The sequence below is a fragment of the Patulibacter minatonensis DSM 18081 genome, assembly GCF_000519325.1.
Taxonomy (GTDB): domain Bacteria; phylum Actinomycetota; class Thermoleophilia; order Solirubrobacterales; family Solirubrobacteraceae; genus Patulibacter; species Patulibacter minatonensis.
Genome location: NZ_KI912613.1, coordinates 5,401,219 through 5,512,655 on the forward strand (window position 1 = coordinate 5,401,219; position 111,437 = coordinate 5,512,655).

At 72.6% G+C, this 111,437-nt stretch carries 113 protein-coding genes and 2 tRNA genes (1 of these 115 running past the window's edge); 26 read left to right on the forward strand and 89 right to left on the reverse strand.

What is annotated here, in order from left to right; genetic code table 11:
* On the reverse strand, nt 1–1,462 hold a 1,462-nt coding region (locus tag PATMI_RS33325; protein WP_036726415.1), incomplete at its 3' end, for an RNA polymerase sigma factor.
* Nucleotides 1,463–1,660: 198 nt separating this feature from the next.
* Here PATMI_RS33325 and PATMI_RS0125445 point away from each other — a divergent pair.
* The 6 genes from PATMI_RS0125445 to PATMI_RS0125470 all read left to right on the forward strand — a co-directional run bounded on the left by PATMI_RS0125445 (nt 1,661) and on the right by PATMI_RS0125470 (nt 8,517).
* Entirely contained in the window at nt 1,661–2,428 is a 768-nt protein-coding gene (locus PATMI_RS0125445; RefSeq protein ID WP_026912946.1) for a Nif3-like dinuclear metal center hexameric protein, read from the forward strand.
* A gap of 181 nt (nt 2,429–2,609) precedes the next feature.
* A complete protein-coding gene (locus tag PATMI_RS0125450) occupies nt 2,610–4,412 on the forward strand; it encodes an AMP-dependent synthetase/ligase (protein WP_026912947.1) in 1,803 nt (600 codons plus the stop codon).
* Between the two features lie 31 nt (nt 4,413–4,443).
* Entirely contained in the window at nt 4,444–4,908 is a 465-nt protein-coding gene (locus PATMI_RS0125455) for a hypothetical protein (RefSeq protein WP_026912948.1), read from the forward strand.
* A gap of 4 nt (nt 4,909–4,912) precedes the next feature.
* Nucleotides 4,913–6,019, forward strand: coding sequence for a pyridoxal phosphate-dependent aminotransferase (locus PATMI_RS33330; RefSeq protein WP_051472282.1), 1,107 nt, complete (start codon nt 4,913–4,915; stop codon nt 6,017–6,019).
* Nucleotides 6,016–7,200: an adenylate/guanylate cyclase domain-containing protein gene (locus PATMI_RS33335; RefSeq protein WP_026912949.1), complete on the forward strand. Its 1,185-nt coding sequence runs from the start codon at nt 6,016–6,018 to the stop codon at nt 7,198–7,200. The genes PATMI_RS33330 and PATMI_RS33335 overlap by 4 nt, the downstream gene beginning before the upstream one ends.
* 12 nt (nt 7,201–7,212) lie before the next feature.
* Nucleotides 7,213–8,517: a D-alanyl-D-alanine carboxypeptidase/D-alanyl-D-alanine-endopeptidase gene (locus PATMI_RS0125470; protein WP_026912950.1), complete on the forward strand. Its 1,305-nt coding sequence runs from the start codon at nt 7,213–7,215 to the stop codon at nt 8,515–8,517.
* A 311-nt stretch (nt 8,518–8,828) separates the two neighbouring features.
* Here PATMI_RS0125470 and ligA read toward each other — a convergent pair whose 3' ends face one another.
* Both ligA and surE read right to left on the reverse strand, forming a co-directional pair.
* Entirely contained in the window at nt 8,829–11,084 is a 2,256-nt protein-coding gene (ligA, locus tag PATMI_RS33340; protein WP_084270252.1) for an NAD-dependent DNA ligase LigA, read from the reverse strand.
* A gap of 83 nt (nt 11,085–11,167) precedes the next feature.
* Complete coding sequence (surE, locus tag PATMI_RS0125480; RefSeq protein WP_026912951.1) at nt 11,168–12,025, reverse strand: 5'/3'-nucleotidase SurE; 858 nt, start codon at nt 12,023–12,025, stop codon at nt 11,168–11,170.
* A 161-nt stretch (nt 12,026–12,186) separates the two neighbouring features.
* Between surE and PATMI_RS0125485 the strand changes: the two genes are divergently transcribed.
* Both PATMI_RS0125485 and PATMI_RS0125490 read left to right on the forward strand, forming a co-directional pair.
* Nucleotides 12,187–12,393 (forward strand): helix-turn-helix transcriptional regulator, encoded by a 207-nt coding sequence (locus tag PATMI_RS0125485; RefSeq protein ID WP_026912952.1) that lies wholly within the window; start codon nt 12,187–12,189, stop codon nt 12,391–12,393.
* Nucleotides 12,390–12,851: a hypothetical protein gene (locus PATMI_RS0125490; protein ID WP_157260975.1), complete on the forward strand. Its 462-nt coding sequence runs from the start codon at nt 12,390–12,392 to the stop codon at nt 12,849–12,851. Before PATMI_RS0125485 ends, PATMI_RS0125490 begins: the two co-directional genes overlap by 4 nt.
* A 115-nt stretch (nt 12,852–12,966) precedes the next feature.
* Here the strand turns inward: PATMI_RS0125490 and truA are convergent, their stop codons facing one another.
* From truA to rpsL, 34 genes are all read right to left on the reverse strand, one after another.
* On the reverse strand, nt 12,967–13,764 hold the full coding sequence (gene truA / locus PATMI_RS0125495; protein WP_026912954.1) for a tRNA pseudouridine(38-40) synthase TruA: 798 nt from the start codon (nt 13,762–13,764) through the stop codon (nt 12,967–12,969).
* Nucleotides 13,765–13,965: 201 nt separating this feature from the next.
* On the reverse strand, nt 13,966–14,319 hold the full coding sequence (gene rplQ / locus PATMI_RS0125500; protein WP_026912955.1) for a 50S ribosomal protein L17: 354 nt from the start codon (nt 14,317–14,319) through the stop codon (nt 13,966–13,968).
* 40 nt (nt 14,320–14,359) lie between these two features.
* Nucleotides 14,360–15,319 carry a DNA-directed RNA polymerase subunit alpha gene (locus PATMI_RS0125505; protein WP_026912956.1) on the reverse strand — a complete coding sequence of 320 codons (960 nt, stop codon included), beginning with the start codon at nt 15,317–15,319 and terminating at the stop codon, nt 14,360–14,362.
* Between the two features lie 243 nt (nt 15,320–15,562).
* Nucleotides 15,563–15,958, reverse strand: a complete 396-nt coding sequence (gene rpsK / locus PATMI_RS0125515) for a 30S ribosomal protein S11 (protein WP_007577092.1) — start codon at nt 15,956–15,958, stop codon at nt 15,563–15,565.
* A gap of 21 nt (nt 15,959–15,979) precedes the next feature.
* Nucleotides 15,980–16,363, reverse strand: a complete 384-nt coding sequence (gene rpsM, locus PATMI_RS0125520; RefSeq protein WP_026912957.1) for a 30S ribosomal protein S13 — start codon at nt 16,361–16,363, stop codon at nt 15,980–15,982.
* 3 nt (nt 16,364–16,366) lie between these two features.
* Nucleotides 16,367–16,480 carry a 50S ribosomal protein L36 gene (rpmJ, locus tag PATMI_RS36245; RefSeq protein ID WP_007577088.1) on the reverse strand — a complete coding sequence of 38 codons (114 nt, stop codon included), beginning with the start codon at nt 16,478–16,480 and terminating at the stop codon, nt 16,367–16,369.
* A gap of 211 nt (nt 16,481–16,691) precedes the next feature.
* Nucleotides 16,692–17,462 carry a type I methionyl aminopeptidase gene (map, locus tag PATMI_RS0125525; protein ID WP_026912958.1) on the reverse strand — a complete coding sequence of 257 codons (771 nt, stop codon included), beginning with the start codon at nt 17,460–17,462 and terminating at the stop codon, nt 16,692–16,694.
* Between the two features lie 88 nt (nt 17,463–17,550).
* Complete coding sequence (locus PATMI_RS0125530) at nt 17,551–18,222, reverse strand: adenylate kinase (protein ID WP_211241793.1); 672 nt, start codon at nt 18,220–18,222, stop codon at nt 17,551–17,553.
* Between the two features lie 45 nt (nt 18,223–18,267).
* On the reverse strand, nt 18,268–19,548 hold the full coding sequence (secY, locus tag PATMI_RS0125535; protein ID WP_026912960.1) for a preprotein translocase subunit SecY: 1,281 nt from the start codon (nt 19,546–19,548) through the stop codon (nt 18,268–18,270).
* A 175-nt stretch (nt 19,549–19,723) separates the two neighbouring features.
* Nucleotides 19,724–20,224 (reverse strand): 50S ribosomal protein L15, encoded by a 501-nt coding sequence (gene rplO, locus PATMI_RS0125540; protein ID WP_026912961.1) that lies wholly within the window; start codon nt 20,222–20,224, stop codon nt 19,724–19,726.
* A complete protein-coding gene (rpmD, locus tag PATMI_RS0125545) occupies nt 20,221–20,406 on the reverse strand; it encodes a 50S ribosomal protein L30 (RefSeq protein WP_026912962.1) in 186 nt (61 codons plus the stop codon). Before rpmD ends, rplO begins: the two co-directional genes overlap by 4 nt.
* Nucleotides 20,403–20,981: a 30S ribosomal protein S5 gene (gene rpsE, locus PATMI_RS33345; RefSeq protein WP_036726419.1), complete on the reverse strand. Its 579-nt coding sequence runs from the start codon at nt 20,979–20,981 to the stop codon at nt 20,403–20,405. The genes rpmD and rpsE overlap by 4 nt, the downstream gene beginning before the upstream one ends.
* Before the next feature lie 14 nt (nt 20,982–20,995).
* Complete coding sequence (gene rplR / locus PATMI_RS0125555) at nt 20,996–21,361, reverse strand: 50S ribosomal protein L18 (protein WP_026912963.1); 366 nt, start codon at nt 21,359–21,361, stop codon at nt 20,996–20,998.
* On the reverse strand, nt 21,358–21,891 hold the full coding sequence (gene rplF, locus PATMI_RS0125560) for a 50S ribosomal protein L6 (protein ID WP_026912964.1): 534 nt from the start codon (nt 21,889–21,891) through the stop codon (nt 21,358–21,360). Before rplF ends, rplR begins: the two co-directional genes overlap by 4 nt.
* A 4-nt stretch (nt 21,892–21,895) precedes the next feature.
* Nucleotides 21,896–22,300, reverse strand: coding sequence for a 30S ribosomal protein S8 (gene rpsH, locus PATMI_RS0125565; protein WP_026912965.1), 405 nt, complete (start codon nt 22,298–22,300; stop codon nt 21,896–21,898).
* A gap of 3 nt (nt 22,301–22,303) precedes the next feature.
* The gene (locus PATMI_RS0125570) at nt 22,304–22,489 is read right to left on the reverse strand and encodes a type Z 30S ribosomal protein S14 (RefSeq protein ID WP_026912966.1); all 186 of its coding nucleotides are present in this window, start codon (nt 22,487–22,489) and stop codon (nt 22,304–22,306) included.
* A gap of 3 nt (nt 22,490–22,492) precedes the next feature.
* On the reverse strand, nt 22,493–23,107 hold the full coding sequence (gene rplE, locus PATMI_RS0125575) for a 50S ribosomal protein L5 (protein ID WP_026912967.1): 615 nt from the start codon (nt 23,105–23,107) through the stop codon (nt 22,493–22,495).
* A gap of 10 nt (nt 23,108–23,117) precedes the next feature.
* Entirely contained in the window at nt 23,118–23,453 is a 336-nt protein-coding gene (rplX, locus tag PATMI_RS0125580; protein ID WP_026912968.1) for a 50S ribosomal protein L24, read from the reverse strand.
* A gap of 3 nt (nt 23,454–23,456) precedes the next feature.
* Nucleotides 23,457–23,825: a 50S ribosomal protein L14 gene (rplN, locus tag PATMI_RS0125585; protein ID WP_022928235.1), complete on the reverse strand. Its 369-nt coding sequence runs from the start codon at nt 23,823–23,825 to the stop codon at nt 23,457–23,459.
* Entirely contained in the window at nt 23,822–24,397 is a 576-nt protein-coding gene (gene rpsQ / locus PATMI_RS38830) for a 30S ribosomal protein S17 (RefSeq protein WP_026912969.1), read from the reverse strand. Before rpsQ ends, rplN begins: the two co-directional genes overlap by 4 nt.
* A 5-nt stretch (nt 24,398–24,402) precedes the next feature.
* A complete protein-coding gene (gene rpmC, locus PATMI_RS0125595) occupies nt 24,403–24,606 on the reverse strand; it encodes a 50S ribosomal protein L29 (protein ID WP_026912970.1) in 204 nt (67 codons plus the stop codon).
* Complete coding sequence (gene rplP / locus PATMI_RS0125600; RefSeq protein ID WP_026912971.1) at nt 24,606–25,019, reverse strand: 50S ribosomal protein L16; 414 nt, start codon at nt 25,017–25,019, stop codon at nt 24,606–24,608. The genes rpmC and rplP overlap by 1 nt, the downstream gene beginning before the upstream one ends.
* On the reverse strand, nt 25,019–25,864 hold the full coding sequence (gene rpsC, locus PATMI_RS33350) for a 30S ribosomal protein S3 (protein ID WP_036726423.1): 846 nt from the start codon (nt 25,862–25,864) through the stop codon (nt 25,019–25,021). Before rpsC ends, rplP begins: the two co-directional genes overlap by 1 nt.
* Nucleotides 25,864–26,202, reverse strand: a complete 339-nt coding sequence (gene rplV, locus PATMI_RS38465; RefSeq protein ID WP_026912972.1) for a 50S ribosomal protein L22 — start codon at nt 26,200–26,202, stop codon at nt 25,864–25,866. The genes rpsC and rplV overlap by 1 nt, the downstream gene beginning before the upstream one ends.
* Before the next feature lie 316 nt (nt 26,203–26,518).
* Nucleotides 26,519–26,791, reverse strand: a complete 273-nt coding sequence (rpsS, locus tag PATMI_RS0125615) for a 30S ribosomal protein S19 (protein ID WP_026912973.1) — start codon at nt 26,789–26,791, stop codon at nt 26,519–26,521.
* Between the two features lie 2 nt (nt 26,792–26,793).
* Nucleotides 26,794–27,639, reverse strand: coding sequence for a 50S ribosomal protein L2 (rplB, locus tag PATMI_RS0125620; protein WP_026912974.1), 846 nt, complete (start codon nt 27,637–27,639; stop codon nt 26,794–26,796).
* A 3-nt stretch (nt 27,640–27,642) separates the two neighbouring features.
* Entirely contained in the window at nt 27,643–27,942 is a 300-nt protein-coding gene (rplW, locus tag PATMI_RS0125625; RefSeq protein WP_026912975.1) for a 50S ribosomal protein L23, read from the reverse strand.
* A 1-nt stretch (nt 27,943) separates the two neighbouring features.
* Entirely contained in the window at nt 27,944–28,606 is a 663-nt protein-coding gene (gene rplD / locus PATMI_RS0125630) for a 50S ribosomal protein L4 (RefSeq protein ID WP_026912976.1), read from the reverse strand.
* Entirely contained in the window at nt 28,599–29,216 is a 618-nt protein-coding gene (gene rplC / locus PATMI_RS0125635) for a 50S ribosomal protein L3 (protein WP_026912977.1), read from the reverse strand. The genes rplD and rplC overlap by 8 nt, the downstream gene beginning before the upstream one ends.
* A 5-nt stretch (nt 29,217–29,221) precedes the next feature.
* Nucleotides 29,222–29,548: a 30S ribosomal protein S10 gene (gene rpsJ, locus PATMI_RS0125640; protein ID WP_026912978.1), complete on the reverse strand. Its 327-nt coding sequence runs from the start codon at nt 29,546–29,548 to the stop codon at nt 29,222–29,224.
* A 210-nt stretch (nt 29,549–29,758) separates the two neighbouring features.
* Nucleotides 29,759–30,943: an elongation factor Tu gene (gene tuf / locus PATMI_RS0125645; RefSeq protein ID WP_026912979.1), complete on the reverse strand. Its 1,185-nt coding sequence runs from the start codon at nt 30,941–30,943 to the stop codon at nt 29,759–29,761.
* Nucleotides 30,944–31,059: 116 nt separating this feature from the next.
* The gene (gene fusA / locus PATMI_RS0125650) at nt 31,060–33,147 is read right to left on the reverse strand and encodes an elongation factor G (RefSeq protein ID WP_026912980.1); all 2,088 of its coding nucleotides are present in this window, start codon (nt 33,145–33,147) and stop codon (nt 31,060–31,062) included.
* A gap of 511 nt (nt 33,148–33,658) precedes the next feature.
* Nucleotides 33,659–34,129, reverse strand: a complete 471-nt coding sequence (gene rpsG, locus PATMI_RS0125655) for a 30S ribosomal protein S7 (RefSeq protein WP_026912981.1) — start codon at nt 34,127–34,129, stop codon at nt 33,659–33,661.
* Between the two features lie 3 nt (nt 34,130–34,132).
* Nucleotides 34,133–34,534 carry a 30S ribosomal protein S12 gene (gene rpsL / locus PATMI_RS0125660; protein ID WP_026912982.1) on the reverse strand — a complete coding sequence of 134 codons (402 nt, stop codon included), beginning with the start codon at nt 34,532–34,534 and terminating at the stop codon, nt 34,133–34,135.
* A gap of 174 nt (nt 34,535–34,708) precedes the next feature.
* On the opposite strand from rpsL, the gene PATMI_RS0125665 reads away from it, so the two are divergent.
* A complete protein-coding gene (locus tag PATMI_RS0125665; RefSeq protein WP_036726425.1) occupies nt 34,709–35,479 on the forward strand; it encodes an alpha/beta fold hydrolase in 771 nt (256 codons plus the stop codon).
* Between the two features lie 91 nt (nt 35,480–35,570).
* Here PATMI_RS0125665 and PATMI_RS0125670 read toward each other — a convergent pair whose 3' ends face one another.
* The 26 genes from PATMI_RS0125670 to PATMI_RS0125795 all read right to left on the reverse strand — a co-directional run bounded on the left by PATMI_RS0125670 (nt 35,571) and on the right by PATMI_RS0125795 (nt 69,987).
* On the reverse strand, nt 35,571–36,449 hold the full coding sequence (locus PATMI_RS0125670; RefSeq protein ID WP_026912984.1) for a DMT family transporter: 879 nt from the start codon (nt 36,447–36,449) through the stop codon (nt 35,571–35,573).
* A 316-nt stretch (nt 36,450–36,765) separates the two neighbouring features.
* Entirely contained in the window at nt 36,766–41,031 is a 4,266-nt protein-coding gene (rpoC, locus tag PATMI_RS0125675) for a DNA-directed RNA polymerase subunit beta' (RefSeq protein ID WP_026912985.1), read from the reverse strand.
* 125 nt (nt 41,032–41,156) lie between these two features.
* Nucleotides 41,157–44,762 carry a DNA-directed RNA polymerase subunit beta gene (gene rpoB, locus PATMI_RS33355; RefSeq protein WP_051472283.1) on the reverse strand — a complete coding sequence of 1,202 codons (3,606 nt, stop codon included), beginning with the start codon at nt 44,760–44,762 and terminating at the stop codon, nt 41,157–41,159.
* Nucleotides 44,763–45,045: 283 nt separating this feature from the next.
* Nucleotides 45,046–45,321: a hypothetical protein gene (locus tag PATMI_RS33360; RefSeq protein WP_036726427.1), complete on the reverse strand. Its 276-nt coding sequence runs from the start codon at nt 45,319–45,321 to the stop codon at nt 45,046–45,048.
* 244 nt (nt 45,322–45,565) lie between these two features.
* The gene (locus PATMI_RS35525; protein WP_051472284.1) at nt 45,566–50,341 is read right to left on the reverse strand and encodes a CARDB domain-containing protein; all 4,776 of its coding nucleotides are present in this window, start codon (nt 50,339–50,341) and stop codon (nt 45,566–45,568) included.
* A 483-nt stretch (nt 50,342–50,824) separates the two neighbouring features.
* Nucleotides 50,825–51,199, reverse strand: a complete 375-nt coding sequence (rplL, locus tag PATMI_RS0125695; protein WP_026912986.1) for a 50S ribosomal protein L7/L12 — start codon at nt 51,197–51,199, stop codon at nt 50,825–50,827.
* A 53-nt stretch (nt 51,200–51,252) separates the two neighbouring features.
* Nucleotides 51,253–51,936 (reverse strand): 50S ribosomal protein L10, encoded by a 684-nt coding sequence (gene rplJ / locus PATMI_RS0125700; RefSeq protein WP_026912987.1) that lies wholly within the window; start codon nt 51,934–51,936, stop codon nt 51,253–51,255.
* 87 nt (nt 51,937–52,023) lie between these two features.
* Nucleotides 52,024–52,749 carry a 50S ribosomal protein L1 gene (gene rplA, locus PATMI_RS0125705; protein WP_026912988.1) on the reverse strand — a complete coding sequence of 242 codons (726 nt, stop codon included), beginning with the start codon at nt 52,747–52,749 and terminating at the stop codon, nt 52,024–52,026.
* Nucleotides 52,749–53,174, reverse strand: a complete 426-nt coding sequence (gene rplK / locus PATMI_RS0125710; protein WP_026912989.1) for a 50S ribosomal protein L11 — start codon at nt 53,172–53,174, stop codon at nt 52,749–52,751. The genes rplA and rplK overlap by 1 nt, the downstream gene beginning before the upstream one ends.
* 1 nt (nt 53,175) lies before the next feature.
* Nucleotides 53,176–53,700 (reverse strand): transcription termination/antitermination protein NusG, encoded by a 525-nt coding sequence (gene nusG, locus PATMI_RS0125715; RefSeq protein ID WP_026912990.1) that lies wholly within the window; start codon nt 53,698–53,700, stop codon nt 53,176–53,178.
* Nucleotides 53,701–53,726: 26 nt separating this feature from the next.
* Nucleotides 53,727–54,026 (reverse strand): preprotein translocase subunit SecE, encoded by a 300-nt coding sequence (gene secE, locus PATMI_RS33370; protein ID WP_036726431.1) that lies wholly within the window; start codon nt 54,024–54,026, stop codon nt 53,727–53,729.
* A 36-nt stretch (nt 54,027–54,062) separates the two neighbouring features.
* Nucleotides 54,063–54,227 carry a 50S ribosomal protein L33 gene (gene rpmG, locus PATMI_RS36260; protein ID WP_084270254.1) on the reverse strand — a complete coding sequence of 55 codons (165 nt, stop codon included), beginning with the start codon at nt 54,225–54,227 and terminating at the stop codon, nt 54,063–54,065.
* Nucleotides 54,228–54,357: 130 nt separating this feature from the next.
* Nucleotides 54,358–55,230, reverse strand: coding sequence for a transglutaminase family protein (locus PATMI_RS0125730; RefSeq protein ID WP_026912992.1), 873 nt, complete (start codon nt 55,228–55,230; stop codon nt 54,358–54,360).
* 32 nt (nt 55,231–55,262) lie between these two features.
* Nucleotides 55,263–56,225: an alpha-E domain-containing protein gene (locus PATMI_RS0125735; RefSeq protein WP_026912993.1), complete on the reverse strand. Its 963-nt coding sequence runs from the start codon at nt 56,223–56,225 to the stop codon at nt 55,263–55,265.
* On the reverse strand, nt 56,225–57,829 hold the full coding sequence (locus PATMI_RS33375) for a circularly permuted type 2 ATP-grasp protein (RefSeq protein ID WP_051472285.1): 1,605 nt from the start codon (nt 57,827–57,829) through the stop codon (nt 56,225–56,227). The genes PATMI_RS0125735 and PATMI_RS33375 overlap by 1 nt, the downstream gene beginning before the upstream one ends.
* Before the next feature lie 136 nt (nt 57,830–57,965).
* Nucleotides 57,966–59,591, reverse strand: a complete 1,626-nt coding sequence (locus PATMI_RS0125745) for an adenylate/guanylate cyclase domain-containing protein (protein WP_051472286.1) — start codon at nt 59,589–59,591, stop codon at nt 57,966–57,968.
* A gap of 117 nt (nt 59,592–59,708) precedes the next feature.
* Complete coding sequence (gene cls, locus PATMI_RS0125750; RefSeq protein ID WP_026912995.1) at nt 59,709–61,172, reverse strand: cardiolipin synthase; 1,464 nt, start codon at nt 61,170–61,172, stop codon at nt 59,709–59,711.
* 116 nt (nt 61,173–61,288) lie between these two features.
* Entirely contained in the window at nt 61,289–62,137 is an 849-nt protein-coding gene (fabI, locus tag PATMI_RS33380) for an enoyl-ACP reductase FabI (RefSeq protein ID WP_245604296.1), read from the reverse strand.
* A 91-nt stretch (nt 62,138–62,228) separates the two neighbouring features.
* On the reverse strand, nt 62,229–63,740 hold the full coding sequence (locus tag PATMI_RS0125760; RefSeq protein WP_026912996.1) for an acyl-CoA carboxylase subunit beta: 1,512 nt from the start codon (nt 63,738–63,740) through the stop codon (nt 62,229–62,231).
* Nucleotides 63,737–64,945 (reverse strand): beta-ketoacyl-[acyl-carrier-protein] synthase family protein, encoded by a 1,209-nt coding sequence (locus tag PATMI_RS0125765; RefSeq protein WP_026912997.1) that lies wholly within the window; start codon nt 64,943–64,945, stop codon nt 63,737–63,739. The genes PATMI_RS0125760 and PATMI_RS0125765 overlap by 4 nt, the downstream gene beginning before the upstream one ends.
* Nucleotides 64,942–65,190: an acyl carrier protein gene (locus tag PATMI_RS0125770; protein WP_026912998.1), complete on the reverse strand. Its 249-nt coding sequence runs from the start codon at nt 65,188–65,190 to the stop codon at nt 64,942–64,944. The genes PATMI_RS0125765 and PATMI_RS0125770 overlap by 4 nt, the downstream gene beginning before the upstream one ends.
* 186 nt (nt 65,191–65,376) lie before the next feature.
* Nucleotides 65,377–66,144 carry a 3-oxoacyl-ACP reductase FabG gene (gene fabG, locus PATMI_RS33385; RefSeq protein WP_051472287.1) on the reverse strand — a complete coding sequence of 256 codons (768 nt, stop codon included), beginning with the start codon at nt 66,142–66,144 and terminating at the stop codon, nt 65,377–65,379.
* Complete coding sequence (locus PATMI_RS33390) at nt 66,141–67,205, reverse strand: 3-oxoacyl-ACP synthase III family protein (RefSeq protein WP_169738417.1); 1,065 nt, start codon at nt 67,203–67,205, stop codon at nt 66,141–66,143. Before PATMI_RS33390 ends, fabG begins: the two co-directional genes overlap by 4 nt.
* Before the next feature lies 1 nt (nt 67,206).
* The gene (locus tag PATMI_RS33395; RefSeq protein ID WP_051472288.1) at nt 67,207–68,121 is read right to left on the reverse strand and encodes an ACP S-malonyltransferase; all 915 of its coding nucleotides are present in this window, start codon (nt 68,119–68,121) and stop codon (nt 67,207–67,209) included.
* Between the two features lie 103 nt (nt 68,122–68,224).
* A complete protein-coding gene (locus PATMI_RS0125790; RefSeq protein ID WP_026912999.1) occupies nt 68,225–68,833 on the reverse strand; it encodes a response regulator transcription factor in 609 nt (202 codons plus the stop codon).
* Nucleotides 68,830–69,987: a GAF domain-containing sensor histidine kinase gene (locus PATMI_RS0125795; RefSeq protein WP_026913000.1), complete on the reverse strand. Its 1,158-nt coding sequence runs from the start codon at nt 69,985–69,987 to the stop codon at nt 68,830–68,832. Before PATMI_RS0125795 ends, PATMI_RS0125790 begins: the two co-directional genes overlap by 4 nt.
* A 228-nt stretch (nt 69,988–70,215) precedes the next feature.
* Here PATMI_RS0125795 and PATMI_RS0125800 point away from each other — a divergent pair, with 228 nt between their 5' ends.
* The 3 genes from PATMI_RS0125800 (at nt 70,216) to PATMI_RS0125810 (ending at nt 74,150) form a co-directional block, all read left to right on the forward strand.
* A complete protein-coding gene (locus tag PATMI_RS0125800; protein ID WP_026913001.1) occupies nt 70,216–71,271 on the forward strand; it encodes a hypothetical protein in 1,056 nt (351 codons plus the stop codon).
* Between the two features lie 135 nt (nt 71,272–71,406).
* Nucleotides 71,407–72,525: a hypothetical protein gene (locus tag PATMI_RS0125805; protein WP_026913002.1), complete on the forward strand. Its 1,119-nt coding sequence runs from the start codon at nt 71,407–71,409 to the stop codon at nt 72,523–72,525.
* 206 nt (nt 72,526–72,731) lie between these two features.
* On the forward strand, nt 72,732–74,150 hold the full coding sequence (locus tag PATMI_RS0125810) for a dihydrolipoyl dehydrogenase family protein (RefSeq protein WP_026913003.1): 1,419 nt from the start codon (nt 72,732–72,734) through the stop codon (nt 74,148–74,150).
* On the opposite strand, the gene PATMI_RS0125815 is transcribed toward PATMI_RS0125810, so the two are convergent.
* The 4 genes from PATMI_RS0125815 to PATMI_RS0125830 all read right to left on the reverse strand — a co-directional run bounded on the left by PATMI_RS0125815 (nt 74,147) and on the right by PATMI_RS0125830 (nt 80,666).
* Nucleotides 74,147–74,965: a DUF1295 domain-containing protein gene (locus tag PATMI_RS0125815; protein ID WP_051472457.1), complete on the reverse strand. Its 819-nt coding sequence runs from the start codon at nt 74,963–74,965 to the stop codon at nt 74,147–74,149. The two genes, PATMI_RS0125810 and PATMI_RS0125815, sit on opposite strands and share 4 nt — an antisense overlap.
* 135 nt (nt 74,966–75,100) lie before the next feature.
* On the reverse strand, nt 75,101–76,519 hold the full coding sequence (locus PATMI_RS38625) for an SMP-30/gluconolactonase/LRE family protein (protein WP_026913005.1): 1,419 nt from the start codon (nt 76,517–76,519) through the stop codon (nt 75,101–75,103).
* The gene (locus PATMI_RS0125825; RefSeq protein WP_026913006.1) at nt 76,516–79,164 is read right to left on the reverse strand and encodes a neutral/alkaline non-lysosomal ceramidase N-terminal domain-containing protein; all 2,649 of its coding nucleotides are present in this window, start codon (nt 79,162–79,164) and stop codon (nt 76,516–76,518) included. Before PATMI_RS0125825 ends, PATMI_RS38625 begins: the two co-directional genes overlap by 4 nt.
* Nucleotides 79,161–80,666, reverse strand: coding sequence for a flavin monoamine oxidase family protein (locus PATMI_RS0125830; protein WP_211241795.1), 1,506 nt, complete (start codon nt 80,664–80,666; stop codon nt 79,161–79,163). The genes PATMI_RS0125825 and PATMI_RS0125830 overlap by 4 nt, the downstream gene beginning before the upstream one ends.
* A 389-nt stretch (nt 80,667–81,055) precedes the next feature.
* Between PATMI_RS0125830 and PATMI_RS0125835 the strand changes: the two genes are divergently transcribed.
* Nucleotides 81,056–82,465 (forward strand): FAD-dependent oxidoreductase, encoded by a 1,410-nt coding sequence (locus PATMI_RS0125835; RefSeq protein WP_026913008.1) that lies wholly within the window; start codon nt 81,056–81,058, stop codon nt 82,463–82,465.
* A gap of 103 nt (nt 82,466–82,568) precedes the next feature.
* Here PATMI_RS0125835 and PATMI_RS0125840 read toward each other — a convergent pair whose 3' ends face one another.
* From PATMI_RS0125840 to PATMI_RS33400, 3 genes are all read right to left on the reverse strand, one after another.
* On the reverse strand, nt 82,569–83,720 hold the full coding sequence (locus tag PATMI_RS0125840) for an epoxide hydrolase family protein (RefSeq protein WP_026913009.1): 1,152 nt from the start codon (nt 83,718–83,720) through the stop codon (nt 82,569–82,571).
* Nucleotides 83,721–83,810: 90 nt separating this feature from the next.
* Nucleotides 83,811–84,398, reverse strand: coding sequence for a VOC family protein (locus tag PATMI_RS0125845; RefSeq protein ID WP_211241796.1), 588 nt, complete (start codon nt 84,396–84,398; stop codon nt 83,811–83,813).
* Nucleotides 84,395–85,342, reverse strand: a complete 948-nt coding sequence (locus PATMI_RS33400) for a VOC family protein (protein WP_157260976.1) — start codon at nt 85,340–85,342, stop codon at nt 84,395–84,397. Before PATMI_RS33400 ends, PATMI_RS0125845 begins: the two co-directional genes overlap by 4 nt.
* Nucleotides 85,343–85,546: 204 nt before the next feature.
* Here PATMI_RS33400 and PATMI_RS0125855 point away from each other — a divergent pair, with 204 nt between their 5' ends.
* A complete protein-coding gene (locus PATMI_RS0125855; protein ID WP_026913011.1) occupies nt 85,547–86,020 on the forward strand; it encodes a limonene-1,2-epoxide hydrolase family protein in 474 nt (157 codons plus the stop codon).
* A gap of 21 nt (nt 86,021–86,041) precedes the next feature.
* On the opposite strand, the gene PATMI_RS0125860 is transcribed toward PATMI_RS0125855, so the two are convergent.
* Complete coding sequence (locus tag PATMI_RS0125860; RefSeq protein WP_026913012.1) at nt 86,042–88,264, reverse strand: NADP-dependent isocitrate dehydrogenase; 2,223 nt, start codon at nt 88,262–88,264, stop codon at nt 86,042–86,044.
* Nucleotides 88,265–88,559: 295 nt separating this feature from the next.
* Between PATMI_RS0125860 and PATMI_RS35530 the strand changes: the two genes are divergently transcribed.
* On the forward strand, nt 88,560–90,368 hold the full coding sequence (locus PATMI_RS35530; protein ID WP_051472290.1) for a sensor domain-containing diguanylate cyclase: 1,809 nt from the start codon (nt 88,560–88,562) through the stop codon (nt 90,366–90,368).
* An 82-nt stretch (nt 90,369–90,450) separates the two neighbouring features.
* Here PATMI_RS35530 and PATMI_RS0125870 read toward each other — a convergent pair.
* Both PATMI_RS0125870 and folE read right to left on the reverse strand, forming a co-directional pair.
* A tRNA-Thr gene (locus PATMI_RS0125870) sits at nt 90,451–90,522 on the reverse strand.
* A 69-nt stretch (nt 90,523–90,591) separates the two neighbouring features.
* On the reverse strand, nt 90,592–91,218 hold the full coding sequence (gene folE, locus PATMI_RS33410) for a GTP cyclohydrolase I FolE (protein WP_084270258.1): 627 nt from the start codon (nt 91,216–91,218) through the stop codon (nt 90,592–90,594).
* A 215-nt stretch (nt 91,219–91,433) separates the two neighbouring features.
* Here folE and PATMI_RS0125880 point away from each other — a divergent pair, with 215 nt between their 5' ends.
* A complete protein-coding gene (locus PATMI_RS0125880; protein ID WP_051472459.1) occupies nt 91,434–91,889 on the forward strand; it encodes a type II toxin-antitoxin system RatA family toxin in 456 nt (151 codons plus the stop codon).
* A gap of 46 nt (nt 91,890–91,935) precedes the next feature.
* Here PATMI_RS0125880 and PATMI_RS35535 read toward each other — a convergent pair whose 3' ends face one another.
* The 5 genes from PATMI_RS35535 to PATMI_RS0125905 are packed head-to-tail and all read right to left on the reverse strand — an operon-like array spanning nt 91,936 to nt 95,261.
* A complete protein-coding gene (locus PATMI_RS35535; protein WP_051472291.1) occupies nt 91,936–92,544 on the reverse strand; it encodes an FKBP-type peptidyl-prolyl cis-trans isomerase in 609 nt (202 codons plus the stop codon).
* The gene (locus PATMI_RS37070) at nt 92,541–93,179 is read right to left on the reverse strand and encodes an FKBP-type peptidyl-prolyl cis-trans isomerase (RefSeq protein ID WP_051472292.1); all 639 of its coding nucleotides are present in this window, start codon (nt 93,177–93,179) and stop codon (nt 92,541–92,543) included. The genes PATMI_RS35535 and PATMI_RS37070 overlap by 4 nt, the downstream gene beginning before the upstream one ends.
* Before the next feature lie 56 nt (nt 93,180–93,235).
* Complete coding sequence (locus tag PATMI_RS33420; protein ID WP_245604299.1) at nt 93,236–93,739, reverse strand: DUF3037 domain-containing protein; 504 nt, start codon at nt 93,737–93,739, stop codon at nt 93,236–93,238.
* Entirely contained in the window at nt 93,723–94,493 is a 771-nt protein-coding gene (locus PATMI_RS0125900) for a HipA family kinase (protein WP_026913015.1), read from the reverse strand. The genes PATMI_RS33420 and PATMI_RS0125900 overlap by 17 nt, the downstream gene beginning before the upstream one ends.
* 12 nt (nt 94,494–94,505) lie before the next feature.
* Nucleotides 94,506–95,261, reverse strand: a complete 756-nt coding sequence (locus tag PATMI_RS0125905) for an enoyl-CoA hydratase/isomerase family protein (RefSeq protein WP_026913016.1) — start codon at nt 95,259–95,261, stop codon at nt 94,506–94,508.
* 73 nt (nt 95,262–95,334) lie between these two features.
* Here PATMI_RS0125905 and PATMI_RS0125910 point away from each other — a divergent pair, with 73 nt between their 5' ends.
* Complete coding sequence (locus PATMI_RS0125910; protein WP_026913017.1) at nt 95,335–96,129, forward strand: hypothetical protein; 795 nt, start codon at nt 95,335–95,337, stop codon at nt 96,127–96,129.
* A gap of 36 nt (nt 96,130–96,165) precedes the next feature.
* Here the strand turns inward: PATMI_RS0125910 and PATMI_RS0125915 are convergent.
* The 6 genes from PATMI_RS0125915 to PATMI_RS33440 all read right to left on the reverse strand — a co-directional run bounded on the left by PATMI_RS0125915 (nt 96,166) and on the right by PATMI_RS33440 (nt 100,874).
* Nucleotides 96,166–96,247 (reverse strand) — tRNA-Tyr (locus PATMI_RS0125915).
* Between the two features lie 60 nt (nt 96,248–96,307).
* Nucleotides 96,308–97,462, reverse strand: coding sequence for an RNA polymerase sigma factor RpoD (rpoD, locus tag PATMI_RS0125920; RefSeq protein WP_084270259.1), 1,155 nt, complete (start codon nt 97,460–97,462; stop codon nt 96,308–96,310).
* A 303-nt stretch (nt 97,463–97,765) separates the two neighbouring features.
* A complete protein-coding gene (pgsA, locus tag PATMI_RS33425) occupies nt 97,766–98,305 on the reverse strand; it encodes a CDP-diacylglycerol--glycerol-3-phosphate 3-phosphatidyltransferase (protein ID WP_036730098.1) in 540 nt (179 codons plus the stop codon).
* Between the two features lie 111 nt (nt 98,306–98,416).
* Nucleotides 98,417–99,316, reverse strand: coding sequence for an EamA family transporter (locus PATMI_RS33430; RefSeq protein ID WP_051472293.1), 900 nt, complete (start codon nt 99,314–99,316; stop codon nt 98,417–98,419).
* A complete protein-coding gene (locus PATMI_RS33435; RefSeq protein ID WP_051472294.1) occupies nt 99,313–100,125 on the reverse strand; it encodes an ABC transporter permease in 813 nt (270 codons plus the stop codon). The genes PATMI_RS33430 and PATMI_RS33435 overlap by 4 nt, the downstream gene beginning before the upstream one ends.
* Nucleotides 100,122–100,874: an ABC transporter ATP-binding protein gene (locus tag PATMI_RS33440; RefSeq protein ID WP_051472295.1), complete on the reverse strand. Its 753-nt coding sequence runs from the start codon at nt 100,872–100,874 to the stop codon at nt 100,122–100,124. The genes PATMI_RS33435 and PATMI_RS33440 overlap by 4 nt, the downstream gene beginning before the upstream one ends.
* Nucleotides 100,875–101,004: 130 nt before the next feature.
* Between PATMI_RS33440 and PATMI_RS0125945 the strand changes: the two genes are divergently transcribed.
* Nucleotides 101,005–101,631 (forward strand): ATP-dependent Clp protease proteolytic subunit, encoded by a 627-nt coding sequence (locus PATMI_RS0125945; RefSeq protein WP_026913019.1) that lies wholly within the window; start codon nt 101,005–101,007, stop codon nt 101,629–101,631.
* A 66-nt stretch (nt 101,632–101,697) separates the two neighbouring features.
* On the opposite strand, the gene PATMI_RS0125950 is transcribed toward PATMI_RS0125945, so the two are convergent.
* Nucleotides 101,698–102,543: a fumarylacetoacetate hydrolase family protein gene (locus PATMI_RS0125950; RefSeq protein ID WP_026913020.1), complete on the reverse strand. Its 846-nt coding sequence runs from the start codon at nt 102,541–102,543 to the stop codon at nt 101,698–101,700.
* Nucleotides 102,544–102,611: 68 nt separating this feature from the next.
* Here PATMI_RS0125950 and PATMI_RS0125955 point away from each other — a divergent pair, with 68 nt between their 5' ends.
* A complete protein-coding gene (locus PATMI_RS0125955; protein ID WP_026913021.1) occupies nt 102,612–103,154 on the forward strand; it encodes a YqgE/AlgH family protein in 543 nt (180 codons plus the stop codon).
* A 39-nt stretch (nt 103,155–103,193) separates the two neighbouring features.
* On the opposite strand, the gene PATMI_RS0125960 is transcribed toward PATMI_RS0125955, so the two are convergent.
* Nucleotides 103,194–103,517 carry a hypothetical protein gene (locus PATMI_RS0125960; protein WP_026913022.1) on the reverse strand — a complete coding sequence of 108 codons (324 nt, stop codon included), beginning with the start codon at nt 103,515–103,517 and terminating at the stop codon, nt 103,194–103,196.
* A 78-nt stretch (nt 103,518–103,595) separates the two neighbouring features.
* Between PATMI_RS0125960 and PATMI_RS0125965 the strand changes: the two genes are divergently transcribed.
* The 5 genes from PATMI_RS0125965 to PATMI_RS0125985 all read left to right on the forward strand — a co-directional run bounded on the left by PATMI_RS0125965 (nt 103,596) and on the right by PATMI_RS0125985 (nt 106,507).
* Nucleotides 103,596–104,063: a hypothetical protein gene (locus PATMI_RS0125965; protein ID WP_157260978.1), complete on the forward strand. Its 468-nt coding sequence runs from the start codon at nt 103,596–103,598 to the stop codon at nt 104,061–104,063.
* A 68-nt stretch (nt 104,064–104,131) separates the two neighbouring features.
* Nucleotides 104,132–104,827 (forward strand): hypothetical protein, encoded by a 696-nt coding sequence (locus PATMI_RS0125970; RefSeq protein ID WP_026913024.1) that lies wholly within the window; start codon nt 104,132–104,134, stop codon nt 104,825–104,827.
* Nucleotides 104,828–104,850: 23 nt separating this feature from the next.
* Complete coding sequence (locus PATMI_RS0125975; RefSeq protein ID WP_026913025.1) at nt 104,851–105,384, forward strand: hypothetical protein; 534 nt, start codon at nt 104,851–104,853, stop codon at nt 105,382–105,384.
* On the forward strand, nt 105,381–105,905 hold the full coding sequence (locus PATMI_RS0125980; protein ID WP_026913026.1) for a hypothetical protein: 525 nt from the start codon (nt 105,381–105,383) through the stop codon (nt 105,903–105,905). The genes PATMI_RS0125975 and PATMI_RS0125980 overlap by 4 nt, the downstream gene beginning before the upstream one ends.
* A 92-nt stretch (nt 105,906–105,997) precedes the next feature.
* The gene (locus PATMI_RS0125985; RefSeq protein WP_026913027.1) at nt 105,998–106,507 is read left to right on the forward strand and encodes a hypothetical protein; all 510 of its coding nucleotides are present in this window, start codon (nt 105,998–106,000) and stop codon (nt 106,505–106,507) included.
* A 7-nt stretch (nt 106,508–106,514) separates the two neighbouring features.
* Here the strand turns inward: PATMI_RS0125985 and PATMI_RS0125990 are convergent, their stop codons facing one another.
* Nucleotides 106,515–107,630 (reverse strand): UDP-N-acetylmuramate dehydrogenase, encoded by a 1,116-nt coding sequence (locus tag PATMI_RS0125990; RefSeq protein WP_245604303.1) that lies wholly within the window; start codon nt 107,628–107,630, stop codon nt 106,515–106,517.
* Between the two features lie 76 nt (nt 107,631–107,706).
* On the opposite strand from PATMI_RS0125990, the gene PATMI_RS0125995 reads away from it, so the two are divergent.
* Complete coding sequence (locus PATMI_RS0125995) at nt 107,707–108,234, forward strand: hypothetical protein (RefSeq protein WP_157260979.1); 528 nt, start codon at nt 107,707–107,709, stop codon at nt 108,232–108,234.
* A gap of 66 nt (nt 108,235–108,300) precedes the next feature.
* Here PATMI_RS0125995 and PATMI_RS0126000 read toward each other — a convergent pair whose 3' ends face one another.
* Nucleotides 108,301–109,578 carry an acyl-CoA dehydrogenase family protein gene (locus PATMI_RS0126000; protein WP_026913030.1) on the reverse strand — a complete coding sequence of 426 codons (1,278 nt, stop codon included), beginning with the start codon at nt 109,576–109,578 and terminating at the stop codon, nt 108,301–108,303.
* A 133-nt stretch (nt 109,579–109,711) separates the two neighbouring features.
* On the opposite strand from PATMI_RS0126000, the gene PATMI_RS37075 reads away from it, so the two are divergent.
* Entirely contained in the window at nt 109,712–110,398 is a 687-nt protein-coding gene (locus PATMI_RS37075) for a TetR/AcrR family transcriptional regulator (protein ID WP_026913031.1), read from the forward strand.
* Between the two features lie 31 nt (nt 110,399–110,429).
* On the opposite strand, the gene PATMI_RS0126010 is transcribed toward PATMI_RS37075, so the two are convergent.
* A protein-coding gene (locus PATMI_RS0126010; RefSeq protein WP_026913032.1) for a hypothetical protein crosses the window boundary here: on the reverse strand, nt 110,430–111,437 show its 3' portion. 267 nt of this gene lie beyond the right edge of the window; the window shows 1,008 of its 1,275 coding nt (coding positions 268–1,275); its start codon lies off the right edge, out of view; the stop codon is at nt 110,430–110,432.

Below are 111,437 nucleotides of genomic sequence, written 5' to 3' on the forward strand. Positions count from 1 at the left end.
CGTCCGCCGAGGTGTCGGACCGCCGGTCCGGGGCCGCGCCCGACGGGACGTCGTCCGCGGACGGCGCGTTCACCGCGCCGGGCGTGACGGGCACCGGCGCGGTGTCGCGCGTCGGCGTGCCGGACCCGCGCGGCGGCGGCGTGGTGTTCGGGGTCGCCGTCGCGGGCGACTGGGACTTCGGGATCTCCGGCAGGACGGGCAGCGTCGTCGCCGGAGCGTCGTCGTCCGGAGCCTGCGCCTTCGGGGCGATCGGGTCGCGCGTGGGCGCCGGCTGCCGCACGCCCGCCGCGGGGGCCGCGGCCGGGGCCGGCAGCATCGAGAACCCGCCCAGCGCGGCCACGGGGCTCGCGCCCGGGAGCGTCACCTTCGCCGTCCCGCCGTCGGGCAGCGCGATCTTCACGAACGCCCGCCCGTCGGGACCGATCCGCAGGCCCGCGGCCTCGGCCGGCGTCGGGACGTCGGTCGGGGCGGGAGCCGGCTTCGGGGACGGGGCGACCCGGGCCACGTACGCACCGCCGCTGCCCGCCGCGAGCACCGCGGCGCCGACGAGGACCTTCGCGCCCAGCACGCCGCCGGCGGCCTCGCCGGCGCCCGAGTGCTCGATCGACAGGCGCCGCAGCAGCGGGAACGGGAGGAGGAGGGACGCGCGGCTGAGGACCGTGCGGTCGACGAGGCGGGAGTCGACGCCGGACTCGTGCGCGTAGCGGCGGCAGGTGTCGCAGCCCTGGACGTGCCGGCCGACGCGGTGGCGGTCCCGGACGCCGAGGCGACCGCCGAGCGACGCGTCGCAGAGCGCGCGGACGGCGACGCAGCGCTGGCCGCTCTCGAGCTCGCGGTACGCCTGCCCGAGGGCGCGGCGCCCGCGGGCGAGCTGCCCCTCGACGACGGTGGGCGTGACCTCGAGCCGTGCCGCGATCTCGGCGATCGAGCGGCCCTCGAGCTCGCGCTGGACGAGCACGGCGTGCTGGAGCTCGGGCAGGTCGTCGAACGCGAGGCGCAGCGTCGCGACGGCCTCACGGCCGTCGGTGGTGCGGGCCAGCGAGTCGTCGTCCGACAGCCGGTGGGCGTCGGCCGGGCGGAGGCGCTCGGGCGCGTCGAGGCTGACCTCGCCGCGACGCGTGGAGCCGCGCCACTGGTCGATGCACGCGCGGCGCGCGATCTCGCGCAACCACGCGCGGACGTGCTTGGGCTGCTGCTCGGGGGCGGCCCCGACGATCGCCCGCATCGCGCTGACGAAGACGTCCTGCACGACGTCCTCCGCGCGCCCGTGGTCGCGCAGCATCCGCGTGGCGTACGCCAGGACGTCGGTGCGATGGCGCTGGAAGAGGATCTCGAACGCGCGCTCGTCGCCGGCCGCCGCGAGGGTCACCAGGCTGGCGTCGGGCGTCGTCGTCGCCGTGAGGAACGGGTGACGGCGGGTGGCACCGGCTGAAGCCGGGCGCTGTGGGGCGGTGACGGACATCGGGGAATGGCCTCGTGGTTCTGCGAGCGACGGTCACCCGGGGATCGGTGCCGACCGCGACGGAGCGATGATAGACGCGCGGGCGGGCGCTGTCACGCACCGGCAACGGACGTCCGCGCCACGGCGGACCCCGGTCCGCCGTCGCGGGCCCGCGACGGGGTGCTGACCGGGGCCGTGGCCCCGTGGCACGATGCGGCGATGGCCCGCCTCGGCGATCTCCTCGACGACCTCGACGCGCTGCTGGCACCCGCGACCTTCCGGGACTTCTGCCCGAACGGCCTGCAGGTGCCGCACCCCGACGGCCCGGACGCCGAGATCGGCACGGTCGTGACCGCGGTCAGCGCCGACCTGGAGGCGCTGGAGGCGGCCGCGGACGCCGGCGCCGACCTCGTGCTCGTCCACCACGGGCTCTTCTGGGACGGCGACCCCCGCGCCCTGGACCCCGTCGCCGCCGCCCGGCTCCGGGTGCTCCTGGCGGGCGGGATCGCCCTCGCCGGCTACCACCTCCCGCTCGACGGCCACGCCGAGCTCGGGAACAACGCGCTCCTCGCGGACGCGCTGGGCGCGACGTCCGAGCCGTGGGCGGGCTCCGGCTCCCCCGCGATCGGCGTGGTCGCCACGTGGGCGGATCCGATCCCGGTGGACGAGCTGGTCGCGCGGATCGCCGGGGTCACGCAGCCCGACCCGCTGCACTTCCCGGGCGGCCCGGACCGCGTCGGGCGGCTGGCGATCGTCTCGGGCGCCGCCGCCGGGATGCTCCCGAAGGTCGCGGCCGACGGCCTCGACGGGCTGCTCACGGGCGAGCCACGGGAGCAGACGCGCGGCCTGGCCCGCGAGCACGGCGTCCACGCGATCTGCGCCGGCCACCACGCCACGGAGACCGGGGGTGTGCAGGCGCTCGGCGCGCGCCTGCAGGAGCGCTTCGGGATCACCCACCGGTTCGTCGACACGGGGAACCCGATCTGAGTCCCTCGCGCGGCCCCGGCCGGGTGCGCGTCGCGGGTGTACGGCGCACCCTCCGGCGGGCGCTCGCACGGCCGTCCGAAAACGTCCCCGGCCTCCCGCTACCCGGCGTAGGATCGGTGGCGGTCACCGTCCCCCGCCGCGCCGCCGGCGGTGGAGGGCCCACCCCAACGGAAGAGATCGCATGAGCACGAGTTCCCCGACGCCGGCCGGCGTCTCCGTCGTCGGCGAGACGGTCGCCGACCTCGCGTTCCGCGCCGCGGACGCCTTCGGCGATCACCCGTTCGCCAGGTACCAGACCGCCCCGGACCAGTGGGAGCTCCGCAGCTACCGGCAGCTCGCCGACGACGCCACCGCGTTCGGGCTGGGGCTGCTCGGACTCGGCCTCGAGCCGGGCGACCGCGTCTCGGTCCTCGGTGCCACCCGGCCGCTGTGGACGATCGCCCACCTCGGGATCGTCGCGACGGGTGCGGTCCACGTGTCGGTCTACCCGACGAACGCGCCGGAGGAGTGCGCCTGGGTCGTCGGCGACTCCGGCTCGCGCGGCATCGTCTGCGAGGACGCCGCCCAGGTGGCGAAGATCGCCGAGGTCCGCGACCAGCTGCCCGACCTCGAGTGGATCGTCGTCCTCGAGGGCGTGGCGCCGGGCGCGACGTCGCTCGACGAGCTGCGCGCGCTCGGCGCGGACCGCGACCCGCAGGAGCTCCGCGACCGCGCGGCCGCGGTGCGGCCCGAGGACCCGTACGTCTTCATGTACACGTCGGGGACGACCGGGAAGCCGAAGGGCTGCGTCCTCTCGCACGGGAACTACCGCTTCATCATCGGCGCGTCCGGCGAGCTGACGCCGATGAACGACGACGGCGCCGTCCTCTACCTCTTCCTGCCGCTCGCCCACGCCTTCGCGCTGCTGTTCCAGCTCTGCGCGCTCGACGGCGGCGCGACCATCGTCTACTGGGGCGGCGACCCGGCGCGGATCGTCCCCGAGCTGACGCAGACGAACCCCACGGTCCTGCCGTCGGTCCCCCGGATCTTCGAGAAGATCTACACGCTCGCCGTCGGCACCAAGCCGCCCGAGGAGCAGGAGCAGATGCTCGGCGCCGCCCGGCTGGGCGTCCGGGTGCGCGAACTCCGGGAGCGCGGCGAGCCCGTGCCCGCCGAGCTGCAGGGACCGTTCGACCAGGCCGAGGAGGCCCTCTACAAGAACGTCCGCGCGCTCTTCGGCGGCCGGCTCCAGCGCGCCGTCACCGGCGCCGCGCCGATCGCGAAGGAGATCCTCGAGTTCTTCTACGGCTGCGGCGTCCCCGTCATGGAGGGCTACGGCATGACCGAGACCGCCACCGGCGCCTCGGTGAACACGCCCGCCGACCATCGCTTCGGGTCCGTCGGCCGGCCGCTGCCGGGCGTCGAGGCCCGGATCGCCGACGACGGCGAGCTCCTGATCAAGGGCGGCAACGTCTTCCAGGGCTACCACGGCATGGCCGACGCCTCGTTCGGGGCGATCACCGACGGCTGGCTGCACACCGGGGACCTCGGCTCGATCGACGAGGACGGCTACGTCTTCATCGTCGGGCGCAAGAAGGACATCATCATCACCGCGGGCGGCAAGAACCTGACGCCCGCGAACCTCGAGAACGACCTCAAGCGCTCGCCCTGGATCAGCCAGGCCGTGATGCACGGCGACCGTCGCCCGTACCCCGTGGTCCTCGTGACGCTCGACGCGGAGACGATCGTGCCGTGGGCCGCCGCGAACGGCCTCCCGGACGACCTGGCGGAGCTCGCGGTGCACCCCCAGGTCGTCGCGATGATCCAGGCGGAGGTCGACGCCGCCAACGCGAAGCTCGCCCCCGTCGAGCAGGTGAAGAAGGTCCTCATCCTCGACCGCGACCTCACGCAGGAGACCGGTGAGCTGACGCCGACCCTGAAGGTCAAGCGGGCGGTCGTCAGCGAGCGGTTCAAGGACCAGCTCGACGCCCTCTACGGGGCCTGAGGCCCGTCCCACCCCGGCTAGGATGTCCCCCGTGCGCACCGACCCCACCGACAACGGCGGGCTGTTCATCGGCCGCCGTCCCGGCACCGCGCCGGTGCGGTACGGCCGGCTGCCGCAGCGCGGGTCGGCCCGCCGGGCGGCGTTCGACGCCGTGGCGGCCGCCACCCTCCTGGCCGTGATGGTGCTCCTGACCGCCGCCGTCTGGGGCCCGCTCCCGATCGCCGCCATGTGGATCGCCTCGCAGGTGGCGTCGTCGAACGTCGGGCTGTGGATCGCCGTCGCGTTCGCCCTGGTGCTGCTCTTCGTCTTCGGCGCCCTGTCGTTCCTGCGCAAGCTCGACCTCGCGTGGATCCTCGCGCGCCGCGCGTCGGGGGTCGACCAGCGCGACGGCGTCCTCGGGCGGCTGTTCCTGATCACGACGATCGTCGTCGTCCCCTGCTTCACGGTGTGGCTGCTCTTCATCGGGGGCCTGCAGCCGACCGCCGGCGGGCTGTAGCCGCGTGGGGTTCCTCCGCTACTACCGCCAGTTCGAGGGACTGACCGAGGAGGAGGTCAACCGCGGGCTCCGGGAGCGCGCGCAGGAGGAGCGCGGGAAGGCGCTGGCCCGGGTCGAGCCGCTGGACCTCGCTCGCACGACCTGGCACGAGCTGCCGCCCGCGGAGGTCGTCTCGGCGATCACCTTCCACGCCCGGAAGGGCCTGAACCGCTACGCCGAGGGTCGCGACCAGGAGCTGCGCGAGGCCCTGGCCGTCCGTCACGGCGTCGACGCGTCGCGGGTCGTGGTCGGTGAGGGCGCCGCCGGCCTCCTCACCCGCGCCGCCCACGAGCTGCTGGCGCCCGGCGACGAGGTCGTCGTCCCCTGGCCGGGCTACCCGCTCTATCCGCTGCTGGCCCGCGACACGGGCGCGACCGCGGTGCGCGTGGCCGGCCTCGACCCGGAGCTGCTGCTCGCCGCCGTCACCCCGCGGACCCGGATGATCGTGCTCGGCGGCCCCAACGACCCGACCGGCGAGCTCCTGCCCGCCCCGGTGCTGGCCGAGCTGCTCGCCCGGCTGCCCGACCACGTCGTCGTGGTGCTCGACGAGGCGCTCCGCGAGTTCGTCACCGCCGAGCCCGTCGACGCCGCGCTGCGCCTGACCGACCGGTTCGCCCGGCTCCTCGTCGTCCGGTCGTTCAGCAAGGCGTGGGGCCTCGCCGGCCTGCGCTGCGGGTACGCCGTGGCCGGTCCCGGCGGCCAGGACCTGCTGCGGCGCCTGGCGCCACGCCTCGGCTCGTCCGACCTCGCCCTCGCCGGCGCGCTCGCGGCCGTCCGCTCCGCCGACGACGTGCTCGCCCGCCGCGTCCGGGAGAACGACCGCGAGCGCCGGACCCTGACCGCCGACCTCGAGGAGCTCGGGCTCCTCGTGCACCCGTCGCAGTCCGCGACGCTCTGGGTCCGCTCCCCGGACCGCGGCGGCGGCGCCCTGCACGCCCACCTCGAGCGCAGCGGCGTCCTCGTCCAGTCCGGGCTCCCGCTGGGCGACGAGCACCACGTCCGGATCGCCGTCCGCGGCGGGACCGCCCGCCCGCGCCTGCTCCGCGCGCTCGGCCAGGGGACCGTTCGGTGAAGCCCGGCCGCTTCCCGGGGTGCACGCCGCCCGAGGACGAGCCCGTCGACGCGGACGCCCCCGACGCCGCGGAGGACGCGTCCCCGGCCGTCCCCACCGACCCGCTCTTCGACGGCCTGGAGGGGCAGGCGCTCGACGAGCGTCGCGCCTTCGTCGACGAGCTCCGGGCGGATGGCGTGCCCGACGAGGAGCTCGAGGCCGCCGCCCGGGCTGCCCGGCTCCCGCTCCTGCCCGTCCAGCGGGTGCTCCAGGGGACGCCGACCCTCCGCACGGCCGACCTCGTCGCGCGGACCGGCGTCGACCCCGAGCTCCTCGAGCGCGTCCTCCAGGCCGCGGGCGTCGCGCTCCCGGCGCACCGGGAGGCCGCCTGGGAGGAGCGCGACCTCGCCCTCCCCCGCCTGATCGCCGCGCTCTCGGGACTCGGCATCGACGACGAGGCCCTCGTCGAGCTCGCCCGCACGCTGGGCGAGACCTCCGCCCGCGTCGGCGCGGCGGCCATCATCGGCCTGGGCTCGGGCCTCACCCGCGAGGGCGACACCGAGCGGGAGCTCTCGGCCCGGCTCGCCGCCGCGACGGTGCCCGTCAACGACCACCTCGCCGACACCCTCGGCGTCCTCGTGCGGACCCTCACGCTCGACCAGCTGACGGCGATCGAGCTCGACGCCGAGCAGATCGCGGACGGCAGGGTCGCGGGCGCCACCCCGATCGCAATCGGGTTCGCGGACGTCGTCGGCTTCACCCGCATGGGCGAGCAGCTCGGGGCCCAGCGCCTGCGCGACGTCGCCAAGCGCCTCGGCGAGCTCGGCGCCGAGGTCTCCGTCGGCGGGGTCCGCGTCGTCAAGACCATCGGCGACGCCGTGATGCTCGCGGGGCCGCGTCCCGCCGCGGTCGTCGAGTCGATGCTCGCCCTGCAGGAGGGCGTGCTCGCCGAGGACTTCCCCCGCATCCGCGCCGGCGTCGCGACGGGCGACGCCGTCCCCCGCGCCGGCGACTGGTTCGGCCCGCCGGTCAACCGCGCCGCGCGCGCCTGTGCCGCCGCACGGCCGGAGACCGTCCTCGCCGACGACCTCACCCGCGAGCGCGCGACCCAGGACGGTCTCGCCTGGAGCACTATCGGCCGGGTCCACCTGAAGGGGATGGGTCGGGTGCGACTGCACCGCGTGCGCCGCGCCACGCGCTAGCCTGCGCCCGCGATGCCCGCCCCCCGTCCGACGCGCACGACCCTCACCTCGCTCGCCGTCGCCACGGCGGCGACGCTCGCCGTCGCCGCCCCGGCGGGCGCCGCGATGCCGTCGACGTCCGGGATCGGGTCACGCGCCGGCGTGGTCGTGATCGATCTGGGGACGGGGAGGACGCTGCTCAGCCGGGACGGCAACAGCCGGCGGATCCCCGCGTCGGTCACGAAGCTCTTCACCGTCGGCACGGCGCTCGAGCTCCTCGGCCCCGACTGGACGCCCAGGACGCGGGTGGTCGCCACCGGTCAGGCCGACGGGCGCACCTGGGACGGCGACCTCCATCTCGTCGGCGGCGGCGACCCGTCGCTGTCGACCGCGGCGCTGCGCGCCCTGGCCGCCCAGACGGTGCAGGCCCTGGGGGTCGACAAGCTCGGCGGGCGCCTGCGGGTCGACGCCACGACCTTCGACGACTGGCAGGGCGGCGCACGGACGGGGAAGGCCGCCGACGGCGACATGGGCGGACGGATCGGGGCGATCAGCGTCGACCGCGGGGCACGCACGACGCTGCCGGCGAGTCGCGCCGGCAGCCTCTTCCGCACCGCCCTGCGGACCGCCGGCCTGACCGTCTCGGGCTCCGTCGTCCAGGACCGCACCGCGGCGCCGGCATCCGCCACGCCGATCGCGACGCACGAGGGCCCGACGCTCGCGCAGCTCGCCGCCAGCACCCTCGGCCCCTCGGACAACTACAACGCCGAGACGCTCCTGAAGGACCTCGCGTCGCGCGACGGCATCGAGGCCGCGTGCCGGGTCGCGGCGTCCCTGCCGGCGATCACGCCGCCGGAGACGCTCGTCCCCGAGCCCCCCGTGGCCGCCGAGTGCCACGCGAAGGCGATCGCCGCGCCGTCGGCGACGACCCGCTCCGGGAGCCTCGTCCTGCGCACCACCCTCCGGGGCGTCCTCGGCTCGACGCCGCACATCGTCGACGGGTCCGGCCTCACGCGCCAGAACCGGGTCTCCCCCGCGCTCGTCGCGCGCCTGCTGCAGCGCCTGGACGCGGATCCGACGATCTCGCCGGTGCTCCGGGCCTCGCTCCCCCAGGCCGGGCGCTCGGGCACGCTCGCGGGCCGCATGCGCGGCACCGCCGCGGTCGGCCGCTGCGCCGCGAAGACCGGCACGATCAACGGCGTCTCCGGCCTCGCCGGGTTCTGCACCACCAAGCGCGGGCGCGAGGTCGCGTTCGCGATCCTCCAGAACGGCGGGAACGTCTCCTCCGCCCGCGCCTTCCAGGACCGCTTCGTCGCGCGCCTGGCGCAGTCGGGCTGAAACCGGGTGACCGGGACGCGACCGCCCCGAGAACGACGACGGGCGAGCCTTGCGACTCGCCCGCCACCATCGACTACACCACCCCTACTTACTTAAACATCCCAGGACCTCGTGTCGAGCCTGGGCAGACTGACACTCGTAGCCCCTCAGGCAGTCCGCCGCAAGCGGCGCGTTACCGAGGTGGGTACCGAAGTACCCCAGCCACGTAGGCGGTGTGACGACCTCACCACCGTAGCACTCCTCCGGGTCCGGCCGGGACGGACCCGGACGGGTCGCCGAGCGTACGGCGTCGTGTGCGCCGGTCCCGCCGCTCAGTCGGCGGGCGACGACGCCGAGCCGCCGTCCGCGTCGTCGCCGGTGCCCGCCTCGTCCCCGTCCGACCCGGCGGGCTCGCCGTCCTCGTCCTCGGCGGGGGCGATCACCGACGGCCCCTCCGCCAGCAGGCGCTTGAGCCCCTCCTCGTCGAGCACCGGCACCTTCAGGCGCTCGGCCTTCTCGAGCTTCGAGCCCGCGGCCTCGCCGGCCACCAGGGCGCTCGTCTTCTTCGACACCGACGTCGTGACCCGGGCACCGACGGCGAGGAGCCGCTGGGTGGCGTCCTCGCGGGTCAGCGACGGCAGCGTGCCGGTGATGACGACCGTCAGTCCCTCGAGCAGCGTGGCGTTCTCGGCCCCGCCCTCGGACTCCGGCACCTCGAGGTTCAGGCCGGCCTCCTTCAGCCGCGCGAAGACCGTCGCGACCGCCGGGTCCGCCAGGCGCTCGGCGATGATCCGCGCCATCTTCTCCCCGACGCCCGGGGTGTCGGCCAGCTGCTCGGCCGTCGCCCCCAGCAGCGCGTCGATGGTCCGGAAGCGGGCGGCGAGGTTGCGGCCCGTGATCTCGCCGACCTCCTCGATCCCGACGCCGAAGAGCACCCGCGCGAACGTGCGCTCCTTCGACGCCTCGATCGCGGCGATCGTGCGGTTCGCGGAGATCTCGCCGTAGCCCTCGAGCTCGAGCAGCTGCTCGGCGGTCAGCTCGTAGAGGTCCGCGGCGTTCGTGACGAGGCCCTTCTCGAGCAGCTGCCCGACCTGCTTCTCGCCGAGGCCCTCGATGTCCATCGCCTGCCGCCCGACGTAGTGGCGCAGGAGCTGCCACTGCTGCCCGGGGCAACCCCCGCGGTTCGGGCAGCGCGTGAAGACGGAGTCCTCCGGCTTCTCGGTCGGCGTGCCGCAGCGCGGGCACGTCGCGGGCGGCACCGGCTTCTCGCCGCGGTCCTCGCGCTCGGCCTGGTGCGGGGCCGGCGAGACGACCTGCGGGATCACGTCGCCCGCGCGGAGAACGATGACCTCGTCGCCGGGGCGGACGTCCTTGCGCTCGAGGTCCTCCTCGTTGTGGAGGGTCGCCTGCGAGACGGTGACGCCGGAGACGTTGACGGGCTCGAGCACTGCGTACGGGTGCAGGTCGCCGAACTTGCCGACGCTCCAGATCACGTCCTTCAGCAGCGTCGTCGCCGTGCGCGGCGGGAACTTCCACGCGATCGCCCACCGCGGGTCGCGCCCGACGGAGCCGAGGCGTCGCTGGAGCTCGAAGTCGTCGACCTTCAGCACGACGCCGTCGATCTCGAACGCGAGGCGGTCGCGCCGCTCGCCCCAGCCGAGGCAGGTCTTGACGGCGTCGTCGACCGTCGTGGCGACCGAGACGTCCTCGTTGACCGGGAACCCGCGGTCCTTGAGCCACTGCAGCGTCGCGCGGTGGCCGTCGACGCCCAGGACCTCGCCCACGCTGGCCGCGGTCCCGTCGGCGCCGTCGCGACCCTCGGAGGCCTCCTCGGCGGCGTCGCCGGCGGTCGCGGCGATCACCCCGACGCCGTAGGCCCAGAACGACAGCGGCCGCTCGCGAGCGGCCTTCGGGTCGAGCTGACGGATGGCGCCCGCGGCGGAGTTGCGCGGATTCATGAACGTCGAGAGGCCGGCGGCGGCGCGCTTCTCGTTGACCCGCTTGAAGTCCTCGAGCGCGATGTAGATCTCGCCGCGGACCTCGAGGACCGCGGGGGCGTCCTTCACGTGGAGCGGCACGTCGGGGATGGTCCGGACGTTGTGGGTGACGTCCTCGCCGATCTCGCCGTCGCCGCGGGTCGCGGCGCGGACGAGGAGCCCGTCCTCGTAGCGCAGGCTCATCGCGAGCCCGTCGACCTTCGGCTCGATGACGTACCGGAACGACGCGTCGGTGATGCCCTCGCGCGCCAGGTGGCTCGTCATCCGGTCGACCCAGCCCTGGAGCTCCTCGGCGCTCCGTGCGTTGGCCAGCGAGAGCATCGGCTGCTCGTGCTTGACCTTGACGAGCTTCTCCATCGGGGCGCCGCCGACGCGCTGCGTGGGCGAGTCCGGAAGGGCGAGCTCGGGGTGGTCGCGCTCGAGGCCCTCGAGCTCGGTGAAGAGCGCGTCGTAGTCGTCGTCGCCGATCTCCGGGTCGTCCTGCTCGTAGTAGCGGCGGCGGTGGTGCTCGACGATCTCGCGCAGCTCGGCGGCCCGCGCGGCGGGGTCGTCGGCCTTGGCGGTGGCGGTCTTGGCGGACTTCCGGGGCACGCGCCGAGGATACCCGCGGCCCTCCGCGCCGACGCGCCGGGACGGGACGCCCGCGGACGACCACCGTCCGCGACCCGCGGCGCCTAGTCCAGGAGCTCGCCGATGCGGTCGAGCAGGCCCTCGAAGCCGTGCCCGGCCAGCGGCGCGATCGCCGACTGGCGCGTGAGGTCCAGGTGCAGCGGGGTGATCGACACGTGGCCGGCGGCGACGGCGGCGAGGTCGGTGCCCGGGGTCGGCGCGAAGCCGTGCTCGGAGCCGTAGAGCCAGAAGCTGCGGCTGCCGTCCGCGTGGGTCTCGATCGGCTGCAGCTCGTCGCGGTAGTGCCGCTGCCCCAGGCGCGTGACCTCGACCGCCAGCGGCGTGCACCCGCTGCGGCTCTGCGGCACGTTGACGTTCAGGATCGTCCGGCGGGGCAGGGGGAGCTGCCCGTCGCGGCTGGTCACCCGCTCGACCTCGGCGACGATCCGGGCGGCGATCTCCGCCGCCACCCCGAAGTCCCAGGTGTCCTCGCGCCGGAGCGACCAGTCCCCGTGCGGCGAGGACATCGAGACGGCGACGCCGGGGATGTCGTGGACCACGGCCTCCAGGGCGGCGGCGACCGTCCCGGAGTACGTCACGTCCTCCCCCATGTTCGCCCCGTGGTTGATCCCCGAGACGACGAGATCCGGCATCCAGCCGTCGATGATGCCGTGGGCGGCCAGGCGGACGCAGTCGGTCGGCGTCCCGTCGGTGGCGGTCCCCGTGCCGCCGTCGTCGAAGGTGATGTCGTGGACCCGCAGCGGCCGGCGGACCGTGATCGACCGGGCCATCGCCGACCGGTTGCCGTCCGGGGCGACGACGCGCAGGTCGATGCCCTCGAGGCGGGCCAGCGCACGCCGCAGGGTCAGGAGCCCGTCGGCGTGGATCCCGTCGTCGTTGGTGAGGAGGACGCGCGTCGTCATGCCGCTCCGAGAGTAGTCCTGTCCGGGGCGCCCCGCCCCGGATCCGGACGCTCCGACGTCCGCACCGGGCGCCCAGCGTCGTCGGACTCCCGGGCGCGCTTCGCGCCCCCGATGTCAAGGTCGCTTGACAACGGCCGATGTGTCAAGCACCCTTGACATCAGTGCGCAACGACGTCCGCCACCACCGCAGCACCGCGGGCCTCTCGCAGGCGGGGCTCGCGAAGGCGCTGGGCGTGTCGCGCCAGACCGTGATCGCCATCGAGCAGGGCCGGTACCTGCCGTCCCTCCCCCTGGCGTTCGCCCTGGCCCGGCACTTCGACGTGCGGATCGAGGCGCTGTTCCATCCCGACCAGGAGGACCTGACATGAGCATCCGGCCGACCACGTCCACTACCGATACGCGTCCCGTCGCAGGGAGCCGCGCGGAGCGGGAGGCCACCCAGCGCTGGTGGCTCCTGTGGGTCTACGGACCCGCGATGACCGTGCTCGGCGCCGGAGCCGTCGTGGCCGCAGGGACCGGTGACGGCGATTCGTTCTTCGGGACCGTCCTCGTCGGACTGATCGTCGGCAGCCTCTTCGGTGCTGTGTTCCGGTTCCGTGCCCAGCTCCGGCAGACGGGCGGGCTCGCGCAGGACGAGCGCGAGGAGACCTCGGCCATGCGGTCGATGGGCTACGGCTACTGCTTCGTCTACTTCGGCGTGCTCGCGTGGGCCGTGGCCTGGGTCGGCTTCGACGGCAGCGGGGCGCCCGAGCCGTTCTACGCGCTCGGAGCGCTCGCCGTGGCGTTCGCCCTCGGCCGGCTCTGCACCGCCCGCGAGGGCTACTGACGCCGCGCTCAGGCTGCCGGGCGGCGGAGCCCGTTCCGGCTCGCCCGGCTGCGGTGGACGGTGCGCGTCCGCTCGGCCCGGGAGACCTGCCGACCTCCAGCGGGTGCGTCTCCGGTCAGGGCGTCCCGCACGCCTCGGCCCACGGCGGACCGCCCCAGCCCGGCGGCGGCAGCGCGTCCCCGCCCACCTCCTCCGGATAGCCGATCCCGGCGAGGTGCAGGCCCTGCGGCGGGAGCGTGACGCCCGCCTCGGCACGCGCGGCACCGCTGAGGAGCCGCAGGAAGTCCTCGAACGGACGGCGGCCGTTCCCGACCTCGATCATCGTGCCGACGAGGATCCGGTTCATGTGGCGCATGAACGCGTCGCCCGTGATCCAGAGGTCGAGCCACTCCCCTCGTCGCACCCATTCGGCGGCGCGGATCGTCCGGCGGAACAGCACGTGCTGCGTCTCCGTCGGGGTGAAGGCCGTGAAGTCGTGCGTGCCGACGATCGCCGCGGCGCACGCGCGGAGCAGGTCCTCGTCGAGCGGGTACGGCCACCACTGCGCGTGCCGCGAGGCGAACGGCGACGGCCGGCGCCGCGTGAAGAACCGGAAGCAGTACGTGCGGTCGGTCGCCATCCGCCGGGCGTCGAACGGCACGTCGAGCTCCAGCGCCGAGCGCACCGCGACGTCCCCGGGCAGGACGGCGTTCAGGCCGTAGAGGTCGGGGACCGGCCCCTGGTACGACGCGACCTGCGCCACGGCGTGGACCCCGCGGTCGGTCCGCCCGGCGACGGTGAGGTCGACCTCCTCACGGAGGATCGTCCGCAGCGCGCGCGACAGCTCGCCGTGCACCGACCGGATCCCGGGCTGCTGCGCCCAACCCCAGAGGTCGGTGCCGTCGTACTCGATCTCCAGACGGACGTGGCTCACCGGCGGACCATCCTGCCGGACGGCGGCGCCGGGCGCGGTTCGGTGCGTCGCGGCCGCCCCGCCCCAGGGACCACGCGCCGGCGCGCGACGGCGCCGGGCACGAGCCCGCGAACGACGACGGCCGCCCCGGAGGGCGGCCGTGTCGGGTCGGCGGAGCGTGGGCTCCGCCGTCGGTGCGCCGCCGGAGCGGCGCGGAGCGCTCTAGACGAGCTCGATGAGGACCATCTCGGTGGCGTCGCTCTTCCGCGGCCCGAGCTTCAGGATGCGGGTGTAGCCGCCCGGACGCTCCGCGTAACGCGGGGCGATGTCCTCGATCAGCTTGTAGGCCGAGAACTTGTCCTGGCCGAGCTTCTGGAGCACCTGACGGCGAGCGTGGAGGTCGCCGCCCTTCGAGAGCGTGATGAGCTGCTCGATCTCGGGCTTCAGCGCCTTGGCCTTCGCCTCGGTCGTCTTGATCCGCTCGTGCTCGATGACCTCCTTGCAGAGGTTGCGGAGCAGGGCCTTGCGGTGCGCGCTGTCGCGGCTGAGCTTGTGGCGGTTCTTCTGGTGGCGCATCGTTCAGATCTTTCGTACGGGCTCGCCGGCGGGGCCGGGACTACTCGTCGCGGAGGCCGTAGCCCCGCGCCGCGAGGGTCTCGACGACCTCGTCGATGGACTTCTTCCCGAAGTTCGGGATGGCGGCGAGCTCGGCCTCGGTCTTCGAGGTCAGGTCGCCAACGGTCTGGATCCCAGCCCGCTTGAGGCAGTTGTAGGAGCGGACGCCGAGCTCGAGCTCCTCGATCATCATCTCGTCGGTCGGATCGCCGTAGCCGTGATCGCCGACGAGGCCGTCCTCGAGCTCGCCACCGACCGAGGCGCGGAGCTCCTCGACGCGGTCCGGGTCGGTGAAGACCGCGAGCTGCTGGATCAGGATCTCGGAGGCCTCGCGCAGGGCCTCGCCCGGCTCGAGGGAGCCGTCGGTCTCGATGTCCAGCGTGAGCTGGTCGAAGTCGGTGCGCTGGCCGACGCGGGCCGGCTCGACGCGGTAGGCGACGCGCCGGATCGGCGAGAAGATGGAGTCGATCGGGATGACGCCGATCGGCTGGTCCGGGGTCTTGTTCTCGTCGGCGGAGCGGTAGCCGCGCCCCTGGCCGATGGTGAGGTAGACCTCGAGCTTCGTGCCGGCCTCGAGGGTCGCGATGTGCGCCTCGGGGTTCAGGATCTCGACGCCCGCGGGGAGGTCGATGTCCTTGGCCGTGATCTCGCCGGGGCCCTCGGCCACGAGCGGGGCCTCGACCTCGGTCGCGTCGGAGTGCATGCGGCACACGAGCGTCTTGAGGTTCAGGACGATGTCCGTGACGTCCTCGGCGACGCCCTCGAGCGTCGTGAACTCGTGGGCGACGCCCTCGATCCGGACGTTCGTGACGGCGGCGCCGGAGAGGAAGCTCAGCAGCACCCGGCGGAGCGAGTTGCCGAACGTGTAGCCGAAGCCGCGCTCGAGGGGCTCGATGGTGAACGTGCCACGGTTGTCCTCGACGGACTCGTGGGTGATTCGAGGGGTCTGGTAGTCGAGCATCAAGGTCCTTGCTTCGTCGGAAGACGCGCGAGCGGGGGGCGGGTCCGATCGCGGTGCAGTGCGCGGTTGGGGCGTCGACCTCCCCTGCTGCGCGCTGCTGGGTGCTGCTCGGGGGCCGGCCCACCGGGGTGGGTCCGGGCTCCCCGCCGGCGGGAGCGACCTGGGTCGCTCCCACCAGGGCCGTCCGACCGTCGGGGCCCGGTCCTCGCGGGGACCGGGACGCCGGGGCGGGCGGCCGAGGTGCTAGACGCGGCGCCGCTTCTTGGGGCGGCAGCCGTTGTGGGCCTGGGGGGTCACGTCGCGGACGGTCGTGATCTCCAGCCCCGCGGCCTGCAGGGAGCGGATCGCGGTGTCGCGTCCGGAGCCAGGGCCCTTGACGAAGACCTCGACCTTCTCCAGGCCCTGCTCGATGCCCTTGCGGGCGGCCGAGTCGGCCGTCACCTGCGCGGCGAAGGGGGTCGACTTGCGCGAGCCCTTGAACCCGGCGCCGCCGGCGGACTCCCAGGCGATGACGTTCCCCTCCTTGTCGGTGAGGGAGACGATCGTGTTGTTGAAGCTCGTCTTGATGTGGGCCTGGCCGACCGGGATGTTCTTCTTCGGCTTGCGGCGGCCGCGCGCGGGGCGCTTGGGTGCGGGCATGGTCTTCGAAAGGCTCCGTTGCTACTTCTTGCCGGGCTTCTTCTTGCCGGCCGTCGGCATGCGCTTCGGGCCCTTGCGGGTCCGCGCGTTGGTCTTCGTCTTCTGCCCGCGGACGGGCAGGTTGCGGCGGTGACGGAGGCCGCGGTAGCAGCCGATCTCCATCAGGCGCTTCACGGACTGGTTCCGCTCGCGCCGGAGATCACCCTCGACGACGACCTCGTTGTCGATGTGCTCGCGGAGCTTCGACACCTGGTCCTCCGTCAGGTCGCGCACCTTGGTGTCGCGATCGATGCCGGTGGCGTCGAGGATGTCGTTGGCACCCGAACGGCCGATGCCGTAGATGTAGGTGAGGCCAATCTCGATCCGCTTGTTCAGCGGGATGTTGATGCCGGAGATGCGTGCCATGACTCAGCCCTGCCGCTGCTTGTGGCGGGGGTTCTGACAGATCACGAGGACATTGCCGTTACGGCGGATGACCTTGCACTTCTCGCACATCGGCTTGACCGACGGTCGTACCTTCATGGTCCTCTTTCTCGGCTTCGCTCTTCAGTGGCCTGGCTCTGACGGTCGATGGACCCCCGCTACCAGTCACTGAGGCGTGGAACGCACAGAGGCGCGACACGCGCAGACTCGGCACGCTACCAGACTTCACCCCGGGCACGTCGAACGGCACCCGAGCGGATCGCTGACAGTAGCAGCACGGGCCCCGTGGGGCCTCCCGCCTCCCCCGCCGTCACCAGCGGGCGTCGCCGCCCCACGGCGTCAGGACCCGCGGCCCGTCCTCCCCGACGGCGACGGTGACCTCCGCGTGGGTGGCCCGCGCGCCGTCGACGGTGAACACCGACCAGCCGTCCCCCGCCATCCTGATCGCCGGTCGCCCCAGCGTGAGCATCGGCTCGACGGCGATCGTCAGACCGGGCCGGAGGTGGATGCCCTGCCCGGGCCGGCCCACGTTCGGGACCGGTGGCTCCTCGTGCAGCCGGCGACCGACGCCGTGGCCGATCAGGGACGGGAAGACGGCGACGCCCATCGCCTCCGCCCGGCGCTGGACCGCGGCCCCGACGTCCCCGGTCATGTTCCCGGGGCGACAGGCGGCGACGGCGTCGACCAGCGCGGCCTCCCCCGCGGCGACGAGGCGCCGGTCGTCGTCGGTGCCCTCCCCCACGAGGACCGTCCGGGCGGCGTCGGTCACCCAGCCGTCGTAGGTGACGCCGACGTCCATCGACAGCAGGTCGCCGTCCGCGAGCGGTCGCGGCCCGGGGATGCCGTGGACGACGAGGTCGTTCGGCGACGCGCAGATCGCCCCGGGGAAGCCCCGGTACCCGAGGAACGACGGGGTCCCGCCGGCCGCGCGGATCAGCTCCCGGGCGAGGGCGTCGAGGTCGCTCGTGGTCACGCCGACGGCCACGGCGGCCGCGAGCGCGTCGAGCACCCCGGCGAGGATCGCCCCGGACGCCGCCATGGCGTCGACCTCGTGCGGGGCCTTGAGGCGCGGAGGGCCCATCGGTCGACGGTCCGGCCGGTCGGTGGACCGGCGCGCGGAGGGCCTGTCCCTGGAAGGGGCGGAGTCCGCCCCCTCTCGGGGAGAGGTCCTAGATCGCGCCCTCGAGCCGGAGGGACGAGACGGTCTTCCGCAGCTGCGCCTCGACCTCTTCCGGCGCGGCGGTGCCGTCGAACCGGTGCAGCAGGCCCTGGGCCTCGTAGAAGGCCACCAGCGGCTCGGTCTGCTCGTGGTAGACCGCGAGACGCTTGCGGATCGTCTCCGGCTTGTCGTCGTCGCGCTGGATCAGGTCGGACCCGTCGTCGTCGGCCTTGCCGGGCACCTTCGGCGGGTCGTGCTCGAGGTGGTAGATCCGGCCGGACTGCGACACCCGGCGCCCCGAGAGCCGTCGGACGATGTCCTCGTCCGGGACGTCGATCAGGAGCACGCCGCTGATGTCGCGGCCGAGCTCACCGAGCGCCTCGCCGAGGGCCTCGCCCTGGGCGACGTTGCGCGGGAAACCGTCGAGCACGAAGCCCTCGGCGGCCTCCTCGGAACGCACGCGCTCGAGGATCAGGCCGATGACGAGCTCGTCGGGGACGAGGTCGCCCGCGTCCATGAACGCCTTCGCCTGGACACCGAGGTCGGTGCCCTCCTTGACCGCCGCGCGCAGGATGTTGCCGGTGACGACGTACTCGAGCGTCTCCTTCGACGTGAGGCGCTCGCCCTGCGTGCCCTTGCCGGCGCCCGGGGGGCCCAGGAGGATCAGGTTCAGCTCAGCCATCGGTGCGTCCTTCGTGCGGGTCGGTCGGGAAGAGGGGCGCGGGCATCACTTCAGGAAGCCCTCGTAGTTGCGCATCATCAGCTGGGCCTCGAGCTGCTTGACGGTGTCGAGCGCCACGCCCACGACGATCAGGATCGACGTGCCGCCGAAGGCGAAGCCCTGGGTGGACGATCCGAACGCCTTGCTGAACAGGATGGTCGGCACCGCGGCCACGGCCGCGAGGTACAGCGCACCCGGGAAGGTGAGCCGGGCGAGCACGCGGTCGAGGAACTCGGCCGTCGGCCTGCCCGGTCTGACGCCGGGGATGAAGCCGCCGTACTTCTTCAGGTTGTCCGCCTGCTCCACCGGGTTGAACGTGACCGCGGTGTAGAAGTACGTGAACAGGATGATGAAGACGGATTCGGCCGCGATGTAGCCCCATGTTCCGGGGAGCACCGCGTTCTGGACCGCGTTGTCCTGCGTGCCGGTGATGACCTGGGCGATCGTCGGCGGGATCGACAGGATCGACGCCGCGAAGATGACCGGGATCACGTTGGCCATGTTGACCTTGAGCGGCAGGTAGGTCTGCCCGCCGCCGCTCATGCGGCGGCCGATCACCCGTTTGGCGTACTGGATCGGGATCCGTCGCTGGCCTTCCTGGACGAACACCACGGCCGCGATGACGCCGAGGATGATCACCGGGAGCAGGACCTTGAAGACGGGGTCGCCGCTGTTCCACCACGCGCTCACGCCGCTCGGGAGCCGGCTGACGATCGAGGCGAAGATCATCAGCGACATGCCGTTGCCCACGCCGCGCTGCGTGATCAGCTCACCGAGCCACATGACGATCATCGCGCCGCACGTCAGGGACGCCGCGATCAGCACGAGCTTGCCGATGTTGAAGTTCTCGATCAGCGGGCTGCCGGTGTCGATGCTCCGGAACAGCGTGACGTAGGCGAAGGACTGGCCGAGCGCGAGGAAGACGGTCAGGTAGCGCGTGTACTGCGTGATCCGCTGCTGCCCGATCTCGCCCTCCTGCTTGAGCTTCTCGAGCGCGGGGACGACGACCTGCAGGAGCTGCAGGACGATCGACGCGGTGATGAACGGCATGATGCCGAGCGCGAACACCGCGATCTGGCTGAGCGCGCCGCCGGAGAACACGTTGAGGAGCTGCAGCGCGCCGCCCTGGAACTGCGCGGAGTCCTGCAGGTTGTTCACGGCCTCGCGCGAGACGCCCGGGACCGGGATCTGCGCACCGATCCGGTAGAGCGCGAGCAGGAAGAGGGTGATGCCCAGCTTCTTGCGGATCTCCGGGACGGTGAGCGCGCCGGTAAGGATGCGGATCATCGGGCTCGCAGTGGGAAGTCAGGCGGGGCGAAGAACGACACGCGCGGGGAACGGACGGCGCGGGCCTCGTGGCCCGCGCGGGTGCTGCTGGATCCTACGGGGCCGTGACGCGAAACGCCTCGGCACCGGCTTGCAGGGGGGTCGCCGCGCACGACGACCCTCCCGCAGGTGCCACTCAGCCCTCGACGACCACCGCGGTGCCGCCGGCGGACTCGATCGCCTCGCGGGCGGCAGCGCTGAAGCCGTGGGCGTGGACCGTGAGCGACACGGAGAGCTGCTCCCCGCGCGCCAGGACCTTCACCGGCACGTCCTTGCGCTGGCCGAGACCCTTGGCCTTGAGGGCCTCGAGGGTGACCTCGGCGCCGGCCTCGAACCGCTCGGCGATGTCGTCCAGGTTCACCGGCTGCGTCTCCGTGCGGAAGCGCTCGAACGGCATGGACGTCTTCTTGTTCGGGCCGCGCTGCTTGCCCATCCGGGTCTGGATCGGCGTCTGGCCGCCCTCGAACCGCGTGCGGTCCTTAGAGCCGGAACGCGAGCCCGCGCCCTTGTGGCCCCGGCCGGACGTCTTGCCCGTGCCGCTGCCGTGACCGCGGCCGACGCGCTTGCGCGGCTTGCGGCTGCCCTCGGCGGGCTGCAGGTTGTGCAGCCCGACGATCTCGGTGCTGTCGGAGCTCATGCGGACTCCTCCTCGATGCGGACGAGGTGCCGGACCGCGTGGAGCGCACCGCGCGCCTGCGGGGTGTCCTGCACCTCGACGGTGTGACCGATGCGGCGCAGGCCCAGGGTCCGCAGCGTGTCGCGCTGCGCCTGGTTGCTGCCGATCTTCGACTTGAACTGCGTGGCCTTGATGGTGCTCACGCGGTCACCTCCTCTGCGGGGGCGTCCTCGGAGACCTCGACCTCGACCTCGGCCGGCCGGTCGACCAGACCGAGCACGTCCTTGATCTGCAGGCCACGGAGCTCCGCGACCTCGCGGGGCGTACGGAGCTGCTGCAGGCCCTCGACCGTGGCCTTGACCAGGTTGATGGGGTTCTGCGAGCCGAGGCTCTTGGTCAGGACGTCCTGCAGCCCGGCGAGCTCGACCACGGCGCGGACGCCGCCGCCGGCGATGACGCCGGTACCGGGCGAGGCCGGCTTCAGGAGCACCTGGCCGGAGCCGAAGCGCCCGATCACGGGGTGCGTGATCGTGGTGTTGTGCTTGGGGACGCGGAAGAGGTCCTTCTTCGCGCGCTCCACGGCCTTCTGGATGGCCAGCGGGACTTCGTTGGCCTTGCCGTAGCCGATGCCGACGACGGAGTTCTCGTCGCCGACGACGACCAGAGCGGTGAAGGAGAAGCGACGGCCACCCTTCACCACCTTGGCGACGCGGTTGATTTCCACGACCCGCTCCTGGAGATCCAGGCCGACGGGGCTGACAGTGCGATCGATCGTCATGGGTTCAGTGGCTCCTAGACGGTGAGCCCGCCCTCGCGGACCGCTTCAGCGAACGCCTTGACGCGCCCGTGGTACTGGTAGCCGCCGCGGTCGAACACGACCGTGTCGATGCCGGCGGCCTTCGTGCGCTCGGCGAGCGTCTTGCCCAGGGCGACGGCCTGGTCGGCCTTGTTGAGGCCCTTGAACTCGTCCTCGGTCCAGCTGACGGAGGCCAGCGTGTGACCGCTGCCGTCGTTGGCCAGATCGTCGATGACCTGCGCGAAGATGCCCTTGTTGCTGCGGAACACGGCGACGCGGGGCCGCTCGGCGGTGCCGGAGACCTTCGCTCGCACGCGGCGCCGGCGCTTGAGCCGGCGCGCTTCCTTGGTGACGACGCTCATGCGCGCTTACCGACCTTCCGGACGACGTACTCGCCCTCGTAACGGATGCCCTTGCCCTTGTAGGGCTCCGGCGGCCGCTTCTTGCGGATCTTGGCCGCGGTCTCGCCGACGAGCTGCTTGTTCGTGCCCTTGACGATCACGCGGGTGGGCTGCGGGACCTCGAACTCGATGCCCTCGGGGGCCTCGACCGAGACGGGGTGCGAGAAGCCGAGCGCCAGGTCCAGGGTCGAGCCCTTGAGCGACGCGCGGTAGCCGACGCCCTGGATCTCCAGCGTCTTGCTGAAGCCCGAGGTGACGCCCTCGACCATGTTCGCGATCAGGCTGCGGCTCAGACCGTGCAGAGCCCGGTGCGGGCCCCGGTCGGTCGGGCGCGTGACGACGATCTCGGTCCCCTCCTGGGTGACCGTGATGTCGCGGTGGATCTGCTCGGCGAGCTGACCCTTGGGGCCCTTGACCGTGACGGTCCCGGGCTGGATGGTGATGTCGACGCCGGTGGGAACCGGGATCGGCTTGCGTCCAATGCGGCTCATGCGATTACCACACCTCGGCCCAGACCTCGCCACCGACGCCGGCCTTCTTGGCGTCGTGGCCGGTCATGATGCCGCTCGAGGTCGAAACGATCATGGTACCGAGGCCGCCGAGCGACTTCGGGACCTGGCCTGCGCCGACGTAGTGGCGCTGGCCGGGACGAGAGACGCGACGCAGGCCGGTGATGGCCGAGCGACGGTCGTTCGTGTACTTCAGGGTGATCGTCAGCAGCTCGCCCGGGTGCTCCGTGGCGGGCGCGACGCTGACGTCGGAGATGTAGCCCTGCTCCTTGAGGATGCGGGCGATCTCGGCCTTGCTGCCCGACGAGGGCAGGACCACCGTGCGGTGCGCGGCCGTGATGGCGTTGCGGATCCGCGTGAGCAGGTCCGCGATGGGATCAGTCGTCGACATGCGTTACCAGCTGCTCTTCGTCATGCCGGGGATGTAGCCCTTGTGGGCGTGCTCGCGCAGGCAGATGCGGCAGATGCCGAACTTCTTGTACACCGAGCGCGAGCGGCCGCAGCTGCGGCACCGGGTGTACTCGCGGGTCTGGTACTTCTGGGGGCGCGCCTGGCGGACGCGCTGAGAGGTCTTCGCCATGGGTCAGCTCCCCTGGGTGGTGGACGGATCGACGGGAGCGGGAGCGCCGGCGGGGCGCTTCCCCTCACGGGAGAACGGGAAGCCGAGCTCGGCGAGCAGGGCGAACGCCTCGCCGTCGGTGGGAGCCGACGTCGTGATGGTGATGTCGAGGCCGCGGATCTGGTCGATCGCGTCGTAGTCGATCTCGGGGAAGATGATCTGCTCGCGCACGCCCAGGGAGTAGTTGCCCCGGCCGTCGAAGCTCGTCGTCTTCAGGCCCCGGAAGTCACGGACGCGCGGGAGCGCGATCGCGACGAGGCGCTCGACGAACTCGTACATGCGCTCGCCGCGCAGCGTGACCGCCGCACCGACCGGCATGCCGTCGCGCAGCTTGAAGCCGGCGATCGACTTGCGGGCGCGGCGCACGTTCGGCTGCTGCCCGGCGATCGCGGCGAGCTGCTCGACAGCCGCCGCGAACTGCTTGTTGTCCTGCTTCGCCTCGCCGAGACCCATGTTCAGGGTCACCTTCTCGAGATGCGGGACCTGCATCACGGAGGTGTAGTCGCCGGCCTCGAAGAGGCGGGGACGGATCTCGTCGAGGTAGCGCGTCTTCAGTCGCGCGGTCGTGGTCGCACTCATGCGGACTACCTCAGTCGATCTGCTGGCCGGACCGCTTGGCGACGCGCACGGCGCGGCCGTCGTCGGTCCGGGTCACGCCCACACGGGTGGGCTGGTTGGTCTTCGGGTCCACGAGCATCACGTTGGAGACGTGGATCGGACCCTCCTGCTCGACGACGCCGCCCTGGGAGGCGGGCGTGCCGGGCAGCGCGGACGGGTTCGGACGCTGGTGCCGCTTGACGATGTTCACGCCCTCGACCACGACGCGCTCACGCGACGGGTCGACGGAGATCACGGTGCCGGTGCGGCCGCGGTCCTTGCCGCTGATGACGACGACCTGGTCGTCGCGACGGATGCGAAGCGCCATGGCTTACAGCACCTCCGGGGCGAGCGACACGATCTTCATGAACGAGCGGTCGCGCAGCTCGCGCGCCACCGGTCCGAAGATGCGCGTGCCGCGCGGGTTGTTGTTCGCGTCGATGATGACCGCGGCGTTCTCGTCGAAGGCGATGTACGTGCCGTCCTCGCGACCGAACTCCTTGCGGGTCCGGACGACGACGGCCTTGACGACCTCGCCCTTCTTGACGGTGCCGTTCGGCGTGGCGGCCTTCACGGTCGCCGTGATCGTGTCGCCCACGCGGGCGTAGCGCCGGCGGGAGCCGCCGTGCACGCGGATGGTGAGGATCTCGCGGGCGCCGGTGTTGTCGGCGACCTTGAGTCGGGACTCGTTCTGGATCACTTGGCACGCTCCACGATCTCGGCGAGCGTCCAGCGCTTCGTACGCGAGAGCGGACGCGACGACTCGATGCGGACGGTGTCGCCCTCACCCGCGTCGTTCTGCTCGTCGTGCGCGTACAGCTTCGTCGTGTGACGCACGATCTTCTTGTACTTCGGGTGCCGCTTGGAGTGGTCGATCCGCACGGCGAGCGTCTTGTCGCCCTTCGCGGAGACGACGACGCCCTGGCGGACCTGCTTGCGGCCGGGCTCGTGCTCGGGCTTCGGCGTGCCGCGGTCGGTGCCGGCCTCGGCGCCGAGCTTCGCGGCCTGCTTCTCCCGCTCCTGCTTGCGGCGACGCGTGCGGGCGGCGGCCTTCTGCTTGCGCAGCGCCTTCCGCTCCTCGGCCTTCTCCTCGATGGACTTCGACGCGTTCGTCGTGGTCCCCGAGCGCTGGCGGTGCCAGGCGCGCTTCTGGACGGGCGACAGCGACGCGTCGGGACCGGCCGGCGCCTCGGGCGCGGCCTCGGTCTCGGCCGTGTCGGTCTCGACGGCGTCGGTCGGCTCTTCGGTGATGTTCTCGTTCTCGTCAGCCATGGGGCTCAGCCGTTCTCGACGTCGATGCCGCGCTGGCGGGCGATGGTGATCGCCCGGGCCAGCTCGCGGCGCGTTGCGCGCAGCGCGGCGGTGTTCTCGAGCTCGCCGGTCGCCTGCTGGAAGCGCAGACCGAAGAGCTCCTTCCTGAAGGCGGTGATCTGCTCGACGATCTTCTGATCGTCGAGGTCACGCAGCTCCTGCGTACGCATCAGTCGTCCTCCGCCGTGACGAACTTGGTCCGCACGGGCAACTTGTGGGCCGCCAGGCGGATGGCCTCGCGCGCCAGCTCCTCCGGCACGCCCGAGACCTCGAACATGACGCGGCCGGGCTTCACGACGGCGACCCAGCCCTCGGGCGAGCCCTTGCCGGAACCCATGCGGGTCTCGGCCGGCTTCTTCGTGACGGACTTGTCCGGGAAGATGTTGATCCAGACCTTGCCGCCACGCTTCATCTTGCGGTTCATGGCGATACGGGCCGCCTCGATCTGGCGGTTGGTGATCCAACCGGCCTCGAGGGTCTTCAGGCCGAACTCACCGAACTGCACGTGGTTCTGGCCGCGCGACAGGCCGCGCTTGCGACCACGGTGGACCTTGCGGTGCTTGGTGCGCTTCGGGGACAGCATCAGCGGCCTCCCTGCGGGCCGCGCCCGCGCCCACCGGCGCCGCCGGGACCGCCCGGACCGCGTCCGCCGCCGCCTTGGCCCCCACGACCACCACGGTCGCCGCCGCCGAAGCCGCCGCGTCCGCCGCCGCCGTCACGACCGCCACGTCCGCCACCGCGACCGCCGCGGTCCTGCGTGCTCGGGCCGTCGATGTCGGTCAGGTCGGAGCCGCCGTAGCCCTCCGGCATGATCTCGCCCTTGTTGACCCAGACCTTCACGCCGATGCGACCGAACGTCGTCTTGGCCTCGAAGAAGCCGTAGTCGATGTCCGCACGCATGGTGTGCAGCGGCACACGGCCGTCCTGGTAGGACTCCGTGTTGCTCATCTCACGTCCGCCGAGGCGGCCGGAGACCTGGATCTTGCAGCCCTTGGCGCCGGAGCGCATGGCGCTCGTGAGGGCGCGCTTCATCGCGCGGCGGAACGCCACGCGGTTCTGCAGCTGCTCCGCGACGGACTGCGCGACGAGCTTGGCGTCGAGCTCCGGCCGGCGGACCTCGAGGATGTTGACCTTGACCTGCTTCTTGGTGATGCGGTGCAGGTCCTTCCGCAGCGCATCGACCTCGACACCGGACTTGCCGATGACGACGCCGGGACGAGCGGTCCGGATGGACACCTCGACCTCGTTCTTGTTCTTCCGGATCGCGATGTCGGAGAGCCCGGCGTGCGCCAGCTTGCCCTCGATGTGATCACGGATCTGCCGGTCCTCGTGGAGGAAATCGGCGGTGTTCTGCGCGCTGAACCAGTGGGACTTCCAGTCGTGGATGTACCCCACGCGCATCGACTCGGGATGGACCTTCTGTCCCATCAGCCTTGCTCCTTCGGCGTGAGCGACACGGTCAGGTGACTGGTGCGCTTGTTGATCCGGTACGCACGACCCTGGGCACGCGGCTGGAACCGCTTGAGCGTGGGGCCGTCGTCGGCGGTGATGCTCTTGATGACGAGGTCGTCACCGATGAGATCGTGGTTGTTCTCCGCGTTCGCGATCGCGGACTCGAGCACCTTGCTCCAGTCCTGCGCCGCCGAGCGGGTGCTGTGCTGCAGGATCGCGCGGGCCGTCTCGACGTCCTTGCCGCGGACGAGGTCCGCGATCAGGCGCGCCTTGCGGGGCGTCGTGCGCACGTACTTCGCGACGGCACGGACCACGGGGGCCTCGCCGGCGGGCTGGCTGCGCCGCGCCCGGCGGGCGTCGGCACGGGCGCCGCCGCGGACCTGGGTGACCGGCGCAGCGTGGCTGTGCTCGTGGTCGCCCTCGTCGTGCGAGTGGCCGTGGTCCTCGGACGCGTCGTCCTCGGCCTCGTCGGCGTCGACGTCCGCAGCCTCCGCCGTGACGTCCTCGGACGTCTCGGTGGCAGCTTCCTCAGCCTTCGGCGTCGTCTCCTCGACCTCGGGGGTCTCGGGCGTCACCTGGGCCTGCGGCTCGTCGGTGGTGTCGTTCTGGGGGGTCTCGTCAGCCATCTGCTCAGCGCCTCTTGGCGGTGTCGCCGTGACCGCGGTAGGTCCGCGTGGGCGCGAACTCGCCCAGCTTGTGACCGACCATCGACTCCGAGACGAAGACCGGAACGTGCTTCCGGCCGTCGTGCACGGCGATCGTGTGACCGACGAACTCCGGGAAGATCGTCGAAGCCCGCGACCAGGTCTTGATCAGCTTCTTGTCGTTGGAGGCGTTCATGGACTCGATGCGCGTCATCAGACGCTCCTCGACCCACGGCCCCTTCTTGCTCGAGCGACTCACGGCTACTTCCTCTTGCCCTTGCCACGACGGCGCGCGCGCACGATGTAGCGGTCCGAGGGCTTGTTCTTCTTACGGGTGCGGTACCCCAGCGTGGGAACGCCCCACGGGGTGACCGGGTGACGGCCCGGGGTCGTCGACCCCTCGCCGCCGCCGTGCGGGTGATCGACCGGGTTCATGGCCGTACCACGCGTCTGCGGGCGGACGCCCATGTGGCGCTTGCGCCCGGCGTTGCCGACGGAGATGTTCTGGTGCTCGGCGTTGCCGACCGAACCGATCGTGGCGCGGCAGGCGTCCATGACCAGGCGCATCTCGCCGGACGGCAGGCGCAGGGTCGCCATGCCCTGGTCCTTCGCCATCAGCTGGATGACCGTGCCGGCGGAGCGGCCGAGCTGGCCGCCCTTGTTCGGCTGGAGCTCCACGTTGTGGATCACCGTGCCGGCCGGGATGTCCTTCAGGGCGAGCGCGTTGCCCGTCTTGATGTCGGAGCCGGGGCCGGACTGGACCATCGTGCCGACCGTCAGGCCACGCGGGGCCAGGATGTACGACTTCACGCCGTCCACGTAGTGGAGGAGCGCGATGTACGCGGTGCGGTTCGGGTCGTACTCGATCGCGGCGACGCGGGCGGGGATGCCGTCGCGCGTGCGCTTGAAGTCGATCTTCCGGTACAGGCGCTTGGCGCCGCCGCCGCGGTGGCGGGACGTCTTGCGACCGTTGTTGTTGCGACCACCGGACTTCGTCAGACCCTCGACGAGCGAGCGCTCGGGCGTGGTCTTCGTGATCTCGGCGAAGTCCGCGTACGTCGCGAACCGCTGACCGGGGGTCGTGGGCTTGGGCTTGCGAATGGCCATGGGTTACTCCTCGATCCCCTGGAGGGAGGCGAAGATCGGGATCTCCTGCCCCTCCCCGACCTGGACGATGGCCTTCTTCCAGGAGCGCGTCCGGCCGGAGGTGGTCCCACGGCGCTTCGGCTTGCTCTTGACGGTCGACGTGCGGACCTCGAGCACGTTGACGTCGAAGAGCTCCTCGACGGCCGCGCGGATCTGCGTCTTGTGGGCGTCCGGGTGGACCCGGAACGTGTACTTGCCGACGGTGGCGAGCACGTAGCTCTTCTCACTGACGACGGGACGGATGATGACCTGGGTCGCGTCCATGTCAGGCCTCCGTTGCGGTGGTCGTGGCGGTGCTGCCGTCGCCGCTAGCGCGCTCGACGAGCTCACCCACGGCACCCGCGGTCAGCAGGAGCCGGCGGGCGCCGACGACGTCCGCGACGCCGACGGCGTCGGCCGAGAGGACCGTCACCTTCGGCAGGTTGCGGAACGACAGGCCGACGTTGTCCTCGCCGGCGGCGAGGACGAGCAGGGTGCGGCCCTTGTCGAGGCCGTCGATGTTCCAGCCGGCCAGGGTCTTCGCGGCGCCCTTGGTGGAGGGCGTGTCGAAGCCGGCACCGGCGTCGAGGCCGGCGACGGAGCCGCGGAGCGCCTGCAGCGACAGCGCGCTGCGGAGCGCGGCGCGCTTCTCCTTGCGGTTCACCTTGAACGTGAAGTGGCGCGGCTGCGGTCCGAAGACCGTGCCGCCGCCCGTCCAGATCGGCGAGCGCGAGGAGCCGGCGCGGGCACGGCCCGTGCCCTTCTGGCGCCACGGCTTGGCGCCGCCGCCGGAGACCTGGCCGCGCGTCTTCGAGGACGACGTGCCCTGACGGCGCGCGTTCAGCTCGTGACGGACGTTCTGGTGGACGAGCGGCCCGTTGAACTCGACGCCGAAGACGGCATCGTCGAGCTGCAGGGTGCCGCCGCCGAGGATCGGTGCATCAGCCATCGGTCCGGACCTCCACGAGGCCGTTCTTCGCGCCCGGGACGGAGCCGCGGACGATCAGCAGGTTGTCGTCGGTGTCGACGCGCACGACCGTTAGGCCGCGCTGCGTCACGCGCTCCGCGCCCATGTGGCCGGGACCGCGGATGCCCTTGAACACGCGGGCCGGCCATGCGGCGGCGCCGATCGAGCCCGGGGCGCGGGTGTTGTGCGAGCCGTGGGTCACGGGACCACGGGCGAAGCCGTGGCGCTTGACCGTGCCCTGGAAGCCCTTGCCCTTCGAGGTGCCGGCGACGCGGATCTTCTGACCCGCCTCGAAGGCCTCCACCGTGACGTTCTGGCCGACCTCGACGTCGATGTCGACGTCGCGGAACTCGACCAGGTGACGGTGGGGACCGACGCCGGCCTTCTTCAGGTGCCCGAGCTCGGGCTTGCTGAGGTGCTTCTCCTTCGTGGCGCCGAAGGCGAGCTGGACGGCGTCGTAGCCGTCGCGCTCGGCGGTCCGGCGACCCGTGACGGGGCACGGGCCGGCCTCGAGCACGGTGACGCGCTCGACGGTGCCGTCCTCCAGGAACAGCTGGGTCATGCCCAGCTTCTTGGCGAGAATCGCGGCCATCTGGGTCACCCCGCCAGTCGGATCTCGATGTCGACGCCCGCGGGGAGGTGGTCGAGACGCTGGAGCGAATCGACCGTCTTCGGGGTCGGCTGGTGGATGTCGATCAGGCGCTTGTGCGTACGGATCTCGAAGTGCTCGCGCGAATCCTTGTCCTTGAACGGGGACCGGATCACGCAGTAGACGTTCTTCTCCGTCGGGAGCGGCACGGGACCGGAGACGCTCGCGCCGGTGCGCTGCGCGGTCTCGACGATCTCCTTGGCCGCCGACTCGATGGCCGACGTGTCGTAGGCCTTGAGGCGGATGCGGATCTTGTTTTGTGTGGCGGCTGCCATCGGGGCTCTCTGCTGTCCGTTCCGTCTGATGACTGGAGGAAGATCTGGGCTGGGTACTGCCGGGGCTGTGGAGCCCCTCCGTCCGCGTGCGGGAGGCGCACGACGGCCGGCCCAGCGGGGTGGCACCGCACCCGCGGACCAGGTGTCCGCGGGCGGGGCCGTGAGGGCGGAGCGGCCGGAGCCGCTCACGCCGTCGGGGTGCTGCTGGTACTAGGCGATGACCTCGGCGACGACGCCGGAGCCGACCGTGCGGCCACCCTCGCGGATGGCGAAGCGCAGGCCCTGGTCCATGGCGATCGGCTGGATCAGCTCGATCTCCATCTGGACGTTGTCGCCCGGCATGACCATCTCCGTGCCCTCGGGCAGGTTGGCGACGCCCGTCACGTCCGTCGTGCGGAAATAGAACTGCGGGCGGTAGCCGGAGAAGAACGGCGTGTGACGGCCACCCTCCTCCTTCTTGAGGATGTAGACCTCGGCCTTGAACTTCGTGTGCGGCGTGATCGAGCCCGGCTTGCAGAGGACCTGCCCGCGCTCGATGTCCTCGCGCTTCGTGCCGCGGAGGAGCAGACCGGCGTTGTCGCCGGCCTCGCCGCGGTCGAGCTGCTTCTTGAACATCTCGACGCCGGTGACCGTGGTCTTGGTCTTCTCGCGGATGCCCACGATCTCGACCTCGTCACCGATGGTGATGATGCCCTGCTCGATGCGGCCCGTGGCCACCGTGCCGCGACCCGTGATCGAGAAGACGTCCTCGACCGGCATCAGGAACGGCTTGTCCAGGACGCGGACGGGCTCCGGGATGTAGGTGTCGAGCTGCTCGGCGAGCTCGAGGATCTTGCCCTCGTACTCGGCGTCGCCCTCGAGCGCCTTCAGCGCCGAACCCGTGACGAACGGGATGTCGTCGCCCGGGAAGTCGTACTCGTTGAGCAGGTCGCGGACCTCGACCTCGACGAGCTCGAGGAGCTCCTCGTCGTCGACCATGTCGGCCTTGTTGAGGAACACGACGATGTACGGCACGCCGACCTGCTTCGCGAGCAGGATGTGCTCACGCGTCTGCGGCATCGGGCCGTCGGCGGCGGACACGACCAGGATCGCGCCGTCCATCTGGGCGGCACCCGTGATCATGTTCTTCACGTAGTCGGCGTGCCCGGGGCAGTCGACGTGCGCGTAGTGCCGGTTCGCGGTCTCGTACTCGACGTGCGAGGTGGAGATCGTGATGCCGCGCTCCTTCTCCTCCGGAGCGTTGTCGATCTCCGCGAACGACCGGGCATCGCCGCCGCCGGCCTTGGCCAGCACGGTGGTGATCGCCGCCGTCAGCGTCGTCTTGCCATGGTCGATGTGACCGATGGTGCCCACGTTGACGTGGGGCTTACCGCGCTCGAACTTCTCCTTCGCCACTGGGCGCTCCTAAGTCTTGTTCTTCGATGGGGTCGGTGCCGACGTTCGCCGGCTCCGGCTCTGGGCGAACCCGTGAAGGGTAGCCAGAGCCGGGGTGTTCATGCGGTGCGGTGGGACTACTTGCCGGTCCGCGTCGCGACGATCTCTTCGGCGACGTGCGACGGCACCTCGTCGTAGCGCTCGAACTGCATCGTGTACGTCGCGCGGCCCTGGGTGGCCGAGCGGAGGTCCGTCGAATACCCGAACATCTCGCTCAGCGGGCAGTACGCCGTGACGATCTGCGCGTTGCCGCGCGGCTCCATGCCCTCGATCCGCCCACGTCGGCGGTTGAGGTCACCGATGACGTCGCCCATGAACTCCTCGGGCGTGACGACCTCGATCTTGAAGATCGGCTCGAGCAGGATCGGCTTCGCACGGCGGGACGCCTCGGTGAACGCCATGTTCGCGGCGATCTTGAACGCGACCTCCGAGGAGTCGACCTCGTGGTACTTGCCGTCCGTGACCGTGACCTTCACGTCGACCATGGGGTAGCCGGCCTTCGGCCCGCTGTCCATGCCCTCGCGCAGGCCCTTCTCGACGGCGTTGTGGTAATCGACCGGGATCGATCCGCCCTTGATCTTGTTCTCGAAGACGAAGCCCTCGCCGGGCGCCGGCTCCATGGAGATCACGACGACGCCGAACTGGCCGGAACCACCGGTCTGACGGACGAACTTGCCCTCGACCTTCTCGACCAGCGACTTCACGGTCTCGCGGTAGGAGACCTGCGGCGTACCGACGTTGGCCTCCACGTTGAACTCGCGACGCATGCGGTCGACGAGGATCTCGAGGTGAAGCTCGCCCATGCCGGAGATCTCGGTCTGGCCGGTCTCCTCGTTGGTCTCGACCTGGAAGGTCGGGTCCTCCTCGGCCAGGCGCTGGAGGGCGACGCCCATCTTCTCCTGGTCGGCCTTGGTCTTCGGCTCGACAGCCACCTTGATGACCGGCTCGGGGAAGTCCATCGCCTCGAGGACGATCGCGTGGTTCGGATCGCAGATCGTGTCGCCGGTGTAGACCTGCTTGATGCCGACGGCCGCGGCGATGTCGCCGGAGTAGACCTTCTCGACGTCCTCGCGGTCGTTGGCGTGCATCATCAGGATGCGGCCGACGCGGTCGGTCTTGCCGGTGTTCGTGTTGAGCACCTTCGAGCCGGCCTCGAGGATGCCCGAGTAGACGCGGAAGAAGACGAGCTTGCCGACGTAGGGGTCGGTGGCGATCTTGAAGGCCAGGGCCGCGAACGGGGCGGAGTCGTCCGACGGACGCTCCTCCTCGTGCTCCTCGCCGTCCTTCGCCGTGACGACGCCCTTGATGGCGGGCACGTCGAGCGGCGAAGGCAGGTAGTCGACGACGGCGTCGAGCAGGGGCTGGACGCCCTTGTTCTTGAAGGACGAGCCGCAGAGGACCGGGTTGATCGACAGCGCGAGGGTCGCGGCGCGGATCGCGGTCTTCAGACGCGGGACCGGGACCTCCTCGCCCTCGAGGACGAGCTCCATGAGCTCCTCGTCGAAGTCGGCGACGGCGTCGAGCAGCTTCTCGCGGGCGGCGGCCGCGGCGTCGGCATACTCCTCGGGGATGTCGACGACGTCGACGTCGCGCCCGATGTCGTCGCGGTAGAACGTCGCCTTCATCTCGACCAGGTCGATGATGCCGGCGAAGTCGCCCTCGGCACCGATCGGCAGCTGGATCGGCACGGCGTTGGCGCCGAGGCGGTCGATCATCGTCCGGACGGACATGTCGTAGTCCGCGCCGGTGCGGTCCATCTTGTTGACGTAGGCGATGCGCGGCACGCCGTAGTCGTTGGCCTGGCGCCAGACCGTCTCGGACTGGGGCTCGACGCCGGCGACCGAGTCGAACACGGCGACGGAGCCGTCGAGCACGCGCAGGGACCGCTGGACCTCGACCGTGAAGTCGACGTGGCCCGGCGTGTCGATGATGTTGATGCGGTGCTTGTCCCACTCGGCGGTGGTGGCGGCGGAGGTGATCGTGATGCCACGCTCCTGCTCCTGCTCCATCCAGTCCATCGTGGCCGAGCCGTCGTGGACCTCGCCGATCTTGTACGTGCGACCGGTGTAGAAGAGGATGCGCTCCGTCGTCGTGGTCTTACCGGCGTCGACGTGCGCCATGATCCCGATGTTCCGGGTCTTCTCTAGGGAGTACTTACGCGACATGAAAGAGCTTCCGAGGTACGCAGACGACTTTGGGGAGGCAAGGACCGAGGTCTCCGCGCTGAAGGCTCGTCGGCGGGGGGACCGGGGTCCCACAGCCGTCAGGCCTGCGGAGGAACTGCACGATCCCAACGATGCGGGACCGGGGGTGCCACCGATCGCCAGCGCTCGACGCGCGGGCTCCAGACGGGCAGCGACGGAGGACTATAGCAGCGTCCTCCGAGGAACGGAACCCGCCTCCGGCGCGCATCGACGACGGGCGTTTCGCCCGCGTGGAGCGTGGGTTCCGCGAGCCGGGCACCGTGGTGCGGGAGACCCCGCCGCCGGCCCCCCGAGAACGACGAAAGGCGCCTCGCGGCGCCCTTCAGGTTGCTCGTCCGACCCCGTCGGTTGCGTGCGAGGTGTGCGCACGTCGAGCAGGTCGGCTCCGGTGAGGTGAGAGCTGGACGCCAGTCCTGCCGAACCCATCGGGGCCGAGATGCGAAGCGCGTGCGTGCGCCTCGCGCGTGACCGACTACCAGCGGTAGTGGGCGAAGGCCTTGTTGGCCTGCGCCATGCGGAAGATGTCGTCCTTCTTCTTGTACGCGCCGCCCTGCTGCTTCTGGGCCTCGATCAGCTCGTTCGCGAGACGCGAGGCCATCGAGCGCTCGCGGCGGCTGCGCGCCGCCTCGACGAGCCAGCGGATGGCGAGCGTGCGGGAGCGACGGGCGGGAACCTCGACCGGCACCTGGTAGGTGGCGCCACCGACGCGGCGGGAGCGGACCTCGAGCTGCGGGGTGAGGGCCTTGATGGACTCCTCGAGCTGCTCGACGGGGTCACCGCCGGTCTTCTCGGCGAGGATCGCGAGGGCGTCGTAGACGATGCCCTCGGCGGTCGACTTCTTGCCGTCGAGCATGACCTTGTTGACGACCTGGTGGACCAGCCGCGAGCGATGGACGGCGTCCGGCTCGAGCGTGCGGGTCACAGCACTGGAACGGCGTGCCATGGGTTACTTCTTCCCCTTCTTGACGCCGTACCGCGAGCGCGACTGCTTGCGGTCGTTGACGCCGGCGGCGTCGTGCGAACCCCGCACGACCTTGTACCGCACGCCCGGGAGATCCTTCACGCGGCCACCACGGACCAGCACGACGGAGTGCTCCTGCAGGTTGTGACCCTCACCCGGGATGTACGCCGTGACCTCGATGCCCGAGGAGATACGGACACGGGCGACCTTGCGGAGCGCCGAGTTCGGCTTCTTCGGGGTCGTCGTGTAGACGCGAGTGCAGACGCCGCGGCGCTGGGGCGCGGCGACCTTCTTCTTGCGCCCCGGTCCGGACTTGAGGCCGGGAGTGGAGAGCTTCTTCGCCTTGGGCTTGCGCCCCTTGCGGACGAGCTGACTGGTCGTGGGCATGCGACGAGGGAGAGTAGCAACGCCCGTCGGGAAACGAGTCCCGGTCCGTCGGGCGTCGCGACGCCCCGTGGGCCGCCCGGTCGTGCGCGTGCCCGTCCGCCGCACCATACCGCTCCGGCGGCACCGTCACAGGGTCGATCCCGGAGCACCGTCTACGGCCTATAGGCTCGGGCCATGTTGGCCCATGACCGCGTCGGCGACGGTCCGCCGCTCGTCCTCCTGCACTTCCTCGGTGGGCACCGGAACGTCTGGCAGCCGCTCCTCCCCCTCCTCGAGGGCCGCACGGTCGTCGCGATCGACCTGCCCGGCTTCGGCGAGAGCCGTCCCCTGGCCGGTTCACCCACGCTGGCCCGGCTGACCGACGCCGTCGCCGGCACGATCGCCGAGCTCGGGCTGGAGCGCCCGGCGGTGGCCGGGATCTCCCTCGGCGGCGGGATCGCGATCGAGCTCGCGCGCGCCGGCAGCGTGTCGTCGGCGGTCGCGATCTCCCCGATCGGGTTCGCGACGCTGCCCGAGATGGCGTTCGCGAAGGCGAGCCTCCGGGCCACGCACGCCGCGAGCCGCGCGATCGCGGGGCAGGTCGACCGCCTCGCGCCGCAGGCGACGCTCCGCGCGGCCCTCGGCGCGCAGATGTTCGCCAAGCCGTGGGCGGTGCCCGCGGAGGACGCCGCCGGCCTGGTGCGGAGCATGGCGCACAGCCCGGGGACGCTGCCGGTCCTCCGGGCGGCGATGGGCCAGGAGATCCAGGGCGGCGGCACCGTCGCGCCCGTGACGGTCGCCTGGGGGCAGCGCGATGCGCTCCTCCTCCCCCGTCAGGGTCGTCGTGCGGTCCAGCGGCTGTCCTTCGCCCAGCTCGTGCCGCTCGCCGGCTGCGGGCACGTCCCGCTCTGGGACGACCCGGAGAAGGTCGCCGACACGATCCTCACCGGCACCTCGCGGGGCTGAGGCCCCGGAGCGACCGGGCCGCTCCGTCGAGGGGCGCCGGCGTGCGGGAGGCCCGGGGGCCGCGTCGACCGGCTCCGCGCCCGGGCCGGGCTCAGGCGGCGGCGCCGACCGGCCCGCCACCGGACGAGGCCGCCCGGGGTGCCGGCAGCAGCGCGGCCGCGAGGATGACCATCAGGAACGCGACCGACTGGACGACGATCCCGATCGTGTCGGTGGCGATGGGGTCCCCGAAGACGACGAAGCCGCCCAGGATGCCGACGACGTTGGCGCCGGTCGCGGTGATCGCGATGACCTCGACGGCCCCGCCCTCCTGCAGCGAGCGCGCGGAGATGTAGTACGCGAGGACCGACGCGACGATCGCGACGAAGATCCACGGGGTGATGATGCTGCCGCCGGCGCCCATGACGCCCGTGGTGGCCTTCACGGCGACGTTGCAGACGCCGAAGAGGAGGCCGGCCGCCGCGCCCATCAGCGGCCCGCGCAGGTGGGCGCCGCGCTCGTGCTGGCCGCCCAGGATCATCAGCGCGCCGACGGTCAGGAGGACGCCCTCGAAGAGCGCGAGCCCGAGGACCCGGAAGTTGCTGTTGGCGGAGTCCACGCCCGGCATCGCCACGACGAGCATCGCGAGGCCGATGCCGGTGAGGATCAGCCCCATCCACTGCCGTCTGCCGACCGTCATCCCGAAGACGCGGTCGGCGAGCACCGCCACGAGCACGATGCCGCCGGCGAGGACGACCTGGACCACCGACATCGGCGCGACGGCGATGGCCGCGGTGTGGAACGCCCACCCGACCGCGCCGACGAGCATGCCCGCCGCGAACCAGCGCGACTTCCAGAGGGCGAGGCCCGTCTTGATGGGATGCCGGGCATCGACGGCCGGGGCCTCGTTGGCACCGCGGTGCTTGTAGAGGAACCCCAGGTTGGCGGCGAGCGCGCTGAGGAGGGCGAGGACGATTCCGAGTTGGAGCATCGATGCAGAACGGGTGATCCGGGGAGCCGGGCCCGGGCGGGCCCTGTCCCACGTATCGGCGGGTTCGTGGCTTCACCGTAGCGACCTCACCTAAGGATGCGACCCGGTTCGTCGGAGATGTCGGTGAGTCGGTTCGCCACCGTGGCAGATCGCCCATGACACGTGACGATCGTCCGGTTCCATGGGCCGGTCGTCCCACTCGATCACCCGTTGAGTCACAGTCGCGGGCGGTCCCCGAACGACGACGCCCCGGCCGAGGGCCGGGGCGTCGGTGTCGCGGTGCGACGGGCGGGCCGACGGACGCCGGCCCGCGGGCTCAGGCGCGGTCGTCCGGGCCGGGCACGTCGAGCTCGATGAGCTCGTCCGCGAGGTCGCCCTGGCTGCCGCCGAGCTGCTCGAGGTCGCGCAGGTCCTGCGACAGGTCGTCGCCGTACGGCTGACCGCCGTCGAGGCCCATGTCGCCCAGGAGCTCGTCACCGTCCAGCAGGGCGACGTCGCCGCCGTGCGGGAGCGGGTCCGTCGGCTCGATCTCGATCCGGCGGTAGTGCCGCAGGCCGGTCGCCGCCGGGATCAGCTTGCCGATGATGACGTTCTCCTTCAGGCCCAGCAGGTCGTCCCGCTTGCCCTCCAGCGCCGCGTCGGTCAGGACCTTCGTGGTCTCCTGGAAGGAGGCCGCCGACAGGAACGAGTCCGTGTTCAGCGACGCCTTGGTGATGCCGAGGATGACCTCCTCGTACGTCGCCTTCTCGCCGCCGTCCGCCTCGATCTGCTCGTTGACGCGGAAGAACTCGTTCCGGTCGACGAACTGGCCGGGGAGGAAGTCCGAGTCGCCCTTCTGCTCGACGCGCACGCGCTTGAGCATCTGACGGGCGATCAGCTCGATGTGCTTGTCGTTGATGTCCACGCCCTGCGACTTGTAGACCGACTGCACCTCCTTGACCAGGTACTGCTCGGTCGCGGTCCGGCCCTGCAGCTCGAGGAGCTCGTGCGGGTACAGCGAGCCCTCGTTGAGCTGCTCGCCGGCCTTGACCTTCTGGCCGTCCTCCACGAACAGGCGCGTGCGGCGCGGGAACGTGTAGCGGTGCTCGTCGCCCGCCGCGTCGGTGACGACGACGGTGAGCGCCTTGTCCGTCGACTCGACGGCGACCGTGCCGTCGTGCTCGGCGATCTTCGCCAGGCCCTTCGGCTTGCGGGCCTCGAACAGCTCGACGACACGCGGCAGACCGTGCGTGATGTCCGCGCCGGCGACGCCGCCGGTGTGGAACGTGCGCATGGTCAGCTGGGTGCCGGGCTCGCCGATCGACTGCGCCGCGACGATGCCGACCGCGTCACCGATCTCCGCCAGCTGGCCGGAGGCCATCGAGCGGCCGTAGCACGCCTGGCAGATGCCGGTGAGGGCCTCGCACTTGTGGACCGACCGGACGGCGACCGTCGGACGCTCCTCCGCCGGGCCCATCTCCGTGATCCGCAGGACGCGGACGTTGTCGATCTCCTCGCCCTTCGGGATCAGGACGTCGCCGCCGATGAGGACGTCCTGGGCCGTCACGCGACCGGCGAGGTTCGGGTTGAGCTCCTGGACCTCGTTGTAGACCGGCATGTCGATCCAGCCCTCGGTGCCGCAGTCGTGCTCACGGATGATCACGTCCTGCGACACGTCGACCAGACGACGCGTCAGGTACCCCGAGTCGGCGGTACGCAGGGCGGTGTCGGCCAGGCCCTTGCGCGCGCCGTGGGTGGAGATGAAGTACTCGAGGACATCGAGGCCCTCCATGAAGTTGGCCTTGATCGGCCGCTCGATGATCTCGCCCTTCGGGTTCGACATCAGGCCGCGCATGCCGGCCAGCTGGCGGATCTGCTTCAGGGAACCACGGGCACCGGAGTTGGCCATCATGTAGATGGGGTTCCGCGCCGGGAAGTTCTTCTCCATGGCGTCGGCGACCTCTTCCGTCGCCTCGTTCCACTTGCCGACGATCAGCTCGTGGCGCTCGTACTCCGTGATGAGGCCGTCCTCGTACTGCTCCTCGATCCCGGCGACGATGTCCTCGTACTTCTTGAGGATCTCGCCCTTGTTCGGCGGGATGACGACGTCGTTCTTCGAGATCGTCACGCCGGCGCGGGTCGCGAACTCGAACCCGAGGTCCTTGAAGGCGTCCAGGACGGTCGCGATCGTGGACGGGCCGTAGATCTGCACCAGCTGGTCGATGAAGCGGGAGGTGTCCTTCTTCCGCATCGACTGGTTGATGAAGACGTACGACGACGGGTCGTACTCCTCGCCGAGCGTCTCGATCAGCGCCCGCTCGATGCGGTCGTTGTAGATGACGCGGCCGAGCGTGGTGAGCACCGGCGCACGGCCCTCGGCGCGGAACTCCACGAGGTCGTGGAGCTTCGCCCCGCCGTGCTGGTCGGCGAGCGTGGCCTCGTTCGCGGTCCGGAAGACGCGCGGCTTGCGCTCGTCCTCGGGCCACGTGCCGTCGTACAGCGACGTGTGCTTCTTCGCCAGGACCTCGGGCTCGTCGCCCAGGGTGACGTAGTAGCCGCCGATGACCATGTCCTGCGACGGCGTCGCGAGCGGCTGCCCGTTGGACGGCGACAGGATGTTGTTGGACGACAGCATCAGCAGTCGCGCCTCGGCCTGGGCCTCGGCGGACAGCGGGACGTGCACGGCCATCTGGTCGCCGTCGAAGTCCGCGTTGAACGCGGCGCAGACGAGCGGGTGGACGCGGATGGCCTTGCCCTCGATGAGGACCGGCTCGAACGCCTGGATGCCGAGGCGGTGGAGCGTCGGCGCGCGGTTGAGCAGCACCGGGTGCTCCTGGATGACCTGCTCCAGGACGTCCCAGACCTCCTCGCGCGACTCGTCGACGAGGCGCTTGGCGGCCTTGATGTTCTGCGCGTCCTTGCGCTCGACGAGCTGGGCCATGATGAACGGCTTGAACAGCTCGAGCGCCATCAGCTTCGGCAGACCGCACTGGTGCAGCCGCAGCGACGGACCCGACACGATGACCGAGCGGCCGGAGTAGTCGACGCGCTTGCCGAGCAGGTTCTGGCGGAACCGGCCCTGCTTGCCCTTGAGCATGTCGGACAGCGACTTCAGCGGGCGGTTGCCGGGGCCCGTGACCGGGCGACCACGACGGCCGTTGTCGAAGAGCGCGTCGACGGACTCCTGAAGCATGCGCTTCTCGTTGTTCACGATGATCTCGGGCGCGCCGAGGTCGAGGAGCCGCTTGAGGCGGTTGTTGCGGTTGATGACGCGGCGGTACAGGTCGTTGAGGTCGGACGTCGCGAAACGGCCGCCGTCGAGCTGCACCATCGGACGGAGGTCCGGCGGGATGACCGGGACCGCGTCCAGGATCATCATCTCGGGCTTGTTGACCTGCGCGTAGTACGGCGCGTTCTCGGGGTCGTAGAACGCCGAGAGGACCTTCAGGCGCTTGACGGCGCGCTGCTGCTTCTGGCCCTTGCCGTTCTTGACGAGGTCCTCGAGGTCCTCGCGCTCGTGCTTCAGGCAGAAGCCGGGCTGGTCACGGATGTCCAGCTCGACGCCGGCCAGGCGCTCGGAGTCGACGTCGCGGCGCGGGGCCTCGCGGTCGTACTCCGGCTTGATGAGCATGAGCTCACGGATGTACTCGGCGCCCATGCCGCCGCCGAAGTACTCGCCGTAGCCGTAGACGGAGCCGAAGCGCATCTTCAGCTCGCGGAAGAACGTCTCGTCGGCGATGACCGTCTGCGGGACGAGGTCGTCCTTCTCGATCGCCTTGTCCGTGAAGGCGGAGAGCGGCCACTCCTCGCCGTCGTTCGGCGGGTCCTCGCTCGGCTCGAGCTTGTTCGCGAAGAGCTTCCAGACCTCGCGCAGGCGGGCGCGGGACTCCTCGTAGTGCGAGCGGAGATCGTCGATCTCGGCCGTCAGCTGCTTCTTGTTGTCGGCGAGCAGCTTCTTGCGCTCGTCGTCGGTGAGCTTCGCGACGGTGATGTCGAGCGACTCGGCCCACAGGTAGTCGTCGTCCGAGAAGCCGTCCTGCGACCCGTCGGCGAGGTACTGCGTGCGGACCTCCAGCGAGTTCTCCAGGCCGGAGAGCTCGTCCTTCTCCATCGAGGTCGACTGGTCGAGGTCGTCCTGGACCTGCGCCTCGAGGTCGGGGAGGTCGCGCCAGCGGGCCTCCTGGTCGACCCACGTCACGATGGACGCGGCGAAGTACAGGATCTTCTCGAGCTCCTTGGGAGCCATGTCGAGCAGGTAGCCGATGCGGCTCGGCACGCCCTTGAAGAACCAGATGTGCGAGACCGGCGCGGCGAGGTCGATGTGCCCCATGCGCTCGCGGCGGACCTTCGAGCGCGTGACCTCGACGCCGCACTTCTCGCAGATGATGCCCTTGTAGCGGACCCGCTTGTACTTGCCGCAGTAGCACTCCCAGTCCTTGGTCGGACCGAAGATGCGCTCGCAGAAGAGCCCGTCGCGCTCGGGGCGGAGCGTGCGGTAGTTGATGGTCTCCGGCTTGAGGACCTCTCCCGAGGACCAGGACCGGATCTGCTTCGAGGAGGCGAGGCCGATCTCGATGGCGTCGAACGTGTTGATGTCGTGCACGGTGGGTGAGTTCCCTGATCGTGTGCTTGGCGGGGCGGGGGTCGGCGTGGCCGCTCCGCCGGGTCCCGGTCCCGGCCGCTCGGTGGCGGTCGGGACCGGGGCTCGGCGGGCCGGCCGTGCCGGTCCTACGCCTCGTCCTCCGCGGCCGCCGGGGCGGCCTGCTCACCTGCGGCGGGCGTGTCGCCCTCCGCGGGAGCCTCTGCGTTGTTCTCGGGAGCTTCGTCCGACGCGGGCTCGTCGCCCAGGTCGGCGCGGACGCCGCCCAGGTCGATGCCGAGCTCCTCGGCGGCGCGCAGCAGCTCGTCCTCGTCGTCGGCGCCACCCGCGGCGCCCTCGTCGTGGATCTCGCGGACGTCGAGGGAGAGCGCCTGCATCTCCTTCAGGAGCACCTTGAAGGACTCCGGGACGCTCGGCTCGGCGATGTTCTCGCCCTTGACGATCGCCTCGTAGGCCTTCACGCGCCCGACGGTGTCGTCGGACTTGATGGTGAGCATCTCCTGCAGCGTGTAGGCGGCGCCGTACGCCTCGAGCGCCCAGACCTCCATCTCGCCGAAGCGCTGGCCGCCGAACTGCGCCTTGCCGCCCAGCGGCTGCTGGGTGACGAGCGAGTACGGGCCCGTGGCACGTGCGTGGATCTTGTCGTCCACGAGGTGGTGCAGCTTCAGGATGTACATGTAGCCGACGGTGATCTGCGCGTCGAACGGCTGACCGGTGCGCCCGTTGAAGAGCGTGAACTTGCCGCTCGCCTGGGTGCCGTCCGGACGCGCCTTGTCGACGTCCATGTTGATCAGGCCGCCGTTGGCGGAGTGGTTGTCCTGCCACTTCACCAGGGCCTCGTCGACCTGCGCGACCGTCGCGCCGTCGAAGACCGGGGTGGAGACGTAGACGCCGCCGCCCTTGTTGCCCTCGCGCTCGTCCCAGGCCTGCGTGCCGTCCGGGTACCAGCCCTGTGCGGCGGCCCACCCGAGGTGGATCTCCAGCACCTGACCGACGTTCATGCGCGACGGCACGCCCAGCGGGTTCAGGATGACGTCGACGGGGGTGCCGTCCTCGAGGAACGGCATGTCCTCGATGTCGACGATCTTCGAGATGACGCCCTTGTTGCCGTGGCGGCCGGCGAGCTTGTCGCCCTCGGAGATCTTGCGCTTCTTCGCGACGAAGACGCGCACGAGCTCGTTGACGCCCGGGGGCAGGTCGTCGCCCTCGTCCTTGTGGAACGTCTTGACGTCGATGACGACGCCGCCCTCGCCGTGCGGGACCTTCAGGGAGGTGTCGCGGACCTCGCGGGCCTTCTCCTTGAAGATGGCGCGGATCAGCTTCTCCTCCGCCGTCAGCTCGGTCTCGCCCTTCGGCGTGACCTTGCCGACCAGGAGGTCGCCCGAGCCGACCTCGGCACCGACGCGGACGATGCCGCGATCGTCGAGGTTGCGCAGCGACTCCTCCGCGCGGTTCGGGATGTCGCGGGTGATCTCCTCGTCGCCGAGCTTCGTCTGGCGCGCGTCGATCTCGTACTCCTCGATGTGCACCGAGGTGAGCTCGTCGTCGCTGACCAGGCGGCGGCTGAGGATGATCGCGTCCTCGAAGTTGTAGCCCTCCCAGGACATGAACGCGACCATCAGGTTCTTGCCCAGCGCCATCTCGCCCATCGAGGTCGAGGAGCCGTCGGCGAGCACGGAGCCCGCGCCGACCTCCTGACCGCGCTTGACCAGCGGGCGCTGGTGGATGAGCGTGCCCTGGTTGGAGCGCTCGAACTTCTCGAGGTGGTACTCGTCGCGCCCCTCGGCGTGCTCGATGACGATGCGCTTGGCGTCGACGTACTGGATCGTCCCGGCGTTCTTCGCCAGGACGACGTCGCCGGAGTCCTGCGCTGCGCGGGCCTCCATGCCGGTGCCGATGCGGGGCGCGTCCGTCTTCAGGAGCGGCACCGCCTGGCGCTGCATGTTCGAGCCCATGAGCGCGCGGTTGGCGTCGTCGTGCTCGAGGAACGGGATCATCGCCGTAGCGACCGACCAGATCTGCTGCGGAGAGACGTCCATCAGCGTGACTTCGGTCTTCGGGATGACGACGTACTTGCCGGCCTGCGTGCGGCAGAGGACCTCGTCCTCGAGCAGCTCGCCGTCCGCGCCGACGGGGGCGTCGGCCTGCGCGGCCAGCCCCTCCTCCTCCTGCGTGGCGTCCAGGTGGACGATCTCGCCGGTGACCTTGCCGTCGGCGATCACGCGGTACGGCGTCGTGATGAAGCCGTGCTCGGAGATCTGCGCGTAGCTCGACAGCGACCCGATCAGGCCGATGTTCGGGCCCTCCGGGGTCTCGATCGGGCACATGCGGCCGTAGTGGGTCGGGTGGACGTCGCGGACCTCGATCGGTGCGCGCTCGCGGGTCAGGCCGCCGGCGCCCAGCGCCGACAGGCGGCGGCGGTGCGTCAGGCCGGCCAGCGAGTTGTTCTGGTCCATGAACTGCGAGAGCTGCGAGGAGCCGAAGAACTCCTTCAGCGCCGCGGAGACCGGGCGGATGTTCACGATCGACTGCGGGGTGATCGTGTCCTCGTCCTCCGTCGTGAGGCGCTCGCGGACGACGCGCTCCATGCGGTAGAGGCCGACGCGGAAGGCGTCCTGGATCAGCTCGCCGACGGTGCGCAGACGGCGGTTGCCGAAGTGCTCGTACTCGTCGAGGAGGTCGGCGACGGGCTCGCGCGGCATCGCCGAGGCCTCGGCCGCGTAGTCCTTGATCTCGACCTCTTCCTCCTCCGGGATCCCGAGCTCGCGCGGGAGCCGGATGAGCTCCTTGATCAGCGCGTAGATGTCCTCGGGCGTGAGGTGGCGGGTCTCGAGGTCGATGTCGAGGTTCAGCCGCGAGTTCAGCTTGTAGCGGCCGACGCGCGTGAGGTCGTAGCGCTTGGGGTCGAAGAACAGCGTCTGCAGCAGGGCGTACGCGGCGTCGACCGTCGGCGGCTCGCCGGGGCGCTGCTTCTTGAACAGCTCGATGAGCGCGCCCTTCTTGGTGCGCGTCGCCTCGGTGTCCGTCAGCAGGGTGTTGCGGACGTAGGCGGAGCCCTCGAAGCGGTCCAGCAGGACCTGGTCGAGCGCGTCGACGTCGGCGTCGGACTCCTCGACGTCGGCGTCGAGCTCCGGGTTGTACTCCATGGCCCGCAGGAGGACCGTGACCGGCAGCTTGCGCTTGCGGTCGATGCGGACGAAGACCTTGCCCTTCTTGTCGACCTCGAGCTCGAGCCACGAGCCGCGGGCCGGCATGAGGTTGGCGACGAAGACCTGCTTCTCGCGGTCCTTCGGCTCCATGAGGTACGCGCCCGGCGAACGGACGAGCTGCGTGACGACCACGCGCTCGGTGCCGTTGACGATGAACGTGCCCCGCTCGGTCATCCACGGGAAGTCGCCCATGAAGACGGACTGCTCGCGGATCTCACCGGTCTCCCGGTTGACGAACGAGACCTCGACGGAGAGCGGCCGCGAGTACGTCTGGCCCTTCTCCTTGCACTCCGCGAGGGTGTGCGTCTCCTCGCCGAACTCCAGCTCGCCGAACTCCACGGCGAGGTTGCCGGTGTAGTCCTCGATCGGGGAGATGTCGTCGATGGTCTCTCGAAGCCCACCCTGCACGCCATTCACGAGCCACGCGAAGGAGCGTCGCTGAATGTCGATGAGGTTGGGCACGTCGAGGACCTGATCCAGACGTGCGAACGTGCGTCGCGTGCGCAGGGCGTTGACCGTGGACAAGGCGGGCGACTCCTCGGGGGTGTCGGTGTGTCGGGCGAGGATTCGCACCCGGACCGCGCCTACGTCCAGCAGACGCGCGGATACGAACACATGAAAATTAGCACACGGGAACAAAGACCCCGTGGCGAGGGCGGTCGACGGTCACGGACCCCGTCCTGCAGACCCGCGTATGTGGCGCGGGATCCGATGGGAGGACGGCTACGACTATCGGTCGACGGTCTGAACTATACGCGACCCGCGGGCGCCGCGGTGACCGGCGCCCCCGGGGTGCTGCGGCGGACGGTCAGTCCGCGTGCGACGCGAAGCCGCCGAGCTGCTCGATCGCATCGCGGGCCTCGGACTCCGACGCCCCCGTGATCTCGCGGTAGCGCCGCATCGCACTCATCGGCCGGCCGGACGCGATCAGCTCCTGCACCTCGGCCGCCGGGTCGTCGTCCTCCCGCGCGGACCGGCGGGCCGTCGGCTCGTCCCCGATCTCCTCGAGCCTCGACTCGAGCGCACGGATGCGGCGCAGCAGGCTGCTTCGAGACGGAGGGGCAGGGGACTTCTGGATCGCCATTGAGGGCTCCGGCGTGGGGTTGCGAGGGCGGACGACGAGGGGTCGTCCTTCGACGGTACCCCGCCCCCACCCCGTCGCGCAAGCGGGATGTGACTGCCGTCCGCACCCGCCGGGGCGGACCTGATGCTCCCCTCAGCCGGCCTTGAGGCCGTCCTCAGGACGACGACGGGCCCCGTCCTACGACGGGGCCCGAGGGACCGCTCCGGTGCGTCACGGACCCGGAGGCCCACGACGGACGCCCGGTTCAGCGGATGCTGATGCGGACCGTCTTCTTGACGGTCGTGCCCTTGCCCGTGGTGATCACGAGCTGGGCCTTCGCGACGCGCCCCAGGCGCAACGCCTTCGCGCCCTTGCCCTTCGCCGACAGCCTGACCGTGGTCTTCTTCCCGGCCTTGAGCTTCAGGGTCCCGGTCGCGAGGACCGAGCCCTTCTTGATCGTGGCGCTCGCCTTGACCGGACCGAGCGCCACCAGCTTCGCCGTGCCCGTGCAGGCGACGGAGCAGCTGACCGGGACCGCGACCGAGGCCTTGGTCGTCGTGCCGGAGACCCGGAGCGACGTGGCCAGGACCGCGGCGCGCGGGGCGGTCGTCGGCGGGGCGGCGACGTCCGGAGCCGCGGCGCTCGGGGCCGGCGCGACCGGCGTCGCCGGAGCGACGGGGCGCGGGGCCACGGGCGTGGGGGTCGGCGCCGGCGTCACGGTGCCGGTGTCCCCCGAGGCGTTGGTCGCGGTGAACGTCGCCGAGGCCGTGTCGTCCGCCGTCGTGGCGTCCTGCGTGCTCGTCTTCACCGACGCGGTGTTGACGACGTTCGCGAACCCGAGCTCGCCGCCCGTGCGGATGCCGAGGCAGAGGAGCGACACGTTCGCCGTGAGGTCCTGGCCGGTCGTGTTCTGGAAGCCGAAGACGCGGACCTGCGGCTGGGGGTCGTTCCCCGCCGAGGTCAGGCCCGGGGGCACCAGGCTGCCGCCGACGATGCCCTTGCCGGACTGGCAGTCGAGCGTCTTCGTCGTCTTCGTGCTGCCGGTCTGGTTCGCCGGGACGACGATCGTGTCGTTCAGCTGCGTGAACTGCAGGTCATGGACGTGGCCGTTGACGGCGCCGGTGGTGGTCGAGAGGCACCGGACCGAGAACGTACCGCTGTCCGCCTCCGTGGTGTCGACGGTGAACTTCCAGCCCGTCTGGCCGTCGCGCTGCGAGCCGCTGACCCGTGCCGATCCGCCGTTGACGAACGTGAAGCTCGGGGCGACGGCCACGCGACCGGTGCCGCAGGCCAGGACGACCTCGGTCCGGCCGGCCGCGAGCTGCCGCGTCGCGGTCACCGGGGCGGAGACCAGCAGCGGGTGGGTGTGGCCGCCGGAGCTGGCCGTCGTGGTCTTCAGGCAGACGACCGTGACCTTCAGCGTTCCTTGGCCGATCGTGTCGTTGTCGACGATCGCCGTCCAGCCCGTACCGTCGACTGTCGCGCGGCTCGCGCGGACATGGAGATCACCGAGGTTGCCCGTGCCCTGATCGACGTGCTCCAGACGTGCGCTGCCGTCCGTCGCGAAGTAGCCCGGATCGCAGGTGACCGTGCCGGCCTGAGCCGTGTTCGCGGACTTCGGCTGGATCGCGACGTCGACCTCCTTCTTCTGGACGTCGAGGTCCTGCGTCGCGTTCGCGTCGAAGCTGCCCGCCAGCGGCGAGACCTGGACGCGGACCGCGACGCTGCGGCTGCTGCCCGCGGCGATGTCGCCGACCGCGCAGGTGACCTTGCCGGAGGAGAACGTGCACGGCGCGTCGGCCGAGACGAACGTCGTGCCCGCCGGGATCACGTCGTCGATGACGACGTCCTGGGCGGCGGCCGGTCCGGCGTTCGAGGCCTTCAGCGTGTAGGTGACGGTGTCACCGGGCTTCGCGTTGGCGCTCGACGCCGACTTCGTGATCGAGAGGCCGGCGACGCGGACCACGGGGACCTGCAGCGCGGCCGTGTCGTTCGACGGGTCGGTGTCGTTGACCGTCGTGACCCTCGCCGACGAGTCGATCGTCGCTCCGGGGTTGGAGCCGACCTTCACGACGATGTCCCGCGTCGTCGACTTTCCGCTGCCGAGGTCCGAGGTCGAGAGGTCGCAGACGACCGTCTGCGCCGCCGCGTCGTAGGTGCAACCGCTCGGTGCGCTGACGAACGTCGTGCCCGCCGGGATCGCGACGGTGACCTTCGGGTTCTGCGGAGACGCCGGGCCGTTGTTCTTGACGGTGGCCGTGAGCGTCAGGGTGTCGCCGGCGCTCGTCGAGCCGGGATTCGACGCGAGCGTCACGCCCAGGTCGACGGCCGAGACGACCGGGGTGCTCGTGGTCGCGCTGTTGTCGTCGACGTTCGCGTCCTGCTCGAGGCTCGTGGCCGTCGCGATCGTCGAGACGGACGCGGGCGGGTTGGTGCTGTCGACCTTCAGCGGGATGTTCAGCGTCGGGACCGAGGCGCCCGGCGCGATCGTCCCGAGGGTGCAGGTGATCGTCCGGCCGTCGACCGACAGCGTGCAGCCGTTCGGCAGCTGACCGTCGACCGACGTGCCGGCCGGGACCGGGAACGCGAGCGTGCTGCCGGTCGCCGGCGATCCGCCGGTGTTCTTGACGTCGACCTGCCAGGTGTACGTGTTCCCGGCCTGCAGGGTGGTCGGGGTGGGCGTCCCGGCGATCGCGTTCGTCACCACGAGATCGACAGGCTTCACCGTCACCGTCTGGTCGCCGGTGTTGTTGGCGGACGACGGGTCCGGCTCGTTGCCCGTGACCGCAGCCGTGTTCTTGATCGGCTTGCCGGCGGTACCGACGGCCGGCTTCGCGGTGATCGTCAGCGCCTTGGTGTCACCGGCGGCGAGGGCGCCGACGGTGCACGAGATCGTGCTGGTGCCGGTGCAGCCGGAAGATGAGGAGACGAAGGTCAGGCCGGCCGGCAGCGTGTCGGTGACGACCGAGCCCGTGGAGTCCGACGTGCCGTTGTTCTTCACCGTCAGCGTGTAGACGACGTTCTCGCCGACGGCCGGTGCAGTGGTCGGGGTCGACTTCGTGATCGAGAGGTCGGCCTGGCTGCCCGCCGGGGCGTTGTCGGTACCGACGTTGTTCGTCGGGTTGCCGTCGCCACCGCCGGCGACCGTCGCCGAGTTGACGACCGGCGTGGGGGCGCTGGCCGCGATCTGCGTGTGGAGCGTGATGAGGCTCGAGCCGCCAACGGCCAGTGCCGTCGTGCGGGTGCAGGTGACGGTCTTGGAGGAGTTCGTGATCGAGCACGTCCAGCCGGTGGCCGCGTCGACGCTCGTCGCCGTCACGCCCGCGGGCAGGGTGTCGGTGACCGAGTACTGCCCCTGGGTGGGCGCGTCGCCGATGTTCTTCACGGTGAGGACGTAGTCGTGCGGCTGGCCGCGCGTGATGGGCCCCTGGCCGACCTTCGTGATCGTGAGGTCGGGCGACTGGACCGTCGCCGTGGCGTCGGACTGCGCCGTCAGCGGGGTGCCGAGGCTCGAGGAGGCGAAACTGGCCGTCGCGACGTTCTTGATGTCGGTGTCGGAGGCGATCGCGGGGCTCGGGCCCCCGACCTTGACGTCGAAGGTCACCGTGTAGGTGCCGCCTGCGGGGACGGTGCCGCCGCTCGTGCCGGTGGAGCCGGTGCCGAGGCGGGCCACGACACGGTTGCCGGTCGCGTCGAACTCGCCGCGGTCCGCGTCGACGGCATCGGTGGGCGTCACCGTCGCGGCGCCGCCGGTCGCCGGGGAGATCCGCAGCGTTCCCGGCACGTACGTCGTGTTCGCCGGGATCGGGTCGCGGAGGACGAAGCTCGCGGCGCCGTCCTGCCCCGAGTTCGTGCCCTCGATCGTGTAGCGCAGCGTGTCGCCCTGCTCGACGAGGCCGCCGTTGACGTCTTCGACCTTCTTGGTCTGATCGACCTTCGGCGCGTAGAGCTCGGTCGCGAAGGTGACGACGCCCGGGGCGTAGACGTCACCCGACGTCGTGAGTCCGATGGTGGCCGACGTCGCGTTGTTGGGCAGGATGCCGTCGGCCTTGAGGATCGACTGCTCGATGCCCAGGTTGTTCGGGTAGTTCGGGTCCGTCGCGGTCCGCAGCACGCCGTCGCGGCTGCTGCGGGAGTTGAAGAAGTTGGTGGCCGGGTGCTGGGCGTCGCTCAGGATCGTGCCGTTGAGCGAGGCGCTGTCGCCGACGATGCCGGCGTCGCCCTCGTACGCGACGAAGCCGACGCGCGTCTTGACCGCGCCCGCCGGCGGCGTCAGGAAGCCGGAGACCGGGATCGTGCCGCCCTGGGTGCCGCTGATCGACTTGATGCCGTCGAAGACGGTCAGGTTCCGGGCGGGCTGGGACGTGTCGCGGTACGCGATCACGAGCGACCAGCCCGCGAGCTTGTCGCCGCCGAGCGCCGCCTGCACGTCGGCCACGGTGTAGACGCCCGACCCTCCCGCCTGGACCCGGGACGTGACGTCGACGAAGCCCTGGTAGATGCTGTCGGAGGCACCGGCGGTCCCGCCGTCGTCGAGGGTCGTCGCCGTGAGGGGGACGTACGCGCTGGAGGTCGGCGCCTTGAACTTCACCGTCCCGCGCTGGGCGAACCCGGTTGCCCCTCCTGCCCGACCACCCCAGTAGAGCCCCGCGAAGAGGACGGTGCTCCCCGTCGGGATGGTGACCGTCGCCCGACTCGAGTTGAACGTCGACGGGTCTCCGTCGACGTCGACGTACTGCATGCTGTACGCGTTGTTCTGGTTCATGGAGTCCGACGTCGTGGTGACGCCGGACCGCTGGGCGGCCGTGCAGCCGGCCGCCGACGTCGGACACGTCATCAGCGTGTTGCCGAAGATGTCGATGTCGCCGGTGTCGTTCACCGAGAACCGTGGTGCGAAGTTGCGGTCCGCCGCGTTCGCCGCCGGGACCGCGGCGAGGCCGAGGACCACGAGGGCCCCCAGCAGCGCGGCGAGGAGCGCCGGCGTCCGGCGGATCCTCGGGGCGGATGAGCGCAGGGAAGCGACAGGTGACGCAGTCGTCATGGCGGGCACGCTAGGTCGGGGTCGTATCGAGTTCGTATCGAACGCCCTCCGCGACGGTGTCGGGCGGGCATCGACGGACGCGGGCTGAGGACCCACGATCGACGGGGCGAGAGCGTACACGGGGAAATCGCCCTCCACCACGGGAATCACCCCGGCCGCCCGGATCTCACCCTGCCCGGATCACGAGGTCCGGCCGATGTCCAGTGGCGGCGGACGCATGAGCCGGTCGCTCGGTCATCGGTCCACGCCGCGCCGCCGTGGGGGTCACCACGGGCGGACTGCGCGGCGTGTGGCCGCGACCGGCCCGTGCGTCCCGGCGCCGGGACGCCGATCCGCCTGCCGCCGCGGGCGCCGCGGGACCACCGCCGCGCCGGCCCACGGCGCCCCCGGGAACGCGAACGGGCCGCTCGAGGAGCGGCCCGTGGGCGTGTGGCGCGGCGGCGGGCCGCCGCGCCGGGTGCGCAGCCTCGTGGCTGCGCGGTGCTACTTGAGGGTGACGGTCGCGCCGGCCTCTTCGAGCTCGGCCTTCAGCTTCTCGGCCTCGTCCTTGTCCAGGCCCTCCTTGACGGCGCCCGGGGCCTCGTCGACGACGGCCTTGGCCTCCTTCAGGCCCAGGCCGGTGGCGGCGCGGACGACCTTGATGACGCCGATCTTCTTGTCGCCGGCGGCCTCGAGGATGACGTCGAAGGAGCTCTGCTCCTCGGCGGCGGGGGCGTCGCCGCCACCACCGGCGGGGGCGGCGGCGGCGACGGCGGTCGCCGACACGCCGAACTCCTCTTCGAGCGCCTTGATGCGCTCAGCCAGCTCGAGCACGGTGATGCTCTTGAGCTCGTCGATCCAGTCCTGCGTGGTAGCCATGTTGGTTCTCCTGTGTGCGATTCGGGTGGGTCTGGCGGGTTGCTGCGGCGTGGTTACGCCGACGCACCCGACTCGTCTGCGGCCTCGGCGGCCGCGTCGTTCTCGGCGGCGGGGACGTCGTCCCCGGTCGCCGTGTCCTCTGCCTCGGCCGGAGCCGGGGCGTCCTCAGTCGGAGCGGAGGCCGCGGGCGCATCGCCCGACGGGATCTCGCCCGACTCCTTCTTGGCCTGCACCTCGCCGAGCGCGATCGCGAGACCGCCGACGAGACCGCCGAGGCTCCGGGCGAGGCCCGTGATCGGCGACGCGACGAGCCCGACGAGCTGGCCGTACAGGGCCTGGCGCGACGGGAGCTTGGCGATGGCCTGGATCTCGTCCGGGGCCAGCTGCTTGCCGTCCAGGACGCCGCCCTTGAAGGCGGGCAGGTCGTCGTTGTCCTTGGCGAAGGTGGTGATCGCCTTCGCCGCGGCGGCGACGTCGCCCTTGACGTACGTCAGGGCGGTCGGGCCGGCGAGGAAGTCGCGGAGCGGCTCGGCGGACTCGCCGACCTCGGCGATCGCGCGACCCGTCAGCGTGTTCTTCGCGACGACGAGCGTGGCGTCGGCGTCGCGGAGCGACCCGCGCAGCTCGGCCGCCTGCGTGACGGTGAGGCCACGGTAGTCGACGACGAGCACGGCCTGCGACTCGTTGATGTTCTCGACGATCTCTGCGACCGCCGCTGTCTTCTGTTCCCGGTTCATGAGCCTCCTGTCCCGGACTTCCGGCCGTCAGGTGACGGCCAGCCGAGGGTCTTCGGGGGCGACGAGGGTGGTGGAGCGGGGTTGCGGCTAGGCCGCGACCGCAACACCCTCCTCGACGCTGACACGTGCGCTGGCCTGGTCGATCTTCACGCCCGGGCCCATGGTCGAGGCCACGGTCACGGTGCGGATGTAGCGACCCTTGGCGGCCGACGGCTTCGCCTTGTTGATCTCGTCCAGGACCGCGACGAGGTTCTCGACGAGCTGCTCGGTCGGGAAGGACGCCTTGCCGATCGTGAGGTGCACGATCGCGGTGCGGTCCGTGCGGTACTCGACCTTGCCGGCCTTCGACTCCGAGACGGCCTTGGCGACGTCCATCGTCACCGTGCCGACCTTCGGGTTCGGCATCTTGCCCTGCGGGCCGAGGACCCGGCCGAGACGACCGACGAGCGGCATCTGGTCGGGGGTGGCGACGACGACGTCGAAGTCGGAGAAGCCCTCCTCGATGCGCTTGGCCAGATCGTCGGTGCCGACGAAGTCCGCACCGGCGGCCTCGGCCTCGGCGGCCTTCGGGCCGGCGGCGAAGACGGCGACCGTGACGGACTTGCCCAGGCCGTTGGGGAGCGCGATGGTGCCGCGCAGCTGCTCGTCCGCGTGACGGACGTTCAGGCCGGTGCGGATGTGCACCTCGACGGACTCGTCGAACGACGCGCGGGAGACCTGCTTCACGAGGGCGAGCGCCTCGGTGGCGTCGTACTCCTTCGTGCGGTCGACCTTGGCGCGGGCCGCGACGAACTTCCTACCGTGCTTCGGCATCAGGCCTCTACCTCCACGCCCATCGAGCGGGCGGTGCCGGCGATGATCTTCTTCGCGGCGTCGATGTCGTTGGCGTTCAGGTCGGAGAGCTTCTTCTCCGCGATCGCCGTCAGCTGGTCGGCGGTGAGCTTGCCGACCTTGTTGATGTGGGGCTCGCCCGACCCCTTCTGCAGGTTGATGGCCTGCTTGATCAGGATGGCCGCCGGCGGGTTCTTGGTGACGAAGGTGAACGAGCGGTCCTCGTACACCGTGATCACCACGGGGATGATCGTGCCGGCGTCCTGCTGCGTGGCGGCGTTGAACGCCTTGCAGAACTCCATGATGTTCAGGCCGTGCTGACCAAGCGCGGGGCCGACGGGCGGGGCCGGGGAGGCCTGGCCGCCTACGGCCTGCAGCTTGATCTGGGTGAGAACTTTCTTCGCCATCTCAGATCTTCTTCACTTGATCGAAGCCCACCTCGACCGGGGTCTCCCGGCCGAAGATGGACACAAGAACCTTGAGCTTGCCGGCGTCCGGGGAGACCTCTGCGATCTCCCCCGAGAAGTCGGAAAGCGGGCCGGCGACGACCTTGACGGATTCGCCGACGGTGAACTGTGCGCGCGCCTGCGCCTTGGTGGGCTGCTGCGAGCGCTTCAGGAGGCGATCGATCTCCTCCTGGGTCAGCGGGATCGGCTCATCGCCGGCTCCCACGAACCCGGTGACGCCCGGGGTGCCCTTCACGAGCTGCCACGAGTCGTCCGTGAGGTCCATCTGGACCAGCACGTACCCCGGCATCGTCCGCTTCTCGGACGTCACCTTCACGTTGTCCTTGACCTCCGTCACCGACTCCGTCGGGACGACGATCTGGCGCACGGCACGGCGCTGCCCGAGCGTGATCAGGCGATGCTCGAGCTTCTGCTTCACCTTGGCTTCGTGCCCGGAGAAGGTGTTGACGACGTACCAGCGATACATGAGAGAGGGTGCGATGCGGCCTGCGACTAGATGACGAGGTCGACGAGCTCGGAGGCGACCTTGTCGACACCACCGAGGAACGCCCCGGCGAGTGCGACGAAGACGATCACGACGCCGGTGCCCTGGGCGACCTGCGCGCGGTCCGGCCAGCGGACGCGCTGCAGCTCGGCCCAGGAGGCCTTCAGGAACCCGGGGAACCGGCGGATGCCGCCCGAGGTCCGGACGACGTCCTGCTTCTCCGACGACGGCGCGCCACCTGCGGCTCCTGCCCCTGCGGGGGAGGTGCTCAGGCGGGGGCGCTCGTTGTCGTGGTCCTCAACTGCCATGGGGCGTGTCTCGTGCGAGTCGAGCGGTCAGGCCGCCTACCGCGTCTCCTTGTGGGAGGTGTGGGCCCGGCACCACTTGCAGTACTTGCTGATGGTCAGCCGGTCGGGCGTGTTGCGCTTGTTCTTCTTGGTCTGGTAGTTCCGTCGCTTGCACGTCTCGCAGGCGAGAGTGGCTGCGACGCGAACATCTCCGCGGGCCATGTGGGCTCCCGTACGCGATGCGAGTCGAAGGCTTCCAGGCAGACCGCGAGGTCGCCCGGACGAAACGGACCTACGCGAGGCAGGTCCGGCGGGGGAGAATAGCGAACGACGCTCCGGGCCGTCCCCCGCCCTACGCCCTCGGGCTCGGCTGGGCCTCCAGCCTGGTCATCGTGACCTTCACGCCGGGCTCGGCCATCGCCTGTCCGCGGTAGACCCCGCGGACCGGCGGGACGTCCTGGTAGAAGCGCCCGTGACCGATCTTGACGTGCCGCGCGCCGGCGAGCACGCCGTTGGTGGGGTCCGCGCCGACCCACACCGGGTCCTCGCTGCCGCTGCCGGGCAGGAGGGCCTCGACCCACGCGTGGGTCTCGACCTCCATCGAGTCGTCGCCCCCCTCGGGGTCCGAGGCCCACAGGTAGCCGGACACGTACCGCGCCGCGATCCCGTGGGCGCGCAGCAGCACCGTGCCCAGGTGCGCGAAGTCCTGGCAGACGCCGCCGCCCTGGTCCAGCAGGTCGTCGACGGTCGACCCGACGAACGTCGCCTGGGTGTCGTAGACGAAGCGGTCGCGGAGGAGCTCGGTGGTGAGCCGCAGGGTCGCCAGCGGCGACGTGGCCCGCGTCAGGTCCACGAGCTCCGCGGTCCGCTCGGGCCGGGGCTCCTGGCCGGTCGGCAGCAGGAACTCGCCGGCCACCGTCTCGTAGGCGGTCGTCCGCAGCGCGTCCCACTCGGCCTCCGGCGGCTCGTCCGGCTCGGTCGTCGTGACCCGGGCGCGGACCTCGATCGAGAGGTGGTCGTGGGGCCGGTCGATGCCGAACTCCACGACCTCCGCGCCGAAGTAGTCGACGTAGCGGTGCAGGCGGGTCTCCGGGTCCGTGCGGACGTGGAACTCGTCGCAGCGCTGGACCGGGGTGGTGGCGGGACGGGCCCGGATCGCGTTGAGGTTGTCGATCACCTCCCCGTCGTAGCGGTACTCGGTGACGTAGTCGATGCCGAAATGCACGGTGGTGGTCTCCGTCGTCGTCGCTGGTCGCCCTAGGCGACGCTGAAGGCGGTGGGTCGGAGGGCTCCGGAGAAGTAGCGCTCGGAGATGTCGCGGTCGACCGCGTCGAGCTCGCCCTGCACGACGACCGACTGCTCGACGAGCACGTTGCGGTCGGCGAAGGCGAGGCTCCGGCGGTGGAAGTCGAGGTCGGCGGCCAGGCGCGAGAGGCGCAGGACCGGCGGGCTGTGGCGGGAGGCGACGTCCGCCTGGTCCAGGGCCTCGAGCACCGCGGAGACGTGGGCCGCCACCGCATTGGGGTAGTCGCGCTCGAAGAGCAGGAACCGGGCGACGTGCGGGGTGTCCGGCGGACCGGCGGCGCCGCGGCGGAAGGCCTGCTCGCCGCCGACGGCACGCAGCAGGGCGTGCGCCTGGCCGTCGCTCTCGCCGTCGTCGCCCGTCCGCTGCCCGCCGGCCGGGAGGACCACGCGGAGCATGCGCAGGAGGACGCTGGCGCCCTCGAGGCGCTCGCCGGCCGCGAGGAACGCGCTGGCCTCGTCGCGGAGCATCGTGCGGCCCACGAGGCCCCAGAAGAGCGTGCAGCGCTCCCGCACGGCGCGGAAGGCGACCGACGGGTCGTGGAGCAGCGCGTCGGGCGACACGGCGAGGAGCTCCAGGGAGAGCGAGTTGATGGCCTCCCACATGTCCTGCGGGACGACGTCGCGCAAGGCCTTGGCGCTCTCGCGGGCGCGGCGGACGCAGGCGACCACGGAGGCGTCCTGCGTCGGGTCGAGCATCAGGCGCTGGAGGGCGTCGCCCGCCTGCACGCGGCGGCCGTCCCACTCGGCGCCCATGATCGCCATGACCGGGCCCCAGGAGAGATTGACGCCGACGGGGTCGTCGGGCCGGCCCTGGAGGTCGGCGGCGAAGACCCCCTCGAGCATGCGCGCGGTGTGCTCGGCGCGCGAGACGTAGCGGCCGAGCCAGTAGAGCTCGTGGCCGATCCGGGCGAGCATCAGACGTCCTCCCCTTCCGTGATGTCGCGGGTCTGCTGCTGCTGCTGGCTCTGGCCGACCCAGGCGCTGTCCCAGCGGACCTCGGGCAGCGACGGCAGCAGGCGCTCGCCCTGCGCGGGGGCGTCCGCGGCCTCCGGGTCCGGCTCGGGCGAATCCGACTCGAGCACCCAGGTGTCCTTGGACCCGCCGCCCATCGACGAGTTGACGAGCATCGAACCCGGGGTCATCGCCACGCGGGTCAGGCCGCCGGGGATCACGCGGATCGACTCGCCGAAGACCGCGAACGGCCGCAGGTCGACGTGGCGGGGCGAGAGGCTGCCGTCCTCGAGGACCGTCGGGACCGTCGAGAGCTTCACGACCTCCTGGCCGATCCACTTGGCCGGGTTGACCATCACGTCCTTGCGGAGCTGGTCGAGCTCGGCCTTCGTGGCGTGCGGCCCGATCACGACGCCCTTGCCGCCCGACTCGCTGGTCGGCTTGACGACGAGCTCGTCGAGGTGGTCCATGACGTGCGCGAGGTCGTCGGGGCGGTCCATCCGGTACGTCGGGACGTTCTGGAGGATCGGTTCCTCCCCCAGGTAGAACCGGATCATGTCCGGGACGTAGGGGTAGATCGCCTTGTCGTCGGCGACGCCGGTGCCGAAGGCGTTGGCGACCGCGACGGTGCCCGCGCGGTACGCGCGCAGGAGGCCCGGGACGCCGATCACGGAGTCCGGGCGGAAGTCGAGCGGGTCGCAGAACTCGTCGTCGAGGCGGCGGTAGATCGCGTGGACGCGCTCGAGCCCGCGGGTCGTCCGCATGTAACAGACGTCGCCGCGCACGACGAGGTCGGAGGCCTGGACGAGCTCGACGCCCATCTGGTGCGCGAGGAACGCGTGCTCGAAGTACGCCGGGTTCAGCGGGCCCGGGGTCCAGACCACGACCGTGGCCTCGCCCTCGTCGGCCGGCGCGACCGCGCGCAGGGCCTCGAGCAGGACCTGGGGGTAGTGGTCGACCGGCCGGACGCGGTAGCCCGAGAACAGGCGCGGCGCCAGGCGGGTCATCGCCTGCCGGTTGGCGAGGACGTACGAGATGCCCGACGGCGTGCGGACGTTGTCCTCGAGGACCCGCCACGTGCCGTCGGCGTCGCGGACGAGGTCGAGGCCCGCGATGTGGGTGTAGACGCCGCCCGGGGGCCGGACGCCGTCGACCTGGCGGGCGAAGTGCGAGCGCGAGACGATCAGGCGCCACGGGACGATGCCCTCGCGGACGATCTCGCGCCCGTGGTAGACGTCGTCGATGAACTGGTTCAGCGCGCGGATGCGCTGGGCGAGCCCGCGCTTGATCACGGACCAGTCGTCGGCGTCGATGACGCGGGGCACGAGGTCGAGCGGGAACGGGCGGTCGACGGCCTGGCCGTCCGGGCCGATCGTGTCGAACGTGATGCCCGCCTGGATGAAGTTCGCGTCGCGGCGCCGGCCGAGCGCCGCGAGCTGCTCGGGCTCCAGGGAGCCCACGGCCTCCATCAGCTGGGTCAGGTGGTCGCGGGGGGCCCCGGAGGCCGTCACGGCCTCGTCGTAGATCCCCTCCGGGCCTTCGTACGACAGGGTCGGTCCGTTCGGCATCGACCCCGACACTAACGGGCTTCCGGGCCGGGGCGGTTGCGCCGGGAGGCCAGCCGCGACCGGGGCGGCTGCGACGCCGGGAGCACCGGCCGGGGCCCCGAATGGGGTGTCTCCGCGGCGGGTAGAGAGGACGGACTCAATCGTCCGTCGGCACCATCACGACCGTCTCCTCCGACCGGCCGCGGAGCGTCTCGTCGTGATCGCGACGCCAGCGGGCGCGCTCGGCGGCCGACGCCCGGTCGACGAGGCGTCCCGCCGCGACGGTCATGGCGGCGGTGTCCTTCGCCACCTCCGTCAGCCGGGCGGCCTCGTTGATCGGGTCGCCGATCACCGTGTACTCGAGGCGCTGCTCGGTCCCGATGTAGCCGGCGACCGCGACGCCGCCGCTGACGCCGACGCCCGCGCGGAGCTCGGGGACCTCGTCGCGGAGCCTGCGGGCGAGCTCGCGGGCCGCGCGGAGGGCGCGGTCGGGGGCGTCGTCCTGGGCGACCGGGGCGCCGAAGACGACGAGCGCGGCGTCGCCCTGGAACTTGTTGACCCAGCCCCCGTGGTCGGCGACGGTGCCGACGACGACGGCGAAGAAGCGGTTCAGGGCCGACACGACCTCGTCGGGCGCGCGCTCGGCGGCCAGGGTCGTCGAGCCGACGATGTCGACGAACAGCGCGCAGACCTCGCGCGACTCGCCTCCGAGTCGGACCTCCTGCTGCAGCGCGGCGCGGGCGACGTCCTCCCCCACGTGCCGGCCGAAGAGGTCGCGCAGGCGGGCGCGGTCCTGCAGGTCGGTGGCCATGCGGTTGAAGCCGTCCTGCAGCCGGCCGAGGTCGCTGGCGTCGTAGACCGGGATCCTGACGTCGAGATCACCGCGCCGCACCTGCTCCATGCCGCGCCGGACGGTGCGGGTCGGATCCGCCACGGCACGGGCGGCGAGGAGCTCGACGGCGAGCCCGAAGACGAGCGCGACGCCGCCGAGGACGATCATCGCGAGCGCCATGCGGCCGGTCGTGACGCCCCGGGAGTCGACGGTGGCCAGCACCCCGATGATCACGACACCGAGGACCGGCGCGCCGGTGGCCGTCGCCCAGCCCAGCAGCTGCCGGCGCGTGATCCCCGGCAGGACGGCCTGGTCGAGCCCGCCGGCCTGCAGTGCGATCGCCGCGACCGGCCGGAGCAGCCGCTCGGTGACGAGGTAGCCGAACGCCGCCATCGTCATCCCGGTCATGAGCGTGACGAGGAAGACGCGGAGCGCCAGGAGCGCCGTGGTCGGGCCGTCCGCGTCGGACTGCCAGACGTTGAAGAGCGTGAACAGCACCGCCGCGAGCGCCCAGGCCGACCCCAGCATCACGAGCACGCGGACCGGGGCGCGCAGCAGCTGCCGGATCTCGTGCTCCTTCGGATCGCGGTCCAGTTGGATCCAGCGGTTGACCGAGCCCATCGCGCGGTTCGACCACCAGAGCACCCACGGGATCACCACGAGGAGGAAGCCCAGGAGGAACCACGCGTTGCCGCCCAGGGCGTCGCGCGCGGCGTCCGTCGCCCTGCCGGGGACCACGAAGACGATCAGGAGCATCGTGATGCCCGCCGACACGAAGTTCGCGATCAGGAGGACCACGACCAGGACCAGGTGCATGACCCGGACGACGAAGCCGTCGCTCGAGACGACCCGGCGAAGGATCGCGGTCAGCCCGCGCAGGCGCCGGGACGTGAAGCCGTGCGGCGCGAGGTCCTCGGGCCCCGGGTCCCGGGGCGGCGTCGGGTCAGGCACGCGGAGCCCCGTGGGGAGTTGGGCGGGACCCGCGCATGGCGCGGACCCTACCGGCGGTCCGTCCCGCCGCGGACGACGCCGGACCGACGGGCGCCCGCCGGCCCGGCCGAGCGACCGTCACTGCAGGGCCGAGGTCAGCCGCGCGAGGTTGTCGACGACCTTCGACACCGGGTTCCTGGCGAGGTGCGCGTCGAGCGTCAGCTCGGTGCTGACGCTCCGGTAGTGGTCCTCGACGGCACGCACCTCGTCGGTGAACGTCCGGCCGCTGACGAGCACCGAGAGCTCCATGTTCAGGCCGAAGGACCGCATGTCCATGTTGCTCGACCCGATCACCGCGACCTCCTCGTCGATCGTCAGGTGCTTGGCGTGGAGGATGTACGGCGCCGGGTACTGATGGATGCGGACGCCCGCCCGCAGCAGGGCCTCGTAGTAGGACCGCTGGGCGTGGAAGACGAGGGGTTGGTCGCCGATCTCCGACACGAAGAGCTCGACGTCCACGCCGCGCTGGGCGGCGGTCGTGACGGCCTCGAGCAGCGACTCGTCGGGCACGAAGTACGGGCTCGTGATCGAGATGCGGCGGGCGGCGTTGTAGAGGAGCGCGTTGAAGAGCTTGAGGTTGTTCTCGCCGTCGAACCCCGGGCCGCTCGGGACGACCTGGCACTCGAGCGACGTCAGCGCCTCGCGCGGGTCGACCGGGCCGATCTCGCCCTCCAGCGCCTCGTCCGTCTCGCTGAACCAGTCCGTGATGAAGAGCGCGTTGACGCCGCCGACGATCGGCCCCTCGAAGCGGACCATGAGCTCCTGCCACCGGAGGCCGCGGCGCTTGTTGGCCCGCTTGTCGTAGCTGCGGTCGATGAGGTTCTGGGAGCCGACGAACGCGACGTCGCCGTCGACGACCAGGAGCTTGCGGTGGTTGCGCAGGTCCGGCCGCTGGTAGCGGAGGCGGTAGGGCTGGACCGGCAGCATCGGGTGCCACTCGACGCCGATCCGGCGCAGGTGGCGCAGCGTGCGGCGGTATCTCGGGGTGCGCAGCGAGCCGATGTGGTCGAAGAGGACCTTGACCGACACGCCGCGCTCCACCGCGGCCTCCATCGCGTCGAAGAACGGGGCCGTCGCCCTGTCCGAGGAGAGGATGTAGAACTCGCAATGGACATAGGTCGTCGCCGCGCCGATCGCCGCCGTCATCGCGGCCAGCGACTCCTCGTAGTCCTCGATCAGGTGGGCGTGGTTGCCCGTCACGAGCGGCATCGCACCGAGGTTGCGGTTCAGGTGCACCACCGACTGCAGCCACGGCGGGCCGGGATCGTCCTCCGGCACGTCCTCCATGCCCTTCGTGCGCTCGAGGATCATCCGGTTGACCTCGCGCTGCTTCCGGCGCCGGTGCTCGGGGAGCTTCGGGTTGCCGATCAGCAGGAACGCGATCACCCCGAGGTACGGGATGAGGAAGATCGCCATCAACCACGCCATCGCCGACGCCGGACGGCGGTTGACGGGGACGACGACGATCGCGACCAGCCGCACCGCGAGCCCGATCAGGTCGAGCGCGAGGGTGCTGTGGAGGAGGAGGTACGGGAGGTCCACGGCGCCACGCTACCGGCGGGGTGCCGCGAAGCACGCCGCCGGACGCGCGCGCCCGGCGCGCGTACGGCGCAGGCCGGACCCAGCGCGGACGGGCCGTGCCACGGGCCGGTCCAGGATCAGTGCGCGGGGGTCTCGCCCGGGTCCGCGGCGAGCGGTGCGCCGTGGCCGACCGGGCCGCAGGAGTGCACGCCGCCGTCCACGTGCAGGATCTCGCCGGAGATCGCGCGGGCCAGCGGGGAGAGCAGGAACAGCACCGCGTCGGCGGTCGGCGTCGGGTCGGCGCCGTCCCAGCCGAGCGGGGCGGCCTCGTCCCAGCCGTCGGCCAGGAGCGAGAAGCCCGGGATGCCGCGCGCGGCGATCGTGCCGAGCGGGCCGGCGGAGACGAGGTTCGAGCGGACGCCCTGCGGTCCGGCGTACCGCGCGAGGTAGCGCGACGTGGCCTCGAGCGCCGCCTTCGCGACGCCCATCCAGTCGTAGATCGGCCAGGCGACCTGCGCGTCGAAGTCGAGGCCGACGACGGAGCCGCCGTGCTCCGACTTCGAGAGCGCCGGCAGGAGCGCTGCCGCGAGGGCCTTCAGCGAGTACGCCGAGGTCTCGAACGCGATCTTCGCGCTCTCCGGCGGGGTCTCGAGGAAGTTGCCGCCGAGGGCGTCGGACGGGGCGAACGCGATCGCGTGCAGCACGCCGTCGAGGCGGCCGTCCCAGCGGTCGTCGATCTCCTTCGCCACGGCCGCGAGGTCCTCGGGCTCGTTGACGTCGAGCTCGAGGACGTCGACCGGGGTCGGCAGCGCCTTCGCGGCGCGGTCCGTCAGGCGCTTGGGCCGGCCGAAGCCGGTGAGGAGCACCTCGGCGCCGGCCTCCTGTGCACGCGCGGCGACGTGCCAGGCGATGGAGTCCTTCGTGATCACACCGGTGATCAGCAGGCGACGGCCGGCCAGCAGGCCGGAGGGCACGGGAACGGTCACGGACGGGTCCTCGGGGTCGTGGGGATGGGGTGCCGTCCCGCCCGCGGCCCGCCCGCGGACGGGCGGGCTCCGCGGGCGCGGGGCGGGATGCTCAGATCGGCAGGTTGCGGGCGCGGTGCTCGCGCGCCGACGGGCGGCGCAGCGAGCCGAGCGCCCACACGAGGCGGTCGCGCGTGGCGGCGGGGTCGATGACCTCGTCGACGATGCCCAGCTGCGCGGCCCCCTCGGCGGTGAGGTGCTCCTCGGCGTACTCGGCGCCCAGGCGCTTCTTCTCGGCGAGCGGGTCGTCCGCCGCGGCGATCTTCCGGCGCTCGATGATGCCGACGGCCTGCTCGGGACCCATGACGCCGATCTGGGCGGAGGGCCACGCGAGGACGAGGGTCGCACCGAGAGCGCGGGAGTTCATCGCGATCTGCGCGCCGCCGAAGGCCTTGCGCAGGACGATCGTGACCTTCGGGACGTCGGCCTCGGCGAACGCGTGCACGAGCTTGGCGCCGTGGCGGATGACCGCCCCGGACTCCTGCTCGCTCCCGGGCATGAAGCCGGGGGTGTCGACGAGCACCGCCAGCGGCACCCCGAAGAGGTGGCACCAGCGGACGAAGCGCGCGGCCTTCTGGCCGGACTCGGCGTCAAGCGTGCCGGCCATGACCTTCGGCTGGTTGGCGACGATGCCGACCGTGCGGCCGTCGATGCGGGCCAGCGCCGTGACGACGCTCGGGGCCCACGCCTCGGAGATTTCGAGGATCCGCCCGCCGTCGACGACGGCGCGGGCGACGTCGCGGACGTCGTAGCCGCGGCGCTGCTCGGCCGGGACGTGGATCGACGGGTCGAACGCCGGGGCCGGGACGGGGCGGGCCCGCGGGGGCTCCTCGCCCGACCGCTGCGGCAGGTGGCCGAGCAGCTCGCGCGTGACGCGGACCGCGTCGTCGTCGTCCTCCGCCACGAGGTGGCAGACGCCGTTCTTCTTCTGGACGTCGGGACCGCCGAGGTCCTCGGCCGTGACGTCCTCGCCCGTGACCTCGCGGACGACGCCCGGGCCGGTCAGGAACATCCGCGCGCGGCGGGTCATGATCGTGATGTCGGTGAGCGCCGGGGCGTACGCGCCGCCGCCCGCGCAGGTGCCGCAGACGACGGAGATCAGCGGCACCTGGCCGGAGAGGCGCGTCAGCGCGGCGAAGATGCGGCCGTAGCCGGCCAGGGCCTCGAGGCCCTCCTGCAGGCGGGCGCCCGCGGAGGAGATGAAGCCGACGACGGGCATGCCGGCGTCGCCCGCCATCTCGAGCAGGCGGACGATCGTGTCCGCGTGGCGCGCGCCGAGGCTGCCGCCCAGGAGGGCGGGGTCCTCGGAGAACGCGGCGACCGGGCGGCCGCCGATGGTGCCGACGCCGGCGAGGACGCCGTCACCGGGGGTCGCGCGGTCGCCGAGCGTCGGCGAGAGCACCGCGGTGCGCATCAGGCGCAGCGAGCCCGGGTCGCAGAGCGTCTCCAGGCGCTGCAGGGGCGTCAGCTCGCCCTGGCCCGGGGCCGCCGCGGCGGACTTCACCGGGGTGGCGGGGCTGGACGGGACCTGACGTGTCGATGCGGTCGCGGTGCGGGGGGTCATGCGGCGCCTCCTAGGACGATGCAGGCGTTGTGGCCGCCGAACCCGAAGGAGGTCGACAGCGCGTGAGGGGCCCTGCCCGGCGTCTCGCGCAGCGGCGTCGGCTTCCCGATCACGTGGAGCAGGTCGAGCTCCGGATCGGGGACGTCGAGGTTGAGCGTCGGCGGGGCGACGCGGTCCCGGAGGGCCAGGACCGTGGCGACGGCCTCGATCGCCCCTGCGGCGCCGAGGGAGTGCCCGATCGCCGACTTGAGGCTGGAGATCGGGGTCTTGGAGAGGTGGTCGCCCAGCGCGATCCGCATGGCGCCGGTCTCGGACCGGTCGTTCAGCGGCGTGCCGGTGCCGTGGGCGTTGACGTAGTCGACGTCCTCGGCGGCGATGCCCGCGTCGGCCAGCGCCTGGATCACGGCGCGGGAGGCGCCGGAGCCGTCGGGCGTGGGGGCGGTGAGGTGGTGGGCGTCCTGGGACGAGCCGACGCCCTCGATGTAGCCGAGGATCGTGGCGCCGCGGGCCTTCGCGGCGTCCTCGAGCTCGAGGACGAGCACGGCGGCGCCCTCGGCGAGGACGAAGCCGTCGCGGTCCTTGTGGAACGGGCGGGACTGCCCGGTCTCGGACAGGGCGTCCATCGCGCCGAAGCCGGCGCGAGCGAGGTCGACCATCGCGGCCTCGGTGCCGCCGACCACGACGGCGTCGGCGGTGCCGGCGCGCAGCTCGCGCAGGCCGGAGCCGATGGCGTGGGCGCCGGCGGCGCAGGCGGAGACGGTGCCCCAGCTCGGTCCGAGGAGGCCGTGGCGCAGGGCGATCTGGCCCGTCGGGCCGTTGGCCATCAGGAGGGGGATCGCGAGCGGCGAGACGGGCTTGCCCTCGAGGAGCGCGGCGTGGTTGTTCGTCAGCGTGATGAACCCGCCGATGCCGGAGCCGATGATGCTGGCGATGCGTTCGGGCGCGTAGGGCAGCTCACCGGCGCGCGGTGCGCCCCAGCCGGCCTGCGCGAGTGCCTCGTCGCCGGCGGCGAGCAGCAGCTGGCTCGAGCGGTCGGCGCGACGGGCCTCCTTCTTCGTCAGGTGGTCGGTGACGACGAAGTCGCGGCACGCGCCCTCGCCGTCCTCGATGCCCGACGTGCCGGCGGTCCAGCCGCCGAACAGGGCGTCGGCGCCGACCCCGAGGGGGGTGACGGCGCCGACGCCCGTGATGGCCGCGCGGGTCACTGTGCGGCGCGCTCCGTGATCAGGTTCACGGCGTCCTCGACGGTGCGCAGCTTGGCGACGTCCTCGCCCTGCAGCTTCACGCCGTACTGCTCCTCGACGATCTGGGACAGCTCGGCCAGGTCGAGGGAGTCGACGTCGAGGTCCTCGAACGTCGCGGTCGGGCTGAGGGCGTCGGCCTCGGCGCCCAGCTCCTCGAGGGAGCTCAGGACGAGCGTCTCGACGGCTTCACGGGTGGGGGTAGACACGGTGGTGGTCTCTCCGGGGGTTGTGGTTCGTGCTGCGTACTGCGGGGAAGAGCTGGTCCTGCATGACTACACGGCTCCTCCGGTGGGGGCACACGTGCAGTGCGGCGGGACCGCCGACCGGGGGGGGCATCCCCGCCGGTCGGCGGGGCGGCGCAGGGGTGCGCGTCCAGGCGGGGCCTGGAGGTCCTACGCCCCGAGGCCGCCGTCGACGACGAGCGTGGAACCGGTCACGTAGGACGCCTCCGGGGAGGCCAGGAACTGGATGGTGGCCGCGACCTCCTCGGGGCGCCCGGCGCGCCGGGCGGGGATGTGGTCGATCAGGCCCTCGATCAGGCCCTCGGTCATCTCGCTCTCGATGAAGCCCGGGGCGACCGCGTTGACGGTGACGCCGCGACGGCCGACCTCCGCGGCGACCGAGCGGGTCAGGCCGAGCAGCCCGGCCTTCGCGGCGGCGTAGTTCGCCTGGCCGGGGTTCGTCTTCAGGCCGATCACCGACGAGACGTTGATCACGCGGCCCCAGCGGGCGCGGATCATCGTCTTCAGCGCCGGGCGGATCAGGCGGAACGCGGCGGAGAGGTCGACGTCGATGACGGCGTCCCAGTCCTCGTCGCTGATCTGCATCGCGAGGTTGTCGCGGGTGATGCCGGCGTTGTTGACGAGCACGCGGACCGGGCCGAGGGCCTCGACGGCGTCCTTCAGGAGCTGCTCGGGCGCGGCCGGGTCGGCGAGGTCGGCGCTGATCGCGACGGCCGTGCCGCCGGCGGCCTGCACGGCCTCGACGACCGCCTGGGCGCGCTCGGCGCCGCGGCCGTAGTGGACGACGACGGGCCAGCCGTCGGCGGCGAGCGCCTTGACGGTCGCCGAGCCGATGGCGCCGGAGCCGCCGGTGACGAGCGCGCAGCCGTCCTCCGGTCGGGCGGGGGGCCAGGAGTCGTCCTGCTTCGCGGGGCTCATGCGGGGGTGCCTTCCCAGGTCAGGGTGATGCCGGCCCAGGCGAGCCCGCTGCCGAAGCCGGCGAGCAGGAGCCTGGTGCCGGGGACGACGCGGCCCTGTGCGCGGGCGTCGGCCAGCGCGAGGGCGATCGACGCCGCCGAGGTGTTGCCGTGGCTGTGCACCGAGGTCGCGAAGCGCTCCTCGGGGAGGTCCAGGCGCTTGCGGACCGCGTCGAGGATCCGGCCGTTGGCCTGGTGCAGCACGATCAGGTCGACGTCCTCGAGGGTCGTGTCGTTGATCGTCGCGGTGTCGCGGACGGTCGACTCGAAGCGGTTGACGGCGGTCTTGTACGTGTCGAAGCCGTTCATCTGGACCTGGCCGGCCTTGCCGGGGCCGAACTCGCCGGCGTCGTAGACCGACGGGTGGTCCGTGGCGACGCGGACGGTGCCGCCGTTCGCGCCGTCGGAGCCGAACAGCGAGCGGCCCGTGCGGCCCGGGTGCCGGTCGTCGGCGGGCGTCGACGCGCCGCGCAGGACGATCGCGCCGGCGCCGTCGCCGAGCAGGCCCGCGGTCGCGCGGTCGGTCTTGTCCGTCAGGCGGCTCATCGCCTCGGCCGCGACGACGACCACGGTGCGTGCCCGCCCGGACTCGATCAGGCCCGCCGCGGTCGCGACGGACGCCACGAAGCCGCTGCAGCCCGACGACAGGTCGAAGCCGCCGGCGTGGTCGGTGCCCAGGCCGTCTGCGACGACCGCGGCCATCGACGGCGCGATGTCGTCGCTCTGGAGGCACGCGGCGATCACGAAGTCCACGTCGGTCGCGGGGATGCCGGCGTCCTCCAGGGCCCGCTGCGACGCGGTGAGGGCGAGATCCGTGAGCTTCTCCCCCGGCCCGAGGATGCGGCGCTCGAGGATGTGGGTGCGCTTGACGAGCCAGTCCGGGTCGAGCCCGAGGCGCTCCTCGATCTCCGCCGAGGTGACGACCCCGTCGGGCAGCGCGGAGCCGACGCCGATCGGCGCGACGCGCACCGCCGGCGTGGAGGGCGTGGTCCCCGACGGAACCGTGTTTGCAGCTTCCGACATGTCAGGCATCATCGCCGGTACGACCGACGACCTGCGGGCCGCCCTGCGGCGCGGTCTCCGGGGCCTCGGGGACCTCGACCTCCACCACGTCGTCGCCCTCGGCCTCCTTGAAGGTCCGGCGGGCGAGGCCGGCGGCGATGTCGCCCGGACCGGCGTCGACGAAGCGGCGGACGCCGGTGGCGTGCAGGCCGAGGAGCCCGGGCCGGAAGAGGACCGGGTGGGTGAGGCTCTCGATCAGACGGCGCGGCGGGTCGTCCATCGGCGTCGCGGTGACGGCCGACCAGACGGTGGTGTGCGGCTCGCGGAAGGTCGTGGCGTCGATCGCCTCTTGGAGCAGCGGGATCGCGGGCTCCATCAGGGGAGAGTGGAACGCGCCGGCGACGTCGAGCAGCCGGACGCGGTTGCCGGTCGCCTTCGCGGTCTCCCCCGCGGCCTCCAGGCCCGTGATCAGGCCGGCGATGATGACCTGCCCCGGGGCGTTGTCGCACGCCACGACGAGGCCGTGCTGCGCGGCGAGCTCGGAGGCGGCCTCGATGCCGCCCTTGCGGACCGCGGCCATGCTGCCGAGGCGCTCGGGGTCGGCGTCGGCCATCGCGGCGCCGCGGGCGGCGGCGAGGACGAGGGCCTCGCGCTCGCTGATCGTGCCGGAGACCGCGAGGGCGACGATCTCGCCGAGCGAGTGCCCGAAGAACGCGTCGGGGTTCGGCAGGCCGAGGACCGACCACCGCGCGAGCGACGAGCAGACGATCGCGGGCTGGGTGAAGCGGGTGCTCTCCGACGCGCGGGGGAACGGATCCTCGCCGACGGCGTCGATCGCGATCTCCAGGAGGTCCGGTCGCAGGCGGGCGACCTCCTCCCCCGCGCCCTCCAGGGGGACGCCCTGGCCTGGGAAGAGGACTGCCGTACGAACGCTCACGGTCGTAGAGCCTGCCACGGACGCGGGCGTTCCCGCTGGATACGGGGGATCCCACCCCCTCGACGGGTGGAGCAACCCCCCGGGACGGTGTACGGCGCTGTCCTCAGAGGAGGCCGAGCTGGTCGGCGGTGCGCACGGCCTCGGCGCGGTTGCGGACCTCGAGCTTCCGGTAGAGCGAGCTCGTGTGCTCCTTCACCGTGTGCGGGGAGAGGTGCAGCGTGCCGGCGATCTCGGGGTTCGTGGCCCCGGTGGCGATGAGGCCGAGGATCTCGCGCTCGCGGGGGCTCAGGCCGGCCGGGGTCGTGGGGCCCGCGGCGCCCTCGAAGACCGTGCGACCCGCGGCGATCGTCCGGACCGCGCGGCAGACGTCCGCGGCCGGCCAGTCCTTCGGCACGAACCCGGAGGCCCCGGCGGCACGCGCGGCGGCGGCCGAGATCCGGCCGGAGCCGGACATCAGGAGGACCTTCGTCCGCGGCTCGGCGGCGCGGAGACGCTCGCAGAGCTCGGCGCCCGACTCGGTGCCGAGGAACAGGTCGACGAGCGCGACGTGGGGCGCGTACCGGCTCGTCAGCTCGACGGCCTCCTGCCCGTTGTGGGCGCTGAGGCACCGCGACACCCACGGCTGGCCCGAGAGCAGGGCCCTGAGGCCCCAGTGCACGACCTCGTGGTCGTCCACCAGGAGCACCGTCGTCCGTCCGACCTCTCGGGTCATCCGCCCACCTCGTTCTCGTCGATCGCCGGCAGGAGCAGTCGCACCCGCCAGCCTTCCGTGCCCCGCGCCCCGAACTCCAGGAGGCCACCGGCCTGCAGGGCCTCGACCGCCGCCAGGCGCAGCCCGAGCCCCGTGCTCGATCCGCCGGCGCCGCCGTGCGTCGCGCCGTCGGAGTCGATCGTCAGGGACAGCGCGTCGTCGCGACGCGTCAGCGTCACGTGCAGGACCGTCGGGGCGCCGTGCTTCAGCGCGTTGCGGACCGCCTCGCCGAGGACCGACTGCGCGAGCGACTCGAGCGGCAGGGGGATCTCGACGCCGTCCTCGAGGTCGGCCTGCAGCTGCACGGTGTCGTGGGCGCGCTGCAGGCGCTCGACCTCCTCCGCCAGGCGCATCGCGGTCGGTGCGCCCGTCCGGAGCTGGGGGCCGTGCAGCAGCTGCCGGAGGTCGGCCTGCGTGGCCTCGACCTCGATGCGCGCGCGCTCCAGGGCGTCGCCCTCCAGGGGCTGCCCGGAGCCGAGCACGAGCCCCAGGCCGAAGAGGCGCTGGATCACCTGCTCGTGGACCTGGCGGACGAGCATCAGGCGGTGCTCGAGCTGACGCGCCTGCTCCTGGTGCCGCGTCGCGCGGCGCGCCTCGGCGGCGAACGCGACGACCTTGCCGGCGATCCAGAGCGCGTCGCGCTGCGGGACCCCGAGCGGCTGGCCGGTCGTCTGCTCGACGACCATCACCCCGTACCACGTGCCGCCGGCGGCGATCGGGACGTACGCGAGGTCGCCCTCCGGGAGCTGCTGGAGGTCGGGGCGGTTCAGCTCGTCGCCCGTCGTGTCGAGCGAGTCGACGACGCGGTCCTCCTCGAGGCAGACCCGGGAGAGCGGCGCGTCCTCGATGCCGACACCCTCGGTCGGGAAGCGGTCGCGGTCGATGCGGTGGGCCCCGACGGGCCGGACCCGCCGCCGCCCCTCGTCGTACAGGAACATCACCGAGCGATCGACCTTCACCGCCCGGCAGACGGCCTCGCAGAGCCCGTCGTAGAAGCCGGCGGACTCCGGCGTCGCCTGCTCGATGCCGGCCATCGCCCGCACGAAGACGCCCAGGGCGTCCGCCGCGACGACGGCGGCCGACTGGTGCTCCGCGGGCTGGGCCTCCGACGCCATGAACCCCAGCGTATCCGGGGGAAGGACCCACGCGGGTCCGGCGCCGGAGCGGGCCCCTCCGCGCACCCGACGGACGGGTGGCGCGCCACCCTCCGGATCGTGAGGGAACCATGAGGTCGCGCCCGCCGACCGCGTCGATTCGCCGGGTGCCGTGTTCCGACGGACATGACTCTCCCCCGAGCCAGTCGTCTCCTCACGGCCACAGCTGCCGCCGGTGCCTTGGCCCTCGTGCCCGCCGGCGCCGCCGACGCGGCCCCCGTCAAGGGGCTGCAGGACCAGGACATGACGGTGAACAACCCGCAGCTGTCCTCGTCCTTCTTCGCCGATGCGAAGGAGGCCAAGGTCGGCATCACCCGCTACAACGTCCGCTGGGACGGCAAGTCCTCCGCGCCGGACCCCGGTCAGGTCGCCCTCGTCCGCAACGCGATCGTGCAGGGCGCCGCCGCCGGCATCCGCTCGGTCACGGTCGCCCCGAGCCTGTCGAGCAACGACAAGGCGAACCCGCGCGGCAAGAAGAAGGGCCCGACCGCCGCGTCGCTGATCTCGTCGTCCGCGTACACGAAGTACATCCGGTCGCTCGCCACGAGCCTCAAGGGGTCCGGCGCGGTCGTCTACTACGCGCCGATCAACGAGCCCAACTGGTACCGCTTCATCCCGAAGCGCGGTGGCGCGACGCTCTACCGCAAGCTCGTGAACATCGCCTACAAGGAGATCAAGTCGGTCGACTCGACCGCCAAGGTCCTCTTCGGCGAGCTCCTGCCGTACGCCCGCGCGAAGTCGAAGAACTACCCCAACGGCCAGTCGACGGATCCGGGCGACTTCGTCCGCGAGGTCCTCGGGCTGGACTCGAAGTACCGGGCCAAGGGCAAGAAGTCGACCTACACCGTCAAGGCCGACGGCGTGTCGCTGCACACGTACGACTTCAAGGCCGATCCGCGCAAGAAGCGCAAGGACCGCGACCAGTGGACGCAGGCCAACCTCGCCTACGCGAAGTCGGACCTGAAGAAGGCCGCGAAGACCGGCCGCATCTCGAAGACGGCCGCCGGGCGGATCTACCTGACCGAGTTCGCGTACAAGACCAAGGGCAGCGACAAGATCTCGACGTCGAAGGCGAAGACGTACCTCAAGCGCGCCTGGGACGTCGCGAAGAAGCAGAAGGTCCGCTCGTTCGTCTGGTACCAGCTGCGCGACCCGCAGTCGACGGGCGAGCTGTGGCAGTCGGGCCTGAAGACCCGCGACGGCGGCTCCCGCAGCACCTGGACCACGTTCCGCGGCCTGAAGTAGGGCCGTCGGGGGCGCGACGGCCCGTGCCGTCGCGGCCCTCCGGACGCCGGATCCGCGCCGCTCCCGGACGCCTCCGGGGGCGGCGCGCGTCGTCGTGGCGATACATCGTCCGCGCGTCTTTGTTTGTCTGTAGGCATGACCCTCCCCCGAGCCAGTCGACTCCTCACGGCCTCCGCCGCCGTCTCCGCGACCCTCCTGGTCTCCGCCGGAGCCGCCGGCGCCGCGCCGGTGAAGGGCCTCCAGGACCAGGACATGACGGTCAACCACCCCGACCTGTCCTCCTCGTTCTTCACGGACGCGAAGGCCGCCGGCGTGGGCATGTCCCGCTACAACACGCGGTGGGACGGCAAGTCCTCGACGCCCGACGCCGGACAGGTCGCCGGCATCAAGGCCGCGATCCAGGCGGGCGTGAAGTCCGGGATCACCGCCGTCGAGATCTCGCCGAACATCTCGGGCGACGAGTCGTTCAACCCGCGGGGCAAGAAGACGGGCCCGACGGCCGCGTCGAAGGTCTCCTCCAGCGCCTACACGAAGTACATCAAGGCCCTGGCGACCGAGCTGAAGGGCAGCGGCGCGGCGCTCTACTACGCGCCGATCAACGAGCCCAACTGGTACCGCCACATCCCCAAGCGCGGCGGCGCGGCGCTCTACCGCAAGCTCCACAACATCGCGTACAAGGAGATCAAGTCCGTCGACCCGAGCGCCAAGGTGCTCTTCGGCGAGCTGCTGCCGTACGCCCGCGCGCTCTCGAAGAACTACCCGGGCGGCCAGTCCACCAACGCCGGCTCGTTCACGCGCGAGGTCCTCGGGCTGAGCGCGAAGTTCAAGGGCAAGGGCAGCACGAAGACGTACACCGTCAAGGCCGACGGCGTGGCGCTGCACACGTACGACTTCAAGGCCAGCCCGACGAAGAAGCGCAAGAACCGCGACGAGTGGACGCAGGCCAACCTCGGCTACGCGAAGAGCGACCTGAAGAAGGCCGCGAAGACGCGGCGCATCTCGTCGAAGGCCGCCGGCGCGATCTACCTGACCGAGTTCGCGTACAAGACGACCGGCAGCGACGAGCTGTCCGTGTCGAAGGCGACGACGTACCTGAAGTCCGCCTGGACCGTCGCGAAGAAGCAGAAGGTCCGCGCGTTCCTCTGGTACCAGCTGCGCGACCCGCAGGACACCGGCGAGAGCTGGCAGTCCGGGCTGAAGACGCGCGACGGCCAGGACCGCTCCACCTGGACCGCGTTCCTGGGCCTGAAGTAGCGCCGCGGCCGACCCGGCCGCCGCAGCACCGACGCCGCTCCCGGGATCCCGGGGGCGGCGTTCGTCGTCCTGGGACGGGGCTCGCGGCCCCGATCGGGTACCAATGGGTCGTCCGTCGCCGCGCCGCGTGACGCCGGGGCCGCCGGCCGGACCAAGCCCTTCGTGCGTCGACCGCGGCGCACGCCCACCGACCCCGAGGAGCACCAGTGCACGAGACCGAAGCCGACGTGGTGGTGCTGGGTGCCGGGCCGGCCGGCGAGGTCGCCGCCGGCCAGATCGCCGACGGAGGCCTCGACGTCGTCCTCGTCGAGGACCGCCTCGTCGGCGGCGAGTGCTCGTACTGGGGATGCATGCCGTCGAAGGCGATGCTGCGCCCCGTCGACCTGCTCGCCGAGACCGCCCGGGTCCCCGGCGTGCGCGAGCTCGTCCACGGCGATCTCGATCCGCAGGTGGTCCTCGACCGCCGCGACGAGGTCATCCACGACCTCGACGACGCCTCCCAGCTGCCGTGGCTCGAGGACCGCGGCATCCGCCTCGTGCGCGGGCGCGGGCGGCTCGTGGCCGAGCGGACCGTCGAGGTCGTGCTGAGCGGCGAGGACCGGCCGCAGGAGCGGATCGTCGCGCGGCGCGCCGTCGTCGTCGCGACCGGCACCCGCCCCGCGTTCCCGCCCGTCGAGGGCCTGGAGGACGCCTGCGGCTGGACGAACCGCGAGTCGACGACCGCGGACGAGGTCCCCGGGTCCCTGATCGTCATCGGCGGCGGGCCCATCGGTGCCGAGCAGGCGCTGGCGTGGGCGTCCCTCGGGTCGAAGGTCACGCTGCTCGAGGTCGCCCCGCAGCTGCTCGGCAAGGAGGAGCCGTTCGCCGGCGCCGAGGTCGCCGACGGGCTGCGCGCCCACGGCGTCGACGTGCGCGTCGGGGTCGACATCGTCTCCGCGACCCGCGAGACCGGCGACCCGGACGTCGCCGTGTCCGTGACGCTCGCCGGCGGCGAGGCGGTCGGCGCCGACGAGCTGCTCGTCGCCGCGGGCCGTGCGCCGAACACCGAGGACCTCGGGCTCGACGCCGTCGGCGTGGAGACCGACGACCGCGGGAACCTGCCGACCGACGAGCACCTGCTGACCGGCGGGACGTCGTGGCTCTACGCCGTCGGCGACGTCAACGGCCGCGCGCTGCTCACCCACGTCGGCAAGCGGCAGTCGCGCATCGTCGCGGCGCACGTGCTCGGGGACGCCGACGCCGCCCTGGCGTCCGACGAGCTCGAGGGCGGCAGCAGCCCGCGCGTGACGTTCACCGAGCCGCAGGTCGCCGCGGTCGGCCTGACGCTGCAGGCCGCGAAGGACGCCGGGATCGCCGCCGTCGCGATCGACGTGCCCTCCGACGGCAACGCCGGCGCGAGCTTCATCGGCAAGGGCGCCGGGGGGACCACGCGGTTCGTGATCGACCCCGACGCGGGGGTCCTCGTGGGCGCCACGTTCGTCGGCGCCGGCATCGCGGAGCAGCTGCACGCCGCCACGATCGCCGTCGCGGGGAGGGTCCCGCTCGAGGTGCTCGACCGCGCCGTCCCGGCGTTCCCGACCCGCACGGAGACCTGGCTGCGCCTGATCGAGAAGCGCCCCCGCTAGTCCTTCGGCGGCAGGGGGACGAAGCCGCTCGTCCGGCGCACGTAGTCGGTGTAGCCCGGGCGTCGGTCCGCCATCCCCTTCTCGAGCAGCGCCTTCCCGGTGCCGAACACCAGGAAGAACGACATCGCGACCGGCGACAGGATCGTGAACAGCCCCGGGACCTCGTTCGCGGCGACGAGCCAGATGCCCCACCAGACGCACGCGTCGCCGAAGTAGTTCGGGTGGCGCGTGTAGCGCCACAGGCCGCGGTCCATCACCTGGCCCTTGCTCGACGGGTCCGCCATGAACGCCGCGAGCTGCCGGTCGCCGACGGCCTCGAAGGTGATCCCGACGAGCCAGACGGCCACGCCGATCCAGGTCAGGACGCCGACCCCGCCCTGCTCGTACTGCGCGACCTGCACGGGCAGCGAGACGAACCAGAGGACGACCGCCTGGGTCAGGTAGACGCGGGTGACGATGTGGAACGTCTCCCGGCCCGCGGGTGCGCGCTCCATGAGCTCGACGTACCGCGGGTCCTCGCCCTTCCCGCGACCCCGGCGCTCGATGTGCCAGGCCAGGCGGCCGCCCCAGAGCACGGTCATCGCGGTGACGACCGCGCGCTGCAGCGCGTCGCCGTCGCCCGCCGAGAGCACCAAGGTCACGACCGCCACGACCGCGAAGCCGGCGCCCCACGTGACGTCGATGACGCTGTGCCGGCCGGCCTTCCTCGCGACCGCGAACGTGACCGCGAAGGCGACGACGACGGCGGCCACCGTGGCCGCGAGGTTCAGCGGCAGGCCCGAGGCGAGGGCGGCGACGGGCGGGGCGGAGGGCATCGCGGGCATCTTCCCGGTCCTACGGCGCCGGCGGGCGGCGCGGACGCCCGCCGCCGCCTGGCGGGGCCGGAGCGACGCCCACCAGGAGACGTTCTCCGCGGCGGCACCGACCCTGGTGACCGTGATCGGCCCCGGTCAGCGGCGGCGCACCACGATCGTGGCGGTGCCGGCCCGGAAGCCCGACGCCGTGGCGACGACCCGGACCTTCACCGTCGTCGTGCGGCGGAGGACGACGCTCGCGCGGCCACGGGCGTCGGTGCGGAGCGACCGGCCCGCCAGGCGGACCCGGGCCTTCGCGACGCCCCGGCGGACGCCGGCCTGCACGCCCGTCACGCGCAGGCGCACCGTCGTCCGCCGGCCGAGGACCACGCGGCGGGGTGCGGCGGTCACCCGCAGCGCGGGCCGCGTGGCGGTGCTCCCCGAGCCGACGGCCGGCGGCGGTGATCCCGCCCGCGACGGGATCAGCTCCGGCAGTCCGGACTCCCCCGCGTCGACCGCGAGGATCGCCTGGTTGGCGGTGACGCCGAACAGCGCGCTCTGGTTCGCGACGAGCAGCCGCGTGCCCTGGAAGCGGACGCTCGACGGCCCGTCGAACGGGATCGGGGAGCCGTTGAGGCCGACGAGCGGCGTACCGAAGCGCGCGAGCTCCTGCCCGCCGGGACCGAGCTTCACGATCTGCGCCGACGCCCCGACGAGGGCCACGTAGACGTTCCCGGCCTTCGAGATCGCGAACCCGTCGGGCAGGTCGATCGGCCCCGAGGTCCAGAGCGTCCGGAGGGTCCCGGGCAGCCCGCCGGCGAGCAGCGGGATCTCCAGCAGCTTGCCCTGGAGCATGTCGGTCTGCCCCGCCCCGAGGTTCGAGGCGAGGGTCGTCAGGACCGTCCGGCGGTCGGCGGAGAGCCCGAGGCCCGCGAGCCCGAACTCCTCCGCGGCGAAGCGGTCGAGCCCGAGCCAGACCGCCGGGGTGCCACCGCCCGGAGGCACTCGCCAGATCACGTCCTGCTGGTAGTCGGTGACGAGCAGCGAGCCGTCCGGGAGCCAGAGCGCGTAGTTCGGCATCGGCTGCTCGTCGCCCCCTCCCGGCTCGCAGTCCACGTGGTAGGCGACGGTGCTGCAGGGCTTCAGGTCCGGGAACCGCGCGTAGGTCGAGAACGTGCCCGTGTCGCGGTCGAGCAGGAGCGCGCGCGCAGGCGTCTTGTCGAGCAGGAGGAGGCGTCCCTGCGCGTCGCTCGTGGCGACCTGGACGCCCTGCTCGCCGGCGGAGACGTCCTGGTTCGGCACCGTCCAGCTGCGGGTCGTGCCGCGCTGCTCCGGTCCCGTGCCACCCGTCGCGGGGAACTCGAGCACCTTCGACGGCACGCCGGCCGCGGCGTGGTTGACGTACGTGCCCTCGTAGACGCGTCCGTCGGGGTGGACGTAGGCGTGCGCCGGGTACCCAGGCGCACCGATGCGGGCGAAGACGGAGGTGTCGCCGGGCGCGGCGGACGCCGCCGGGGCGAGGGCGCCGAGCGCGAGGACGACGGCCGCCGTGGCGCGTCCGGGGCGGACCTTCACGACCCGCCCCCGCTCGCCGTGGCGGCCTTGCCGTTGACGTTCCCGTCGGGGTCGCGCGCGGCGCCGACGGGCACCGTCACCGTGGTGCCGGCGGGAGCTTCGACGGTCGCGACGCCGTCCTTCCCGATCGGCGCGGAGACGGTGCGGTCGCCGACCCGGAAGTCGACCGTGCCCGCGAGCAGGATCGTCGGACGGGCGATCAGGTCGACGTTCTCGCGCGGCAGCGGGAAGCCGACCTGCACGGCGACGCGGCCGGCCGGGGCGCTGCGCCGCCGGACCTCCAGCGCGTCGCTGGCGAGCACCCGGAACGCCTTGCTCGTGAGCGTGTAGCGCGGCGCGGTGATCACCACGCGGTAGGTCCCGAGCGGCGTCGTCTCCGGCGGGTTCCACGTCGCCACGTACTTCCCGTCGGCGTCGGTCCTCCAGGCGATCGCGGTGCCGAGGTCGTTGTCGGCGGCGACCCACCGGGCGCCGTCCTGGCGCTCGATCGTCACGAACGCGCTGTCGAGCGGCTTGTCCCCGCCCGACGGCGCGCCCTGCCACGCCACGTCGACCAGGCCGAGCCGGCGGACGTCGCCGGGCTGCGCGGTGAGCCGCCCCGCCGCGGAGCCCTGCGGGTACGCGGGCCCGTTCGCCCTGACGCCGTTGCTCGCGTCGTAGTCGCGCTTCTCGAGCGTCACCGCCCGGCCCGCCGAGGCGGCGCCCAGGTCGCCGGCGCGGTCGGCGAGGAACGTGCCGGAGTGCCGCCCGAAGACCGTCGACGCGCCTTCGTACTGCTGCGTGTCGTACTCCTCGGGGGTGGTGATGTAGTTCAGGTAGTCGTTCGCGAGGCCGGCGATCGTCACGCGGTTCACGCCCACGCCCTTCATCTGCGCGAGGACGTTGGCGCGGGTGCGCTCGCCGACGCCGATCGTGGCCTCGCCGGGCATCGTCACGATCGCGCCGTCGCCGATGCGCGCGAGCACCATCGGGGAGGCCTCCGACCACTCGCCGATCGGGACGATCAGCTTGTCGCCCTGGACGTCGTCGACCGCGGGGACCTTCGTGCCCTCGAGCGGGACGCCCGTGATGTCGAACAGCGGGCCGCGGCCCTCCTCGGAGCCCGTCAGGAACGGCGCGCCGATCTGCGGCTTGACGGCGACCTTGCCGCCGTCGCTGGCGGTCCTCCCGCAGAAGCAGAAGCGGGTCCACTGGACGTCGAAGGCCGGAGTGGCGCTGAGCTTCGGGCCGGCGTCCTGCCACGCCCGGTAGAACGCGTCGCCCTCCGTGCGGCCGACGAGGTCGGCGCCGGCCGGCCCGCTGTGGTCGAGCCCGGCGGACATGTCGCCCTCGTCGGCGTTGCCGTAGACCGCGATCACCGGCTGGCCGGCCGGGACGTCGGCGTCGCGGCGGACGAGCGCCTCGAACTGCTGTGCGGCGACGCCGCCGTGGTCGGCGCTGTAGAGCCCGAACTCGGACTTCACGACGGTGCCGTGGTTGGCGAAGTTCGACCAGCCGCCGATCGGCAGGCGGCCGTCCTTCGCGCACGAGCGGCGAGCAGCGCGGCGGGCGGCGGTGCGGGCCCGGGTCGCGGCGCGGGCGGCGGCACGCGACCGGCGCTGCGCGGTGCGGACGGCGCGGCGGGCCGCGGCCGCCTTCGCGGACGACGCCGACCGGGCGGTGCGACGGGCCCGGGTCAGGGTCCGGGTGGCGGCGGTCGCACGGCGCTTCAGCGTCGTCGCCCGCTTCGCGGCCCGGCGGACGGCCGGCGTGCAGGTCGGCCCCACGAGGCGGTCGACGCGGAGCACGTCGACGCTCGGGTTGATCGTCTTCGCGTACGGGACCTTGGACGCGTCGGTCGTGCCGAAGTCGGCCAAGCGCGCGACGAGGCTGCGGTTCCTCGTCAGGCCCGAGAGCGTCGTGTGGCCCCACGCGGCGGCGGCCGGGCCCATCGACCCGGCGGCGCGCCGGATCGCGGTGGCGACCTGGTCGACGATGAAGGTGTAGAGCTGCGGATCCGCCTTCGACGGCGCCACGAGGCCCGCGAGGCTCGTCGGGTCCGAGAGGATCAGCTGCGCGCCCGGCGCGGCGGTGTTCAGGGTCGGGGTGTTCGCGAAGCCGCCCGTGCCCGAGTGGGTGTGGGTCGCCGAGAGGATCACGGTCCGCTCGTTCAGGCCGAGGTCCTGGACCTTCGCGGCGACGGCCTGCTGCAGGCCCTGCGGGACGGCGAAGTCGGCCATCGCGACCAGGGCGACGCGCCGGCCGTCCTTCTCGAGCACGATCGCGCTCGTGGTCAGGCGCGTCGAGACGCCGTGGCCGACGCGGTCCGCGCGGGTCCAGCCGCCGAGGAAGTACCCGGTGCGGGGCGGGGTGAGATCGGCGCGGCCGACCCCGGCGCGCAGGGCGCCGGCGGGGACCTTCTTCGGCGGTCCGGGGACCGCGGCGGTCGCCGCGTAGGACGCCGGGGGCGCGATCTTCGCCCGCAGCCGGATCGCGTCGCTGCCGGCCGGCGTGACCGCGGCCTTCGCCGGGTGCTTCGCGGCGTAGACCTCCTCCGCGGCCTCCTCGGCCTCGCTGTGGGCGGCGGCGACGGGCGCGCACGCCAGCGCCGCGACCAGGGCCGCCGGGAGCAGGGCGAGGCGGAGCGCTGGACGTCCCTGCGTCATGCCCCGACCTCGCGTGCGACCCGCTCGCCGGCGCGCACGGCGCCGTCCATGAACCCGGCCCAGTAGTCGGAGGTCTCCGTCCCACCCCAGTGGACCAGGCCGTGGGGCTTGCGCATCTGGCCGCCGAACGCGCTGAGCGTCCCGGGCGACGGGATCGCGACGGGGCCGCCGGCCGACCAGGGCTCGCGGGCCCAGTCCTGCTCGAAGTAGTCCTTCGCCTTCAGCGCCTGCGGTCCGACGTAGCGGGCGAACTGCTGGAGCGCCGCCGCCCGGCGCTGCGCCACCGGACGCCCGCTCCACTGCCGCCAGCCGACGCCGCCGCAGAACCCGAACAGCACGCCGGGGCTGCCCTCCGGCGGGGTGTTGTCGAAGAGCGCGCGACAGGGACCGCCGTCGTCGACCGCGACGGCCATCCCGCTGAGCCCGTCCTGGCGCCAGAACGGCTTGTCGTAGACGGCCTCGATCTTCATGAGCGCGCCCATCGCGGAACGCTGCAGGAGCTGGCGGTGCTCGGACGGGAGCACCGGATCGAAGTCGATCGCCGCGGCCAGCGGCGGCGGGATCGCGATCACGACGTTCTTCGCCTTCCAGGTGCCGCCGTCGGAGACGACGGTCGCGGTCGAGCCGCGCTGCTCGATGCGCCGGACCGGGGCGTTCAGGACGACCTTCAGCCCCTCCGCCAGCCCGAACGAGACGACCTGGCTGCCGCCGAGGATCCGGGAGTCCTGCGCGCCGCCCTTGCTGCCGAGCATCCGCTCCGCCGTGCCGACGTGGTTCTCGTCGCCGGCGCCGGCGACGAACCGCGCCATCAGGAGCAGCGAGACCTCCTGCTGCCCGGCCCCGAAGCTCGGTTCGATCAGGCACTCGATCAGCTGCTGCACGCGCGTGGTGTTGACGACCCCGCCCTTGCCGCGCAGCCACGAGGCGATCGTGTCGCTCTCCCACACCGCGGCCGCGGGTCCCGCCCCCGGGTTCTGCACGGACAGCGACGCCGCGATCTGGTCCAGCGACGACAGGACCTCGTTGAGCCCGAGGAGCTGGGTGGGCTCCGGCGGGATGTCGCCGGTGTAGCGCTGGACGCGGCCGTCGGCGATGTACGAGTTGTCGCCCTTCGTGTACGCCTCGTAGATGCCGATCCCGAGCTCCTTGCAGAGCGCGGTGATGTGGTTCTGGGTCGGGCCGACGTACTCGCCGCCCGCCTCGACGGCCCGCCCGGGCGCGACGTCGTGGTTCAGGGTGCGCCCACCGACGCGGTTCCGGGCTTCCAGGACGACGACCGACCGACCGGCCGCGGTCAGGCGGCGGGCGGTGGTCAGCCCGGAGATCCCGGCGCCGACGACGACCACGTCGACCGACTTCGCCGCGGCCTTGCGCTTCTTCTTCCTCGGCGCCCTCCGCTTCGCGGCGTCCGCGTCCGCGGAGGCCCCCAGGACGGCCGCTCCCGCGGCGACTCCGGCTCCCGCTCCCAGGAGCCCACGACGGGTGACTGCACGATCGGACAACGGATCCTCCGGACGACGACCCGGGCGAGCCTACGCGCGGGTAGGTGGACAACGCAAGGCCCGTTGTCGCATCGTCGGCGACGGCGTCTCGACACCGGTGGAAGGCGGTCGGCGCGGCCCCGGGCGCCTCGGATCCGTGCCGCGAGGGTGTACGCAGTGCGCCTGGCGAGCCTCCGTCGCCGGCCCGCGCCGACGCCGACGCCGGCGACGGGCTGTGGAACTCTCCCGTTCGGGAGTTCAGGACGGGCCTTTCGGGTGGGGTGCGCTCGCGTACGATGGTGAGGTCGACCGAACGACGGGTCCCGGGCCTCCTCTGCGCCGCCCGGGGACGCGCCGCGCACCCGTGCGCGGGCCACGAGCCGCACCCGTCGGACTGCTGAGGAGCACCCGTGACCGAAGAGCACACCCGTCCACTCAAGTTCGCTGTGATCGGTGCCGGTCCGGCGGGGTTCTACGCCGCCGCGCAGCTGCTGTCGGGCAAGGCGATCGAGGGCGAGGTCCGGGTCGACCTCTTCGACCGCCTCCCGACCCCCTACGGCCTGGTGCGGTTCGGGGTCGCGCCGGACCACCCGAAGATCAAGTCCGTCATCAAGGTCTACGACAAGGTCGCGGCCAAGGACGGCTTCCGGTACTTCGGTGGTGTCGAGGTCGGCAAGGACGTCCAGCACGACGAGGTCGCGTCGCGCTACGACGCCGTGATCTACACCACCGGCGCGTCGCACGACCGACGTCTCGGGATCCCCGGCGAAGACCTCCCCGGATCCGTCGCGGCCACCGACTTCGTCGCCTGGTACAACGGCCACCCCGACGCCAAGGACCTCACCTTCGACCTCAGTTCGAAGCGCGCGGTCGTGATCGGCAACGGCAACGTCGCCGTCGACGTCGCCCGCATGCTCGCCCTCACCCCCACCGAACTCGCCGTCACCGACACCGCCGACCACGCCATCGACGCCCTCTCGAACTCCGAGATCGAGGAGATCCTGGTGGTCGGCCGCCGCGGACTCGCGCAAGCAGCGTTCACCAATCCCGAGCTCCGCGAGCTCGGCGAGCTCGAGGACGCCGACATCATCGTGTCCCCGGAGGACGTCGACCTCGACGAGGGATCCAAGAACTGGCTGAACCGCGACGGCGCCGACGCCCGCGAGCAGAAGAACGTCGACATCGCCACCGAGTACTCCACGCGCACCCCCACGGGCAAGAAGCGCAAAATCATCCTCCGCTTCCTCGCCTCCCCCGTGAAGCTCATCGGCACCGACCGCGTGGAGGGCATCGAGCTGGTCAAGAACGAACTCGTCGCCGACGACGACGGCTGGCTCTCCGCCCGCCCCACCACCGAGACCGAGACGATCCAGACCGGCCTCGTGCTGCGCTCCATCGGCTACCGCGGCCGGCCCCTCCCCGGGGTGCCGTTCGACGAGCAGCGCGCCACGATCAACAACCTCGACGGCCGCGTCATCGACCTGCAGACCGGCGACCCGATCCCCGGCCTCTACACCGCCGGCTGGATCAAGCGCGGCCCCTCCGGCATCATCGGCACCAACAAGAAGTGCGCCAACGACACGATCGCCGAACTCGCCGCCGACCACCAGGCCGGCAAGCTCCCCACCCCCACCGACCAGAGCGACATCGCGGACCTGATCGCCGAGCGGGTCCCCGACCACGTCGACTACCCGGGCTGGCAGCGCATCGACGCCCACGAACGGGCCCTTGGCGAACCCCAGGGCCGGCCCCGCGTCAAGCTCGTCGACACCGACGAGATGACCAAGATCGCCCACCAGACCGCCGGCGCCACGAGCTGACGCCGGCCGGGAGGCCCGTGGGCCCTGCGGGTGCCCGGGGCCCCTCCGACGTCCGACCGGCTCCCGTTCCCGAGACGCCCGGGGTGGGGCCCGCCCCGCATCCTCAGCGCATCGGCCGCAGCGCGGCCCGGACCTCGTCCACGAAGAGCTCCGGCTGCTCGAGCGAGGCGAAGTGCCCGCCGCGGGCCGGCCGGGCGTAGTACCGGAGGTCCGGGTACCGCGTCCGGGCCCAGCGCTCCGAGAACTCGAAGAGGTCCTCGGGGAAGACGGAGTAGCCGACCGGGCACGCGAGGGACTCGAACGACGCGAGCACGCCGCCGAAGCTCTGCCAGTACAGGCGGGCCGACGACGTGGCCGTCGCCGTGAGCCAGTAGAGGGAGACGTTGTCGAGCAGCGCGTCCCGCGCGATCACCGACTCGGGGTCGTGGCCCGAGTCGGTCCAGGCGCCGAACTTCTCGAGGATCCACGCCGCCTGGCCGGCGGGCGAGTCCGTCAGGCCGTAGCCGAGGGTCTGAGGCCGCGTGGCCTGCTGCTGCGCGTAGCCGTTCTCGTCCGCGACGTACGCCTGGAGCTTGCCGATCTGGCGCTGCTCGTCCTCGGTCGGGTCGCCGAGCGCCATCAGGGCCTCGGGACTGCAGACCCCGAGCGTCAGGTGCACGCCGTCGAGGTGCTCGGCGTGGTGGATGCCGAGCGTGTGGGTGAGCAGCGAGCCCCAGTCTCCGCCGCCGGCGAAGAAGCGCTCGTAGCCGAGGGCGTGCATGAGCTCCACCCACGCGGAGGCGATCCGCTCGAGGCCCCAGCCGGTCTCGTCGGGGCGCGCGCTGAAGCCGTAGCCGGGCAGCGACGGGGCGACGACGTGGAACGCGTCGGCGGCGTCCCCGCCGTGCGCGACGGGGTCGGTCAGCGGCCCCAGGACGTCCAGGAACTCGAGGACCGACCCGGGCCAGCCGTGCGTGAGCAGGAGCGGGCGCGCGGTCGGCTCCGGGGACCGCACGTGGAGCACGTGGACGTCGAGCCCGTCGACCGTGGCGATCTGCTGGTCCAGCGCGTTCAGGCGCCCCTCGACGACGCGCCAGTCGTACGACGTCCGCCAGTGCTCGCAGACCTCCTGGACGTAGGCGAGCGGGACGCCCTGGTCCCAGCCCGCCGCGGGCGCGGCCTCCGGCCAGCGGGTGCGGGCGAGGCGGTCGCGGAGGTCCTGGAGGTCGGCCTCCGGGACGTCGACGGTGAACGGACGGAACGCGACGGTGGCCACGGGCCCAGCGTATGGAGCCGGACCCGCGTCTGTGATCCAGGTCTCGGACGTTCCCCCCGGTCGGGCCGGAGACGTCCTGCCGCGCCGGGGTCAGTCCGCGTCGAGCTCCGCGAGCAGGTCGTCGAGGTCGATGTCCGGCCCGAAGCCCCCGTCGAGGTGCCCCGCGGCGTCGAGCGGCCAGGCGCCGAACGGGCGGTCCCACATCAGTTCGACGTCGTTGCCGTCCGGGTCCGTCACGTAGACGGCCTCGTGTGTGCCGTGGTCGGTCCACTGGCGCAGCGGCCAGCCGGCGCCCTGCAGACGGGAGACCGCGTCGGCGAGCCCTGCCCGGGTCGGGTGCACGAGCGCGACGTGGTGGAGGCCGGTGACGCCGTCGGGCTGTGCGGGGCCGCCCGCCGACTTCCAGGTGTTGAAGCCCAGGTGGTGGTGGTAGCCGCCGGCCGACAGGAAGAGGATGTCGCCGGTCGTGCCCCACCCCGGCACGTCCCGCGCCTCGGTGACGACGTCGAAGCCGAGGATGTCGACGTAGAACGCCTTCACCCGGTCGATGTCGGCGGTGCGCAGGTGGACGTGCCCGATGCGGACGCCCGGGTCGATCGGGCGCGCCGCCGGCGTGCGCGGGACGATCGGGCCCTGGCTGCCGCCGGGCGCCTGGACGCGGTGCTCGGCGGCGCTCACGAGGCGACCTCGTCCCGGACGACGAGGAGCAGCTCGTTGCCCGAGGGGTCGAGCACGCGGACCTCGCCGGTGGCGGCGTCGCGACGGACGGCGTGGCCCTGCCGCTCCAGGCGGGCGACGCCGGTGGCGCGCTCGGCGGCGGATGCGAACGCGAAGGTCACGAACCGCAGGCCGGCGGTGTCGGCCGGGGGTCGCGGCGCGTCGGGACCGTTCCAGACGTTGAACGCGATCAGGTGCGGCGTCCAGCCGTCGACCGTCACGTCGGCCATCCCGATCCCGCGCGCGAACATGTGCCGGTCGAGCCCGAGCCCTTCGGCGTAGAACGCCATCGAGGCGTCGAGGTCGTTCACGTGCAGATGGACGTGCCCGATCGTCGTGCCTGCGGGCATCGGCTCGTCGAGGCGGCGCTCCTCCGGCAGGTGGGCGAAGACCTCCTCGAGGTCGAGCGGGTCGCGGCCGGACCGGCGCACGCCCTGGGCGTCGACCACGCCGTAGTCGTCGTCGGTGTAGACGAGGCGCCCGACGCGCTCGGGGGTCTCCAGGGCGATCTCGATGCCGTTGCCGTCGGGGTCGTCGAGGTACGTCGTCTTCGTGAACGTGTGGTCCGTCGGGCTGTTGGGCCAGCGGGCCGTGAAGATGCGGGCCAGCACGCGGGCGAAGTCCTCGTCGGTCCGCACGTGGATCGCGAGGTGGTAGAGCCCCGTCCGGCGACGGGCGACGATCCCGCCCGCGCCGGGGTGCAGCACGACGAGCTCGCGGCCGCCGGCGCCCAGGCGCAGCTCGTACGCGTCGTGGTCCAGGAGCTCGAGGCCGAGGACGCGGGTCCACCACGCGAGCGCACGCTCGCGGTCCGTCACGGCCAGGTGGACGGGCCCGAGCGCCGGGCGTCCGGGCGGCAGTCCGGGGAGCGGGCGCGCGGGGGCGCTGGCGGGGGCGTCGGTCATCGGGTCCTCGGGTCGTGGGCGCGCGGCATCCACCGCGCGCCGCGATCGTAGCGCGACGTAGTTGCGTGCCCAAGTACCCGGTCCGGCCGTCCCGGGTGGGGTTCCGACGCGCACGTCGCCCGCACCGCGGCCGGCTCGTCGCGCCCGACACCGGCCGTCGGCCGGCGGTCGCGACGAGCCGACCGAGCCTCTACCGTCCCGGGCATGAGCACCCCGGATCCCGCTCCCCTGCCCAGCGGCGCCGCCGCGTCCGAGTCGCCCGAGGCGTCCGTCGTCCGCGCGTTCCTCGCCTCGCTCGAGCTGCTCGACATCGAGCGGGCGCTCGGCTACCTCGCCGACGACGTCGCGTACACGAACGTGTCGACCCCGACCGTGCACGGCCGCGAGAACGTGCGCTCGGTGCTGAAGGGCTTCCTGCGCTTCGCGACGGGCTTCGAGGCCGTCAACCACCGGATCGCCGCCGACGGCCACGTCGTGCTCACCGAGCGGACGGACGCGATCGAGATCGGTCGCCTGCGGATCCAGTTCTGGGTCGTCGGCCGCTTCGAGGTCCGGGACGGCCGGATCACCGTGTGGCGCGACTACTTCGACTGGGTGAACGTCACCGCCGGCCTGGTCCGCGGCCTCGCGGGCGTCGTCGTCCCGTCGGTCCGCGCGAAGGTCCCGGCCGGCCGCTAGACCGACCGGGCCCCCGATCCGTCAGGCGGCGTCGACGGCGGCCAGGGCGTCGTTGAACGTCTTCGACGGGCGCATCGCCGCGTCGGCCTTCGCGCGGTCGACGTGGAAGTAGCCGCCGAGGTCGACGGCCGGGCCCTGGGCCGCGGCGAGCTCCGCCACGATGGCCTCCTCGCCGTCCTCCAGGCGCTTGGCCAGCGGGCCGAAGAGGTCGGCCAGCTCGAGGTCGTCCTTCTGGTTCGCGAGCGCCTGCGCCCAGTACTGCGCGAGGTAGAAGTGGCTGCCGCGGTTGTCGAGCTCGCCGACCTTGCGCGACGGGGAGCGCCCCTCGTCGAGGAACTTCCCGACGGCCTCGTCGAGCGTCCGGCCGAGGACTCCGGCGCGCGCGTTGTCGGTCTTATCGCTCAGGAACTCGAGCGAGACGGCCAGGGCGAGGAACTCGCCGAGGGAGTCCCAACGCAGGTGGGCCTCGCGCTCGAACTGCTGGACGTGCTTCGGGGCGGAGCCGCCGGCGCCGGTCTCGAAGAGGCCGCCGCCCTGCATCAGCGGGACGATCGAGAGCATCTTCGCGCTCGTACCGAGCTCGAGGATCGGGAAGAGGTCCGTCAGGTAGTCGCGCAGGACGTTGCCCGTGACGGAGATCGTGTCCTCGCCCTTCTTCGCGCGCTCCAGCGTGTAGCGGGTGGCGTCGGCGACGTTCTTGATCTCGATCGTCAGGCCGTCGGTGTCGTGGCCCTGCAGCTCGGCGTGGACCTTCTTCAGGAGCTCGGCGTCGTGCGCGCGGGCCTCGTCGAGCCAGAACACGGCCGGGGCGCCGGTCGCGCGGGCGCGCTCGACGGCGAGACGGACCCAGTCCTTGACGGGCGCGTCCTTCGTCTGACAGGCGCGGAAGATGTCGCCGGCCTCGACGGTCTGCTCGAGCAGGGTCGTGCCGGAGGAGTCGACGATGCGGACGGTGCCGGCCGCGGCGACCTCGAACGTCTTGTCGTGGGAGCCGTACTCCTCGGCCTTCTGGGCCATCAGGCCGACGTTCGGCGTCGTGCCCATCGTGGCCGGGTCGAAGGCGCCGTTCTTCCGGCAGAAGTCGACGGTCTCGGCGTAGAGCGGTGCGTAGGAGCTGTCGGGGATCACGAACTTCGTGTCCTGCAGCGCGTCGTCGGTGTTCCACATCTGACCGGACGTGCGGATCGCCGCCGGCATCGACGCGTCGATGATGACGTCGGACGGCACGTGCAGGTTCGTGATGCCCTTGCCCGAGTCGACCATCGCCAGCGACGGACCGGACGCGTACGCGGCGGTGATCGCGTCCTGGACGGCCTGCTTCTTGTCCGCGGACAGCTTGTCGAGGGCCGTGATGACGGACGCGAGCCCGTCGTTCGGGTCGGCCCCCACGGAGGCGAGGTCGTCCCCGTGCTCCGCGAAGACGTCGGCGAAGAACGCCCGGACGCCGTGGCCGAAGATGATCGGGTCGGAGACCTTCATCATCGTCGCCTTCATGTGCAGCGAGAAGAGGACGCCCTTGGCCTTGGCGTCGGCGACCTGCGCCTGGAGGAAGGCGTCGAGCGCCGAGCGGCGCATGACGGCGGCGTCGACGACCTCGCCCTCCAGCACCTTCGTCGACGGCTTCAGGACCGTGACGGTGCCGTCGGCGGCGACGTGCTCGATGCGGAGGTCGTCGTCCTGGGTCAGCGTCGTCGACGTCTCCGAGTGGCGGAAGTCGCCGTCGTCCATCGTCGAGACGTGCGACTGCGACTCCGTCGACCAGGCGCCCATCGAGTGCGGGTGCTTCTGGGCGAAGCGCTTGACCGACGCGGGCGCGCGGCGGTCGGAGTTGCCCTCGCGGAGCACCGGGTTGACGGCGGAGCCCTTGACGGTGTCGTAGGCGGCGCGCGCGGTCTTCTCGGCGTCGGACTGCGGGTTCTCGGGGTAGTCCGGGATCGCGAAGCCCTGCGACTGCAGCTCCTTGATCGCGGCCTTCAGCTGCGGCACGGACGCCGAGATGTTCGGCAGCTTGATGATGTTGGCGTCCGCCGTCTTCGCGAGCTCGCCGAGCTCGGCGAGGGCGTCGGGGACGCGCTGCTCGTCGGTCAGGAGGTCGGGGAACTGGGCGAGGATGCGCCCGGCGAGCGAGATGTCGCGGGTCTCGACCTCGACGCCCGCCTTGCCGGCGTACGCCTCGATGATCGGCAGGAACGAGTGCGTCGCGAGCGCGGGCGCCTCGTCCGTGTAGGTGTAGATGACCTTCATCATGCGCGGTTCCGCCCTGTGGCTCGGGGTGCGTTCGTGGTGCGGGGATCTCCGCCCTCCGCATGCGGAACCTATCTCCTGGGACGCCGCGCACGCAGCGCGACGGGTGGCGGCACCACCCGTCCGTCCCGGGAGCCGTACGCGACCCGCGTCCCGCGTCGCCCGCTGGACATCCGGACGATCTCGCTTCCGCACGGGGCGTCGAGGGGCCACGATCGCCCGGACGACCGATCGTCGTGCACCGACCCCGGGCCCCGGTGACCCGCAGCGGCGCCGGCCGAAGGGGCAGGGCTCGATGAGCAAGCACACGCGCGGACACGCCGGACGGGGGCCGACCGGGGTCGCCGCCGGCCAGGCGTCGGGCGTCCCCGACGCGCTGATGCCGCTGAGCACCGGGAACGTGCGGCTGCGCGTGCGGCCCGTCGCGGACCTGCGCCAGCTCGACGTCCTGACGGCGACGCTCCTGACCATCCGCCAGGTCGAGTCGGTCGTCGTCGACGCGGTCGCCGGCGAATCCGTGCACCTGACGGTCGCGCTCAGGGAGCCGCTCTCGGTCGCGGGGCAGCTCCGCGGCAGGCTGGGCAGCTCGGTGGTCTCCGTCCGCGCCGAGCGGGACCACCTGGTCGTCCAGCTCGACCCGTCGCGGTCGTGGCTCGTCGAGCCGCCGGCCCCGGACGTCCCCGTCCAGGCCCCGGTGACCGGTGGCCGGGCGGTCGCACCGCTCGTCCCGGACCACGGGGCTCCGCCCGCAGCCACCGGCCCCCGCCCCGCGGAGCCTCATGCGCCCGAGCGCCGCGTGGCCGGGCGCCACGACCTCGCCGCGGACGTCCTGGCCCGGAACGTCCTCGACGCGATCCCCGACACCTCGGTGCTGGTCCTCGACGCCGGGATGCGCCTGCGGGCCGTCGCGGGCACCGCCCTGACCCGCCGCGGCCAGCCGCGCGAGGTGCTCCTCGGCCGCCACGGCCGGAAGGCCCTGCCCGTCCTCCCGTGGGACGTGATCGAGCCGGCGTGCACCGCCGCGCTCCACGGGGACGCGTCCGCCTGCGAGTTCGAGACCCTGGACCACGCCGCGGTCTTCGAGGCGACGGTCTCCCCCGTCCGCGACCCCCGCAGCGGCACCGGTGCGGTCGTCGTGCTCCGGGACGTCACGGCCCGGCGCCGCGACGCCGCGGTGATCGCCGACGCCGACGAGATGTTCGAGCTGTCGTTCGCCCGCGCCCCGATCGGCAAGGCGATCGTGGCTCCCGACGGCCGCTTCCTGAAGGTCAACGAGGCGTTCTGCCGCCTGCTCGGCCACGACGAGACGGCGCTGCTCCGACGCGACTTCCGCTCGATCACGCACCCGGACGACCTCGACACCGACGAGGCCCTCCTCCGGGAGACCCTCGACGGCCTGCGCGACGGGTACGTGCTCGAGAAGCGCTACCTGCACGCCGAGGGCCACGTCCTGCGGATCCAGCTCTCGGTCGCGCTCGTGCGGGAGACCTCGGGCGCGCCGCGCTGGCTCGTCGCCCAGGCGGTCGACGTCACGCGGCACCGCCGGCTGGAGGAGGAGCTGCGCAGCGGCACCGAGGAGGACGGCCTGACGGGCCTCTGGAACCGCTCGCGCCTGGACGTCGAGCTCGGGCTGCGTGCCCAGGAGTCCCGGCGCTACGGCGTGGGCGCGTCGCTGCTCTCGATCGACCTGGACGGCTTCGCGGGCGTCGACGCCACGCTCGGTCGCGAGCGCGGCGACGCCTTCCTGCGGACGGTCGCCAACGCGATCCGCGCGTCGGTCCGCGACTGCGACCACTGTGCCCACCCCGGCGAGGACGAGTTCGTCGTGCTCCTCCCCCACACCCCGGCCGCGGGTGCGGCGATCGTCGCCGACCGCATCGCCGAGGCCCTGCGCGGCTGCGACGCCCCCGGCCTGCCGCCCGGCTTCCTGCGCGCCTCGATCGGGGTCGCCGAGCTCGTCCCGGGGATGACGGGCGAGCGCTGGCTGTGGCACGCGGAGGAGGCCTGCCGCGTCGCGAAGCGGGCGGGCGGCGGGCGTGCGGTGCACGGCACGGGGCCGGAGGCCGCGGTGGCACCGGGCGGCGCATCCGCGGCGACGGCCTGACGCGGGCCCGGGGGGGCGTCCCGCGGCGACCGCGGGACCCCGGGAACGACGAAGGCCCCGCCGGAGCGGAGCCTTCTGCAGGAGCCCTCTTGGGGATTCGAACCCCAGACCCCTTCCTTACCATGGAAGTGCTCTACCACTGAGCTAAGAGGGCGAGTCCGGAAAGAGTAGCGAGCCGGGCGCCGGAGCGCGCGGCGAGGTGGCCGGGACGGACGGACGGGCCTCAGCGCACGAGGCCGAGGAACTCCGCGCGGGTCCGGGCGTCGTCGCGCAGCAGACCGCGGAGCGCCGAGGTGACCGTCCGGCTGCCGGACTTCTTGACGCCGCGGACGACCATGCAGAGGTGCTCCGCCTCGAGCACCACGCCGACGCCCTTGGGCTGCAGGGTGTCCGTGATCCAGTCGGCGACCTGCGCGGTCAGGCGCTCCTGCACCTGGAGGTCGCGGGCGAAGGTGTCGACGACGCGGGCGAGCTTCGACAGTCCGACGATCCGGTCGCCCGGGAGGTACGCGACGTGCGCGACGCCGTGGAAGGGCAGCAGGTGGTGCTCGCACAGCGACCAGAACGGGATGTCCTTGACGACGACGAGTTCGTCGTAGCCGCCGTCGTTCTCGAAGGTGGTGGCCTCGAACGGCTCCGGGGAGAGCATCTCCGCCCACGCCTTGGCGACGCGCCGCGGCGTGTCCGTCGTTCCGGGTGCGTCCGGAGCCTGTCCGAGCGCCTCCAGGAGGTCGCGCGTGGCGGCCTCGACGCCGGCGACGTCGATCTCCCGGCGCGCGATCTCGCTGCGCGCCGACGGGCGACGATCCTTCACGCGGTCGGGGGCGGAGGGCGCGTCGGGGTCCGTCATCGCGGTGTGAAGGCTACCCGGCGGGGCTCCGGTTGCCGTTTCGCGGGCCGGGATCCCGTGGTACGGCGGGCAGGTCCCGGCGCCGCCCCGGCCCGGTCCGCCGTGGCACCCGTCCACCCGAACGGGTGGCCGGGCGCCCGAGGGGGTACGGTGCGGCCGAGGAGCCGCGCGTCCCGACCGGGGGCGTGCGGTGGATCCCGACGAAAGGGCAGCACGTGGCTGGACTTGGTGGCACGTCGACCGGCGAGATCGACGCTCCGATCGACGAGGTCTGGGCGACCCTGACCGCGATCGACACGATCGTCGAGTGGCAGGACGGCATCGTGGGCTCCGAGCCCCTGGAGCGCAACGCCGAGGGTGAGCCGGTGCTCGTGAAGATCACCGCCGACGTCAAGGTCAAGGAGCTCAGCGTGATCACGCGCTTCTCCCGGCAGGCGCCGACGAAGCTGACCTGGAAGGTCGAGAAGGGCGACGTCAAGAAGCTCGACGGGTCCTGGACCCTCGAGGACCTGGGCGGCGGCCGGACGAAGGCGACCTACGAGATCGAGGTCGACCCGGGCCGGATGCTCGCGATGCTCGTCCGCGGGCCGGTCGAGGAGAAGATCCGTCAGCGCCTCGTCAGCACCCGGCCGGCGGAGCTCGCCGCGCGGGTGGCGAAGGAGCGCGGCTGATCGACGGCTCGCCCCGCTGCCGGCGGGGCGAGCCGGACGGCCCGGGCTAGGAGACCTTCACGAGGTCGACGACGAAGATCAGCGTCGCGTTCTTCGGCACGCCGCTCGTGCCCGCCCCGCCGTACCCCTGCGACGGCGGGACGACGATCACGCGGCGGCCTCCGACCCGCATGCCGCGCACCCCCGCGTAGAAGCCCTTGATCAGGGCGCTCTTCGTCAGCGGGAACGTCGTGCTGTTCGGCGTCTGCCTCCAGCTGCTGTCGACGAGCTTCTTCGAGCCGCCCCAGACGACCATCGAGTACCGGAGCTGCACGGTGTCGCCGGAGCCCGCGCGGGCGCCGGACGCGCAGCGGACGATGTCGTCGGTGATCCGCCGCGTGGGCGGGCGGCTCGACGGGGACGTCATCCGCGGGGCCTTCGACGTCCGGGTGCCGGCCGCCCGGCCGATGCGCTTGACCGCCGCGGCCGCCGAGCCCGCGCCGCTCGCCCGCGGGGCGGGCGTCGTGCACGAGGCGCTCGCCGCGCCGGCGGGCGCGGCGCCGCCGGCGAGCACGAGCGCGGTCCCGGTCGCCGTGGCGACCGCGGCCGCGGCGCCGAGCGCCGACCCGCGGCCGGACGACCGCCGGACCTCGGGACGCCGCCCGGCGCGGCTCACGACGCCTTGACGAGGTCGATGACGAAGATCAGCGTCCCGCCGGGCGGCACCGAGCCGTCCGGGGTGCCCTGGTCGCCGTAGCCCTGCGCGGCGGGGACGACGAGGACGCGACGGCCGCCCGGCTTCATGCCCGGGACGCCCTTGATCCAGCCCTCGATCAGGCCGCCCTCCTCGAGCGGGAACTCGGAGGAGTTCGGGCTGCGGGTCCACGAGGAGTCGACCGGCGAGCTGTCGCCGCCCCAGTTGACCAGCGTGTAGCGGACGGTGACCTTGTCGCCGACCTTCGCCGCGGTGCCCTTGCCGACGACGACGTCGTCCTTGACGAGCGACGACGGGGCCGTCGCCGACGGCGACGTGATCTTCGGCGCGGTCTTCAGGTTCGAGCCGACGCCCGCGACGAGCTTCTTCACGGCCGCGGCGCTGCTCCCGCCGCCCTCGGTGGCCGCGGTCGTGGCCTCCGTGGCGGTCGTCGCCTCCGTGGAACTCGCGCCCTCGGCGGTCGTGGCGCCCTCGGCGGTCGTCTGCTCGGTGGCGGTGCCCGCCACGTCCTTCTCGGTCTTCTCGTCGCCGCAGCCGATGCCCGCGAGCGCGAGCACCAGGAGCGGGAGGGGCAGCAGCCGTCGGGGCGAGATCATCGGGCCAGGGTATCCAGGGCCGACGGGGCAGGGCGCCGCCGTCCCGCGAGCGCGGGTCAGGGCACGACGACGAGCTGCGTGACGAGCCGGTCGAGCGTGGCGGCGGCGTCGGCGCAGAGGCCCGTGTGCACGGGCGACGGCTGCACGATCGTGTTGGACGGCGCCGCCAGCCACCCGAAGCGGTCCGACCGCGGCATCGCGGCGATGGCCCCGGCGGCCGGGTCGCCCTCGGCGACGCGGAGGAGCCCGTGGAGGTGCTCCTGCAGGGCGTCGAGGTCGAGCGTCGGGTCGAGCGCCCGCAGGCGCTCGGGATCGACCACGACGCGCAGCCCGAGGAACCGGTGCCGGCGGGCGTGGAGCACCACCCCGACGTTCAGGCCCTCCCCGCGCGTCATCGAGGGCACGACGCGGAGGACGGCGTACTGGAAGACCTCGTCCGTCCCCGACCCGGCGGCGGACGGGGCGGCGTCCGGGCGCGCCTCGGCGTCGGCGCCCCGGGCGTCCGCCCGGTCGCGGGCGACGGGTCCTGCCTCGTCGTTCCGCTCAGGCGGTCCGGGCACGCTCGGCCTCTTCCACGAACCCCCGCGGACCGGTGATCCGCGCCAGCAGGTCGGCGACCACGAGGTCCGGGCCGCCCTCCCCCAGCCACTGCTCCGGCACCTCGGAGACGACGGCCCGCAGCAGGCCCTCGGTGACGTGGGGCGCGAGGCGCTCGTCCATCGCGGCGACCGACCCGGCGAGGGGCAGCAGGACGTGGTCGCGGATCGCGGGGAAGCGCCCCGTCGCGCGGGCGGGGTCGAGGCCCGCGTGCTGGCGGTAGAGCGCCGCGCCGTTGTCGATGATCCAGACGCGGCCGTGCCAGGTCAGGAGGTTCGGGTTACGGGGCGTGCGGTCGACGTTCTCGGCGAACGCGTCGAGCCAGACGAGCGCCGCCGCGAGGTCGGCGGACGGCTGCGGCCCCGATGCGGCGCTGTACGGGAGCGCCCGGGGCAGGAAGTCCATCCCGACGTTCAGACCGGCGCTCTTCGCGATCGGCTCCTGGATCTCGGGGTCCGGCTCGGCGTGCGAGAGCTCGACCGGCAGGTCGACCATCACGAGGTCCGGCATCAGCAGCCCGAGCTCCGGCTCCTCGAGCGCCAGCGCCCGGATCAGCTCGCCGACGACGAGCTCCGCGACGAGGACCTTCGTGCCCTGCGCCGCGCCGGAGAGCTTGACGACGTACAGCCCGTCGTCGTCGGCCTCGACCAGCGCGGGCACGGAGCCGCCCTCGCGGAGCGGCGAGACGTAGCGGAGGGCGCGGACCGTGCGGAGCACCCGGGCAGCTTCTCAGTCCGGCAGCTTCCCCGACACCACGGCGCGCTTCAGGGACGCGACCTGCGCCGGGGTCTCGAGGTCCAGCCCGGCCGGCCAGCCGAGGCGCGGCGGCCCGAGCTCGCGGCGCGCGGTGCCGATCGCGGAGCGCGCGAGCACCGGGTCGTCCGCGACCTGCCGGGCGATCCGCATCGCGCGCTCGTCGACCTCCTCGCGCGGGACGGCGGCCCACGCGAGGCCGAGCTGCACCGCGCGGTCGCCGTCGAGCTCCTCGTCGAAGACGCCGAGCGCGATCGCGGCCTCGCGGCCCGCCACGCGCTCCAGCAGCGTGAAGTGCCCGCCGCCCGGATGCAGACCGATGCGATGGAAGCCGGCGAAGATCCGGGCGTCGTGGGCGACGATCCGCAGGTCGGCCGCGAGCGCGAGGTTCAGGCCGGCGCCGACCGCGGCACCGGCCACGGCGGCGACGACGGGTGCCCGCAGGGCCCCGACGCGCACGAACGACGCGTACAGCGCCCGGAGCTCCTCGACGGTCTCCGGCGGGGCGTCCGGCTGTCCCACGGCGCGGAGCGTGTCGCGTGCCCCGCCGGCGCAGAAGGACCGCCCCTCCCCGCGGAGCACGACGGCCCCCACGCCGTCGTCGGCGTCGACCTGCTCGCAGGCGGCGACGAGCTCGCGCGCCATCGGCAGCGTCAGCGCGTTGCGGCGCTCCGGCGCGTCCAGGGTGATGACGGCGACGGCGTCCTGCACGGTGACGGTGATCTCGGCCATGGCGGGAGTCTCGCGCATGATCCGGTGCCGCCGGCGCTCGCCCCCGGACCCGCCGGCCCCTAGGTTGTACGCCGTGAAGCGTGTCGTGACCGGAGTCCTCTGCATCGCCGTCCCGTTCCTGGCCGCGTGCGGAGGCGGCACCACTACCGGGGGCCCCGACCCCGGGACCCCCGGCCCCGACGATCCGCTCCCGACGACCACCGCCGCGGACGCCGACGTCGCGCCCACGACGACGGTCCGGACCCCACCCCCGGCGCTCGCGCGGGCGCGGCCGACGGTGATGGTCCCGGGGGACCCGTGCGAGGGGACGCCCGGCGAGCGCGTCCGGCGCCGGGCGCGGGAGCGGCGGCGCCACGTCACGCGCGGCTTCTGCGCGGAGGACCAGCCCGGCGCCCACGTCGCCGGGCGCCACGAGCCGCTGTCGTTCCTGGGGACGACGACGCGGCTGCGCTCGATCGTCCGCAGCGAGACGGTGCCGAACCCGAACGGCGGGGACGCGCTGCGCCCGCCGACGCAGGACTCGGTCTTCATCACCGCGCGGGTGACCGTCGGGAACCGGCGTCCCAGGTCCCTCACGCTCCCGCGGGGTTCCATCACCGTCGGCCTCCGCTCGGCCGTCGCGCAGACGTTCATCTGGTCGGTCTCCGGACCCGGGGCGTCGCTGGGTCCCGATCGTCCCGAGATCCGCATCCCGGCGCACGCCCGCCGCACGCTGGGCCTGGTGTGGACGACGGGCAGGACCGGCCCGCAGCTCACCGACTCCGGTGCACGGCTCCTGCTCGAGTTCCCCGATCCTCCCGGCGCCCCGAAGCACCCGAAGCAGCCGGCGCGGAAGACCTCGAGCGGCGTCGTCGTCCTCGACCGCTGAACGACGAAGGCCCCGCGTCGCGGGGCCTTCGAGCAGTGGGGGGAACAGGATTCGAACCTGTGTAGGCAGAGCCAACGGGTTTACAGCCCGTCTCCTTTAACCACTCGGACATCCCCCCGAGCGATGGCGGATCCTAGCGAGGCGGCGCGGATCGCGTCGCCTCGCCGGGAGGACCTGACTAGACGGCGTCGCGGAGGCGCTGCGACTCGGGCAGCGACTCGAGCTTCTTGAGCGTGTGGCTCTCGATCTGGCGGATGCGCTCGCGGGTGACGTCGAACGCGCGGCCGACCTCCTCGAGCGTCGAGGGCTGGTCGCCGGAGAGGCCGAAGCGCATCTCGATGACCTCGCGCTCTCGCTTGGGCAGCGTCGAGAGGGCGCGGCGGACGTGCTCCTTGCGCAGCTGCTCGCTCGTCATCTCGAACGGGGACTCGGCGTCCTTGTCCTCGACGAAGTCGCCGAGGGAGGACTCCTCGTCCTCGCCGACGGGCTTCTCGAGCGAGATCGGCTGCTGCGACATGCGCAGGATGTCCCGCACGTCGCGGACCTGCATGTCGACCTCGGTCGCGATCTCCTCCGGCGTGGGCTGCCGGCCGAGCGACTGGACGAGCTGGCGCTCGACGTGGACGACCTTGTTGAGCTTCTCGACCATGTGGACCGGGATGCGGATCGTGCGGCCCTTGTCCGCGATCGCGCGGGTGACGGCCTGGCGGATCCACCACGTGGCGTACGTGGAGAACTTGTAGCCGCGGCGGTAGTCGAACTTCTCGACCGCGCGGATGAGCCCGAGCGAGCCCTCCTGGATGAGGTCGAGGAAGGAGAGGCCGCGGCCGAGGTAGGCCTTGGCGATCGAGACGACGAGGCGCAGGTTGGCCTCGATCATCTGCTGCTTGGCCTGGATGTCGCCGCGCTCGATCCGCTTGGCGAGCTGGACCTCCTGGTCGGCCGTCAGCAGCGCGACCCGGCCGATGGACCGCAGGTACATGCGCAGGGAGTCGAGGCTGGGCTCGACGGTGAGGTCGATCTGCGGGCGCTCCTTCGGCGCCGAGCCGGACTCGCGGTCCTTGCGCGACCCGGCCTGCTCGAGGCGCTCGGCCTCGGACGCCGTCCGGTCGTGGGCGTCGGTGCCGCTCTGCAGGACGTCGACCCCGAGCTCGTCGAGGTGACCGTGGAACGCGGTGAGCTGCTCCTTCGTGACCTCGGCCTCCTCGAGGGCGGCCGCGATCCCCTGGACGGTCAGGAACCCCTTGTCCTGACCTTCCGCGATGAGCGCTCGCAACTCGTCGATCTCGGTGATCGGCGTCTCGTCGGCCAAGAGGGCCTCGTTGTTGCTCACGTCGGAACCTTCCAATCTTCGGTTCGATGTCCACCGGACCCTGCCCGGAGGACGATCACGATGTCTCCACCGTCGACATGCAGTCGTGGCCCCCGGGCGCTGTCGCGGTCCCCTGCGGTGCCGACGCTGACCTGTCGTCGTGCTTGCAAGGAATAGCACAAGGTCGGACGCTTTCGCGTCGCGAGGGTGATCGCTGTCACACGGGCAGGGGACGGACATCCGGCCAGATCGCACGCATGGGTGCCCACGGTGCCGGTAGTTGCGTACGCGCGGGAACCCCGTGGGCGCGGTCGACGGGGTCCGTCAGGCGGCGGGGGTGCGGTCCGCGGCCATCGTCCGGCGCAGGCCGAGGAAGTAGTCGACGCCGCTCCAGAGCGTGATCGCGACCATCGCGTAGACGAGCACGTCCAACCAGGCCGGCACCGGCGAGATGAGGATCAGGAGCAGGATCACGAGGATCTGGAACGAGGTCTTGACCTTGCCGAGCCAGGCCGCCGCGATGACCTCGCCCTGCTGGGCCGCCACCGCGCGCGTGAGCGTGACCGCGAGCTCCCGCCCGATCACCACGACGGCCACCCAGGCGGCGACGCGGTCGACGCTCACGAGCATCACGAGCGCCCCGATCACGAGCAGCTTGTCGGCGATCGGGTCGGCGAGCTTCCCGAAGTTCGTGATCAGGTCGGACCGCCGGGCGAGCCAGCCGTCGAACCAGTCCGTGACGGACGCCAGCCAGAAGACGAAGGCCGCGACGACGTCACCGGTGCCGGTCTCCTGCGCCAGCGCGAAGACCATGACCGGCACGAGCAGGATGCGCATCACGGTCAGCGCGTTCGGCAGGTTCACGGGCACCGGTGGGAGTATCCCGGTCCCCGACGCCGGGTGCGAGCCGCGGTCCGGCCCGGGCGGGCCCGCGGAACCCCGGGGCCGCGCGACACGGGCCGCGGGGCCCCGCGCTCAGGCGAGCGGAGGCGCCGGGGGCGGTGGCGGGTCCGGGGACGCGACGGACGGCGCCCGGGTCACCCCCACGCCGGCGACGACGACGAGCGCCAGGCCGGCGAGCGTGAGCGCCGAGAGGTCCTGGCCGAGCAGGACGAGGCCCGCCAGGGCCGCGACACCCGGCTCGAGCGCCATCAGGACGCCGAAGACCCCGGGGGCGACCCTCCGGAGCGCGAGCTGCTCGAGCGCGTACGGGACGGCCGATCCGGCGACCGCCGCGACCAGCCCGAGCAGGAGGACGTGGGGCAGCAGCAGGTCCGCCCCGCCCTCCACCAGTCCGGGCACCAGCGGGACGAGCGCCCCGACGCCCATCGCGAGCGCCACGGGCTGCAGGCCGGGGAGCCCGCGCGCGGCCCGCCCGCCCAGCGGGATGTACGCCGCCCAGCACGCCGCGGCGACGAGCAGGAAGAGCACCCCGAGGGGATCGGCCCCGTCGGCGCTCCACGGCCGGGTCAGGGCGAGCACCCCGAGCGCGGCGAGCCCCGCCCACGCGCGGTCCCGCGGGCGCCGGGCGAACCAGGCCCCGACGCCCAGCGGACCGAGGAACTCGATCGCCACCGCCGTCCCCAGCGGCACGCGGTCGATGCCGAGGTAGAACGCGGTGTTCATCACGCCGAGGACGAGCCCGTACGCGACGACCGCCCGCAGGGCGCCCGGGGGCAGCCCGCGGACCGGGGGCCGGACGACCGCCAGGAGCAGCGTCGCGGCGAGGAGCGCCCGGAGCATCGTCGCGCCGAGGGGCCCGACGTCGTCGAACATCCCCGTCGCGACCGCGGCGGAGACCTGCACCGACGCGATCCCGCCGAGGATCAGCAGGACGTCCGAGGGCGCGGTCGGCGCCTCCGGCGCCGGGCTCACGGCTTCAGGCGGTGCCCGGTCCGGAACAGCCAGGCGCACCACGCGCTGAGGCCGGCGGCGAGCGCGACGAGGACGAGCAGCGCGAGCCACGTGCTGACGTCGCCGTGCCCGACGAACCCGATCCGGAACGCCTGCACGAGGTAGAAGATCGGGTTGACGTGGGAGACGACCTCCCACGCCCCGGGGAGCCGGTCGACGGAGTAGAAGATCCCGCCGAGGAAGCTCAGCGGGAGGATCACCAGCGACGTCACGAACGCCATGAAGTCCCAGGAGTTCGCGTAGATCCCGGCGATCACCCCGAGCTGCGCGAACGCGATCAGCACGAGCACCGTCGCCACGATCAGGACGAGCGGCCGCTCCACCCCGACGCCGGTGATCGCCACGCCGAGGACGAGCAGCAGGATCCCGGTCAGCAGCCCGCGGACGACGCCGCCGATCGCGAGGCCGATGTTGACCTCCCACCAGCGCAGCGGGCTGGAGAGGACGTCGTTGATGAAGCGGTCCGACCGCGCCTGGAAGACCGTCGAGCTGTTGTTCGAGTACGCCGCGGTGAGGATCGCCTGGACCACGAGCCCGGGGACGATGAACTGCTTGTACGGCACGCCGTCGACGTCCGCGATGGTGTCGCCGAGCGCCAGGCCGAAGACGACGATGAAGAGCAGGGACGACATCACCGGGGCGATCAGCGTCTGCATCCAGAGCTTCAGGAAGCGCACGACCTCGCGCTCGCAGAGCCAGAGCAGGCCCCGGCGGTCCTCGACGAACGGCGCGTCGGGATCGGGCAGGGTCGTGACGTCGGAGACGCTCACCGCGCCGCGCCCCGGTCGTCGCCGGCCGCGTCGGACATCGCCTGCAGGTAGACCCCGGCGATGTCGTCGGCGCCGTACCGGGCCCGCAGTCCGTCGGCGCTGTCCCGGGCGATGATGCGCCCGCCCCGGATCAGCGCGATCTCCTCGCAGAGCGCCTCGGCCTCCTCCAGGTAGTGCGTCGTCAGGAGGATCGTGGTGCCCGCGGCGTGCAGCTTCCGCGTGTACTCCCAGAGCTCGGAGCGCAGCTCGACGTCGACGCCGGCGGTCGGCTCGTCGAGGATCAGGAGGCGCGGCTCGTGCATGAGCGCGCGGGCGAGGAGCAGGCGGCGGCGCATGCCGCCGGACAGCGCGGTCGGACGGACCTTCGCCTTCGACGTCAGGTCGAAGACGTCCATCAGCTCCTCGGCGCGCCCCTTCGCCCGCCTCCGCGCCATGCCGAAGAAGCCCGCGTGGTAGATCAGGACCTCGGAGACCGTCAGGAAGCGGTCGAGGTTGATGTCCTGCTCGGCGAGCCCGACGAGCCTGCGGGCGTTCCGCGCGTCGTGCGGATGCCCGAAGACCTCGATCTCCCCCGCGGTCGGGCGGACGAGGTTGCAGACCGCACCGATCAGCGTGGTCTTGCCCGCCCCGTTCGGCCCGAGGAGCCCGAAGAACGACCCGTCCGGGACGTCGAGGTCGAGTCCGTCGACGGCCGTGAAGCCCCCGTCGTACGTCTTCGTGAACCCGCGGACCGACAGCGCCGGACGCACGTGAGGAACCCGGATTCCCGATGGGGAATCCGGGATCGTTGCAGCGTCAATCACGTCTCCCGACTGTACGGCAGACGACCTCCCGTCCAGCGGCGACGGGGCCGCCGGGCGGCATCTATAGGGTGTTCCCATGCCTCTGGTTCCGGTCGTCGTCGAGCGCACTGCGCGCGGTGAGCGCGAGTACGACATCTACAGCCGCCTCCTGAACGAGCGGATCATCTTCCTCGGGACGGGGATCGACGACCAGGTCGCGAACCTGATCGTCGCGCAGCTCCTGCACCTCGCGTCCGACGACGAGGACAAGGACATCTCGATCTACGTGAACTCGCCGGGCGGATCGGTCACCGCCGGCCTGGCGATCATGGACACGATGAACTTCGTCAAGCCCGACGTGCGCACGATCTGCGTCGGCATCGCGATGTCCGCCGGCTCGCTGATCCTGGCCGCCGGCGCGAAGGGCAAGCGCTCGTCGCTGCCGAACTCGCGCATCCTCACGCACCAGCCGTCGGTCACCGGCTTCGAGGGCCAGGCGTCGGACATCGAGATCCACGCCCGCGAGCTCCTGAAGACCCGCGCCCGCCTGAACGAGATCTACGTCGGCCTGACGGGCCAGACGCGCGAGACGATCGACCGCGACATGGAGCGCGACCGCTTCTTCTCGCCGCAGCAGGCCAAGGAGTACGGCCTCATCGACACCGTGCTGGGCACCGAGCTCCCGGACCTCTCGCAGCCGAACAAGGGCTTCGACGTCCAGTAGTCCCGCGCGGCCCGCGCCGCGCACCGCAGTCCTCCCGACGCCCGGCCCTCGCCGGGCGTCGGTCGTTCAGGGCGCCGTGATCGGGTGCTCGATCGTGCCGAGGCCCTCGATCTCCATGCGGACGACGTCCCCCGGGACCAGCCAGACGCCCGTGCCCGAGCCGTCGGCGCGCTCCGTGGCCTTCCCGACGCCGTGGGGCGTCCCGGTCAGGACCAGGTCGCCGGGCCGCAGCGTGATCGCGGCCCCGATGTGCGTCAGCAGCGCGTCGACGCCGAAGACGAGGTCGGCGGTCGACGCGTCCTGACGGGGCTCGTCGTTGACCCACGTCCGGACGCGGACGACCGGGGTCCCGCCGTCCCAGGCGACGTCGCGCGCCGCCAGCTCGTCGCTCGTGGTGATCCACGGACCGAACGGCACGAAGGTGTCGGCACCCTTGGCCCGCGCCCACTGGTCCTCGGTGTCCTGGAGGTCCCGGGCGCTGACGTCGTCCGCGACGCAGAAGCCGGCCGCGCCGACCGCGCCGTCGGGCAGCCGCCCGAGCACGATCGCGAGCTCGACCTCGTAGTCGAGCTGCTCGGTCACGGCCGGGCGGACCACCGGGCCCGACGGCCCGGTCGCGGCGGTCGGCGGCATCAGGAAGACGATCGGGACCGTCGGGACGTCGCCGCCCATCTCCGCGGCGTGCGCGGCGTAGTTCTTGCCGATCCCGTGGATCACCCCCGGCTCGTGCGGCATCAGGAGCTCCACGGCGTCCAGCGCGAAGGCCTCGCCGGCGGCCGGGGACCGGTCGCCCGAGTCCAGCCGCGAGAGGACGGTCGACCCGTCGGAGAACGCCACGACCCGGTCGTCCCGGACCTCGCCGTGCAGGACCGAGCCCGCGATCGAGGGGTGCGTGAAGCGCGCCAGCCGCATCACCCGAGCCTACGCCCGCGCCCCCGCCGCCACGTGCCCGTCCCCCGGACCTGCCAGCATCAGTCGAGATGGCGCGACGCCTGTCCGGGCAGCTGCTGGTTGCTTCACCCACGATCGGCGATCCCACGTTCGCCCGCACGGTCGTGCTCGTGGTCGACCACGACCGCGACGGCGCCCTCGGGATCGTCCTGAACCGCCCGACCGCCACGAAGGTCGAGGCCGTCGTGCCGGACATCGCTTCGATGTTCCACGGGGACGCCGTCGTCCACGACGGCGGACCGGTCCAGCCGGAGTCGCTCCTGACCGTCGCCGAGTTCCGCGATCCCGCCGACGCCGCGCTGCTCGTGCTCGGCCGGGTCGGGATGGTCCGGGGCGACGAGGCCCCGCGCACCCCCGAGGTCGACCGGGCGCGGGCCTACGCCGGGTACGCCGGCTGGGCGCCCGACCAGCTCGACGACGAGCTCGGCGCGTCCGACTGGCTCGTCGTGCCCGCGCAGCCGGACGACCTCTTCCGCGAGGACTCCGAGCTGCTCTGGCACCGCGCGCTGGAGCGGATGGGCGGGCCGTACGCCCGCCTGGCGACCGTTCCCGAGGACCCCTCGGTCAACTGACGCGGCGGGCCGGGGCCGCGGGTTCGAGACGCGGCCCGGTCAGGCCCCCGCGGGCGGCGCCTCGAGCCCCGCCTCGTCGTCCTGCTCCGGATCGTGCACGGGGGCGCCGTCGCTCACCGCTTGCGGCTTCGGGACCCGGGCCGCCACGACGTCGCGCCGGGCGCGCAGCGGGGTGGCGATCGCCCCGAGCGTCCCGCGCTCCCGGGAGCCGAGGGTGCGGTACGCCTCGCGCAGCTCCTCGAGCAGCCGGTCGACGTCGTCGAGCGCGGTGCGCGCGGACGTCCACGCCTGCTCCTCCGCGGCCTCCTCCGCGCGCCCGACCGCCTCGGAGACCGCGGCCAGCTGCTCGAGGGGAACGTCCATGCCGGGGAGCGTAGGGGGTGGGTCCATCGGCCAGGGGCGCGCCCGGGACCGGCGGGACGATCATCTAGCCTGCGGCCCATGACGTCTGGTGTGAGGACCTCGGCGCTCGTGGCCCTCGCGGTGGCCGCGCTCGCCGGCTGCGGCGGCGGGTCCGACGGCGACCCGACGACGTTCGGCCGGGCCGCGGACCGCACGTGCCGCGACCTGAGCGCCGCTGTCACCACGCTGCGCCAGGACCTCGTCCGCACGACCGCGTCGACCGAGCAGGCGGGGCTGGCGACCGCGCTCCAGCGGTACTCCGACGGTGTCCGCCGCGCCGCCGACCGGCTCGCCGACACGAAGGCACCGAAGGCCGACGCGGCGTTCCGCACGTCGACGCTCGAGGGTCTGCGGCGCCACGCCGACGCGATGCACGCCGCCGCCGTCCAGGGTCGGCGCGGCAAGGTCGCCACGGCGCTCGCGGAGGAGGTCCGCGGCGCCGGGCTCCCCGAGATCCCGGCCCGCGTCCTCGAGGACGCCCCGGACTGCCGGCGCACCGGCGACTGACGCCCGGCGGTCGCCGGTCCCGTCGTGGCCTCCGCGCCGACCGGGCGGGCCCCGCTACGGTTCGCCGGATGCTGTCGCCCCTCCGACGTGCGCTGCCCGGCCTCGCGGCCACCGGTGCCCTCGTGCTCGCCGGCTGCGGCGGCGCGGGCTACGGCGACCCGATCGCCGCGACCGACGGCGGCGGCGCGACGGTCGCCCTGGCCCCCGCCCCGATCACGACGCCCGGCGCCACCAGCGTCGTCACGCGCGAGGTCACCGGCGTGTCCACGGTGCAGCAGGATCCGAGCGGCACCGGCGGGTCGAGCTCCTCGGGGAGCGGCGGGAGCGGGTCGTCGGGCGGGTCCGGCCCGTCGTCCTCCGGCGGCGGCGACTCCGGTGCCGGCGAGCTCGCGGCCTACGCCGCCGACGCCAACCGGTTCTGCTCCGGCTTCAACGCCGCGACGAAGGCGCTGACGGCTGACATCTCGGCCGGCCAGGGGAACCCGAAGGCGCTCGGCCGGGCCGCCATCAGCTACGGCACGGCGATCTCCTCGGCCGCCGAGGGTCTGAAGGCCGCGCCGCCGCCGTCGTCGCTGGCGTCGTACCACCGCGACACGCTCTCCTGGGTCTCCGGCATCACGTCGGTGATCTCCGCCAACCGCAGCGGCCTGCAGAGCGGGGACACCGGCGCTCAGGCGACCGTCATCAAGAAGGTCCAGGACCTCGGCAAGCCGCCGTCCGCCCCCGCGTCGCTGCGCTCCCGGGCGTCCGCCTGCACCGCGTGACCGCGCGCCCTACGATTCCCGGCGTGCCCCGACGCCGTGCCCGCCTGCCCCGTCGCAGGATCGCCGTGACCCTCGCGGTGCTCGCGACCGGCACCGGCCTCGCGGCCTGCGGCAGCGACCAGGAGTCGACGTACGCCGACGGCTGGGACAGCGTCTGCCGCGGGGTGGGCGGGGCCCTCAGCACCTTCCGGACCGACGCGTCGACCGCCGCGACCACGTCCCCCGACGCCGGCGACGCCGAGGTCATCGCCGGGACCCGCGCCGCGTCGGTGAGCGCCGACCTGCTCGCGCCCGCCAAGGCGCTCCAGACCGCGCTGGACCGCCAGTTCGACGCCGCACGCCGCCTGGACCCGCCGTCGCGGTGGGCCGCCTGGCACGCCACGGAGCTGCGGACGATCGCCGCCCGCCGGAGCGCGGTCGCCGACGGCGTCCGCCGGCTCCAGGGCGGCGACCCGGACGCCCTCCCCCTGCTCGCGGTCGGGAGCGTCGGGCCGTCGGCCGTCGACGCGCCGGCGGACCTGCGCGACAAGACGCCGGACTGCACCGTCCTGCGATGACCCGGCGCCGGACGCTCGTCGGTGCCGGGTTCGCCGTCCTCCTGGCCGCCGTCGTCGCCGTGCTCCTCCTCGCCACCGGGGGCGGGGACGACGGCCCGCGACGGCCGGGTCCCGTCGCCGGCGCCTACGCGCGCACGTGGGAGGCCACGTGCGTCGCGCTGCGGTCCGACGCGGACCGCACGACCGCGACGGTCCGCGCGCGCCTCGCCGGCGGGGCGTCGACCGCCGAGCGCCGCACGGTCGCCCGGCGCGTCGTCGCCCCGTTCCTCGGCCGGGTCGAGCGGCGGCTCCGCCGCGTGGCCGGCGCGGTCCCGCCGCCGGAGTGGCGCGTCTACCACACCGGCGCCCGGGGACGGCTGGACACGGCCGCCGCCCGGACGCGCTCCGCGCAGGAGCGGGTCCGGGGCGGGGACCTGCAGGCCCTGTCGACCCTGGCCGTCGCCGATCTCGCCCGGGCCGCGGACGCCCCGGAGGACCTCCGCCGGCTGACGCCGGCGTGCAGGTCGGCCGGCGCCGTCTGACCGGGACGCTCCGGCGTACGACGTCCCCGGGCCGCCCGGGGGCCGGGCGGTTTCGAGCCGCCGACATGCACGATCCGGCTAAGGTGCGCGCCATGCTCTCCCGCTCCGCGCTCCACCGCCCCGCCGCCGTCCTGGCCGCCGCAGCGCTCGCCGTCGGCGTCGCCGGCTGCGGCGGCTCCGACGGGGACGGCAAGGGCGGTGGCTCCTACGCGTCGACCTGGAACGACGTCTGCACGTCCCTGACGTCCGCCGCGACCACGCTCCAGAACCAGGGCAACGAGGCCGACAAGGTCGCGCGCGGCGACCAGGAGAAGAAGATCGCGGAGCTCGCCAAGCCCACGGGGCAGCTGCTCGCCACGTTCCGGCAGGCGCTCGACAAGGTCAAGGGCCTCGACGCGCCGGACGAGTTCAAGGACTTCCAGCAGCAGGTGTCCGACTCCGCCCCCGGGACGATCAAGGCGATCGACAAGGTCAAGGACCCGGTCGAGTCCGGCGACCCGAAGGCGTTCACGCGGGCGATGAAGAGCGTCGACGTCACGAAGCCCTTCCCGGCCCTGCCGGCCGCGCTGAAGAAGCAGGCGGCCGCCTGCAGCGCCTTCTAGCAGAGGCTCACCAGCCGACGCCCACGAGCACCGGCTCGGGGTGCAGCGCGACGCCGAACGCGTCCCGCACCCCGTCGGCGACCTCGTGGGCCAGGGCGAGCAGGTCGGCCGCCCCGCCCCCGCGCGACGTCAGCGCGAGGGTGTGCTTCGAGGAGATCGCGGCGCCGGGGCGGGCGTGCCCGCGGGCGAACCCGGCGCGCTCGATCAGCCACGCCGCGGAGGTCTTCGTCCGCCCCGGGTCGGCGGGGAAGGCCGGGGGCTCGACCCCGTCGCCGAGCCGGCGCGCGACCAGGGTCCGCAGCCGCGCGAACGCGTCGTCGTCGAGGATCGGGTTCGTGAAGAACGACCCCGCCGAGCGGGTGTCGGGATCGCCGGGGTCCAGCACCATCCCCTTGCCGCGCCGCAGCGCGAGCACCGCGTCGCGCAGCTCGGCCGACGGCACCCGGCGGCCGTCCTCCGCCCCGACGGCGCGGGCGAGCTCGCCGTACCGCACCGGGCGGCCGAGGGCGGACCGCTCGAGCGCGAACGTGACGTCGAGGACGACGTGGTCCGCCCGGCCCTTCAGCACGCTGTCGCGGTACGCGAAGCCGAGCTCCTCGGCGGTGAGGCGCACGACCCGCCCGGTCCGGCGGTCCAGCGCGCGGACCGCCACGACCGTGTCCGCGACCTCCTGCCCGTAGGCCCCCACGTTCTGGATCGGTGTCGCGCCGGCCGCGCCGGGGATCCCCGACAGGCACTCGAGACCCGCGAGGCCGTCGGCGACCGAGCGGGCGACGACGGCGTCCCACGGCTCGCCCGCGGCGACGGTCCGCAGCACGGTCGGTGCGTCGCCCGACGGCGCGGGGCCCTCGACGTCCGCGGTCCCCGTCGTCCGGATCACCACGACGTCTCCGGCGACCGGGCCGTCGCCGATCACGAGGTTGCTGCCGCCCGCGAGGAGCAGGACCGGCCGCCCGGTGGCGTCCGCGTCCGTGACCGCCGCGACCAGCGCCTCCTCGTCCTCGGCCACGACCAGGCGGTCCGCGGTGCCGCCCACCCCGAGGGTCGTCAGCGGGCCGAGCGGGACGGCGGCGCCGGAGCGGGCCACGGGGAGTCCGGGGACAGGGAGGACCGCGTCGGGCACCGCCCAAGGGTACGACCGCGTCGACCCGCCCGGCGGCCCGGCCCCTCCCACCGCGTGCTCCCGCTAGGTTGCCGCCATGATCTTCCGCCGTACACGACTTCTCGCTCCTGCGCTCCTCACCACCGCGGGCCTCGCGATGGCCGGTTGCGGCGGCGGGTCCAACGGCGACGAGGGCACCTACGTGAAGACCTACGAAGGCGCCTGCAAGAAGATCGTGACGTCCGCGACCGGTGCCCAGACGGCGATCGCGGGCCTCGCGACCGGCAGCTCCACGGTGTCCGACGCGAACGTCGCGAAGGTTCGGGAGAGCCTCGGCGAGGTGCTCGACACGTTCGACAGCCAGATCTCCGTCCTCGCGGACGCCGACGCCCCGAAGAAGTGGTCGTCGTTCCAGAAATCGCTGAAGGGCACCGCCGACGACGCGAAGAAGGCGGTCGGCACGGCGAAGGAGAAGCTCGCCGAGATCAAGACCCAGAAGGACCTGCCGAAGATCACCGGCGTCTTCGCGAGCCTCGACCTGAAGTCGGCCAAGAGCGAGAAGGTCCCCGACGACCTCGCGAAGAAGGCTCCGAGCTGCAACACGCTGCTCAACAGCGGCAGCTGAGCCCGGAACGGCGGAGGGCCGGGAGCGTCGCTCCCGGCCCTCCGCCGACCGCAGGTGTCGCGGGTCCTACGGGACGCGCACGCCCGAGATCGTGCGGGCGATCACGAGCTGCTGGATCTCGGAGGTGCCCTCGAAGATCGTCATGATCTTCGAGTCGCGGTGGAAGCGCTCCACCGGGTACTCGCGCGTGTAGCCGTTGCCGCCGAGGATCTGGATGGCCTCCTCGGTGATGCGGACGCCGGCCTCCGACGCCTTGTACTTCGCCATCGAGCCCTCGGCGTTCGGGAACTCGGCCTTCTGGCCGCGCAGCGTGGCGCCGCCCATCCAGGCCGCGCGCTGCACGAGCAGGCGGGCGGCGTCGAGCTCGGTCTTCATGTTCGCGAGCTTGAACGCGATGGCCTGGTTCTCGATGATCTTGCGGCCGAACTGCTCGCGCTCCTTCGCGTAGTCGAGCGCGTAGTCGTAGGCGGCGCGGGCGACGCCGATGGCCATCGCGCCGACGGCGGGGCGGGAGGCCTCGAACGTCGCCATCGAGGCGTTGCCGTGGGAGCGCTTGCCCTCGCGCGCCTTCGCGAGGCGGGCGTCGAGCTTGTCCTTGCCGCCCAGCAGGTAGGCGCCGGGGACGCGGGCGTCGTCGAGGTTGACGTCGGCCGTGTGCGAGGCGCGGATGCCGTGCTTCTTGACCTTGGCGCCCTGCGAGATGCCCTTGATCTCCGACATCGGGACGATGAAGGCGGCGTGGCCGCGCGAGCCGAGGGACGGGTCGACCGTGGCGATGACGACGTGGACGTCGGCGATGCCGCCGTTGGTGGCCCACGACTTGGAGCCGTTGATGACCCACTCGTCGGTGGCCTCGTCGTACTTCGCCGTCGTGCGGACGTTCGAGACGTCGGAGCCGGCGTTCGGCTCGGACGAGCAGAACGCGGCGATCACGGGCTCGGAGGCGGAGCCGTAACAGCGCGGCAGCCACTCGGCGATCTGCTCCTGCGTGCCCTGGCCGAAGATGGCCGAGACGGCGAGGCCGGTGCCCTGGAGCGCCATGCCGATGCCGGCGTCGCCCCAGAAGATCTCCTCGAGGAAGATCGGGGTCAGCTGGCCCGTCGGGTCGAGGAACATCGACATCGTCGACTCGAGCCCGTAGAGGCCGATCTCGGCGGCCTCCTTGACGATCGGCCAGGGGAACTCCTCGCGCTCGTCCCACTCGGCGCCGGCCGGGCGGATCGTGTTGACGGAGAACTCGCGGACCCAGTCGCGGAGGGTCTGCTGCTCCTCGTTCAGCTCGAGGTTGAACGTCTGCCACTCCGGCTTCATGCGCTCCTGCGCAAGCTCGCCGGCGATGGTCATGAAGTCGGAGGTGGTGCTCATGGTGCGGGTCCTCGGAAGAACGCGGGGAACGAATACCCCCCGGTCGGGGGCGTCTGACCCGAAGTGTAACCACGGTTTACAGACGATGCAACCGTGGGTAGGATCACACCCGATGGCCCCCAGGAGCTCCACCACCCCGGACCGCCGCTCCGGTGCCGCCGCCCGTCGTCGCGACCGCGAGCGGGAGATCCTCGGGGCCACCCGCAGGCTCCTCGACGAGCGGGGCGCGCAGGACGTCCAGATCGACGACGTCGCCCGCGAGGCCGGGCTGAACAAGGCCCTCATCTACCGGCACTTCAGCGGCAAGGACGAGCTCTTCGCGCTCGTGATCGTCTCCTACGTCGACGACTTCCTGGCCGACGTCGCGGAGCTGTCGGACGCGGGGCCGGCGGCCGACCGCCTGGCGGACTTCGCCGAGACGTTCCTCGGCTTCTGCCTCGCCCACCCGGCGTTCGTCGAGTCCGCGATGACGATGCTCCGGCAGCCCGGGACCGAGCTGCTCGAGGTCGTCAGCGAGGGCGCGATGCTCCAGATGGGTCGTGCGGTCGCCGCGGCGCTGCACCGCCCGATCGAGCTGCTGCGCGAGGGCGACGCCGCCGGGGAGTTCACCGTCGCCGAGCCGGACTACACGGCCAACGCGATGTACGTCCAGATCCTCGGGCTCGCGCACCTCGCGCGCGTCGGCAACGCGATCCGCGAGCTCCCCGACGGGATGCCGTGGTTCTTCGCGGTGCGGACCGACCAGGTCCGCCACTCCGTGCGGTCGCTCGTGCGGGCGGCGCTCCTGCCCGCCCCGTGACCGCTCCCGGGAGCGGCGCGGGACGCGGTTCCTAGAACGCGGGGACGGGGCCCGTGAGGCCGGCGGCCTCGCGGGCAGGGCGGTACGACGAGGCGAACGCGGCGACCGCCGTGGCCTCCGTCTTCGAGGCGCCGCGGACGCCCTGCAGGCACTGACGGGCGACGCCCTCGGGGCCCGTGTTGTCGAACGACGCGATGCAGCCGGTGATCTTCGTCGCCGTCGCCGCGCCGGCCTCGTAGGCGACCGCGAGCTTCTCGGTGATCGCGCGCTGGTTGTCCTGCTTCGTGTCGATCGCACGGGCGCGGGCGGCGGAGCTCGCGCGGCTCGTCGCGACGCTCCTGAAGGCGGTGGCCGCGGCGTCCAGCGCCGCGTCCTGCGACTCCGGGGCCGCGCCCTGCCCGTCCCACGCGGAGACGCCGTCGCGGGCCGCGCGCAGCAGCGCGAAGCCGCGGGTCAGCTGGGAGCGGATGCCGTCGCCCTTCTGCAGCGCTGCGTCGACCTTGTTGACGAACGGGGACGACGACGTCCTGCGCCCGGCGGACCCGGTGGTCCCCGGCTTCGACCGCGATCCGGACGCCCGGGCGCGGACGGCGATGCCGAGGACCTTGGTCCCGCGGATCGCGTCCTTCGTGTTCGCGATGTCGTCGATGTCCTTCAGCGCCGCCGCGGCCCGTGCGGAGCGGGCGCCGAGCTGGCTGAGGACCTTCGACCGCGGGTCGGCCAGGACGCTGACGACGGCGGAGAGGTACAGGCGGTCGGTCGCGAGCGCGCGGCGGACCCGCGTCGTGCGGCCGGTCGTGCCGGACTCGACGCCCTCGGTCTCGTCCTGCACGTCGCGCAGCGTGCTGAGCGCAGCCCGGGCGGCACCGAGCGCGGCGGCGGGATCCGTCTCCCCCTCGAGCTCCTCGAGGCGGTCCGACAGGGTGCGGTGGTCGGCCACGACGCGGGAGACCTGCGTCTTCAGCGAGTCCTTCTCCTTCTCGAGCGGGTCGAGGTTCGCGACGTACCAGATGGCGTAGAGGATCCCGAGGAGGATCAG

Coding starts and splice junctions, on each gene's coding strand:
- PATMI_RS0125445 (WP_026912946.1), top strand. CDS start 1,661: ATGGCCCGCCTCGGCGATCTCCTCGACGACCTCGACGCGCTGCTGGCA.
- PATMI_RS0125450 (WP_026912947.1), top strand. CDS start 2,610: ATGAGCACGAGTTCCCCGACGCCGGCCGGCGTCTCCGTCGTCGGCGAG.
- PATMI_RS0125470 (WP_026912950.1), top strand. CDS start 7,213: ATGCCCGCCCCCCGTCCGACGCGCACGACCCTCACCTCGCTCGCCGTC.
- surE (WP_026912951.1), bottom strand. CDS start 12,025: ATGACGACGCGCGTCCTCCTCACCAACGACGACGGGATCCACGCCGAC.
- PATMI_RS0125490 (WP_157260975.1), top strand. CDS start 12,390: ATGAGCATCCGGCCGACCACGTCCACTACCGATACGCGTCCCGTCGCA.
- rplQ (WP_026912955.1), bottom strand. CDS start 14,319: ATGCGCCACCAGAAGAACCGCCACAAGCTCAGCCGCGACAGCGCGCAC.
- PATMI_RS0125505 (WP_026912956.1), bottom strand. CDS start 15,319: ATGCTCGACTACCAGACCCCTCGAATCACCCACGAGTCCGTCGAGGAC.
- rpsK (WP_007577092.1), bottom strand. CDS start 15,958: ATGCCCGCACCCAAGCGCCCCGCGCGCGGCCGCCGCAAGCCGAAGAAG.
- rpsM (WP_026912957.1), bottom strand. CDS start 16,363: ATGGCACGCATCTCCGGCATCAACATCCCGCTGAACAAGCGGATCGAG.
- rpmJ (WP_007577088.1), bottom strand. CDS start 16,480: ATGAAGGTACGACCGTCGGTCAAGCCGATGTGCGAGAAGTGCAAGGTC.
- map (WP_026912958.1), bottom strand. CDS start 17,462: ATGGGCCCTCCGCGCCTCAAGGCCCCGCACGAGGTCGACGCCATGGCG.
- PATMI_RS0125530 (WP_211241793.1), bottom strand. CDS start 18,222: ATGGCTGAGCTGAACCTGATCCTCCTGGGCCCCCCGGGCGCCGGCAAG.
- secY (WP_026912960.1), bottom strand. CDS start 19,548: ATGATCCGCATCCTTACCGGCGCGCTCACCGTCCCGGAGATCCGCAAG.
- rplO (WP_026912961.1), bottom strand. CDS start 20,224: ATGAGCTCCGACAGCACCGAGATCGTCGGGCTGCACAACCTGCAGCCC.
- rpsE (WP_036726419.1), bottom strand. CDS start 20,981: ATGACGATCGATCGCACTGTCAGCCCCGTCGGCCTGGATCTCCAGGAG.
- rplR (WP_026912963.1), bottom strand. CDS start 21,361: ATGAGCGTCGTCACCAAGGAAGCGCGCCGGCTCAAGCGCCGGCGCCGC.
- rplF (WP_026912964.1), bottom strand. CDS start 21,891: ATGAGCCGCATTGGACGCAAGCCGATCCCGGTTCCCACCGGCGTCGAC.
- rpsH (WP_026912965.1), bottom strand. CDS start 22,300: ATGTCGACGACTGATCCCATCGCGGACCTGCTCACGCGGATCCGCAAC.
- PATMI_RS0125570 (WP_026912966.1), bottom strand. CDS start 22,489: ATGGCGAAGACCTCTCAGCGCGTCCGCCAGGCGCGCCCCCAGAAGTAC.
- rplE (WP_026912967.1), bottom strand. CDS start 23,107: ATGAGTGCGACCACGACCGCGCGACTGAAGACGCGCTACCTCGACGAG.
- rplX (WP_026912968.1), bottom strand. CDS start 23,453: ATGGCGCTTCGCATCCGTCGCGACGACCAGGTCGTCGTCATCAGCGGC.
- rpsQ (WP_026912969.1), bottom strand. CDS start 24,397: ATGGCTGACGAGAACGAGAACATCACCGAAGAGCCGACCGACGCCGTC.
- rpmC (WP_026912970.1), bottom strand. CDS start 24,606: ATGCGTACGCAGGAGCTGCGTGACCTCGACGATCAGAAGATCGTCGAG.
- rplP (WP_026912971.1), bottom strand. CDS start 25,019: ATGCTGTCCCCGAAGCGCACCAAGCACCGCAAGGTCCACCGTGGTCGC.
- rpsC (WP_036726423.1), bottom strand. CDS start 25,864: ATGGGACAGAAGGTCCATCCCGAGTCGATGCGCGTGGGGTACATCCAC.
- rplB (WP_026912974.1), bottom strand. CDS start 27,639: ATGGCCATTCGCAAGCCCAAGCCCACGACCCCCGGTCAGCGGTTCGCG.
- rplW (WP_026912975.1), bottom strand. CDS start 27,942: ATGGACGCGACCCAGGTCATCATCCGTCCCGTCGTCAGTGAGAAGAGC.
- rplD (WP_026912976.1), bottom strand. CDS start 28,606: ATGGCTGATGCACCGATCCTCGGCGGCGGCACCCTGCAGCTCGACGAT.
- rplC (WP_026912977.1), bottom strand. CDS start 29,216: ATGGCCGCGATTCTCGCCAAGAAGCTGGGCATGACCCAGCTGTTCCTG.
- rpsJ (WP_026912978.1), bottom strand. CDS start 29,548: ATGGCAGCCGCCACACAAAACAAGATCCGCATCCGCCTCAAGGCCTAC.
- fusA (WP_026912980.1), bottom strand. CDS start 33,147: ATGTCGCGTAAGTACTCCCTAGAGAAGACCCGGAACATCGGGATCATG.
- rpsG (WP_026912981.1), bottom strand. CDS start 34,129: ATGGCACGCCGTTCCAGTGCTGTGACCCGCACGCTCGAGCCGGACGCC.
- rpsL (WP_026912982.1), bottom strand. CDS start 34,534: ATGCCCACGACCAGTCAGCTCGTCCGCAAGGGGCGCAAGCCCAAGGCG.
- PATMI_RS0125665 (WP_036726425.1), top strand. CDS start 34,709: ATGTTGGCCCATGACCGCGTCGGCGACGGTCCGCCGCTCGTCCTCCTG.
- PATMI_RS0125670 (WP_026912984.1), bottom strand. CDS start 36,449: ATGCTCCAACTCGGAATCGTCCTCGCCCTCCTCAGCGCGCTCGCCGCC.
- PATMI_RS33360 (WP_036726427.1), bottom strand. CDS start 45,321: ATGGCGATCCAGAAGTCCCCTGCCCCTCCGTCTCGAAGCAGCCTGCTG.
- PATMI_RS35525 (WP_051472284.1), bottom strand. CDS start 50,341: ATGACGACTGCGTCACCTGTCGCTTCCCTGCGCTCATCCGCCCCGAGG.
- rplL (WP_026912986.1), bottom strand. CDS start 51,199: ATGGCTACCACGCAGGACTGGATCGACGAGCTCAAGAGCATCACCGTG.
- rplJ (WP_026912987.1), bottom strand. CDS start 51,936: ATGAACCGGGAACAGAAGACAGCGGCGGTCGCAGAGATCGTCGAGAAC.
- rplA (WP_026912988.1), bottom strand. CDS start 52,749: ATGCCGAAGCACGGTAGGAAGTTCGTCGCGGCCCGCGCCAAGGTCGAC.
- rplK (WP_026912989.1), bottom strand. CDS start 53,174: ATGGCGAAGAAAGTTCTCACCCAGATCAAGCTGCAGGCCGTAGGCGGC.
- nusG (WP_026912990.1), bottom strand. CDS start 53,700: ATGTATCGCTGGTACGTCGTCAACACCTTCTCCGGGCACGAAGCCAAG.
- secE (WP_036726431.1), bottom strand. CDS start 54,026: ATGGCAGTTGAGGACCACGACAACGAGCGCCCCCGCCTGAGCACCTCC.
- rpmG (WP_084270254.1), bottom strand. CDS start 54,227: ATGGCCCGCGGAGATGTTCGCGTCGCAGCCACTCTCGCCTGCGAGACG.
- PATMI_RS0125735 (WP_026912993.1), bottom strand. CDS start 56,225: ATGCTCGCCCGGATCGGCCACGAGCTCTACTGGCTCGGCCGCTACGTC.
- PATMI_RS33375 (WP_051472285.1), bottom strand. CDS start 57,829: ATGCCGAACGGACCGACCCTGTCGTACGAAGGCCCGGAGGGGATCTAC.
- PATMI_RS0125760 (WP_026912996.1), bottom strand. CDS start 63,740: ATGACCCCCCGCACCGCGACCGCATCGACACGTCAGGTCCCGTCCAGC.
- fabG (WP_051472287.1), bottom strand. CDS start 66,144: ATGAGCCCCGCGAAGCAGGACGACTCCTGGCCCCCCGCCCGACCGGAG.
- PATMI_RS33390 (WP_169738417.1), bottom strand. CDS start 67,205: ATGTCGGAAGCTGCAAACACGGTTCCGTCGGGGACCACGCCCTCCACG.
- PATMI_RS0125790 (WP_026912999.1), bottom strand. CDS start 68,833: ATGACCCGAGAGGTCGGACGGACGACGGTGCTCCTGGTGGACGACCAC.
- PATMI_RS0125795 (WP_026913000.1), bottom strand. CDS start 69,987: ATGGCGTCGGAGGCCCAGCCCGCGGAGCACCAGTCGGCCGCCGTCGTC.
- PATMI_RS0125805 (WP_026913002.1), top strand. CDS start 71,407: ATGACCCTCCCCCGAGCCAGTCGACTCCTCACGGCCTCCGCCGCCGTC.
- PATMI_RS0125815 (WP_051472457.1), bottom strand. CDS start 74,965: ATGCCCTCCGCCCCGCCCGTCGCCGCCCTCGCCTCGGGCCTGCCGCTG.
- PATMI_RS0125825 (WP_026913006.1), bottom strand. CDS start 79,164: ATGACGCAGGGACGTCCAGCGCTCCGCCTCGCCCTGCTCCCGGCGGCC.
- PATMI_RS33400 (WP_157260976.1), bottom strand. CDS start 85,342: ATGACCGACGCCCCCGCCAGCGCCCCCGCGCGCCCGCTCCCCGGACTG.
- PATMI_RS0125855 (WP_026913011.1), top strand. CDS start 85,547: ATGAGCACCCCGGATCCCGCTCCCCTGCCCAGCGGCGCCGCCGCGTCC.
- PATMI_RS0125860 (WP_026913012.1), bottom strand. CDS start 88,264: ATGAAGGTCATCTACACCTACACGGACGAGGCGCCCGCGCTCGCGACG.
- PATMI_RS35530 (WP_051472290.1), top strand. CDS start 88,560: ATGAGCAAGCACACGCGCGGACACGCCGGACGGGGGCCGACCGGGGTC.
- folE (WP_084270258.1), bottom strand. CDS start 91,218: ATGACGGACCCCGACGCGCCCTCCGCCCCCGACCGCGTGAAGGATCGT.
- PATMI_RS37070 (WP_051472292.1), bottom strand. CDS start 93,179: ATGATCTCGCCCCGACGGCTGCTGCCCCTCCCGCTCCTGGTGCTCGCG.
- PATMI_RS0125905 (WP_026913016.1), bottom strand. CDS start 95,261: ATGGCCGAGATCACCGTCACCGTGCAGGACGCCGTCGCCGTCATCACC.
- PATMI_RS0125945 (WP_026913019.1), top strand. CDS start 101,005: ATGCCTCTGGTTCCGGTCGTCGTCGAGCGCACTGCGCGCGGTGAGCGC.
- PATMI_RS0125950 (WP_026913020.1), bottom strand. CDS start 102,543: ATGCGGCTGGCGCGCTTCACGCACCCCTCGATCGCGGGCTCGGTCCTG.
- PATMI_RS0125955 (WP_026913021.1), top strand. CDS start 102,612: ATGGCGCGACGCCTGTCCGGGCAGCTGCTGGTTGCTTCACCCACGATC.
- PATMI_RS0125960 (WP_026913022.1), bottom strand. CDS start 103,517: ATGGACGTTCCCCTCGAGCAGCTGGCCGCGGTCTCCGAGGCGGTCGGG.
- PATMI_RS0125965 (WP_157260978.1), top strand. CDS start 103,596: ATGACGTCTGGTGTGAGGACCTCGGCGCTCGTGGCCCTCGCGGTGGCC.
- PATMI_RS0125970 (WP_026913024.1), top strand. CDS start 104,132: ATGCTGTCGCCCCTCCGACGTGCGCTGCCCGGCCTCGCGGCCACCGGT.
- PATMI_RS0125980 (WP_026913026.1), top strand. CDS start 105,381: ATGACCCGGCGCCGGACGCTCGTCGGTGCCGGGTTCGCCGTCCTCCTG.
- PATMI_RS0125985 (WP_026913027.1), top strand. CDS start 105,998: ATGCTCTCCCGCTCCGCGCTCCACCGCCCCGCCGCCGTCCTGGCCGCC.
- PATMI_RS0125995 (WP_157260979.1), top strand. CDS start 107,707: ATGATCTTCCGCCGTACACGACTTCTCGCTCCTGCGCTCCTCACCACC.
- PATMI_RS0126000 (WP_026913030.1), bottom strand. CDS start 109,578: ATGACCATCGCCGGCGAGCTTGCGCAGGAGCGCATGAAGCCGGAGTGG.
- PATMI_RS37075 (WP_026913031.1), top strand. CDS start 109,712: ATGGCCCCCAGGAGCTCCACCACCCCGGACCGCCGCTCCGGTGCCGCC.